Raw genomic sequence first — 113830 nt, 5'->3', positions numbered from 1 at the left:
TGCTCGGGCTGCGCTGGCCCGCCGCCCCGCTGCGCGGCTTCGTGGAGCTGCACATCGAGCAGGGGCCGGTGCTGGAACGCACCGGCACCGAGCTCGGCGTGGTGACCGCGATCGCCGGCATCGAGCGGGTCGTGGCCAGCTTTCTGGGTCGGGCTGATCATGCCGGCACCGCCGCGATGACCGACCGGAAGGACGCGCTCGCCGCAGCCGCGCAGGCGATCCTCACGGTCGAACAGATCGGCTGTTCCGGCGAGAATTCGGTGGCCACCGTCGGCACCGTGCACGTCGAGCCCGGCGCGCTCAACGTCGTACCGTCGCTGGCTCGACTGTGGGCCGAGATGCGCAGCCCGTCGCCCGACTGGCTCGGCACGGCCCGGCGCGAACTGATGGACCGGTTCGCCGCGATCGCGGCCGAACGTGGGATCGAGGTCGACCTGCGCCGGCTCACTGATCAAGATCCGGTGCCGACCGCCCACTCGGTCCAGGATCTGATCGCCGACACCAGCGATGATCTTGGTTACTCCTGGCGCTCCATCCCGAGCGGCGCGGGCCACGACGCCGCCCACCTCGCCGCGATCGCGCCGGCCGGAATGATCTTCGTACCGTCACGTGCCGGCCGCAGCCACTGTCCGGAGGAATGGACCGACCGCGAGGACATCGCGCGCGGCGCCCACGCCCTCGCCGCGACCCTGGTCCGGATGGACGGCCTGGCTCTCGAACGGGACCCGCGATGAAGCGCGTCGTGATCGGGATCTCGGGCGCTTCCGGTGCCGTGTACGGGATCCGGCTGCTGCAACTGCTGCGGAGCGAGGCGCTCGCCGAGACCCATCTGGTGATCTCGCGGGCCGGCCGGGCGACGATCAACGCCGAGACCGACTACACCACCAAGCAGGTGCTCGCGATGGCCGACGTCGGCTACGACAACGCCGACATGACGGCCGCGATCGCCAGCGGATCGTTCCGGACCGACGCGGTGATCATCGCGCCGTGCAGCATCAAGACGCTCTCCGGCATCGCCAACAGCTACGACGACACCCTGATGGTGCGCGCGGCCGATGTCGGGCTCAAGGAGCGTCGTCCGGTCGTCGTGCTGTTACGGGAAACCCCCTTGCACCGTGGGCATCTGCGGATCATGGCCGAGGCGGCCGAGGCTGGCGTCGTGATCATGCCGCCGGTCCCAGCGTTCTACCATCGGCCGACCACACTGGCGGAGATCGTTGATCACACCGTGCAACGGGCCCTCGACCTGATCGGCATCGACACCTCGATCGCGCCGCGCTGGGGCACCACTCCGGAATCGTCACGCGGCCGAAACATCAGCCCGGCGCCGGTGGGTCATAATGGTGGTGCAACGTAAGCCGTTGCGGATCCACCGAGCCAAAAGACCTCGATGGCTGAGGGATTGGGATGTCCGCTCCGGCCGTCGCGCGGCGTGTGGAGAGATCCCCCGGTACGACGCCTCGGTTCCTCATCTCCCTGATCCTTCAATCTAGTGTGAGAAGTGATGGCGTTGAGAGTCACCATCGTTGTGGGCAACCCGAAGCCCCAGTCCCGGACCAGAAGAATCGCAGAGACCCTGGTCGACCAGCTCGTTCCCTCGGTGCCGGATCTCGAGGTGATCGATCTTGCCGATCATGTGGATGAGATCTTCGCCTGGCCCTCCGAGAAGTTCGCCACCCTGAACGCCCGGGTCGCCGACAGCGACCTGGTGGTGTTCGCCACCCCCACCTACAAGGCCAGCTACACCGGCCTGCTCAAGGCCTTCCTTGATCGTTATCCGGCCAACGGCCTGCAGGGCGTTGTGGCGATCCCGGTGTTCACCGGCGCCGACGCGACCCATTCCATGGGGCCCAATGTCAACCTCGCGCCCCTGCTGGTCGAGCTCGGCGCGCTGCTGCCCGGCAAGGGCCTCTACTTCATCGTGTCCCAGATGGACCAGGTGGACGAGATCGTCGCCGCCGCAGCAGCCGACTACCGGCGGGCGTTCGCCGCTCTTCGTACCGTCGCCGACGCGGTGACCGCCCCGGCCCTCGTCGAGACCGGTGCGGAGGGATGATCATGACCACCTCGGAATTCGACACCCGCACCCTGCGCGACACGCTCGGCCACTACGCGTCGGGCATCACCGTGATCGCCGGCCTCGACCAGGGCGGTCCGGTGGGATTCACCTGCCAGTCCTTCTTCAGCGTGTCGATGGACCCGCCGCTGGTCTCGTTCAGCGTCATGACGACCTCGACCACCTACCCGCGGATCCGGGCGTCAGGCGGGTTCTCGATCAACGTCCTGGCGGACGACCAGGAGCACGTCTCCAACCAGTTCGCCCGCAAGGGCGCAGACAAGTGGGCCGGGATCGACTGGACGCCGTCGGCACGATCGAATCCCGTGCTGGGCGGAACCCTGATGTGGCTGGACTGCGATCTGCATGCCGAGTACGAGGCGGGTGATCATTACCTGGTGGTCGGCCGGGTCAACGAGATCAGCCCGCCGCACTGGCACACCAAGCGGCCGCTGCTCTACTTCAAGGGCCGCTACCACCACCTCCGCGACGCGTCCTAGCCCGGCCGCACAAGGGTAAGCCTCACTCGGCCGTGGTCGTTCGGCGAAGTGGCACAGAATTGCAGTTTGCGCTCTCGGCGGACCCGATTTTCGGGGGTCGCGGGGCGGGAAACTGCAATTCCGTGCCACTCGCGATGGGCCACTCGCGGATCAGGCGGCGCGGCGGAGGCGGCTGGCGGCGAGGGCTTTGCGGATGGAGGCGAGGACCCAGTCCGGGTCCTCGGTGAGTTGGGGCCAGGTGAAGTGGAGGACGGTCCAGCCGTCGGCGGCGAGATCGGTCCACTTGCGGCGGTCCCGGTGGAACTGTTCCCAGCGCTCGGCTCGGTGATACTCGTAGCCGTCGACCTCGATGGCGACTCTCGCCTCGCGGAACACGAGGTCGACGACATACCGGATCGATCCGACCATGATCGCGCAGTTTCCAAGCCAGCCGTCGATCCGGGCCGTTTTCAGCAGGTCGTGAAGTTCGCGTTCCGACGGTGACCACGGCCGGCGGCGGGACTTGGTCAGCCACCGCCGGCGCACCTGGTTGGCCCGTCGCCCGGGCGTCTCGTCGAGGGCGTCGTCCAGGTCTTCGATCGTGGCGAGTCCGGTGCGCAGAAGTCGGTCGATCGAGGCGCCGTGGTCGAACGGGGCAAGGTCCAGTGCGGTCAGGGCGGGCGCGGTGACCTGGAGTCCACCGACGGTGCGGACGAGAAGCCGCGGAACGGCCTCTCGTACGACCTCGAAGCCGGACGGCACGGACCGACGTCCCGGCAGCGCGCCCGTGATCATGGGCACGTCGAGCTCCGGCCAGTACGTCAGCCGGGCCGCGGCCCACCGGGTCAGGACGGCGTCGTCGTCCCACAGCCCCAAGGCCCGGATCCGGAGGTCGAGCCGGTCGGCGGCTTCGGTGGGGGCGAGGATGCCGGGCAGGATCGTGGTCAGCGGCCCCTGTTCGACGAGCCGGTACAGGCTGCGCCGGTGCTCCGGATGGCGGCGCACCACGATCACGCCGCCGCCGTCGGCGAGCAGCGCGTCGAGTGGGATCCGCACGGGCACCCGACGATGATCCGACGGCCGCGCCGATTCGGCCAGCAAACGGGGTCCGGGCCTGTGGATAAGTTCCCTGGCGGAACAACTGTGGATAAGTCGGAAGTCACAGAAGGGCGTGCTGCGCCGTCAGTGTTGTCATGAACCTGACTGAGAAATGCGAACTGCTCCGATCCCTGCACGTGCCCGGAACGCCGCTGGTCCTGCCGAATGCGTGGGACGTCGCAACCGCCAAGGTCGTCGTCGACGCGGGCTATCCGGTGGTGGCCACCACCAGTGCCGGGGTCGCGGCAAGTCTCGGGTACGAAGATCACGAGGGGGCGCCGGGCGACGAGATGCTGGCGGCGGCTGGCCGGATCAGCGCGGGCGTCGAGGTGCCGGTCACGGTGGACGCCGAGGCGGGGTACGGGCTCGATGCGACGGCCCTGGTCGCCGAGCTCAAGCGGATCGGTGTCGCCGGCTGCAACCTCGAGGACACCGATCACGCGACCGGGCAGCAGCGGCAGGCGGAGGAGCAGGCGGCCTGGATCGAGGCGGTCCACACGGCCGCCGAGGCCGCGGACTACCCGCTGGTGATCAACGCGCGGATCGACAACTACATCGGTGAGTTCGTGGCCAAGTTGAAGGCCGGCGACCACACGCCGAGTCCGCAGGAACACCACCTGCCCGACGCGGTCGACCGGGCGCACCGGTATCTCGAGGCGGGCGCCGCGTGCGTCTACCCGATCGCGCTGCAGCAGCCGGACCAGATCGCCGCCCTGGCCAAGGAGACCAAGGGCATGATCAACATCGCCCGGATGCCGCAGTCGACCGGGGTGGCGGAGCTGGCCGGGCTCGGCGTCGCGCGGATCAGCTACGGCGGCGGGCTGTTCATGGAGACGATGCGTACCTTCGCCGAGAAGGTCGCCGCGGCGGGCTAACCCAGGCGGGCGGCGGACTCGGCGGCGAACCGGTCGGCGTAGCTGCGGCTCTGGTCATCGGCCATCACGACGAACTCGCCCTGCTCGGCGAGCATGGACAGGTTCGGCGGCGGGATCAGGCCGACGTGGTCGAAGACCGCCTTCAGCGCGTCGGTCGGATCGTCCTTGAAGTCCTCGTACACCAGACGCAGCGGGGCCAGACCCTGTTGGGCGATGAAGCGCTCGATCTGGCCCTGCTTGCGCTGGATCAGCTCGACCTGCTTCTCGATCCCGGCGTAGTCGTACGGCGGCATCGGCGGTTTGCCGGCCAGCTTGCCGACGGTGTGCCAGACGCCGGTCGCCTTGGCCCGGAACAGCGAGACGGCCTGCGCCACGATGTCGCGGCGGTGCACCGTGATCCAGGACCACTGGGTGGCGTTGTCGGGGAGTTCGCCGACCTGGGCCAGCGGCAGTAGCGCCTCGGCGGTGCCCTTGAAGCCGAACACGCCCTCCGGCGACGCATAGGTCCGTACGGTCTCGGCCAGGAAATCGGCGATCGACGCCGACTTCCACTTCCTCGCCCCGGTCTTCTGCCGGTACGGGTTCAGGTGCTCGCGGATGTCGCCGAAGGCGCCGGACCGGTTCAGCACGTCCACGAAGAACGTGGTGCCGGAACGGGAGGTGAAGAGCATCCCGACCTTGTGCCGGACCGGCGCGAAGATCTCGGCCGGGTCGCCGCCGAGGCCGCGCAGCCGGGACGGCGACGCCTCGAGCAGTCGGCTCGCCTCGGCCGGGGTCAGGCCCAGCTGCAGGACGCGTTCGGTGAACGAGGTCCCGGACACGACGATTCCTTCCACTCGACGCCACGGACTGTCCGCGGAACTTTAGGGCCTCCCGTCGGTGGCGCGCCACCGGCTCGAGGCCCGGCCGGCCGGATTCGCGTTATCCTCACCCGTGGCCTCCGACCATGATCAACGCCTGCTCGACCCGACCGCCGTCCGCGGCCTGGTCGCCGAGCTGGGCCTGCGGCCGACCAAGCAGCGCGGACAGAACTTCGTCACCGACGCCAACACGGTGCGGCGGATCGTCGCGCTGGCCGACGTGGGGCCGGACGACGTGGTGGTCGAGATCGGGCCCGGGCTGGGGTCGTTGACCCTCGGCCTGCTGCACCGGGCCCGCCGGGTGATCGCGATCGAGATCGACGAACTGCTCGCCGGGGCGCTGCCGGCGACGGTGCAGCGGCTGGCGCCGGACCGGGCCGCCGCGCTGACCGTACTCACCGCGGATGCGCTGCGGGTGGACACGCTGCCCGAGCCGCCGACCAAGGTGGTCGCCAACCTGCCGTACAACGTGTCGGTGCCGGTGCTGCTGCACCTGCTGGCCACCTTCGACAGCTGGCGGTACGGCCTCGTGATGGTGCAGTCGGAGGTGGCCGACCGGCTGGTCGCCGGGCCGGGCAGCAAGACGTACGGGATCCCGTCGCTCAAGCTGGCCTGGTACGCGGCCGCGCGCCGGGTCGGCAGCGTCGCGCCGAGCGTGTTCTGGCCGGTGCCCAACGTCGACTCGGGGCTGGTCGCGCTGGACCGGCGGGATCCGGTGCCGACGACGGCGAGCCGGGAACAGGTGTTCTCGGTGATCGACGCCGCGTTCGCGCAGCGGCGCAAGATGCTGCGGTCGGCGCTCTCCGGGACCGCCGGGTCGTCGGCCGCCGCGAGCGCGGTCCTGGAATCGGCCGGTGTCGACCCGCAGACCCGCGGCGAGCAGCTCGGGATCGCCGACTTCGCGCGGATCGCCGAAGCCCTGAACTCGCGTACCTGACGGGGGCGTAGGCGGGTCGCTCGTCGGGGCGGTCCGGGCGGGCACTAGCCTCGCAGTGTGGTTGCCGCCCTGCCCCCGACCGGTGTTCGCGTCCGCGTACCGGCCAAGATCAATCTCGCGCTCAAGGTGGGGCCGCCGCGATCGGACGGATTCCATCCGCTGGCCACGGTCTTCCATGCCGTTTCGCTGTACGACGAGGTGATCGCCGAACCGGCCCCGTCCGGCGAGTTCACCGTTGAGGTCACCGGCGAGGACGCCGAGCTGGTGCCGACCGACGACACCAACCTCGCGATCCGGGCGGCGCGCGGGCTGGCCGAGACGTACGCGCCGGCCGAGGGCGTACGGCTGTCGATCAAGAAGTCGATCCCGGTCGCCGGCGGGCTGGCCGGCGGCTCGGCCAACGGCGCGGCGGCGCTGGTCGCCTGCGCCGAACTCTGGGCGCTCGACCTGGAGCAGGAGGAGTTGCTCGCGCTGGCCGCGGAACTCGGCAGCGACGTCCCGTTCGCCCTGGTCGGCGGCACCGCGATCGGCAGCGGCCGCGGCGAGCGACTGGTGCCGGCGCTGGCCCGCGGCTGCTACCAATGGGTGCTGGCGTTCAGCGACGAGGGCCTCTCCACGCCCAAGGTGTACGGCCTGTACGACGACCTCGGTGGCCGTACCGCGCCGGCGCCGAGCGTCTCCGACGAACTGATGAACGCGCTCCGGGCCGGCGACGCCGCCGCCCTCGGGGCAGCCCTGGACAACGACCTGCAGGCCGCCGCACTGACCCTGCGGCCGAAGCTGCGCCGGGTCCTGGACACCGGGCTCGAACTGGGCGCCCTCGGAGCGGTGGTGTCCGGGTCCGGCCCGACCGTCGCCTTCCTGGCCGCGACCGAGTCGGCCGCGATCGAGCTGTCCGTCCGGCTCAGCGCGGAGGGCATCTGCCGCACCGTCCGGCGTGCCGTCGGCCCGGTCCACGGCGCCCGCGTCATCGCCTGAGCACACCCGGGGCCACGGCGGCCGGGCGACACGCGGTCGCCCCAGAGTGCCCGGCGGCTACAACTTCGGGGCCGCGTCCGCGACGATGACTCACGTGGAGAACGTACGAGGAGCCATGCCGATCATCCGCGCCCTGCGTCCGCGTGACCCGGCCGACCCGCACCGCGCCGCTACGCCGCTGGAGCTACTGACCGACCTCTGCTTTGTCGTGGCGATCGCCCAGGCCGCGGCCGAATTTCACCACTACATCTCCGATCACCATGAGATGCAGGGCCTGATCGGCTTCATGATGGCGTTCTTCGCGATCTTCCTGACCTGGTTGAACTTCACCTGGTTCGCGTCCGCGTACGACAACGACGACGTGATCTACCGGCTGCTGACGATCTTGCAGATCCTCGGTTCCCTGGTGCTCGCCGCCGGCATCCCGGGCCTGTTCGAGGGGAATCTGGTTCTCGGCGTCACCGGCTACGTGATCATGCGGATCGCGCTGGTCGCGCAATGGCTGCGTGCCGCCTATCACGATCCAGAACGGCGCCAGACCTGTATCCGCTACGCGCTCGGCATCGTGGTCGTGCAGGTCTGCTGGATCGCCTGGCTGCCGATCACGGCGGCCGCGCCGGTCTTGGTCACGCCGCTGTTCGTACTGCTCGGGATCATGGAACTCGCCGTTCCCTTGTTCGCCGAGCGGACCGGCGGGACGCCCTGGCACCCGCATCACATCGCCGAGCGGTACGGCCTGTTCTTCATCATCGTGCTCGGCGAGACCGTGCTGTCGACGACCCTGGCGATCCAGGGCGCCCTCAAGGATGATCAACTCTGGACCTCCTCGGTGCTGATCGTGGTGGGCTCCGGGATCTTGATCGTGTTCAGCGCCTGGTGGCTCTACTTCTCCCGGTCGGCCGGCGACGTGCTGTCCTCGGTGGACCGGGCGCACCAGGCCGCGGCGTTCATGTTCGGCTGGGGCCACTACTTCATCCTCGCGGCCGCGGCGGCGGTCGGGGCCGGGCTGGCGGCCCGGGTGGACTTCTGGTCCGGGTCCGAGCACCACGGCAGCGCGCTGGTCACCGGGCTGGCCGTGACCGTGCCGGTGGCGGTGTTGTTGATCATGCTCTGGGCGCTCCATCTGCGCCGGCACGACTCGTCGCCGCGGACCTGGGCGCCGTTCCTCGCCGCGGTGGTGTTGATCTTGGCCTCGACCGCGACCCCGGTGCCGGAGTTGATCACCGGCATCGTGCTGGCCGTCCTGGTTGCGGTCGAGATCCGGGTCGCGCGGCTCGTCTGAGATCTCGGGTCTATCCCTCGCCGGAATTATCGCTTACGCTTAACCGCAATTTGGGACGCGACAGATTCGCTACACGACGACTCGCGGAGCACGCGCCATGCTTCCTGCTCCACCCGGGGTTGCCGCTCCGCATCGCCTGTCGCAGTTGCAGCCAGGAAGCTAGATGCTCCGGAACTTGGGGGAAGCCCATGCGTGCTCTCGGCCGTACCGCAACAGCTCTGCTCGTCCTCGCCCTCGGGCTGGCGGTGGTCGGGCCGACCGCCGCGCAGGGGGAGCCGGCGGCGAAGCTGCAGACGCCGCCGCCACCGACCGGCGAACTGCGCGACCTGGGCCCGACGATCAGTTCACTGACCGTGGTCGAGGGCGCGTACGGGACGCTGCCGGACGGCACCTTCGCCGCGTACGCGCCGGTGATGGGGGAGAACGCCGAGCTCAACGTCACCACCTCGGTGAACGGCACCAACACGCTGCTCGGGAAGTACTCGATGCCGGGCGCGTCCGGCGGGCCGACGATCGCGGTCGGCCCGGACGGCGTGGTCTACGTCGGCACCTACTACCAGGGCCACCTCTACGCCTGGGACCCGGCGACCAAGGAGATGGCCGACCTCGGCCAGCCGGTCGCCGGCGAGACGTACCTGTTCGGCCTGTCGATCGCTCCGGACGGCACCGTATTCGGTGGGTCCTATCCGAACGCTCACGTCTGGTCCTTCCACCCGGACCGGGGCTTCACCGACTTCGGCAAGCCGGTCGACAACGACGAGATCAAGTACCTCAAGTCGACCGTCTACGACCCGGACCAGAACGCCCTGTTCGTCGGCACCCAGCCGATCCCGAAGCTGTTCAAACTCGATCTGGCCAGCAAGACCTTCACCGAGGCAGAGGTCGCCGCGCCGTTCCCGGGCGCCTCGGTGATCGATCTGGACTACGCCGAGGGGCGCGTCCTGGCCAACGTCAACAACACGCTGCGGGTCTTCGATTCCGTGGCGAACAAGGAGGTTCCGGTCACCGACGCCGGCACCGGGCAGCCGGTCACCGGCCTGCCGATGGTGGCCCGGGGCGTCTCCGAGCCGCGTGATCACAAGGTCTACTTCAGCCGGCTGGTGAACGCCGTCTCGCACCTCGCGTACTACGACCTGACCACCGACACGGTCACCACGACCGACAAGCCGTCCACCCGGGGCGCCCTGATCGGCTACGGCTGGACCACCGAAGGTGATCATGAAGTGCTCTATGCGCTGGCCGGCAACTACTCCGGTGGCGGATTCCGCTACGACCCGACGACCGGGGCGACCGGCAGCCTCTCGTACCCGTTCGCGCCGGCCCCGGCCGGCCTGCAGCACCTGCTGCCGACCCGGGACGGCTCGGAGATCTTCTTCGACGCGTTCCTCAACGGCAGCACCTCCAAGCTGGACGTCGCCTCCGGAGTGATCACGCCGGTGACCCGACTCGGCCAGGTCGAGGACTGGACCCTGGGCGAGGAGGACGAGACCACGATCTACGCCGGTACGTACCCGAACGGCAGCCTGATCGCCTTCCGTCCCGATCAGCCGGCCGGCGCGGACAACCCGAAGATCTTCGCCAACCTCAAGGAGAGCCACGCGCAGATCCGGCCGATCGACGTCCAGGTGCACGACGGCACCCTCTATGCCGCGACGTCGCCGGACTACGGGCTGCGCGGCGGCGCCATCGCGACCGTCGACCTGGCCTCGGGCTCGGTGCAGGTGACCCGCAACGTCGTTCAAGATCACACGATGGCCGCGCTGGCCTTCCTCGGTGACAAGGTCTATGCCGGCAGCAGCACCGAGGGCGGCACCGGGACCGACCCGATCGCCGGCACCGCCAAGCTGGTCGAATGGGATCCGGCGACACGCGAGGTCGTACGGTCGATCGAGCCGGTTCCCGGCGCCCGCAGCGTCAACGCGCTGACCGCCCACAACGGCCGCCTGTACGGACTCGCCGACTCGACCGTCTTCGAGTTCGATCCCGTGTCCTGGAAGGTGATCCGGGCCGTTCCGCTGGACGGCGTCGGGGCGGTCCAGGCGGCCTCCCGCGGCGAGTTGATCTTCCACCCGAACGGCTACCTGTACGCGAGCGTCGGCGAATCCCTGTTCGCGCTCGACCCGTTCACGCTGAAGGGGGACCGGCAGGCCGAGAAGGCTTACCGGCTTGAGCTTTCGGCCGACCGGGACCTACTCATGCTGGTCTGGCCGGCGGGCTTCGAGAACCCGATCCACTACGGCCGGTTCACCCCTGCTGAGACCCAGTGCGCGACCCCGGACATCCGTGACTTCGTCACCGTACGGGGCGTCGTGACGCCGGTCCGGAACCGCTTCGTGATCACCGGCTGCACCCTGCAGGACGTGATCAACAAGCTAATCGCGGATCGCAGCAGCACTGCCGTCGCGGCCCGTGAACTCGACCGCTACGTGGCCAACCGGACGATCACCGAACGGGAGCGCGGCGAACTGCTCCGCGCCCTTGGTTGATCACTCGGCGCGGTAGGGCAGCAGCAGGGAGCGCAGCGAGCGGGCGAGTTGATCATGCTGGTCGGTGGGCAGTCCGGCCAGGATCTCCCGCTCGGCGGCCAACAGGTCGGCCAGGGCGGCGTCCACCGCCAACCGGCCGGCCTCGGTCAAGGTGACCAGGACGCCGCGCCGGTCGCCCGGGTGACTCTCCCGGCCGACCAGCCCGCGGCCGACCAGCCGGTCCACCCGGTTCGTCATGGTGCCCGAGGTGACCATGGTCTCCCGGAGCAATTGCCCGGGCGACAGCCGGTACGGGTCGCCGGCCCGGCGCAGCGCCGCGAGCACGTCGAACTCCCAGGACTCCAGCCCGTGGGCGGCGAACGCCGAGCGGCGCAGCCGGTCCAGGTGCCGGGCCAGCCGGGTCACCCGGGACAGCACCTCCATCGGAGCGGTGTCCAGGTCGGGTCGCTCCCGCTGCCAGGCCTGGACGACCAGGTCGACCTCGTCCCGCGGTTCGCCCGCGGCAGCCGGAAGCGGTTGCGCCATGGCTGAAGTGTAGATGTCAAGACTCTTGACGCGGATTGATGCCGTCGTCGGTCTTCGGCAGTACGACGGCGAGCGCGATGATCACCAGGCAGAGCACGCCGGGCAGGATCATCGCATGCTGCACGCCGAGTTGGCGGACCAGGAAACCGGTGACGGCGGGACCCATCAGGAACGTGGCGTACCCGAAGGTCACCACGAGGGCCAGCACCCGGCCGCCGCCGAGGTGCCCGGCGACCGCGTACACCTGCGGGGCGATCATGCCCACGCCGAACCCGACCAGCGCCCAGCCGAGCACCAACAGCGGCAGCGGGGTGGTGGTGATCACGATCAGGTAGCCGGCCGCGGCGCAGATGCCGCCGAACCGGACCACGGCCCGGCGGCCGAACCGGAGCACCAGCTGATCGCCGAGCAGCCGGATCAGGGTCATGAACGCGCTCACCGCGATCAGGCCGATCGCGCCGACGGCCGGATCGACCCGGGCCACGTCGGTGACGTGGATCGAGGCCCAGTCGACGGCGGTGCCCTCCGCGAGCCCGTACCCGATGGCCATCAGGCCGAGCAGCCAGGCCACGACGGGCACCTTGGTCCGAACTCCGTCGACCGTGTGGTGCACCGGCGTCGCGCGCGGCGTGAGCCGGATCAGCGGCCACAGCGTGGCGACGGCGATCACCGCCATCGTGATCATCAACGGCAGCACCACGGCTCCGCCGCCGAGCCCGAACACGCCGGAGATCACCAGGATCAGGCCGGCCCCGACGAAGTTGCCGATCGAGAAGAAGGCGTGGAACCGGCTCATGATCGGCCGGCGCCGGGCCTGTTCGACCTGGACCCCGGCCGCGTTCATCGCGACGTCCATCGCCCCGTTGCCGAGTCCGATCATGATCGCGCCGGCGATCGCGAGGCCGTACACCGGCGCGAAGCCGACCACCAGGCAACCGGCGATGATCACCGGCAGCCCGAGCAGTGCCACCGGCCGGGCGCCGTAGCGGTCGGCCAGCCGACCGCCGACCTGCATGGTCAGGATCGCGGCCAGACCGGCCAGGAAGAGCAGGATCGCGATCGCCGTCGAGTCGAGCCCGAGCTTGGCGCGCAGGGCCGGCAGCGAACCGCCGTACCCGCCGAGCAGCATCCCGTTGACCGCGAAGAGCCCGGCCACCGCGACCGCGGCCGCGCGGGTGTCCAGCCGCGCGCCGGGCGCGTCGTCGACGACCCGGGTCATGGCCGGCTCGCCAGGGAGGGCCGGGCCTCGAGGCCGCGCAGGCCGTTCCAGGCCAGGTTGACCAGATGCGCCGCCACGTCGGGCTTGCGGCCCCAACGACTGTTGTCCAACCACCACTGTCCGGTCATGGCCACCATTCCCACGAGTGCTTGTGCGTACGGCTGCGCGGTCCTCGGGTCGAGGTCGCGACGTTGGAATTCGGTCCGGAGCACCTGCTCCACCCGGCTGGCCACGTCACCGAGCAGCGTCGCGTACTCGCCGGCCGCCGAGCCGCGGGCCAGGATCCGGAATCCCTCGGTGTGCCCCTCGATGTAGTCGAGGAACGCCAGCGTCGCCTGCTCCAACACCTCGCGCGACCGGCCCTCCTTGGCCAGCGCAGCGCCGATCCCGTCCAGCAGCGTCGTCACCTCGCGGTCGACCACGACCGCGTAGAGGGCGTCCTTGCCGCCGAAGTGCTCGTACACCACCGGCTTGCTGACCTCCGCCACCGCCGCGATCTCCTCGACCGAGGTCCCGTCGATGCCCTTGTCCGCGAACAATCCGCGGGCCACCGCGATCAGCTGTTCACGGCGCTCGGCGCCGGTCATCCGGACCCGGCGTGCCCGGCGCGGCGCAGATCGGGGAGGCATTGTCCTAGTCTCCCCAACCGCAAGCCGATGGAGAAATCCATTCCACGCCTCGTCGGGCCCGCTCCCGGTGCCGTCCGGGAACCGAGATGCGCGGCAGCCGTGACGATGCGTACTCTTGACCCTGGCCGAGCGCTCGGCCGTTCCCCGGTTGGTCTGCCGGCAGGGCCCGCCTGACTTTGAATCAGGATCAGCGACGAAGGTTCGACTCCTTCCCGGGGAGCAAGGAAGGCCGGTTGACTAGGCGGAACGTTTGCCTTGGGAGATCAAACAGGCCTGGTGGTCGAACCTGCTGCGAGCAGTTAGGGCGTTAGGCCCTGATCGCCCGGACTCGTTGTATGACGCGTTCTGGGCCCAGGACTTCTGCTACGGCTTGGAGGTCTGGACTACGGGTTGATCCGGTGAGAGCGACGCGGATGAGTTGGGATGCCTCGCGGATGGATCCGGGATATTTGTCGGGGTTCTGTTTGAGCTCGCGAGCGTTGGCCGCGAATCCGTGACGAGAGGCCCGCTCGCGGATCTGATCGAACCATGCGCCGTCGGGCGAGGGCTCATAGTGGGTGGCGAAATCCTCGGCGAATTGCATGGCGAGTTCGGGTTGGATGCCGACAGGCTTGAGTCGTTCATCATCGGCGCCGGCCAGCGGGGTGAACAGTTCGTCGAAGAAGAACCCGTAGGCCTGCCGGAAGTCCGACCACTTGCGCAGGTCCTTGCGTGGGTTGTCGGCACCGTCGCGTTCCACGGCCAGCGCCCGTAGTGCCGTACGCGAGTAGTCCTGGAGAACGTCGGCTAGTAGCGCATCGTGTCGCGACGCCCAGCGCAGGATCTCGGCGAACAGCTCGGGGGTTGGGATGGTGGCGATGTAGTCGGCGCTGATGTCGTCCAGCTTGACCAGATCGACCAGCGGTCCAGCGACACCGCACTCGGCAAGGTGGATCGGGGCTGCCATCGCATCCGGCAGGGGCATTTCGGCTAGCCGGCCATTGGCCAGACCGCGCAGGTAGTACAGGACGGCGGGAGCCGGGTAGCCGGCCTGGAGATAGAAGTCGACGTTGGCTTCGGGATCTTTGCGTTTGGAGAGCTTGCGTTTGCCGCCGGGGATCTGCTTCATAAGCGGCGCGATGTGGGCGTACTGGATCGGCTCGAAGCCCAGAGCGGTGAAGAGTTGTTGATGCAGTGGGACCGAGGAGATCCATTCATCACCGCGGATGACCAAGTTGACGCGCATCAGATGATCATCGACAGCGTGCGCGAAGTGGTACGTCGGCAGCCGGGTAAGCCGATCTGAGGACTTCAGGATCACGGCGTCGTTGCGGTTGGCCTCGTGTTCCAGTCGGCCTCGGATGGCATCGGTGAAGTGGGTCCGCTGCCCGGCGGCGTCATCTGGTGCGCGGAACCGGACAACGTAGGGGTCGCCCGCGGCGATCCGCTGCTCGACCTCGGCCGGGTCGCGGTCCCGCCACAACGCCCACCGACCGTAGTAACCGGTCGGGACTTTGCCCGTGCGTTGTTGCTCCGAGATCTGGGCGAGCTCGGCGCTGGACGCGAAACACAGGTAGGCCTGACCCTGCCGCAACAATTCGCGGACATAGCTCAGGTAGATCAGTTCTCGATCTGACTGCCGATACGGGCCGTACGTGTCGTCACCAGATTCCTGGGAACTGATGCCGAAGTAGTCGAACACCCGGCTGAACTGGTCCTCGGCGTCGGCCACGCTCCGGTTCTGATCGGTGTCCTCAATCCGGATGAAATAGACGCCACTGCTGTGCCGTGCGAGGTCGAGATCGATCGTGGCAACGTACAGACCACCAATATGGGCATAGCCGGTCGGCGAGGGACAGAACCGGGTGACAAGCGCCCCGGCCGACAGGACCCTGGTCGGGTAACGATCCTCCCACTGCTGGGTCTCGGGCAGGTCCGAAGGAAACAACGAATCCACCGTCGAACGATCCAACATCGAGAAGCCCTCCAAGCCAGAATCTTCCGTAAGCAAGCACTCGACCCTATCGAACGCCACCGGCCGGTCCGGCTGGATTTCGACGACCCGCCACCACGCCGCGACCATGATGCTGACGATCGGTCGACACCTGGCGCCGCAGAACTGTCCGGTGAGGGAAGTTGCCGCATGATCAGCGGCCACGAGACGGTGCTCGTGGGGCCAGTAGTCTGGTTAACAGGCTTAGCCCTTCGAGGATGTTGTCGCTGAGTCTGCGGCAGCGCAACGCGACGACAAGGTTCCGATCGGCTGCGGAGACCTGCGTCTCGCAGCAACCGAATCTCGCGGGCGGCATCTGAACTCGTCGAGTGGACTCTAATGGCAGATTCCGGCGCTGAGACCTGCCCTTATCGTCCACTCGCTGACGTAATTCCTTTGAGCTCAGGGAACGTCGGTGTTCAGCCGAGGCCAGCCCAGAGTGGGGGATCGGCTGACCACGAGGCCGAGTTCTTCGGAGAGGGCTTTGAAGGTGCTGTTGTGGTAGCGGCCCTGTCTGCTCGTCGCATGGAGGTTGCGGTACGAAGCGAGGCCATGTGCGGCTTCATGCAACAGGGCCGAGAAGATTCGTTCGGCCGCGTCATCACCAGGCGGTGGCACGGTGACCGGATGCAGGTCGCGGACCCTGGTGCCCAGGGAGATCCGAAGGTCGGGAACTTCTGGGTTCACGTGCTGGATGCGTGACCATGCTGTCTGGAGCAGATCGGCGAATTGGTGATCATGCTGTGCTGCTACGGACAACTGAGGCTCCGGTCGTTCAGGTGCGAGGTGACGATCCTTGGGCCAGCGACGCTGGGAAACCACCTTGTCCATGGTCCATCCGTTGCTCGGCCCCGAACCCATGATGGATCAACGGGTTGCGGCATCATGGCTGAGGATGAGCGATGTCGACCAGATCGAAGATCACGAGCCGAAGGGCTGATCCCCATGGATGGCGAGCTTGATCTTGATCAACTGGGCGCGGAGCACCGGGCAGGTGCGACGGTGGAGGAGCTGAGCCGGCGGTGGGGCAGAAGTGCCGGAGCGATCCGCCACACCCTGGAGGTCCGCGCGTCATTTCCCTGGCTGGCACAGTTGCCGAGCCACCTGCTCGCCCGGCTGGACTGGGCGGAGATCCAGGTGCCCACCGGTGTTGTCGCCGATGTCGTCCGGCAGCTCGAAGCCGCCACTGGGCAGCTGGTGATGATCTACCACCGGGACCATCGCGGGCCGGCGGGAACGGTTCAGCTGTGTCAGCTGATCGAGGTGGCACAGCTGTCCCCGGCCGATGCCACGGTTCTGGTCGATCTTGAACGGACGGTGCCGGACGTCAGCATTGTGCTGTACGGCAATCCGCTGCGACTGCGCTAGCCGTACGTGTCAGGAATTGACAGGTACCTGTCGAACCGACGAGGATGATGATCATGAATCATGCTGTGACCTTGCAGCGCATCGTCGTCTCCGTAGCCGGGATCGAGGACGCGCTTGCCTTGTATGCCGGTGTTCTCGGGCTGGAGGTCGCGGACCGCGCCCCGGGATTCGCCTGGCTGAAGAGTGCCGACAACGTCGAGCTGATGCTGCATGAACGGCCGGCCTTGCCCTCCGACACGGCGGTGGCCGTGGGGTTCGCGACGCCTGCGCTCGATGACGTGGTGAATCGGTGGGCGGACGCCGGTGGTGCCATCGTCGATCCGCCCGAGAGGCGGGAGTGGGGCGAGCGGATGGCTGTGGTGCGCGACGCCGACGGCCACCTGGTGTGTCTGAGTGAGCGGGCATGAGTTCGGCCGGGCGCCTGACCGAGTTGGTCGACGAGGTCTTTCGGCTCGCCGACGCCTTTGCCCGAGCGGGCGACGCGATCGTGGCCGAGGACAAGCTCACTGCCTCGCGATGGTTGACCCTGGGTGCGGTCGCGCATGGCCCGCGCAGCGTCGCCGGGATCGCCAGGCGGCGGGGCATGCGGCGCCAGTCGGCCAACGAATCCGTCGCCCAGTTGGAGGCCGCGGGACTGGTCGAACGCACGCCGGATCCGGCCGATGCGAGAGCTCCGTTGGTCCACCTGACCGCGGAGGGGCACCGGACGCTGGACCGGATCCGGCCGCGGCGGCTCGCCTGGGCCGAGCGGACGTCGGCAACCGCGTCCGAGGAGGAACTCTCCGCCGCCGTCGACCTGCTCCGTCGCCTGCGCGCGGTGCTGGCGGAGGATGATCATGAGTGACGCATCGCGCAGGCGGTCCGGGATGTCCTGGGTGATGCCACCACGGTGATCAACATCGGTGCCGGTGCCGGCAAACTACGAACCGACCGACCGTACGGTCGCGGCCGTCGAACCCTCCGCGAGCATGCGCAGCCAGCGTCCACCCTCGCTCGTCCCCGCGCTGAACGGCGTAGCCGGATCGCTCCCGAAGAGCGGTGAATGGGATGCGGCGTACGGGGGCTTGGTGATCAGGAGACCTTCGAAGGGTCCCTCGTGATCATCCGGGCGATGCCGTCCTGACCCGGAGCTAGGGCGTGTCGACCCAGCGGCGATAGGCGTCCAGGTCGACGTTGCTGCCGCAGACGACGGTGACGACGTGGCGGCCGGCGAATCGCTCCCGGTCTTCGATGATCGCGGCGATCCCCAGCGCGGCGGACGGTTCCACGACGAGGCCGGCGTGTTCGAGCAGTAGCCGCATGCCGGTCATGATCGACTTCTCGGAGACCAGTACGGCGTCGTCCGCGACGAGGAGCAGGTCGTCCAGGACGGCCGGGATGGGATGCCGGCCGGCGACGCCGTCGGCGATCGTGTTGATCGACTCGGTGGTCACGACGCGCCGTGCGTGCCAGGAGCGCGTCATCGCCGGTGCGCCCAGCGGCTGGACGCAGATCACCTCGACGCCGGGCGCCCGAGATTTGATCACCTGCCCGACACCGGTGGCCAGGGCGCCGCCGCCCAGTGCGACCAGCACGGCATCGAACGGCGAGTCGGCGGACGGCAGGGCGTCGGCGAGTTCCAGGCCGATGGTCGCCGCGCCCTCGCAGGTCTCGAGGTCCAGGCTGTCCTCGACCAGTCGAATGCCGCGGTCGCGCGCAAGCGCCGCAGCCCGCTCGCGGGCCGTTTCGATGTCGCCGTCCACCAGCTCCAACTGTGCGCCCAACGCGCGGATGCGAGCCAGCTTCGTGGCAGGCGCGAAGCGGGAAGCGACGACGGTGACCTCCAGCCCTCGCGCCCGACCGGACCAGGCCAGAGCCTGGCCGAGATTGCCTGCGCTGGCACACACGACAGCCCGCGGGCCGTGCTCGGCGAGCAGGCTCGCGACTACTTCGGTGCCACGGGCCTTGAAGCAGCGGACCGGGTTCGCCGTCTCGAGCTTGATGCTCACGGTGCAGCGGAGGACGGGTTCCAGCGCCTCGCAGCGGTACAGGGGAGTGTCGAGGAAGATCGGATTGATCATCCGGCGAGCCGCCAGGATCCGGTCCAGGTCGAGGCGCGTCATCGGCCGGCTCCGGCGTGATGCTCCAAGGCATTCAGTACGGTGAGCGCGTCCCGGAGCGCGGCGACGTCATGGGTCCGGATGAAGTCGACTCCCTGACCGGCGGCGTACAGCTCGGCGGCCAGGCTGGCCGGCCCGATGCCCGCCAGATCCCGCCCGGTGATCGCGCGGAGGAACGACTTCCGCGAGGGCGAGACCATGATCGGCACGCCGAAGCGGTTCCTGATCGCCCGGAGTTCGGCCATCACGGTCAGCGACGGTTCCGGTGTGGCGCCGAGGAAGTAGCCCAGCCCGGGATCGATGATCAACCGTTCGCTGTCGATGCCGGCCGCTCGGAGGGCCGCCAGCCGCTGGTCGAAGAACTGCTCCAGTCCCGCGAGGACGGTCTGCGGATCGGTTCGCACCTTGGTGGCGGGCCCTCGACGCTGCACCGAGTGCATCACGATCAGGCGGCAGCCGGTGCCGGCCAGCTCCGCGTACCGCTCGGGGTCGGGGAAGCCCTGAATGTCGTTGAGGAACGTCGCTCCATGATCGGCGGCGAACCGCTGGGTCCGGGGTTGGCACGAGTCGACCGCCACTGGAATGCCTTCGGCGACCAAGGGGTCCAGGACCGGGTCCAGTCGCCGTACCTCCTCGTCGGCGGTCACCTGCTCGGCGTCGGGATGACTGGCGGCAGGGCCGAGTTCAATGACATCTGCGCCGGCGGCATGCAATCGGCGAGCGTGCGCCAAGGCGTCCTTCGGTGCCAAGAATCTGCCGCCATCGGAGAACGAGTCTGCGGTGACGTTGACGATGCCGACCAGCCGAGGCCGGTGGCAGGAACCTTCGGAAGGGGTCGAATGAAATACCACGGCGCTGTCTCCCGGATCGCAATCCCATAAGAGCCCAGGCGCACGGCACGACGTCACGTCGACGAGGCCGCTTCCCGATGGTGACCCATCTCCAACGCCAGTCACGGCCCAAGATCACCTTAGCAAGATCGGCCTGTCGTCCTCCCGGGATCCGGGATTCTTGTTCGTCTCGGGACTAACGCTGGGCAGGCGCCGACCGCGGGCCCGAGGATGGATCCCGTGATCCGGTTCCGGCTGAGCCCCGACGTCCTGGGTACGGTACGGCTCGCTCTCTCGCCACTGGTCGAGGTGGGATCGAGCCTGCGGCTGCTGACCAGTCCACGCCCGCCCGCGGTGCACCGCCGCTGGCTGCGCCGGATCTCGGCCGACCTGGACCGGATCGATCTTGACCTGCTGCTGGCTGCGGCGCCGCCGGAGGGACCGCCGCTGGCCGTCCTGTATCCGCCGGCCCTGGGGCGGGCGGCCACGATCGAGCAGCAGTTGATCAAGCTCGCCGGCACGCCGGCCGGACCGGTGCTGGACGACCTGACCCGGATCTGGGCCGGCCGGGCCCGACCGCGGTCGGTGCAGCGGCTGATCGACGCCGGCCCGGCTGCGCCGCGGCTGCTGGCGGAGGCGATCACCGGGTACTGGGCGGTCGCGATCGAGCCGTACTGGGATCGGATGCGGGCGGTGCTGGAGGACGATCTCGCCTACCGCAGCGAGCGGTCGGCGAGCGGCGGTTTGTTCTCGCTGCTGGAGGATCTGCATCCCGAGGTGTCGCTGGACGGGGCGATGCTCATGATCGACAAGCCGCACTATCCGGACGCGACGTACGACGGCCGTCAGATGACCCTGGTCCCGTCGATCTTCCTCTGGCCGACTCTCGTTCTCGATCATGAAGCGGACACCTTCGAACTCACCTACCCGGCGCGCGGCGTCGGCCGGGTCTGGGAGGACCTGGCTGACCGGCCGGCGGTGGACGATCCACTCGGCGCCCTGATCGGGGCCAGCCGGTCCGCGATCCTGCACCAGTTGGTCATTCCGCTGTCCACCACCCAGCTGGCGCGGCGGCTGGAGCAGAGCCCGGCGACCGTCAGCCGGCACTTGTCGATCCTGCGGGACAGCGGCATGGTGGTCAGTTGGCGGTCCGGCCGGAGCATGCTCTACCGGCGCACCGCCCTGGCCGGGTCGCTGATCGGGGGACAGCGGCGGCCGGTCGACGCACCGGCCGGTCCGATTTCTCCGCTGCACGCCGTCGCCGACGAGAACCGTACGGCCGAATCGGGGGTCCCGCCGGAGAATCTTCGCTGATCACTGAAGTCCAAGGACCTCCACGGGAGATCTTCCGCTGTTCCGTGAATCCCCAGCCGAGCCGAGCGGCCCGGCGGATGCTTGTCCGGAACAGCCTCAACCCCCTGGAGGTAGCCCGTCATGGTGTCCCGCATGTCTCGGAGGGCACGCGCTGCGGTCGCCGTCACCGCGTCGCTTGCCGTCACTCTCACCGGCCTGATCGGCCTTTCCACCACTACTGCTTCGGCCGACCCCGGTCCGGGACCGGCCGCTCGGCTGGCCTCCGACACTAGGGAAGCGCCGGCCGAGATCCGCAAGAAATCCAAGATCGACTTGAGCCGGTCGGAGCAGAAGTCGTTCCGCGACGACGCTCCGGCGGTACGTCAGTTCCGGTCCGCACCCGCGACCGAGGACACCGGGACCGGCACTCCGGTCGGCGGCAGCAAGAACTGGCTCGTCTACGGCGTCGCCGGTTATGGCGCCGCTCCGTACACACTGCGCGGAGTCGGCGACAAGATCGAGATCTGGGTGCAGGGCAACCTGAACTACCCGGACGGCGACTGCCGCAACGACGGCGTCCGCAACGTGATCACCGACGCGCAGGTGCAGTCCATGATCACCGAGTTCGACGGCAACATCCTGCCCAAGGAGTCGGAGGTCTTCTCGGTCGCTCCGGAGCGGGACGGGACGCAGTCGGTCGACGTCGGCTTCGGCGCACCGCTGTGGGAGATCATCGGCGGCGGCGACCCGGACTACTTCAAGGGCGAGGGTGACAAGACCGTCGTCCTGGTCAGCAACGTCCGCGACGAGAACTTCTACGATCAGACCACTCCGGCCGGGTCGACCTACATTGCGGGCTTCTTCTCTGCCTTGTACAACGAGGGATTCGACCGCAACGTGATGACGATCGACTCCTACGACTGGCTGCACCGCACCGGCGCCAACCCGCCGGACGAGACCCCGGGCGGACCGTGCAGCCCGCAGCAGCCGGCCCGGCCGCACCTCTACGAGGGCACCTTCGCCCACGAATACCAGCATCTGCTGGAGTACTACGCCGGGCCCGGCGAGACCACCTGGCTCAACGAGGGCCTGTCCGACTACGCGCAGACCGTCGTCGGCTATGTCGACCCCACGCTCGCGTACGGGGAACTGGGCGCGGACAGCCACCTCACCTGCTTCCAGGGCTTCCACGGCTCGGACGCGTTCCCGTACTGCGGGGCGGAGAATTCCCTGACCCGCTGGGAAGATCAGCCGAACGAGACGCTGGCCGACTACGGTGCTGCGTACAGCTTCGTCAGCTATCTGGCCGGTCAGTTCGGCCGCGGTGTGATCACGTACCTGCACAACGACGACGCTCCGGGACTGCGGTCCCTGCAGCGCTATCTCGATGATCGCGCACCGGGGCTGAAGGCCACCGACGTGGTGCACGACTGGGCCGCGCAGATGGCGGTGGACCGGCTGGTGGACGAGGGTGCCCGCGGGCTCAATCGCGACCAGCGGCGCCGGTTCACGGCGAGCGAGCTGAACTCGGCGATCGACTGGGCCTGGACCGGTTCGTACGATTCGCCCGGGGCCCCGGCCAACGGGTCGGATTACGTGCTGGGCATTGCGAACCGTCCGGTGAACAGTGACACGATCACGTCGCTGAGCTTCGCCGGTGCCGGTACCTATCGAGCGGATCCGTTGCAGTGGGTGATCGACGACGCGGCACTCTGGTCCGGCGAAGGAGATGATCTTGATCGTGCGATCGTCTACCCGGTCTCGGTGCCGGCCGGCGGCGGTCAGCTGACCTTCTCCAGCCGGTACGACATCGAGGCCAACTGGGACTTCGGCGTCGTCCAGGTGTCGACCGACGGTGGCGAGACCTACCAGACCATCGGCAACGAGAACACCACCAGCGAGTACGCCGACGGCGCCAAGGCGTCGATCATCGCGCAACTGCCCGGACTGACCGGCCTGAGCGACGGCTACCAGCCGCAGAGCTTCGACCTGTCCGACTACGCCGGCAAGAACGTCCTGGTCTCGTTCCGGTACCTCACCGACGGAGCCGCCAACGGCAACGGCAGCGGCGAACCATCCGGCTGGTGGATCCGGGACGTGAAGCTCGGCGACACGGTGATCACCGACGGCACCACCCTGAACGGCGGCCAGTCGCCGACCCAGGTGTCGCCGATGAAGGTCGCCGACTGGCGGGTGCAGCTGGTCGGCTGGACGCTGGACGGGAAGACGGTCCGGTACGCCGACGTGGACCTGAGCAAGGCCCACAAGGCTTCGCTGAACCGGAGCGAACTGCGCCGGATCCTCGGCCGGGTGGACCGGGTCGGCGTGATCGTGACCGTCGACGATCCGCAGGAGCTGGCGAACAAGAACGCCAACTACACGCTCAAGATCAACGGCGTGCTGCAACCCGGCGGCCAGGGCAACACCGTCCCGCTCGCCGGGAGCGCCCTGGACCGGAGAGCGCCCGTCTCCAAGCGGCTCAACGTCACCTATTGAGTCGGCTAGCCTGACCGCATGCGCCGGTTCGCAGCCCTCGCCGTCCTGACCTTGATCATGACGGTGACGGGCTGCGGCCTGCTGCCGGGCTGGCCGGGGCGATCCCCGACACCGACTCCGGCCGGGCTCTCCGAGCCGCTGGCGTTCCACCAGGTCACCGAACTCCGGCCGGCGCCGTGCGCGTCGGCCGGGTCGGACCGGACCTACCCCGAGCCGGACAACCCGCGATCCTGCCTGCGGCTCGGGCCGAGTCGGCTTACCGTCGAACGCCTCGAACAGGTGAAGGTCGAGACCGACTCGGGCGGCAACTGGATGATCTTGATCACCCTGCCCGCCGACGCCGCCGACACCCTGGCCGAGGTGACCGCAGACCTCGCCGCGGAGCCGGATCCGAAGAATCGGATGGCCATGATCATCGGCGAGGAGTTGATCTCCGCCCCGATGGTGCAGCAGGAGATCCCGGGCGGCCAACTACAGCTCGCCGGCAACTTCACCCGAGCCGACGCCGACGCCTTGGCCCGCCGGCTCGGCGGCTGATCAGCTGTGGGGCAGTCCCAGGTCGGCGAAGTGAAGAGTGAATTCGATCTTGCCGAGCTCGAGCCGAACGAACTCCGCCGCGGCCCAGCGTTCGACCGGGAAGGCAAAGGTGAGTCTCACGTGCCCTCCCGTTGCCCCGCCGGACATCCCGAGGCTGGGTGAAGTATTGCCCGCTGCGTCGATGATCACGGCCCGGTAGCGCTCCGTGGGAAGGTGTCGGTGTCATAGCGCTCGTCGGGAACCTCGAGATCGACGAGAATCTCGCCGCTGTCAGCTCGGCCGGACACCGCGAGTCGGATGCCTGGCGTCATCTGGGGACGGTAACACTCGCGTGAGAGTGCCGGGCAGATCGTCGAGTGTGACGGTACGACCACGCGAAATCGATCTCACCGGTCCGTAACGTCACACTCGGCGAAACCTGGGAGTCTTCGCGGGGGTCACCAGTCGCAGAGGGTGCCGTCGGGGAGGCGGGTGGAGAGTTGGAGCTCGGTTTCGGTGCCGGGGTGGGCGGCGGCGACGGTCTCGTTCACGGCGGTGCCGAGGCCGGGGCCGGCCGGCGGGACGGCGTAGCCGTCGGCGAACTCGAGCGGGGTGGTGAGGATGTCGTCCCAGATCGGGGCGGCGGCGCGCATCTGCTCCTGGATCAGCCAGTTCGAGGTGGCCATCGCGAAGTGCAGGTTGTGCGCGGTGGCGATCGGGCCGAGCGGGTTGTGCGGCGCGAGGGTGACGCCGAAGGCCTCGGCCAGGCCGGCGATCCGGCGCAGCTCGGACAGTCCGCCGCAGTGGCAGACGTCCGGCTGCAGGACGGCGACGGCACCGGTCCGCAGCACCCGGAGGAACTCGCCGCGGCCGGACAGCCGCTCGCCGAGGGCGATCGGAATCCCTGCCCCGGCAGCGATCCCGGGCAGTTCCTCGACCAGCTCCGGTTGGCACGGCTCCTCCAGGAACCACGGCCGGTACGGCCGCAGCACCCCGGCGAAGGCGATCGCCGCGGCCGGCGTACACCGGCCGTGCAGGTCGATCATGATCTCCACCTCGTCGCCGACGGCATCCCGGACCGCGGCCATCACCCGGTCGGTGGTGCGCAGCGCCGCGCCGGACGGCAGCCCGGCACCCATCGGCACGGCCAGCACCTTCACCGCATCGAAGCCCTCCTCGACGCTGCGCCGCGCACTGTCGGCGAACCGCTCGGCCGACAGTTCCCCGTAGACCGCGTCCGGGTCGCCGCCGCCCAGATGGTCGTAGAGCCTGATCTTGTCCCGGACCCGGCCGCCGAGCAGCTCGTACAGCGGGACGCCGAGCGCCTGCGCCTTCAGGTCGTGCAGGGCCTGATCGATGCCGGACAGCGCGCTCATGGTGATCAAGCCGCCCTTCCAGAACTGCTGCCGGAAGAGCTTCTGCCACAGGTGTTCGATCCGGTACGGATCCTCGCCGATCAACAACGGCACGAAGTCGCGCACCGCCCCGACGATCGAATGGGTCCGCCACTCGGTGCTCGCCTCGCCCCAACCGACCAACCCCTGGTCGGTCCGGATCCGGACGAACACCCAGTTCCGCATGCCGGCATCGCAGACGACCGTGTCCACTTCGGTGATCTTCATGCTTCGCTCCAGAGTCGGGGACTGACGCCGGTCGTTGACAGTACGCCATGTCTTCGCGCTATCGTACTAGTGAAAGACACTGTCACTGAATGGAACATGATCAATTATGGCGACCCCCGACGGACTGCAGAGCGTCGAGCGGCTGACCGGCCTGCTCGAAGCCGTGGCGGAGCAGCCCGGCCCGCTCTCCGTGGTCGCCGCGCGCGCCGGCCTCAGCGAGCCGACCGCCCTCCGCTACCTGAACAGCGTGGTCCGGAACGGCTGGGTGGAACGCGACCCGCGGACCCGGCACTACCGGATCGGCATGCGGCTGTTCGCGCTCGGCCGCAGCGCCCTCGGCCGGCAGGGCCTGATGGGGCTGGCCGGGACGGCCATGGCGACCGTGGTCGACGAGTGCGAGGAGACCGCGACGCTCGGCGTCCGCACCGGTGATCAACTCGTCATCGCGCACGCCGTGGAGAGCCGGCACCCGATCCGCAAGGGAGCGGCGATCGGCGAGACGGACGCCTGGCACTCGACCGGTCTCGGCAAGGCGATCTTGTCGACGCTGACCGAGGAGGAGGTCCGGGAATCGCTGCGCAGGTACGAGTTCCGGGCCAGCACGCCGCGCACCCTGACCTCCCTGCGGGCCCTGCTGGCCGACCTCGCCGAGGTGCGCCGGCGCGGCTACGCGGTCGACGACGAGGAGTCGGTGGCCGGGCTGCGCTGCGTCGCCGTACCGGTGCGTGATCACAGCGGCACCGCCCGCTATGCGCTCAGCGTCAGCGGCCCGGGCAGCCGCGTCCCGGTGGCCCGGTTCGACGAGCTGGCGGCCCTGTTGCAGAAGCAAGTTGATCATCTCGAGCTGTTCCTGGGCTACGACCCGGACCCATCGATCGAAGGAGACAGAGAGTGAATGCAGTTGGTGCCGGCGCGCCGCTCGCCGAGCGGGCCCGGGCGGCCATCCCCGGCGGCGTGAACAGCGGGCAGCGCAGTGTTCCGGGGATCACCGACCTGGTCGTCGCGCGCGCCGAGGGAGCCCGGTTCTTCGACACCGAGGGCCGGGCCTACACCGACTACCACGCCGCGTTCGGCCCGCAGCTGCTCGGCCACAACGATCCCGACGTCAGCGCCGCGGTGGCGGCGGTGACCCGTGAGGTCGACCTGTGCGGCGTCGGGGTGACGCCGGGCGAGATCGAGCTAGCGGAGCGGTTGATCGAACTGGTGCCGAGCTTCGAGCAGGTGCTGCTGACCAGCACCGGCAGCGAGGCGACGTTCCATGCGCTGCGGCTGTCCCGGGCCGTCACCGGACGGCGGCTGGTGGTCAAGTTCCAGGGCTGCTACCACGGCTGGCACGACGCGGTCAGCCTGAACGTGATCTCCGCCGAGGAGGCCCTGAACCGGCCGGACCCGATCTCAGCCGGCATCCTCCCCGAGGTGCTGGAATCGACCGTGGTGCTGCCGTTCAACGACGCCGAGGCGGTCCGCCGGCTGTTCGCCGATCATGGTGATCAGATCGCCGGCGTGATCGTCGAACCGGTGCCGCACAACATCGGCTGCGTCCTGCCGACCGACGAGTTCCTGCTCACGCTGCGGGAGCAGACCACCAAGCACGGCGCGATCTTGATCTTCGACGAGGTGATCACCGGCTTCCGGCACGCGCTCGGCGGCTGGCAGGAGATCAGCGGGATCACGCCCGACCTGACCACGCTGGGCAAGGCGTTCGCGAACGGGTTCCCGCTCGGCGCGATCGGCGGCCGGGCCGATCTGATGCAGCAGTTCAGCTCCCGGCCGGGCGGGCCGGCGTTCTTCGCGGGTACGTACAACGGAGCGCCGGTCGTGGTCGCCGCGGCGCTGGCGACACTCACCAAGCTGACCGAGCAGCCGGTGCACGAGCACACCTTCCGGCTCGGCGAGCTGGCCCGCACCGGCCTCCGCGAGGTCTTCGCGGAGCTGGACGTTCCGGCCGTCGTGACGGGCTACGGTTCGATCTTCGTCAGCTACTTCATGCCGGGCCCGGCACCGCGTACGTACAGCGATCTGCTGGCCAACCGGGCCGACCTGTTCGTCGGCTACCGGCGCCGGCTGATCGACCGCGGGATCTTCGAGCTGCCGCTGAACCTCAAGCGCAGCCACATCTCCTACGCCCACACGGAATCCGACATCGATCAGCTCGTCGCCGGCACGAAGGACGCCGTCCGCGAGGCCCTGCGCGAGACCGGGGCCGGAGACCTGGCGGTCGGCGCCTCGACGATGGGCGGGCTGGCGGCCGGCGAGTCGCGATGAGCCTGCTGGACGAGTCCCGGGTGATCGACTTCTGGGGCCCGTCGTCGGCGTCGCCGCGGTTCGTCGCGCCGCCGGTGCTGCGCTGGCACCCGACCGCGGCGACCGCTTCGTACGACGTGGCGGTCGCCGACCGCGATCGGGTGGTCTGGCGGCGCACGGTGACGGACCCCGAAGTTGATCTTGTCGAGGCCTGGCCGGCCCTCGGGCTCGGGCCGGTCGACGTGCTGGTCCGAGGCTTCGACGACACCGGTGCCGAGGTCGCGGTACGGGCTGCCCGGCGGTTCTGGCGGGTGCCCGGCTTCGACGGGGTGGCGCCCGAACCGGCCGACTGGACAGCGGCCGTGCACCGCGCGATGGGCCACCTGGTCGGCCCGGCGCGGGACCGGGTGGACGACTACGAAGGGGACGCGCCGCGCAGCGTCTGGTCCTCCTTCGAGGACACCCCGACCGGCGTGCGCGGCCGGCTCGGCTTCCCGTCCCTGCACAACCCGAGCTTCGTACTGGCCCTGCTCGGGTACGCCGACCGGTTCGCCGGCGCACCGCTCGCACCGGTCGCGGAACGGCAGGCACTGGCGTACGGCGACTGGCTGCTCGAGCACACCCTGCCCGACGACTGGCGCTGCGCCGGGCTGTCCCCGTCCACCGTCGAGCACGGCCGGATCGGCGGGCTGGTCGAGGGCCACAACATCACGCTGTTCCGGTCCGCCCGGGTCGGCGAGGCCATGCTGCGGCTGTTCGCCCACACCGGGGACGAGCGCTACCTCGCCCGGGCCCGCCGGATCGCCGACGTGCTGCTGGACCTGCAGCAGCCGGACGGCTCCTGGCCGTACCGGGTCGATCCGAGAACGGGTGCCGTCGCGGAGGCGTACACCTCGGCGGTGATCACGCCGATCCGGCTGTTGATCATGCTCGAACCGCTCGCCGACCGGTCCGGGGCCGACCGGCTCGGCACGGCTCGCCGGCGGGCCGAGCAGTGGCTGCTCCGCGGGCCGATCAGCGACGGCCGCTGGGAGGGGATGTACGAGGACGTACCGTCGGTGCAGCCGTGGACCAACCTGCAGAACTGGGACACCAACGAGACGATCCGCCACCTGCTCGGGCCGGACTGCGACCTGCCGGACCGGGTCGCGCACGCGGAGGCACTGAACGCCTACATCGAAGATCAGTTCGTGGTCTGGGCGCCGGAGGAGTCGCCGGTCCAGGTCCGCTGCCCGACTCCGACGGTGATCGAGCAGTACCGCTGCTACCACCCGATGGAGGTGCACACCGGCAACTGGCTCGCCTCCCTGCTGGCGCTGCACCGCAGTACCGGCAAACCGGACTATCTGATCAAGGGCGTGGCCGCCGCAAACGCGATCGTCGCCGGCCAACATGATCATGGTGCGCTGTCCACCTGGGGCTTCGACACCCGCTTCGGGACGCCCTTGCTGGCCAGGGATTGGCCGGGCTGCAACGCGGTCGCGGTGAGCGCGCTGCTGCACTGGTCCGCCTACCACGCCGACCCCGCCGGGTACCGCCCGAGTGCCTGGACCGTCTGACCCGGAGACCGAACTGATCATGGAACAGCTGAGCTGGGCACCGTTGGCCGCCGCCGGACGCGTCGGTGTCGCGATCCGCGACATCACGCCGCCGGCCGGCATCCTGGCCCGCAACTGGGGCGCCGCCGACACCGACCTCGCGGCGGGCGTGCACCGGCCGCTGCGGGCCACCGCGCTCGCGATCAGCGACGGCGACGGTCCGACCCGTTATCTGGTGTCGACCGACCTCGGCTGGTGGCGCAACGCGGCCGAGGAAGAGGGCGTACGGTCCCGGGTGCTGGACGCGCTCGGCGCCGAGCCGGCCGACCTGCTGATCCACCTGGTGCACACCCATTCCGGCCCGACGCTGACCGCGACCTCGCCCGAACTGCAGGGCGCCGACCTGGTGCCGGCCTATCTCGACCTGCTCGCGGAGCGGATCATCGAGGCCTGCCGGGAGGCGGCCGAGTCGGCCGTCGAGGCCACCGCCACCTTCGGCACCGCCCGCTGCGACGTCGCGGTCGACCGTGCCCTCGTGCTGGGCGGCCGGGACCTGGTCGCCTTCAACCCCGGCGCCCCGGCCGACGACACCCTGCTGGTCGGCCGGATCACCGCCCGGGACGGCCGACCGCTGGCGACCATGATCAACTACGCCTGCCACCCGACCACCCTCGGCTGGCAGCCGCCGCTGATCTCGCCGGACTGGATCGGTGCCGCGCGCGAGGAGGTGGAGCGGGCGACCGGAGCGCCGTGTCTGGTGCTGCAGGGAGCCTCCGGCGAACTGAGCCCGCGGGAGCAGTACGGCGACGGCGACCTCACCGACCGGGTCGGCCGGGCGATCGGCTACGCCGCCCTGTCCGGCCTGACCGCGATGCCGCCGCCCGGCAGCAGGCTCGGCCTGGCGGAGGTCGTCGAGTCCGGCACCGCCCTCGGGATCTGGCGGCCCCAGCCGGCCGAACCGTCCCGGACCCTGCGGACGATCCGGCCCGTCGCCGAACTCACCACCCGGCCGCAGCCGACCCCGGAGGAACTGGCCCGCCGGCACGCCGGGATCAACCCGTCCGCCGCCGCCGAACGGCTGCGCCGGGCGAGCCAGCTGCGGGCCGGCTACATCGAGGGCGACATGGCCAGGCACCCGCTCTGGGTCTGGCGCTGGGGCGACGCGATCGTCCTGGCCCAGGCCGGCGAGCCGTACTCCTGGCTGCAGACGGAGCTGCGCCGCCGCCACCCTGACCTGGCGATCTTCGTCCTCAATTGCACCAATGGGCCGGGCTTCGTGTACCTCCCGCCGGCTTCCGTGTACGGGCGGGATGTCTACCAGGTCTGGCAATCTGAAATCGTGGCCGGGAGCCTGGAAAGGCTTGTTGATCTTGCTTCGTCGTCGATCCTGGAACTAGGCGACTGAGGGGGAGGCTGGATCGGGACCGCCGGGGAGGTCTGTGCGCGGACAACCATCCGCCCGCGGTGGCCTTGGTTCGGCTGCCGCGATTCTGCGTCGCGGGCTCCCGCCAGGCCCGTCCACGTCCGCGCACAGACCTCCCCGGCAGTCCCTGACTGGGCTTCCGTCCACGGGGGTGGTCGGTTGGGAGCCGAGCGCTGGTCGGATGCGTGGGGGGTGTGGGAACCGGACGAGTGGGTGGGTGTCGGGAGGATGGGGCGGGGCCGGATTGGGAAGGGTGCGGTCGCCGGCGCTCTGGTTTTTGAGTGGATTGTCGCCGGTTAGTCGCGGCGAGAATTCACTCACGGCGGGGGACGGTGACTCGCGTCGTCGCTGATGCGGGCGGGGACCGGCCGTCCGGGGCTTTGGTCGTTAGGTTGGGCGGATGGAGCGGTCGGTGTTGGAGTGTCTGTGCGTTGATGCGCGGGATCCGGTGCGGTTGGGGCGGTTCTGGGCTGGGGTGCTCGAGTCGCCCGTGATCGAGGAGTCCGCGGAGGCGACTCGGGTCGGGTATCCGGGGCTGGACGGGTTCTACCTCGACTTCCTGCCGGTGCCGGAGCGGGAGGAGCGGCCGCACCGGCTGCATCTGGACCTGTACGGCGGTGACGAGCGCGATGCGATGGTCGAGCGGGCGCTCGGGCTCGGGGCCGAGCACGTGGACGTCGGGCAGGGCGATGCTCCGTGGGTGGTCCTGGTCGATCCCGAGGACTACGCGTTCTGCGTGATGCCGGATCGTCGGATGCGGGACAGCGGCGAGCCGATGTATCCGGACACCGGGCCGATCGGCGGGATCCCGATCGACGCCGACGATATCGACGCGGCGGCGACGTTCTGGCGGCAGGCCTGGGACTGGCAGCTCTGGCCGGCGCTGCCCGCGACGTTCCGCCACCCGTCCGGCACCGGGCCGCTGATCGGCTTCACCGAACCGGTCGAGCCGAAGCGCGGGAAGAACCCGCTGCACCTCGATCTCCGGGTCCCGCCGGGCGGCGACTACGACGCCGAACTGGCCCGGCTGCTCGATCTCGGCGCCCGGCGGCTCGACCACGACTGGGGCGACCTGCCCTGGACCGTCCTGCTCGACCCGGGCAACAACGAGTTCTGCCTGCTCCGGCCCCAGCAGCCGCAGGCGTCCGATGAGACAGTGTCGGGAGCAGGAGACTAAGGTGACCCGGCGGACAACACCGCCCTGACGAGAGCCCAAGGAGCCCGTGTGAATGCAGCCACCGATGCCCCCTCGGAGGCGACCCTGGCGGCCGTGATCATCCTCGCCGCAGGGGGCGGCACCCGGATGAAGTCGGCCCGGCCCAAGTTCCTGCACGAGGTCGGCGGCCGGTCGATCCTGCACCGGGTGCTGGACGCGGCGACCGCGCTGACGCCGGAGCACGTCGCGGTCGTGGTCGGGCACGGGCGGGACCAGGTGGAGGCGCATCTCGACGAGGTCGCCCCGCACGCGGTACGGGTGCCGCAGGGCGACGAGGCGTACGGCACCGGCTACGCGGCCCAGTGCGCGATCGCCGGCCTGCCCGAGTTGCACGGCGACATCGTGATCACGGTCGGCGACGCACCGCTGCAGACCGGCGATGCGCTGGCCGGCCTGGTCGCCGCGCACCGGTCCGCCGGAGCGGTGGCGACGGTGCTCACGGCGACCGCTCCGGACCCGACGGGGTACGGCCGGATCGTCCGCGGGGCCGACGGCTCGGTGGTCGCGATCGTCGAGCACAAGGACGCCACCGAGGAGCAGCGGGGGATCGACGAGATCAACTCCGGCATCTTCGTCTTCGACGCGGACACGCTGCGGGACGGCCTGTCCAAGATCAGCACCGACAATGCGCAGGGCGAGCTGATGCTCACCGACGTGGTCAAGATCGCCACCGACAACCACCAGCAGGTCGCCGCCTATCGCGTGGACGACTTCTGGCTGACCGAGGGCGTCAACGACCGGGTCCAGCTGGGCCGGCTGAACGCCGAACTGAACCGGCGCACCTGCGAGCAGTGGATGCGGGCCGGCGTCACCATCGTCGACCCGGCGACCACCTGGATCCACGACACCGTTGATCTCCAACCGGACGCCACCGTGCTGCCGGGTACGTCGCTCGAGGGCGCGACCTCGATCGGGGCCGGCGCCACCATCGGCCCGGACACCACGCTGGTCGACGTCGAGGTCGGCGCCGGCGCGACGGTGATCAGGACGCACGGCTCGCTGGCCGTGATCGGCTCCGAGGCGACCGTCGGACCGTTCGCCTACCTCCGCCCCGGCACCGAGCTCGGCAGCAAGGGCAAGATCGGCACCTTCGTCGAGACCAAGAACGCGATCATCGGCGCCGGCGCCAAGGTGCCGCACCTGACCTACGCCGGCGACACCACGATCGGCGAGGGCGCCAACATCGGCGCCGGAACGATCTTCGCCAACTACGACGGCGTGCTCAAGACCAGCAGCACCGTCGGCCGGCACTCGTTCGTCGGCAGCGGCACCGTCCTGGTCCATCCGGTCACGATCGCCGACGGGGTCTACACGGCCGCCGGCTCGACGATCATCAGCGACGTCGAGCCGGGCGAACTGGCGGTCGCGCGAGGCCGGCAGCGCAACATCCCGGGCTGGGTCGCGCGGAAGCGCGCCGGGACCAAGACCGCCGCTGCCGCTGAGCAGTCCGGCGAAACCGAGAAGGGGGAGGGCGCATGACGGGGGTCAAGAAGCCCAACGAGAAGCATCTGATGCTGTTCTCGGGACGGGCCTATCCCGCGCTGGCCGACGAGGTCGCGCAACTGATGAACGTCGACATCGTGCCGACCAGGTCGCTGAACTACGCCAACTCCGAGATCTACGTCAGGTTCGAGGAGTCGGTCCGCGGCTGCGACGCGTACGTGATCCAGAGCCACGCCGCCCCGGTCAACGAGTGGGTGATGGAACAGTTGATCATGGTCGACGCCCTGAAGCGGGCCTCGGCCAAGCGGATCACGGTGGTCGCGCCCTTCTATCCGTACGCGCGGCAGGACAAGAAGCACGCCGGCCGGGAGCCGATCTCGGCCCGGCTGATCGCCGACCTCTACAAGACGGCCGGCGCCGACCGGCTGATGTCGGTCGACCTGCACGCCGCGCAGATCCAGGGCTTCTTCGACGGGCCCGTTGATCATCTCTGGGCGCTGCCGGTGCTGTCGAACTACGTCGAGTCCAAGTACGACACGTCGGAGATGACCGTCGTGTCGCCGGACGCCGGCCGGGTCCGGCTGGCCGACATGTGGACCGACAAGCTGAACTGTGCGCTGGCGATCATCCACAAGCGGCGCGATCCCAACGTGGCCAACACGGTCGCGGTGCACGAGGTGGTCGGCGAGGTCGAGGGCCGGGTCTGCCTGCTCGTCGACGACATGATCGACACCGCCGGCACGATCTGCCAGGCCGCCGAGGCGCTGATGGAACGCGGGGCCAAGTCGGTGATCGCCGCGGCGACCCATCCGGTGCTGTCCGGCCCGGCCGTCGATCGGCTGACCGCCTCGGCGTTCGAGGAGGTCATCGTCACCAACACGCTGCCGATCCCCGAGGAACGTCACTTCGACCGGCTCACGGTACTGTCCATCGCCCCGCTGATCGCCCGCGCGATCACCGAGGTGTTCGAGGACGGTTCGGTCACCTCGCTCTTCAACGGCCAGTCCTGATCCGACGGCCGGCGTTCGCTCCGGCGTACGCCCCGCCGAGCATGATCAAACAACCGAACAGCTGCAGCAGTGCCGGCCGTTCGCCGAAGCCGGCGCGCCCGGCAGCAGGGTGCCGACCGGCGCGGCCCGGCCTGGCGATCCGATTTCGAGCCGTCAGCGGGCGCAGGGTTGACTTCTCGGCCGGCTTGTAAAACGATTCAATTCTGGTTCTGGAGCCGACTCGCTGTGGAGGAACGATGGCGGACGCTGGAGAGCGCGATCCCTCGGAGCTGCTGATCCCGCATCAGCGGCGGCGGACCCGGATCGGTCTGGTCTCGGGCGGACTGGGGGCCTACTGGCCGCAGTTCCCCGGGCTGCTGGAACAGTTGCAGGCATCCGCGCGCTACGTCACCGAGCGGTTCCAGGGCATGGACGCCGATGTGGTCGACGCCGGCTTCGTCTCCGACGCCACGGACGCCGGGAAGGCCGGCGAGAAGCTGCGGGTGGCCGACTGCGACCTGGTGGTGATCTTCGTCGCGACGTACCTCACCTCGTCGATGGTGCTGCCGATCGCCCAGAAGGCGAACGCGCCGGTGTTGATCATCGACCTGCAGCCGTCCGAGAAGATGGACCACGCGACGTTCGACACAGGGGAGTGGCTGGCCTACTGCGGCCAGTGCCCGATCCCGGAGATCGCCAACGTGTTCCGCCGGGCCGGGATCGGCTTCCGTTCCGTGTCCGGCCATCTCCGGCAGGAGAGCGCCTGGACCCGGATCGGCCACTGGATCGCCGCGGCCGGGGTCCGGGCCCGGTTGCGGGAGGCCCGGCACGGGCTGATGGGGCACCTCTATCCGGGCATGCTGGACGTGTCGACGGACCTGACCACGGTGTCGACGACGTTCGGCTCCCACCTCGAGGTGCTGGAGTTCGACGATCTCCGGGAACGGGTCGCCGAGGTCACCGACGCCGAGACCTCGGACCGGGTCGCGCTGGCCCGGAAGCTGTTCCAGCTCGACCGGACCGTCGAGTCCGATGATCTTGAATGGGCGGCCAAGGTGTCGGTCGGGCTGGACCGGCTGGTGGCCGACTTCGATCTCGACTCGGTCGCCTATTACCACCGTGGCCTGGCCGGCGAACTGCACGAGCGGCTGGGTGCGGCGATGATCTTGGGCTCGTCCCTGCTCACCGCGCGCGGCATCCCGATGGCGGGCGAGTACGAGTTGCGTACGTCGATCGCGATGCTGATCTGCCAGTCCCTCGGCGCCGGCGGCTCGTTCACCGAGATCCAGGCGCTCAACTTCGACGACGGCGTGGTGGAGATGGGCCACGACGGCCCGGCACACCTCGCGATCAGCGCCCGGGATCCGCTGCTGCGCGGGCTCGGCGTCTATCACGGCAAACGCGGCTGGGGCGTCTCGGTGGAGTTCGACGTCCGGCACGGGCCGGTCACCACGATCGGCCTCGGCCAGGACCCGGACGGCAGCTACGTGCTGGTCACCTCCGAGGGCACCGTGGTCGACGGGCCGCTGCTGCAGATCGGCAACACCACGTCGCGGGTCGACTTCGGGGTCGACCCGGGCGAGTGGGTGGACGCCTGGAGCCGGACCGGCATCGGGCACCATTGGGCCCTGGCGGTCGGCCACCGGTCGGCCGAGATCCGGGCCGCCGCCGAGCTGCTCGGCCTGGATCACCGTACGGCCTAGGGCCACCCGAACCCTGATCCGATCCGGAGGACTTGATCATGATCCCAGCGGAACTGGTCCGCCTGTTCGACGAGCCGCCGCGCGACTTCGGGCCGACGCCGCTGTGGTGGTGGAGTGGCGGCAAGGTCACCCGGGACCGGGTGGACTGGCAGCTGCGCCGGTTCGCCGAGGGCGGGATCCACAACCTGGTGGTGATCAACCTCGCGCCGGCCGGGCCGACCTTCGGCGCCATGACCGACGATCCGGCCTGGTTCAGCGGGGAGTGGTGGGACCGGTTCACGTACGCGTGCACGATCGCCCGCGAACTCGGCACCAAGATCTGGTTCTACGACCAGATCGGTTTCTCCGGGGCGAACATCCAGGGCCGGATCACGCTTGATCATCCGGAGCTGACCGGCCAGTCCCTGCGGCGCAGCCAGGTGACCGCGTCCAGCGGCCGGATTCCGTTGCGTGGTACGGAATCCCTGCTGGTCTGCTACGACGGCGCCGGCCGCCGGGTGGAGACGACCGCCGGCGGCCTGGTCGGTGCGGCGGACGGCGCCGAGCTGACCGCGATCACCGTCGTGCCGACCGCCTTCGACTACCTCGACCCGGCCGCGGTCGAGCTGTTGATCGACTCCGTCCACGGCGAGTTCGAGCGCCGGCTGCCGGAGTTCCTGGGCACCGTCATCCCGGGCAGCTTCCAGGACGAGCTGCCCGGCACCAACCCGTGGAGCCAGCGGTTCGCCGACGAGTTCGAGCGCCGGGCCGGCTACGACCTCCGTGATCATCTCGGCGCGCTGTTCCTGGCCACGGCCGACGGACTGGACCCGCGCGACGCGAGCAAGATCAGGACCGACTACTACGCGGTCCGGGCGGAGCTCACCGAGGAGGCGCTGTTCCGGCCGCTGGGGGAGTGGCACAGCCAGCGCGGGCTGCTGCTCGGGGTGGACCAGAGCCACCCGGCCCGGGCCGGCTTCCCGACCCAGGCGACCCAGCTCTACACCGACTACTTCCGGACCCACCGCTGGTACAACGCCCCCGGCAGTGATCATGACGGCGACTCCAAGGTGCACAGCTCGATGGCGCACCTCTACGGCCATGATCGGGTGTGGCTGGAGGCGTTCCACTCCAGCGGCTGGGGCGGAACGCTGGAGGACACCTACGACTGGCTGCTGCCGTTCCTGCGCAGCGGTGCGACGCTCTACGACCCGCACGCCAGCTACTTCGACACCGCGGCCGGCTGGTTCGAGTGGGCGCCGCCGTCGACCGACTGGCGGCAGCCGTACTGGAAGCAGTACGGGGCCTTCTCCGACGCCGTGGCGCGGCTCTGTTCGATCTTGACCTGGGGCCAGTACGACGCCCAGGTCGCGCTGCTGCATCCGACCACGACCGCGCAGGCCGGGCTGCCGATCGACCTGCCGGTGCAGCACTTCGGCGACGGGCTGCTCGGCGAGGGGCACGGCGACGTCGACCGCGCCCAGCAGACCTATCTGGCGTTGAGCGGCGTGAACAACTGGCGGCGTTGGCAGGGCGGGCTGCTGGACGCGGCCGGGATCGCCTTCGACGTGATCGACGACGCCTCGATCCAGCGCGCCGAGATCGACCGGGCCCGGCTGGGCGTCCAATCGCTCAGCTATCACACGGTGATCCTGCCCGCGACGACCGTGCTCGAGGCGGCGACCGCGACCGCCCTGGCCGACCTGCTCGACGGCGGCGGGCGGGTGATCGCGGTCGGCGCGGCACCGTCGGTCGCGGCCGGGCTGGGCAACGACGACGCGGCGGTACGGCGGCTGGCCGATCATCCCGGCCTCGAGGTGGTCGCGGATCCGGCGGCCGCGGTGGCCGAGCTCGATCCTCTTGATCAGCACGTCTCCTCGGACCTGCCACTGCTGGTCCGGCGCTCGGGCCCGTACGGGGTTGCGTTGATCACCGGCGCCCACCCGAACGCCAGCCAGGACCCGGACGGCGCACCGGTCAAGTGGACCGACGGCTTCGACCGGAAGCGCTACGCCGAGAGCCGGACGGTCCTGATCCGCGCGAAGATCGCCGAGGCCGAGCTGTGGGATCCCGCCTCCGGTGAACGGCGGCCGGCGGTGATCACGCCGAGGTCCGGCGGCACGACCATGATCGAGATCGAGCAGGCCGGCGCACCCGCGTTGCTGCTGGTCTGGCGCGAGGGTACGGACGCGGTGGTGGTTCCGGAGCCGCGACCACGCCCATCCGGCTCCGGCCAGGAACTTGCCGGCGGCTGGACCGGCACCCTCGTGCACACGATGGACAACACCTGGGGCGACCTGGCCCGGCCGGCCGGTCGCAAGCTCGACCGGCTCGAGTTGTGGCACGTCGAGACCGCGGACGAGGGCACGGACTGGGAGCCCTCCCGGGCCGGCTACGGGCAACGGGTCATGATCACGACGGATGCTGATCATGGTCCGCTGACTGTCGAGGAGTGCGACCGGATCGCTGCCGGGGAGCGCGACCTGGCCGGGTCCGGCTGGCAGCCGTACACCTTCTCGGCCAGCCGGGCGATCGACCGCGACGCGATCAGCCCACTCGGCAGCAAGGGCCTGGTGCCGGCCGAGTACGTCCTCGCGCCGAACCCCGAGCCGGGCCGGCAGACCCGGGTCCGGGCCGTGCTCCGTACCGATCATCGAGGGCCCGCCGACCTCGTCGTCTCCGCCAGCTCGGCCAAGCAGGTCAGCTGGAACGGCGTCGCCCTGGACGCCCCGGACCACTACGCGGCCATCCACCGGATCGAGGTGGAACGGGAGATCAACATCCTCGAGTACGCCCTCGGCCCGTCCCGGACCGCCGGCAGCCCGAAGATCATCGGCTCCGGGTTCACGATCACCGAGCCGGGCGGCTACGGGGAACGCCCGGAGCACATGGCGTTCGGCGATCCGACGGTCACCAGCGACGGCATGATCACCTTCTCGACCACGGTGACCCTGGCCGAGGCGGCGTCCTCGGCGGCCCTGGTCGTCGGTGCCGCCGGCGCCGCGACCGTGCTGATCGACGGCACCGTCGTCGGCCGCCAGGAGAAGGTCGAATACTACGACTGGGGCAGCCGTCCGATGTACTTCCGGCACGACGTGACCGAGCTGTTCGGCGCCGGTGATCATGTGCTGGCGGTACGGCTGGAGACGGCCGACATCACCGACGTGATCTTCGTCGACCTGGTCGCGCACACCCCGGCCGGGCCGGTGGTCGCGGTCAGCGGGCCCGGCTGGACCTGCACCACCGACAACCATTCCGCGCCGTCGGCGGTCCGGCCGGAGCAGTGGAACGCGATCGAGACCATGCACGCCGCGCACCGCCCGCACCCGCTCCGCCGCGCGTCCTGGCTGCGTGGGGAAGCCGAGCTCGGCGTACCGCCGGCGGACTTCGACATCGCCGACTCCGCCGTACCGCGGCAGCGCCGGATCCGGACCACCCTGCCGGCCGGTACCGCCCGGCTCCGCTCCCCGCTGCGGGTCCCGGCGACGATCATGATCGACGGCATCGAGCACACCGCCGGTGCCGACGGCTGGGTCGCGGCGGCCGAACCGTTGGCGGAACCCGGAACGCTGGAGTTGATCATCGAGTCGTCGGCGTTCCTGCCCGGGGCCTCGGCCCTGGACGGCCCGATCGAGGTCGAGCACGTACCGGCCCCGATCGCCCTGGGCGACTGGCGCGACCTCGGACTCGGCGACTTCAGCGGCGCGGTCAGCTACCGGCGGACCATCGAACCCGCCGGCCCCGGCCCACTGACCCTCGACCTCGGCGACCTCCGCGGCAGCGTCGACGTGCTGCTCGACGGCCACCAGATCGGCTCCGCCTTCTGCGCCCCGTTCCGCTTCACCCTGCCGCCCCTCGAAGCCCCGGCCGAACTGGAGATCGTCGTCTACAACACCCTCGGCCCGTACCTCCACGCCGCCACCCCGACCAACTTCGTCTTCCCCGCCCAACGCTCCTCCGGCCTCTACGGCCCCGTCCACCTCTCCTAACCCGCCACCCCGCCCCATCCCCCGGACCCCACCCCCGCCACCCCACCCCCGCTGACTGGGCACAAAAGCAGCCGTTTTGGCGGCGTGTCGCTGCAGTTGTGCCCGGTCGGTGCGCCGGGTTGAATGCGCGCGGACTTCGGGTTGAATGCGCCGGCTTCCGGGTCGACGTCGTGACCGGCAATTGCGGGCAGGCCCGGGCGCGCCGGATCCCGAATGCACACCGGGGCGCAGATCTCTGCCCTGGGGCCGTCACGTCGCACGACCGGCGCGCCCAGGGTCGGGGTTGCAGGCCCGGCGAGCCCTGGGGCGGGGTTGCAGGCCCGGCCTCGACCGTTCCTCGCATCGACGACGGTCGCGCATCGGCCACGACCGCACGACCGACCGCCTCGGCGGGACCAGCCCGAGGCGATGGGCACGCACCGCCTCGACCCGTCCTGTCATCGGACCTCGTCGAGTGTGGCGAAACGACCAAGCGAGATCGATTTCGAGCGTCCGAAACCTCACACTCCATGCTTCGGTTGCTGAATCGGAGAGGCTCGCGGGTCGTCCTCCGGCTTGCCGCTCCGTCCGCCGGCATTCCTTGCCTGCTGTGATTCTCGGGGTCGCTGGCATTCCTTGGCCGCTGTGATTCTCGGGGTCGCTGGCATTCCTTGGCCGCTGTGATTCTCGGGGTCGCCGGCATTCCCTGCCCACTGAGATTCCCAGGGCCGCCGACATTCCCTGCCCGCCGACATTCCCTCCCCCAACACCACCGCCCGCACCGACCGGGCACAACCGCAGCGACACGCCGCCAAAACGGCTGCTTTTGTGCCCGGTCGGCGGGATTGGTGGTGTGGGGGTGGGGTGGGCTAGGGTGGAGCGGTTGCCTCGGCGAGGGTGGCCCCGATCATGGTCGGGGGCGACCGTGATCGACATGGGCCACGGGTTTCCGGTGTTGACCGGACCGCGGATCTCAGTGGTCGCTCGTCGTGGAGACAGACCAGATTCCTGTCAGTCAGTTCGAGGAGATTCGTTCGTGCCCGAGGTCAAGCTCACCGCCGAAACGCGTACCGAATTCGGCAAGGGCGCTGCCCGCCGGATCCGCCGTGCCGACAAGGTTCCCGCCGTCCTGTACGGGCACGGAGCCGAGCCGGTCCACATCACCCTGCCCGGTCACGAGACCCTGCTCGCGCTGCGCGTGGCCAACGCGCTGCTGTCGATCGACATCGAGGGCAAGTCCCAGCTGGCGCTGCCGAAGCAGGTCCAGCGCGACCCGATCAAGGGTCTGATCGAGCACGTCGACCTGCTGCTCGTCCGCCGCGGCGAGAAGGTCACCGTCGACATCCCGCTGCACGTCGAGGGCGAGGCCGGACCGGACACCCTGGTCGTGGTCGAGAACTCCACCATCAGCATCGAGGCCGAGGCGACCCACCTGCCGCAGCAGATCGTCGTTTCCATCGAGGGCCTGGAGGCCGGCTCGCAGATCCTGGCCAAGGACCTCGAGCTGCCTGAGGGTTCCGTGCTGGGTGTCGAGCCCGATCAGCTGATCGTCAACATCACCAACGCGCCGACCCAGGCCGAGCCGGAGACCGCTGGCGAGGAGGCCGCCGAGGAGGCGTCCGCCGACGCCGAGGCCGAGGGCGCTGCCGAGGAGAGCTGAGCCGCTCCGAACAAGGCGAGCCGAGTCATGCAGCCGTGGCTGGTGGTCGGCCTGGGCAACCCCGGGCCGACCTACGCGAAGCATCGCCACAACGTCGGCCATCTCGTGGTGGACCGCCTGGTCGAGCGTGCCTCGGCCAGGCTCAAGGCGCCGTTCGGGATGCGGGCCGAGCTGGCCGAGTTGCGGGTCGGCCCGCCCGGCGGCGACGCACCGCGGATGGTGGTCGCCAAGTCCCGTACGTACATGAACGAGACCGGCGGACCGGTCTCGAAGTTGATCAAGTACTACAAGTCGTCGCCGGCGCAGTTGATCGTCGTGCACGACGAGCTGGACATCGATCCGGGTCAGTTGCGGGTCAAGTTCGGCGGCGGCGACAACGGGCACAACGGCCTGAAGTCCATCCGGGCCTCGATCGGCACCGGTGACTACTTCCGGGTACGGATCGGCGTCGGTCGCCCGCCCGGCCGCCAGGAACCGGCGGACTATCTGCTCAGCAACATCCCCACCGCGCAGCGGGCCGACGTCGAGATCGAGGTGGAACGCGCCGCCGACGCCGTCGAGTCGTTGATCTTGGTCGGCCTGGACCGCACCCAGAGCACCTACAACTCCTAGTCCGGGCTCACCGGAAGTAGTAGAACCAGTTCGACGCATAGTTCGCGTCGAAGTTCTGCCGGCTGTCGACCACGATGTTGATCTTGTCCCGGCGCAGGAACCCGAACTCGTCGTGCCGCCGGGCCAGCGCGAAGTAGTGGTCCGCCCAGGCCTTCGGCCGGTCCGAGCCGCGCACCGCCACCGCCTGGTCCTCGGTGTGGACGAACACGATCGGCGGTCCGGAGAACCGGCGGGCGCACCAGAACGCGTCGCCGAGTTCCAACCGGGTGACGAACGCGTCCAGGTCGTCCCGGACGGCCAGGTCGTGTACCTCCCGGACCGCGACGCTCTCGAAGTCGTCGAAGCAGACGAAGATCGTCTGCGAGGTCACTCCGGTCAGTCCGAAGCAGGCGTCGAGGCTCGCCACCGCTGCGGCGAACAGCCGGGCCACCGTCCGCTGCTCGCGCGGGTCGGAGTTGCCTGCCGCAGTGTGGAAGCGGGCGTACTGCGCCGTCCGTTCGAGGACGACGCTCAGCCGGGGCCCCCGCCCGATCGTGTCCGGCACGACGTCGAGCGGCGGGAACCCGTAGTGCTCGGCGAACCGGTCGGCGAAGACCCGGAACCGAGGGTCGAGCCGGCCGCCCTGCCGGATCCGCTTCGCCGCCCGGAAGCCGGCGTCCCGGGGCATGATGAAGGCCACCCGCCGAATCTACCGCCGGCCGCGGTGATCATGAACCGATGATCATGGACCGGGCGTCCGGCCGCGGACCGCGGAGGCGCGGGCCGACAAGGAGAACGGGCCGCTCGGCGCGCCGAGCTCGACGAACAGGGCAGCCCGCAGCGCCGCCTGGCGGTCCGGCGCCAGCGACCGGCAGTAGCCGCCGGCCGGACCGATGCCGTACGTCAGCGGCTGCCACAACTCATCGAAGTCGGCGTACGTCGTCGCAACGGCCAACGGCTCCGTCTCGATCCGGTCCAGGCCGGACCGTCGCCACAGGTCGGTCAGGCTGTCGGCGGTCCGCAGCGGCATCCCGGCCTCGTCCGGCGCGTCCGGATCCAGCGACAGGGCGGCGCGCCAGAAGGCGTCCAGCATCTCCATCCCGTTTCCGTACTCCCAGGTGCACGCTGCGATCAGTCCGCCCGGCCGCACCACCCGGTTCAGTTCGGTCATCCCCGACGCCGCATTCGGCACGAAATTGAGCACCAGTTGGGAAAGCGCCGCATCGAACGTGTCGTCGGGCCAGGGCAGGCGATCGATCCCCGCCTGGCGGACGACGGCGCCCGGCACCCGGGCGTGACAGGCATCGACGAAGGACGCGGACGGGTCGACGGCCGCGACGTGCGCCGCGCCGACCTGCTCGGCCAGCCGGGCGGTCAGGGCACCCGGGCCGCACCCGACGTCCAGCACCCGGTCCCCGAATCCGACCGCGGCGAAGTTGATCATGAGCGGTGCCAGCTCTGTCGAGTAGCGGCCCATGAACCTGTCGTACGCGTCGCCGGCGACCGCAAAGCTCACCCGTCCATTGACCACCCGGCTGAGCCGGGTGTCAACGCGATCGGGAACATTCGCCCCGCTGACCTCACCCGGCGGCCGAGACCAGTTCCGGCTGCACCGGGGCGTCCCAGTCGATCCGGTACCGCTGCTCGACGCCGAGGGTCTGTTCCGGATCCATCCTCTTGATCATCATCGGCATCAGCACCGACATCAGCCGCCGCGCCAGCGGGCCCGGAGTCTTGCTGTGGTTGAGCTTCCGGGCTCGCGCCGCGACCCCTTCGACCCGGGCCCGGCGCAGTTCCTCGTACGCCGCGAACGCCGAACCCGGATCGGGCAGGTCGCGCAGGCAACGGGCCAGTTGAACGGCGCTCTCCACCGCCAGCGAGGCGCCCTGGCCGGAGCTGTTCGACGGCGCGTGGACGGCGTCACCGACCAGTACCAGCCGGCCGCGGTGCCACCGGGGCACCGGCGGCATGATGTGCAGCGCCCCGGTGATCTCCAGGTTGTCCGGTGTGGTCCGCCGGGCGAACGTGCCGCCGGGGGAGTCCGCGCCGTAGGTCTCGCGCAGCTGGTCCAGCCAGTGCTCGGCCGGCATGGCCCGCGCGTCCGTCAGCGACAGGTACTCGCGGTGCGGCAGGTTGGCGCCCCACAAGATCGTCTTCTCGTCGAGTACGGCGTACAGGTAGTAGGCCCGGGTCCCGAACGCGAAGACCATCGTTCCCGGCATCAGCCCGAGTTCGTTGTCGATCAAGGCGCCGAAGCCGAGCATGCCGGTGTATTCCGGGCCGGGGTTGGCCGGATCGATCAGGCCGCGGACCGTCGACCGGACGCCGTCGGCGCCGATCAGCACGTCGGCGGTCGCGCTGCTGCCATCGGCGAAGTACGCGGTCACGCCGGAGTCGCTCTCGGCGGTCCGGACCAGCCGCTTCTCGTACTCGAACGGGACGCCGGCGGCGATCGCGTGATCATGAAGGACGCGGTGCAATTCGTTGCGGTCGACCATCTGCAGCGGCGGCAGTCCCTCGGGGGACGGCGTCGGCACGGTCTTCCCGCCGATCGACAGCTCCATCCGCGAGATCGGCTTGGCGATCGCCCGGACGGGGTCGCCGGCGCCGATGAGGTCGAGGGCGGCGACGCCGTTCGGGGCCAGGGCCAGGCCGCTGCCGATGGTGAAGGTCGGGCCTGCGTAGGCCTCGTAGACGCGGGCCGAGATGCCGGCCTTGAGCAGGGCGGTCGCGGTGACCGGCCCGGCGATGCCGCCGCCGATCACGATGGCGGATTCCGTGGTGGACATGGGTGTGCTCCAGTTCTCTTGCGGTACGGGTTCCTCCCTCGAACCGGCCGCAACCCACCCCGATATCCTGTGGTTGCCAGCCTTGGCCGGGTGCGCGGAAGCGGACGCGGTTCGAGACTGTTTCATCGGGCCCGACGGTGGTGTTGCCGCACCGCTGTCGGGCCCGAGCTCATCCGGCGGGCCCCCTTTCGAAGAGGGCGAAGGCCTCGGCGGGCTTCAGCCGGGCCGAATGCGCGCGCTGCCAGAGTTCGAGGTCCGGGAAGGTGCCGCCGGTGATCTCCTCGCGCAGCGTCCTGGTCCAGGACGCCTCCGCCTCCAGCATCGCCAGGTCGTATTCGGACTCGACGATGAACAGCCGGGACAGCCCGGTGCCCGCGATCTCCTCGAGTTCCTGGCGGGCGGTCTCGATGGCGCGGTCCAGTGCGTCGGCCCGGCGGCCGAGCAGTTCGGCGACCTCGTCGGGTGCCAGCCCGGCCATCACCGAGAGCCCGGCGGTGAACCGGTGGTGCTCCGGCTCCGGTTCGGCGATCAGGTCCCGGGTCCAGTCGGCCAGTTCGGTGCGGCCGGCGTCGGTGATCGCGTAGATCGTCCGCTCCGGCCGGGCGCCGTCCCGTTCGCTGCCGACGATCTTGAGGAAGCCGGCCTTCTCCAGGTTGTTGACGACCGTGTAGAGCGAGCCCCACTTGACGTCCATGTCGCGGTCCTTGCCGCGCTCCCGCATCGTCGTGACGATCTCGTACCGGTGCATCGGGCGTTCGACCAGTACGGCGAGCACGGCCAGGGCCAGCAGGTTGTTCACCTTGCGCTTGGTGGCCATCTCTCACCTCGTTCCTCTCGGTTACTCGTCTACGAATATACGCGTACGAGTATTGCGGCACAAGTGGACTGTCGGACCGGCTCTCTAACGTCGGCTCCGTGAGGGGAAAGGACAACTACGATGGCTTCCATGACAGCCGAGGCGGAGGCGTGGCGACTGCCGTTGAGCCGGCCGCTGACCCGCGCCGATCTGGCGGACGCCCCCGATGACGGGCACCGCTACGAGCTCATCGACGGGACGCTGATCGTGTCTCCGGCGCCGAGGCTGCCCCACCAGCGTGCGGTGCGGCGGCTGCTGATCGAGTTGGATGCCGCCTGCACCGATGGGCTGGAGGTGTTGACGGCGCCGTTCGATGTCGTGCTGGCCGAGGACACGGTGGTGCAGCCCGATGTCCTGGTCGCGCGAACCTCGGACCTCACCGAGACGGACCTGCCGGTGGCGCCGGTGCTGATCGTGGAGGTGCTTTCACCGTCCACTCGGCGATTCGACTTGGTCCTCAAGCGGTCGCGGTTCGAGTCGGCCGGCGTGGAGCACTATTGGGTCGTCGATCCGGACGAGCCGTCGATCACCGCCTGGACGCTTGTCGACGGGACCTATCGGGACTCACTGCGAGCTATCGGCGACGAAGAGTTCGACGCCGGCCGCCCGTTCCCGGTCCGGATCACTCCTAGCGAACTCGTGGACTGAATGTCGGTGGAGGGTTGTAAGTTGTCTCGGTGACCCTTTCGGGACTCGTCAACCTTTTCACTCAAGAACCCACCGTCGCCGAATCCATCGGTGACGCACGTGCGCGCACCGTCAGCGCGCTCGACCTGACTGCGCCGGCTCCGATGCGACCGCTGATCGCCGCCGCCCTGTCCGCTGCGCCTGAGGACGGCGGTGCCGGGCGACCGGTGCTGCTGGTCAGCTCCACGTACCGCGAGGCCGAGGAGCTCACCACCGCCCTGCAGTCGCTGCTGTCCGAGGACGACGTCGTCTACTACCCGGCCTGGGAGACGTTGCCGCACGAACGGCTCAGCCCGCGCTCCGACACGGTCGGCCGCCGGCTGGCGGTGCTGCGGCGGCTGGCCGGCACCGAGGGCGAGACGGCGCCCAAGATCATCGTGGCCCCGGTTCGCAGCGTGCTGCAGCCGCAGGTGAAGGGCCTGGCCGACCTGCGCCCGGTCCGGATCAGGGCCGGTCACGACTACGACCTCGACTCGCTGGCGCACGACCTGGTCGGCGCCGCCTACGTCCGGGTGGACCTGGTCGAGCGGCGCGGCGAGTTCGCGGTCCGCGGCGGGATCGTCGACGTCTTCCCGCCGACCGAGGAACACCCGGTGCGGATCGACTTCTTCGGCGACACCGTCGAGGAGATCCGGCACTTCTCGGTCGCCGACCAGCGGTCCGACGAGGCGACGATCGACTCGATCGTGGCCTCGCCGTGCCGGGAACTGCTGCTCACCGACGAGGTACGGGCGCGGGCGAAGGCCCTGGCCGAGGAGCATCCCGAGCTGATCGAGATGCTCGACAAGATCGCCGCCGGGCACGCCGTGGACGGGATGGAATCGCTGTCCCCGGCGCTGGTCGAGGGGATGGAGCTGCTGGTCGAGCTGCTGCCGGTCGACACCCACGTCCTGCTCTGCGACCCCGAACTGGTCCGCGGCCGGGCCCAGGACCTGGTCACCACCAGCCAGGAGTTCCTGCAGGCCTCCTGGGCTGCGGCGGCCGGCGGCGGCAAGGCGCCGATCGACCTCGGCGCGTCCGCCTACCGCGGCCTGGCCGACGTGCGCCAGGCCGCCCTCGACCGGGGGCTGGCCTGGTGGACGCTGTCCCCGTTCAGCTCCGGTCCCGCGAACGGCGACGAGCCGGTGCGCACCGAGGACGGCGAGCTGATCGACTTCAGCACCCAGGTCAGCACGGTCGGCGTCGAGTCCCGGACGATCAGCGGCCAGGTCGGCGAGACGTACCGCGGTGACACCGAGGCGGCCGTTCGTGATCTTGCCGCCCGGGTGCACGACAACTGGCGGCTCGCGGTGATCGCGGAGGGGCACGGGCTGGCCCAGCGGATGGTCGAGGTGCTCTCCGAACATGATCTTCCGGTACGGATCGACGACGGCACCGAGGCCCCCGGCGAGGGCACGATCACGGTCAGCACCGGAGCCCTGCGGCACGGCTTCGTGGCCGAGGCGCTGCGGCTCGCCGTCCTCACTGCCGGTGATCTCTCCGGCCGCGGAGCCGTTGCGGACAAGGCTTCCCGGACGATGCCGAGCCGGCGGCGGAACCAGATCAACCCGCTCGAACTGGTCCCCGGCGACGCGGTCGTGCACGAGCACCACGGCGTCGGCCGCTACCTGGAGATGGTGCAGCGGACGGCCGCCGGCACCACCCGGGAATACCTGGTGATCGAGTACGCGGCGTCCAAGCGCGGCCAGCCGGGTGACCGGCTCTACGTACCGATGGATCAGCTCGACCTGCTCACCCGCTACGTCGGCGGCGAGCACCCGAGCCTGGACCGGATGGGCGGCGCCGACTGGAACAAGCGCAAGGGCCGGGCCCGGCGCGCGGTGCGGGAGATCGCCGGCGAGTTGATCAAGTTGTACGCGGCCCGCCAGGCCAGCCGCGGCCATGCGTTCGAACCGGACACCACCTGGCAGCGCGAACTCGAGGACGCCTTCGGGTTCGTCGAGACGCCGGACCAGCTGGCTGCGATCGACGAGGTCAAGCGGGACATGGAGCAGATCGTGCCGATGGACCGGCTGATCTGCGGCGACGTCGGCTACGGCAAGACCGAGATCGCCGTCCGGGCGGCGTTCAAGGCGGTCCAGGACGGCAAGCAGGTGGCCGTGCTGGTGCCGACGACCCTGCTGGTGCAGCAGCACTATGCGACGTTCGCCGACCGCTACGCCGGGTTCCCGGTCCGGGTCGCGCCGCTCAGCCGGTTCCAGTCCGACCGCGAGTCCAACGCGACCAAGGCGGGGGTCAAGGACGGCAGCATCGACGTCGTGATCGGCACCCACCGGCTGCTCAGCGGCGAGGTCCAGTTCAAGGATCTCGGGCTGGTGATCATCGACGAGGAACAGCGGTTCGGCGTCGAGCACAAGGAGCAGCTGAAGAAGCTGCGGATGGACGTCGACGTGCTGGCCATGTCGGCCACCCCGATCCCGCGGACGCTGGAGATGGCGATCACCGGGATCCGCGAGATGAGCACGATCGCCACGCCGCCGGAGGAGCGGCATCCGGTGCTCACCTTCGCCGGCCCGTACGAGGAGGCGCAGGTCACCGCGGCGATCCGCCGCGAACTGCTCCGTGAGGGCCAGGTCTTCTTCATCCACAACCGGGTGCAGAGCATCGAGAAGGTGGCCAAGCGGATCCAGGAGCTGGTGCCGGAGGCTCGCGTGGTCACCGCGCACGGCCAGATGGGCGAGCACCGGCTGGAACAGGTGATGGTCGACTTCTGGGAGCGCCGGGCCGACGTGCTCGTCTGCACCACGATCGTCGAGGCCGGACTGGACATCTCGACGGCCAACACGCTGCTGATCGAGCGGGCCGACCTGCTCGGCCTGTCCCAGCTGCACCAGCTGCGCGGCCGAGTCGGCCGAAGCCGGGAGCGCGGCTACGCGTACTTCCTCTACCCGCCGGAGAAGCCGCTCACCGAGACCGCCCACGACCGGCTCGCGACGATCGCCGCGCACACCGATCTCGGCGCCGGGATGGCCGTGGCGATGAAGGACCTGGAGATCCGCGGCGCCGGCAACCTGCTCGGCGGCGAGCAGTCCGGCCACATCGCCGACGTCGGATTCGACCTCTACATCCGGCTGGTCGGCGAGGCGGTCGCGGAGTATCGCGGCCAGGAGTCCGAGGCGCCGGCCGAGGTCCGGATCGAACTGCCGGTCGACGCCCGGCTGCCGACGGACTACGTGGAGTCGGAACGGCTGCGGCTGGAGATGTACAAGCGGCTCGCCGAGGTGCGCAGCCTGGACGATCTCGGCGAGGTCCGGGCCGAGCTGCAGGACCGGTACGGCGACCCGCCGGCCGAGGTGGACAACCTGCTGGCCATCGCCGAGTTCCGGATCCTGGCCCGGCACGCCGAGCTGACCGAGGTGGTCGGCCAGGGCAACTACATCCGCTTCGGCCCGGCCTCCCTGGCCGAGTCGAAGGTGCTCCGGCTGAAGCGGCTCTACCCGGGCAGCGTGGTGAAGGAGGCCGCCGGCTTCATCCTGGTCACCCGGCCGCGCTCGCGGACGATCGGCGGACCGCCGATCGTCGACAAGGAGCTGCTCGCCTGGGCGACCGAGGTGATCAACAGCATCTTCCTCGCCTGAGCTCCGGCAGGCCGCCTGACTCGAGCCAGTCGAAGAACGATTTTCGTTGCTGGCGCTTGATCATCTCGGCCAGCGCCGCGTTCGCCGTGGCGGCAGGCGTCGTCGTCCCAAGGGACTCGGCCGCCTCACCGAGCAACGCGTTGTCCACCTCGACCACCATCCGCTGCATCGGACCTCGTCGCCTGATACCAAGGTCGAGGGTATCGGTGATCACGCGCCGGGCCGGGCTTCGATTGATCGTGCGGCGGACGTCGCTTGTAACATGACGCCGGTGAAGATCCTGCACCGTATTGCCGGCCTGATCGCCGCCGCCGCTGTTGTCGTCACGACGGGCTGCGCGGGCAGCGCTCCGGACGTCGCGGCCTATGTCGGCCCGACCCGGATCAGCGACCGGCACCTGCACGAGATCACCGTCGCCGCCGACGAGGTGCTGCGCACCCAGGGGCAGCGGGCGAGCTCGGGCGGCGTGCTGAACGGGCTGGTCCTGGGCGAGATCGCGGAGCAGACGGCGGCCGAGCGCGGGATCAAGATCTCCGACTCCGAACGCGATGCGCTGATCTCGCCGTCCAACCTGGGCTCGCTGCTCGGCGACGGCCGGACCCGGCAGCTGGCGTACGCGCTCGCCGACGCGGAACTGGTCCGGATGCGGGTCGGCGACGAGCTGTTCCTGAAGTCGCTCGGCGAGGCCCAGGTGCGGCTCAACCCGCGGTTCGGGACCTGGCAGCCGGAGGCGTACGCGCAGGGCGGGTCCATGGTCGGCGCCGGCTCCGAGTCGCTGTCGCTGCCGGCACTTCCGCGATCATGACCGCGGCGGCCACCGGAGCTGAGGTCTTCCCCGAGCTCAGCCGGCTGGCCGAGGTGATGGCGACCCTGCGCCGCCGTTGCCCGTGGGATGCCGAGCAGACCCACCGTTCGCTGGTCCAGTACCTGATCGAGGAGACCGGGGAACTGGTCGAGGCGATCGAGACCGGCGACCAAGATCATCTCGCCGAGGAGCTCGGCGACCTGCTGCTGCAGGTGTACTTCCACGCCCAGATCGCGTCCGAGGCACCCGCCGGGTTCGACCTCGACGACGTCGCGGCCGGCGTCGCCGACAAGCTGGTCCGGCGGCACCCGCACGTCTTCGCCGCGGAGACCGCACCGGCGGACCTGAACGGGACCTGGGAGCAGCGCAAGGCGGCCGAGAAGGGCCGGACCTCTGTCCTGGAAGGGATTCCGGAGCAGCTGTCCGCGCTGGCCCGGGCGAACAAGATCATCAGCCGGGCCCGGTCCCGGAAGGTCGGCGTGGAGTTGCCGGAGCAGCCGATCGAGTCCGCCGAGGTCGGCTCGCAGATCGTCGCGCTGGTGGCCCGGGCCCAGGCGGCCGGCATCGATCCGGACCAGGCCGTCCGCGATGCCGTACGTGATCTTGAAGCAGCCGTACGGACAGCGGAGCAGGAACGGCCATGATCAGCAGCCGGTACGCCGACCGGGCCGAGGCCGGCCGGCGACTGGCCGCCCTGCTGGACCCGCCGGAGGATCCGGCCGCCGCACCGACGGTCCTGGCACTGCCCCGCGGCGGCGTCCCGGTCGCCGCACCGATCGCCGAACGGTTCGGGGTACGCCTCGACATCGTCGCGGTACGCAAGCTCGGCGTGCCGGACCAGCCGGAACTGGCGATGGGCGCCCTGGCCCGGATCGGGGACCGGGTCGAGCACCTGCGCAACGACCGGGTGATCGCCCAGTCCGGCGTGACCGAACCGGCCTATCAGCGGGTGCTGGCCGAGGAGCGGCAGACCCTCGACGCACGGCACCAGGCACTGCGAGGCGACCGGCCCGCGCTCGAGCTGACCGGCCGGCCGGTGATCATCGTCGACGACGGCCTCGCCACCGGAACGACCATGCTGGTCGCGATCGAGGCGGTCCGCCGGTGCGGCGCGGCGTCGGTGACCGCCGTCGTCCCGGTGGCCTCGGAGCAGGCGGCCCGGCTGATCGCGGACCGTGCGGACCGGCTGGTCTGCCCGTCGGTGCCGGCGATCTTCCGCGCGGTCGGCCAGGCCTACCGCGATTTCGATCCGATCCCGGAGGCCGAGGCGCGACGGATCCTTAACCCCGAGCGCTAGCCGGCACACACCACTAAGATCCCAACGGTGATCAACGAGGACGGCACGCCGGCGCGCCGGATCATGGTCTACGGGGTGACCGGCTCGGGCAAGACGACGCTGGCCCGGCGGCTCGGCGAGCGGACCGGGCTGCCGTGGCACGCGGTGGACGACCTGACCTGGAACCGGCCCTGGGTGCCGGTGCCGATGGACGAGCAGCGCCGCCGGATCGACGCGATCTGTGCCGGCGACGCCTGGATCCTCGACCATGCGTACGGGGCCTGGCTGGACGTGGTGCTGGAGCGGGTCGAGGTGATCATCGCGCTGGACTACCCGCGGCTGCTCTCGCTGGGGCGGCTGATCCGGCGCTGCCTGGTCAACGTGATCACCCGCCGGCCCACCTGCAACGGCAACATCGAGACCTGGCGGACCACGTTCCGGCGCGACTCGATCATCTGGTGGCACTTCAAGTCCTGCGGCCCGAAGAGCGCCCGGATCCGCCGCTGGGCGGCCGACCCGGAAGGTCCGCGGGTGATCGTCTTCCGCCGCCCGGCCGAGGCCGAGCGCTGGCTGTCCGAGCTCGATCGCGACAGCGTCGCGTAGCCGCCGGAGCCGGATGTCGGGATGGTCGCCGGATCGGCCACACCCGTTGATCAGTGTCGGTACTGTCTTGTGGGTGACACTTCCCAATCCGGAGACGTACCCGAATCCGGAGCAGCGGCCGCACCCGACGATGCAGCCCATGCCGCACCACCCGGGCCTGCCCGGTCAGCATCCGATGCCACCGGCGCCGCGGCCGAGTGTGGAGTTGCAGCGCGACGCCGCCGCGGCGATGGCCGCCCGCCGTGAACTGGGACCGGACTTCGACGACCAGATCGCGGCCGGCCTGGCCGAGCGGATGGAGCAGCTTGCGTACCACCGCGGCGTCGAACTGCAGGAGCAGCACCGGGCCTCCCGGGTCGAGGAGGCGGCTGAACGGTCGACCCGGACCCAGCGGTTCGCGCTCGGGATCGTCTCGCTCGGTGCCGGCATCCCGATCACCGCGATCAGCGCCGGCATGGTCGATCCGCCCTTGATCGGCGTCCTGGTCTCGTGGGGCGGCATCGTCGCGGTCAACGTGGTGCACGCGCTCGGCGGACGCCGCCGCCGTTGACCAGCCAGAACTGTGAGGTCGCGCCGGGAGTGCCGTCGGTCCGGCTGGTGACGCCCGAAGAACTGCGTACGGCCGCGACCCGGATCGCCGGCGAGATCGTCGCCACGCCGACCGTCGCCAGCCCGGGCCTGACCTCCCTGCTCGGGGTGCCGGTCACCCTGAAACTCGAACAACTGCAGCGATCCGGGTCGTTCAAGTCCCGCGGCGCGCTGGCCAAACTGCTCACCCTGGACGCGGCGGAGCGGGCCGCCGGGGTGGTCACGGTCAGCGGCGGCAACCACGGCACGGCGCTGGCCGACGCGGCCGGTTCGCTCGGCATCGCGGCGACGGTGGTGATGGCGAAGGCGGCGCCGCAACGGTCGATCGACGCCTGTCGCGCGTCGGGTGCCGAGGTGCGGCTGACGCCGGACATGGCGGACGCCTTCGCGCTGCTGGACGAACTGGTCGCCGAGGGTCGTACCCTCGTCCATCCGTTCGATGACCCGGTGGTGGTCGCGGGACAGGGGACCGTCGGCCTGGAGTTCGCGGCCGCGGCGCCGGACCTGACCGACGTGCTGGTCAGCATCGGCGGCGGCGGGCTGATCGCCGGCGTCGGGGTGGCCTTCCGCGAGGTCAATCCCGGGGTACGGATCTGGGGCGTCGAGACGATCGGGGCGGACGCGATGACCCGGGCCCTGGCCGCCGGCGGGCCGGTCGACTTCCGGCCGACCTCCATCGTCACCACCCTCAGCGCTCCGCACGTGTCCCAGCTGACCTACGAGCACGTACGGGCTCTGGTCGAGGACGTTCTGGTGGTCTCCGACGACGCCGCGGTGGCCGGCGCGATCACCCTGGCCGAGCGGGCCGGGGTGTGGGCCGAACCGGCGGCCGGCTGCCTGATCCCGGCGGCCCGGACCGTGCTCGAGCGGGTCGGCCCGGACGCCCGGCTGGGCCTGGTGATCTGCGGCGGCAACACGACGGTCGAGGGCCTGGCCCAGGCCGCCCGCTGAGCCGGGACCACTCTCCCAGTTGGTCTGCATTTCGTGGGACGCACACGCGCCGTTCGGCGGGCGCGTCCGGGAACGGCCGGAATGTGTCGTTACGCTGGGGACGCAGTGCCCGAATCAGAAGTGCAGTAGGGCCCATTCAGACGTTGAAAGGCAGCTAAGTTCGTGGCCAGTATCGAGTTTGTCGGCGCCCGGGAGATCCTCGATTCCCGCGGCAACCCAACGGTCGAGGTCGAGGTCATTCTCGACGACGGTGCGGAGGGCCGGGCTGCGGTCCCGTCCGGTGCGTCGACCGGTGCGTTCGAAGCGGTGGAATTGCGGGACGGCGGTGACCGCTACGGCGGCAAGGGCGTCAGCAAGGCCGTCCTCGGCGTGATCGACCAGATCGGCCCGGAGCTCCTCGGGTACGACGCCAGCGAGCAGCGGCTGATCGACCAGGCGATGCTCGACCTGGACGACAGCGACAACAAGGCCAAGCTCGGCGCCAACGCGATCCTCGGCGTCTCGCTCGCGGTCGCGCACGCCGCGGCCGATTCCGCGGACCTGCCGCTCTACCGCTACATCGGTGGCACCAACGCCCGCACGCTCCCGGTGCCGATGATGAACATCCTCAACGGAGGAGCGCACGCCGACTCCGATGTCGACGTGCAGGAGTTCATGATTGCACCGATCGGCGCGAGCACGTTCGCCGACGCGGTGGAGCAGGGCGTGTCGGTCTACCACGCGCTCAAGTCCGTCCTGAAGCAGAAGGGCCTGGCCACCGGGCTCGGCGACGAGGGCGGCTTCGCCCCCAACCTGCCGCAGAACGTGGCCGCGCTGGAACTGATCGCGACCGCGGTGGAGAAGACCGGGCTGACCCTGGGCACCGACATCGCGCTGGCGCTCGACGTGGCCGCGACCGAGTTCTTCGCCGACGGCGCGTACACCTTCGAGGGCACCAAGCACAGCGCCGAAGAGATGACCGCGATCTACACCAAGTGGGCGGCGGACTTCCCGATCGTGTCGATCGAGGACCCGCTGGCCGAGGACGACTGGGCCGGCTGGGCCACCCTGGTCTCGCAGCTCGGCGACAAGCTGCAGATCGTCGGCGACGACCTGTTCGTCACCAACGTCGAGCGGCTGCAGCGCGGCATCGACGAGAAGGCGGCCAACGCGCTGCTGGTGAAGGTGAACCAGATCGGTTCGCTGACCGAGACCCTGGACGCCGTCGAGCTGGCCCACCGGAGCGGGTTCAGCTGCATGATGAGCCACCGGTCCGGCGAGACCGAGGACGTCACGATCGCCGACCTGGCCGTCGCGACGAACTGTGGCCAGATCAAGAGCGGCGCCCCGGCTCGGTCCGAGCGGGTCGCCAAGTACAACCAGCTGTTGCGGATCGAGGAGGACCTGGACGACGCGGCGCGCTACGCCGGTGCGGCCGCGTTCCCGCGATTCAACCTCCGCTAAGGAGACAATGGATCGATGTCAGCCCGGCGCAACCTTCCCCGCCCTGCCGCGGCTCCCGGACGCAAGACGGCCCGACCGAAGGGTTCCCGGCGCACCGCCGGGGACCGGTCGGGCCCGGCCGCGCCCGGGCCGATCGATGACCACACCGACTCCACTCCGGCGTCGCGCCCCGTCTTCCGGCGCCGGACCAGCGTCACCACCCGAGCCATCGCGCTCGCGGTGGTGTTGCTGATTCTGACGATCTCGTACGCGAGCAGCCTGCGGATCTACCTGGAACAGCGGCAGGAGATCGCCGCGACCAAGGCCAAGCTCACCGAGCGGGAGGCCGCGATCGGCGGCCTGCAACGGGATCTGGACCGCTGGCAGGACGACGCGTACGTCGAGGCGCAGGCCCGGGAACGGCTCGGCTGGGTGCTGCCCGGCGAGGTCGGCTACCGGGTCGTCGAGGGCGCCCCGACCGACGACCCGACCGGCGCACCGCAGCAGCAGGAGGACCAGACGCCGTGGTGGGAGCGCCTGCTCGGCTCGCTCGCCCGGGCCGACCAGCCCCCGCCGGCACCGGCCCCGGAACCGACCGAGGAGCCGACGATCACGGCCAGCTCCGCGCCGAAGCCCCGATGATCACCGTGCGTACGCCCGGATCCCCGAAGCTCGAACCCCTGTCGGCGGCCGACGAGGCCGTGATCGAGGAGCAGCTGGGCCGGCCGCCCCGGGCCATGGCCGGGATCGCGTACCGCTGCCCGGCCGGGCACCCGGGCGTGGTCGCGACCGAGCCGCGGCTGCCGGACGGGACCCCGTTCCCGACCACCTACTACCTGACCTGCCCGCACGCGGTCGCGGCCTGCTCCCGGCTGGAGTCGAACGGCGTGATGGCCGAACTGGGCGCGCGGCTGGCCGAGGACCCGAAGCTCGCCGCCGCGTACCGGCGGGCGCATGAGGCGTACCTGGCGGACCGGGCGGCGCTCGGCGACGTACCGGAGTTGGCCGGGATCAGCGCGGGCGGGATGCCGGACCGGGTGAAGTGCCTGCACGCCCTGGTCGGCCACAGCCTGGCCGCCGGACCGGGCGTGAACCCGATCGGCGACGAGGCCCTGGCCCAGCTCAAGCCCTACTGGCCCCAAGCCCCCTGCCAACCCGCTGCCCCCGAACCCCCACCCCCACCCCGCTGACCGGGCACAAGAGCAGGCGTTTTCGCGGTGTGTCGCTGCACGACTGCCGACTCACCATGCGGATAGGGGAGGATGTGGCCGACGTGGGAGGTTTCCGATCATGACCAGGGTCGCCGCCATCGATTGCGGTACGAACTCGATCAGGCTGCTGATCGCCGAGCCGGGCCCGGACGGCCGGCTGGCCGAGCTGGAGCGCCGGACCGACATCGTCCGGCTCGGCCAGGGGGTCGACGCGACCGGCGAGTTCCATCCCGACGCGCTGGCCCGGACCTTCGCGGCCACCGAGGGCTACGCCCAGTTGATCAAGGACGCCGGCGTACCGGTCGACAAGATCGACTTCGTCGCGACCTCGGCGGCCCGGGACGCCGGTAACCGGGAGGCCTTCTTCGCCGGCATCGAGGAGCGGCTCGGTGTCCGGCCGGAGGTGATCAGCGGCGACCGGGAGGCGGAGCTCTCCTTCACCGGCGCGGTGAGCCGACTGCCGGACGGCCCGGGACCGGTGCTGGTGATGGACATCGGCGGCGGCTCGACCGAGTTGATCTTGGGCGAGCGGGACGGCACGATCCTGGCCGCGCGGTCGCTCGACGTCGGCTCGGTCCGGCTCACCGAACGGTTCCTCGGCGCCGGGCCGCCCGATCCCGATGATCTTGACCGGGCCACCGAGCACGTCGACCGGCTGATCGACACCAGCGGTGTCGATCTTGGTGCAGCCCGGGTCTGGGTCGGCGTCGCCGGTACGGCCACCACGCTGGCCGCGGTCAATCTCGGACTGGACGTCTACGACCGGAGCAGGGTGCACGGCTCGATCATCACGGTCGACGAACTGTCCGGGCTGCTGGCCGACCTGGCGGCGAAGACCGTCGAGGAGATTCGCGCCATCCCGTCGATGCATCCCGGCCGGGCAGACGTCATCTGCGGCGGCACTCTGGTCGCGACCCGGGTGGCCCGACGGGTGAGCGCGGATCGGATGGTCGTCAGCGAGGCGGACATTCTGGACGGGATCGCCCTCTCCCTCCTGGGCTGATTCCGCAAAATACCCAATGCGAGGGTATTGATTGGTCAGATATGGTCGTATACGTGTCTGATCAGCTCTATTCGGTACGAGACGTTGCCGCGCGGCTCGGCGTACACGAGCGCACCATCCGTAACTACCTGCGCAGCGGCGCGTTGCGCGGGACCCGGATCGGCAAGCAGTACCGGATCGCCAGGGATGACGTGGAGGCCTTCGCCGGCGGACCGGTGATGGCGCCCGAGCCGGCGAAGAATCCGGCCCGGGCCGAGGTGACCAGCGTCATCGAGCTCGAGCCGATCACCGCCGAACAGCGCGCCCGGCTGGAGACCTTGATCATTTCCCTGCCGGGCGAGGTGCGGCCGGTGCCGTTGCGCGTGCAGACCATGATCGACGAGGACCGATCGCGGATGAAGATCATCGCGACCGGTGACCTCGGAACGATCACCCGATTTCTCGACGCGCTGGAAGGAGCGCTGCCATGACCACGATCTATCGCACGGAGGCCGGCGCCCGACGGCTCGAACAGCACTACCGCGACCTGCTCGCGGCCTGGCCGGTCGAGTCCGAGCACCGGTTCATCCCGACCCGGGAGGGCGAGACCTTCGTCTGCGTGTCCGGGCCGGTCGATGCACCCGCGGTGATCTTGTTGCACGGGTCCGGCTCGAACAGCGCGATGTGGCTGGGCGATGTGGCGGCGTGGTCGGGCGAATTCCGTACCTATGCGGTCGATCTGGTCGGCGAGCCCGGCCTCAGCGCCCGGTCGCGGCCGGCGCTCGACTCGTCGGCGCCCGCGCTGTGGCTGGACGACGTGCTGGACGGACTCGAGCTTGATCATGCCGCGGTCGTCGGCATCTCGTTGGGCGGTTGGCATGCCCTGGACTACGCGATCCGGCGGCCGGACCGGGTCGACCGGCTGGTCGCATTGTGCCCCGGCGGGCTCGGCCGGCAGACCATGGGCTGGCTGCCCGCGGTGATCTTGCTCCGTCTGCTGGGGCCGTGGGGCGTCCGCCGGTCGGTGGCGATGGTCGCCGGGATCGACCCGAAGACCTCCGGCCCGGAGCTCGAGTACACCGCGGCCAACTTCGGCGAGTTCCTGCCCCGGAAGGAGCGGCTCCCGCTCTTCACCAACGAGGCGCTGCGCGGGCTCGAGGTGCCGGTCATGATCATCGTCGGCGAGCGGGACGCGATGTTCGACAGCGCGGAGACGGCACGCCGCGCGGCCGCGCTGCCGCATGCCACGGTCCGGTCCTTGCCGGGGATCGGGCATGCGGTGCTCGGCCAGACCGCACCGATCCTGGAGTTTCTGCGCGGCTTTGGCACAATGCCCGGGTGACTCATCTCGCCATCACCGTGCTGGGGCATGACCGGCCCGGCATCATCGCCCGGACAGCAGACCAGCTGGCCGACCTGCAGATGAACCTCGAGGACTCCTCGATGACGCTGCTCCGCGGTCATTTCGCGATGACCCTGATCTGTACGGGCAGCACCACGGCGGCCGAGGTGGAGGCCAAGCTCGCCACGATCATCGACGACTCGCTCTCGGTCAGCGTGCGCGAGATCGATCCGGAGGCGGACCAGGCGCCGGTCGGGGAGTCGTACCTGATCACCGTGCACGGTGCCGACCAGCTCGGCATCGTCGCCCGGCTGACCGGCGTGCTGGCCGAGGCCGGCGGCAACATCACCGATCTGTCCACCCGGCTGTCCGGCGAGCTGTACCTGTTGCTCGCCGAGGTCGACCTGCCGCCGGGTTCCGTCGAGGACGTACGTCAGCGGCTGGGCGACGTGGCGGCCGAGCTCGGCGTCGGGGCGAACCTGCGCCCGGTGGAGCGCGACGAACTGTGACCTTCCAGCTTCCGGCGCTGCCCACCGGGCAGGTCCGCGACGTGGTGCGCGCGCCGGCCCCGGTACTGTCCACGCCCTCGCCCGAGCTCGATCCGACCAGCGACGAGGCGGCCCAGCTGTGTGCCGACCTGGTGGCGACGATGCGGGTCTCGCCGGGCTGCGTGGGCCTGGCCGCGCCGCAGATCGGCGTGGCAGCGCGGGCGTTCTGCGTCGACGTCACCGAGCATCCGAAGACGAAGTCCTGCCACGGCCTGATCGTGTTGATCAACGCCGAGGTGATCACCGCCAGCCGGAACGAGAAGTCCCGTGAGGGCTGCATGTCGGTGCCGGACTTCACCGGCGACGTCAAGCGGGCGAACCGGGTCACCGTCGCCGGCGTGCTGCCGGTCACCGGGGAACGGATCGAGATCGTCACCGACGCCTTCGAGGCCCGTGCCCTGCAGCACGAGATCGACCACTGCGCCGGCCTGCTGTTCCTGGACCGGGTCGCCGGTGCGCACGCCGTCTTCCCACGCAAGGTCTACCAGGACCCGCGCGCGTAGCCTACTGGGCCGGATGGACCGCCTTCACGTTTCCATTGAGGTCCGCGACCAGGTACCCAGAGGTCTTCTCGCCGGCCAGTGACACCAAGATCGCCGGTACGCCCTCGTTCGTCCCGACCGTGATCGCCCGATGGTCGGGACTGTCGACTCTGAGAGACTTGTCGGCCCGCTCCAGCAGGTCGGGGAGGAGCTTCCAGTCGATCTTGGAGACGTCGACCTCAGGGGTATAAGGGTCGTCCGCGGTATTCAGAAAGTCGACGACTCCGCTGGATGTGTAGACGTAGATGTCAGACTTGCCGCTGCTCGCCTCGGCTCGAGAGTAGGCGGTCGCGTAGTGGTCGTACACGGTGAGGTTCTTGAACGTCGTGGTTCCGAGGCCCTCGCCAAAGGCCTTGATCACCTTCTCCATGCCGGCTGTGGTCAGCAGCGTCTCCGACTTGGCCGGTTTGACGCGCTTCGACGGTTCGCCGGCCGCGAGCCCCGCCCGTTCGCGGAACCACGGGACGACTGCGGGCCCGATCACTACCGCTGCGGCGGTCAGCGCCAGGACGAGCGTGCTGATCACGATCCCGGCGACGACGCGCGCGCCGCGTCGCTTCGTGTGCTGCTTCTTGGCTGGACCAAGAGTCCAGAGGTGCTTGGTGACGGGAACCGAGCGGATACGGAGTTCCGTAGGCTGGCGGTCTTGCGACTCCGCGGCGGGGGAGCTGGCGCTCGCGGCCGGCAGTTGCTGGGAGCCGACCGGCGACGGGTGGGCAGTCTCGGACGGGGGCAGGGGTGCCGATGGCGGTGAGGCCGCGAGTCCCGGAGACTCGAGGTGGTGCGGGCCCGATTCGAGGGCGCGGACCAGCAGCGGGTCGAGCTGTTCGGCGGTGGCCCGCTCGGCAGGATCGGCGACCAGCACCGCGCGCAGCGCCGGGTCCAGGGCTCCGGACCGGGTCGCGGCCGGGACGACCCCAGACACGACGGCGGCCAGCGTCGCGGCCGTCGTCGACCGGCGCAGCGGATGGGTCCCCTCGACGGCGACGTACAGCAGCATGCCGAGCGACCACAGGTCCGAGGCTGGGTTGCCCTCGCTGCCGTACAAGCGCTCCGGGGCGATGTAGGCCGGGGACCCGGTCAGCCCGCCGGTCATGGTCAGTCGGGAGGTGTCGGCGAGCTCGGCGATGCCGAAATCGGTCAGCACGGGGCTGCCGTCCGGCCGGAGCAGCACGTTGGCCGGCTTCACGTCGCGGTGGCAGATCCCGGCGGCGTGCGCGGCCCGGAGCGCGCCGAGCAGCCCGCGGCCGAGCTCGGCCACCTCGTCCGGCGCCATCGGGCCGGCGGCGAGCTTGTCCTCCAGCGTGCCGCCCCGGACGAGCTCCATCACCAGCCAGGGATGAGTCTCGCCGGGCAGGTCGAGGATGTGGTGGATGGTGACCACGTGCGGGTGGTGGATCCGGGCCAGCGCCTGGGCCTCGCGGAGCACCCGGGTCCGCAGCATCTCGGCGAACTCGGGATCGGTCGCCAGCCCCGGATCGGCCGGCTTGACCTCCTTCAGCGCGACCTCGCGCTGAAGTAGCTCGTCCAGCGCCCGCCAGACCGCCCCCATCGCACCCGAACCGAGGCGCTCGATCAGTCGGAACCGGTCGTCGATCAGATCACCGGGCCCCCGCTCCTGTGCTACGGAGTCAGCCACAGTGGACCGAATGCGGAGCTGGTGTCGTGGGAGAAAACGGTGGCAGGGGGGATCATGCCTCGATCCTGGCCTTGGCGAGGGCTCAGCGGTAGGCCCTGGAGCGGTCACGCACCGGTCATCTACCGGTCATGATCGACATGGTCGCGCGCCGGGTCGGTGGCCTTCAGTCCACGGCCAGTCGCAGGGGTCAGCCGACCGGGAGTTGCAAGTGGCCGGACAGGGCGGGCGCGAGGCGGTCGGCGAGATCGGCGGACTGGGTCAGGGTGGCCGACGGTACGGCCGTGATCACCACCTGATCGGCGCCGGCGTCGAGATGATCTTGGACCCGCGCGGCGATCGTTTCGGGAGTGCCGAGGGCGAACCGGGCGTCGATCAGGGCGTCGCTGTTCCGGTCGGCCAGGTCGGCGTCGGTGTAGCCCAGTCCGCGGAGAGCCTTCGCGTAGCCGGACTGTGCGTCGTCGAGCATCCCGGTGCCGCGGACGGCCGCCCGGGCCTTAGCGAGATCGGGGTCGTCGACCGCGAGCAGAATGGTGATCAACAACGGGTCCGGGCCGAGCAGTTCCCGGGTCCGCCGGGTGTGCTCGACGGGCATCGCGGCCGGAAAGGCTCCGTCGGAATGATCACGGGCCAGCTCGGTCATCTTCGGCCCGAGCGCGGCGACCACGCGGGGGAACGGGACGGACGGTCGTGGAGCCCAGTCGGCCGAGGCGGCCATCTGCTCGAGGTAGGTCCGGGTCCGCTCGAGCGGCCGGGTCCAGGTCTGGCCGCTGGCCTCGACGTACTGCGGTCCGCTGACGCCGATGCCGAGCAGGAACCGGCCCGGGTACGCGTCGGCCAGCACGGCGGCGCCGCCCTGCATCGCGCCCGGATGCCGGGCCCACAGGTTCGCGACCGACGAGCCGACGGCGATCCGGTCGGTCGCCGCCAGCAGGACGCCGAGCTGGGCGAACACGTCCCGCCCGCCGATGCCCTCGTTGATCCAGATCGTGCCGTACCCGGCCCGATCGATCCGCCGCGCCGCCTCGCGCCACTCGTCGGCCGGGGCGACCGGCGCCATCAGGCCGAAGCCGACCCGGCCGATCCGGGACCGGGTCTCGGCGGCGATGGTTGCTGTCATGGGAGTCTCCTCTAGAATCGGAACGGTGAGCCCGGTTAACCACCGTACCGGAACGCTCAGCCCGTTTTCAACGAACGAGAGGTGAGATGCCCGAGACCCTGCGCGCCGACGCCCGGCGCAACCGTGACCGGGTGCTGTCCGCTGCCCAGGAGGCGTTCGCCGAAGCCGGCTCGCTGGTGCCGCTGGACGAGATCGCCCGGCGCGCCGGAGTCGGCGCCGGCACGGTCTACCGGCACTTCTCGACCAAGGAGTCACTGTTCGCCGAGGTCGTGGTCGAGCGGCTGGAGGCGATCATCGAAGAGGGGCGGTCGCTGGCGTCGGCGGCCGATCCCGGCCAAGCGTTCTTTGACTATTTCGCGCTGGTGGTGGAGCGAGCCACGTTCAACCGGGCCGTCTGCGAGGCGCTCGAGCAAGGGGCGGCGTCCCAGTGCTCGGCGCGGATCGACGTCGAGTTCGGCGAGGCGTTCGACACGCTGCTCCGCCGAGCCCAGGAAGCCGGGGCAGTGCGGCCCGACGTCGACATCACCGACGTCCGCGCCCTCCTCGGCGGCTGCCTGGCGATGGAGCGCGGGCGTCGCCTGCCGGGCCGGATGGCCGCGCTGGCCAGTGACGCGCTGCGACCCCAGGCTGTAACGAAATCAGAGTTACGTAACGTAACGTGTGAGGTGTGCGGTCGCGCGCTGGAGCCGTCCCGCTCCGGTCGGCCGGCCCGCTACTGCAGCCCAGCCTGCCGGCAGAAGGCGCACCGGCAGCGCCACCCCGCCACCTCCTGACCCAGGACTCAGGACGTCGCGGGGGAGGGGGAACCGTCCGTCGGCAGGGCCCAGCTCTCGGTGCGATCGGGCAGGCGCACCGACACGATCAGCGTCTCTCCGCGGTCCTCCCACTCGACGGCCTCGATCCGGCCGGGGCCGCGGGAGGTCTCGATCACGGCGGCGAACCGGGCCGCGCGGCCGTCGGCCCGGCGCAGGAAGGTGCTCTGCGGTTCGGCCGGCGGGTTGCCGGGCGTGGTCGCGGTGATCACCTCGGTTCCGTCGGGATCGTGGGCCCAGAGCCGGGTGGTGACGCCTTCCGCCTCCCAGCTCGCCTGCCAGTGCTGAGCTTGGTGGGTCAGCCGGTGCACGCCGTCCAAGATCGCGTACGTCTCGTCCGGCGGCTGCCAGCCGACCGGCTCAAGATCAACCGGTTCGAGCAGGGTGCCCCGGTGGTGCCAGGCCAGGTCGATCGGCACCTCCTGCGGTGCGTCGACGCGGACCAGGTCGACCAGGTAGTCGGCGGTCCAGAGCACCGACCGGCGCAGTTCAGCCCCGGCGTAGGCGGGCACGTGGGTCCGTCGCGGTTCGCGCAGCCAGGACCCCTGCCGCCCGACGATCGCGTCCGGATCCTCCGGCCAGGCCACCGAGGCCTCGGCCAGCCCGTACGGATGCTCGGCCGGGTCGCGGAAGTTGATCAAGGTCCCCTCGGCCTCCGGCTGGGAGGTGTGGTCGAGCAGCACCGTGTTGTGCGAGAGCGTCTGCCGGATCCACGGCCCCTGCAAGGGCGAGGTGTAGGCGGGCGAGCCGGCGTCCGGGGCCAGTCGGACGCCGTCGGCCCAGAGGTCGAGCGCCAGCTTGTCCGGGTGGCCGTGCCCGCCGCCGTGCGGCCCGTACTTGAGCAGCAGATAGCGATGATCATCGGCAAGGATCGCGTACCCGCTGGTCGGGTGCACCGTCCGCAACGGCCAACCTTCGGGTGCGGTCACGCCGGTCAGGTCCGGGCCGAGGGCCAGGGCTGCCTCGCCGGTCCGCGGCGTGCCTTGCGCGTAGAAGGCGGCGAGCACCTCGGCGAACCGGGGATCGGGCCACAGCCCGTAGCCCTGTTCGTAGTGGCCGGCGTACTGGGCGAGACCGTACGGGTAGGCGATTGAGTTCCAGCCGTCGTTCGTCGCGGGCAGGCTGAAGTCGGACCTGATCATGGACAGCGGGGTGAGCAGCATGTCCCGCAGCCCGCGGGTGTCGAGAAACGCGGGCCGCCGCTCCCGCAGCGCGGCGGCCGCGGCCAGGGCCCCGGACAGCATGTAGTAGTGGTACGTGGGCGATCCCTCGGCCCACCAGCCGTCGTCGAGGATGCCTTCGGCGAACTGGGTGGTCAGCCCGGTCTCGCCGTCCACCGCGAGGGCGATCAGGTCGTCGTCGTCCAAGATCACGCCGAGGTGGGCGATCGCGGACAGCTGCCAGCACTCGATGTTGTGGATCTTGTGGAACAGCTGATCGGTGACGTGCGCCGCCAGCCCGCGGAACAGGCCGTTCTCGATCATGGTCCGCTCGTCCGCGGAGAGTTGATCACGGATCGCGTCGTAGCACCGGCTGGCACCGATGGCCCAGACCGCCTCCTCGAGGCCCTGCCCGGTGATCTTGCCCTTGCCGGCCCAGTGGCCGGACGGCGGCAGGTCCGGATAGCGCTCCGCGTAGTCGAGCAGGATCTCCCGCGGGTACGCCAGCCAGCGGGCACCGGCCTCCGGCCCGACCGCCGCGACCACCGTCGCGCAGGCCTGGATGCCGCCCATGATCCGGCCGTTCAGCGCGCACCGCCAGCCGCCGTCGAAATCCTCGCCCTGCCACAGCTTCCCGTCCACCGGGCACCGGTGCTGCGGCGGTCCGGCCGGATCGAACTCGAGCGGCACCACATGATCGGGACAGTGGAACGCGTGGCCCCAGCCGCCGGCCTCGCCGACCGGGCGCAGGTCGGCGGCGAGGGCCGTTTCGGCCTGTGCCAGCAGGGATTCACGGGCGGTCGCGAACGCCGGATCGGTCCAACGCTTGCTGAGCAGTCGCAGCTCGTCGTCGGTGCGCAATCGGGACATCGGCAAGATCACATCCTGGGTTCGGGGTCGGGTTGTTGATCATTCGGGCTATTGATCGGCCAGGGCCTGCTCGTACTCGTGGCGGACGTCGTCGCCGCCGTTCTTCTTCCAGCGCTCCCGCAGCTCGGCGAGGTCACTGATCGGTTTGCGGCCGGTGACGATGCCGTTGACGAAGTCCTGGACCAGGGCGGACAGCGCATCTCCCTTGGAGTACGAGGATTCCGAGTCGAGGCCGGCGGTGGGATCCGGGACGAAACACTCGGTCATCTGCTCCGCGTACCGCTGGCAGGTGGCCGACTCCTCGGCCGGCGCGCCGGGGAAGAAGAAGCCGTAGTTGAAGGCGCTGAGCTGGTTCAGGAAGCTCTCGGCGAGGACCTTCTCGTCCGTCGAGCCGACCGGCAGCCCGTCCTTGACGGTGTAGTTGTGTCCCTCGACGCCGTAGTGCACCAGGTTGTATTCCAGGCTGCCGGCCGGTGCGGCCAGGTAGTCGATCACCCGGAGCAGCTCGTCGATCCGGGCCTCGTCGGTGACCGAGGCCGGGATGCTGAGCATGCAGTAGAACCCGAGGTCCGGCGCGATCACGCCGTGGCCGCCGTCCCGGCCCGGCGGCACCAGCACGTCACCCTGGGCGTCCGGTTCCCGCTGCCTCAGCTGCGCGAACTGGCCGACGACGCCGAAGTAGGCGTCGATGCTGCCGTTGCAGACGCCGACCCGGCCGCTGGTGAAGTAGCCGGTGTACTCGGCCGAGTTCGGCGTCAGGGTGAGCACGTCGGGATGCACCAGTTCCTCGGCCCAGAGCTTGTTGGCGAAGATCAGCGCGGCCTCGTACTCGTCGGTCTCGAGGTCCTTGGTGAGCTTGCCGCCCTCCTCGCGCCAGCCGCTCGGCACGCCCTGCACCTGGCCGCCGCAGAAGTTGAACGTCTGGTCGATGGTCGCCAGCGGATAGGTGCCCTGCCCGCCGCCGGCCTTCATCGCCTTCAGCCACTCGAACAGCTCGTCCGCGTTGGTCGGCTTGCCGTCGAAGCCGCCCTTCGCCGCCCAGTCCGCGCGGTACGAGATCGTGCCGCCGATGGTCCGGTTCCGGTAGCAGGGGACACCGTAGATCGCGCCGTTGATCCGCGAGTTCTGCCACGCGTAGGCCGGCACCAGGGCCAGGTTCGGATACTTCTTGACCTTGTCCCCGCCGAGGATCTGACGAAGATCATGGAAGACGCCCTGGGGCAGGTACTTCCGGGCGGCGCGGCCGCGGTAGCTCGGCTCGTTCGTCGTGATGTCGGGGATGTCGCCGCTGGCGATCGTGGTGACCAGCTTGTCGCCGAACGACTGGGCCGGCGCGATCACCGGCTTCAGCGTGACGCCGAGCGCCTCGTTGAGCTTCTCGTACCAGACGTTGCCGTCCAGCTTGGCCGGCACGCCCCAGGTGATCGTGAAGGTGGAGACCTCGCCGCCGCGGCCAGGCTTCTCCGGTACGGACTGGATTCCGGGCATCGGCAACTGGCTGTACGCGGGCGGGACGTCGGGCACCTTGCTCAGCGTCGTACCCTCCAACGCCGGCCGTTCCAGGCTGACCGGAAGCTGCAGGTCCCCACCGCCGGGGGCGTTCTGCACCCCGCGGCCCTCGTTGGAGCAGCCGACCGCGGCGGCCCCCACCGCACCGAGGCCGAGGCCGAGCGCGGACCGTCGGCTGAACGAGTTGATCATGGCTTCGTCGCGCATGATGATCTTCCTTTCTCTGGGGAGGGTGGTGTTCAACGGTGGCCGCCGCGAGCGACGCCCAGGCACGCACTGGACTGCGTTGTCGTCGGTCGACGTAGAACACCGCTACGCCTCCCTCCTCCGCCTTGTCCAGCACGCACCTGGACGCCGCTCGCAACGACCACCGTTGAACACCACCCTCCTAACCCTTGATCGCACCGGTCAGCACGCCCTTGGTGAAGAACCGCTGCAGGAACGGGTAGACGATCAGGATCGGGACCGTGGCCAGCACCAGCACGGTCATCTGGATGGTCTCCGGGGTGAGCTGCACCTGGGTGTTCTCGATCACCGATCCGGGCAGCGGCTCGGCCTGCAGCACGTACTGCCGCAGGACCAGTTGCACCGGCCACATCGAGGGGTTGTTGAGATAGAGCATCGCCCCGAAGAAGGCGTTCCAGTAGCCGACGCCGTAGAACAGCGCGATCACGGCGAGCACGGCCTTGGACAACGGGAGCACGACGCTGCCCAGGATCCGCAGCTCGCCCGCGCCGTCGATCCGCGCCGCGTCGAGGAGTTCCTCGGGGATGCTCATGAAGAAGTTCCGGACCACGACGAGATTGAAGGCGCTGATCGCGCCGGGCAAGATCAACGCCAGGTAGTTGTCCAGCAGGCCGAGGCCGCGGACCACCAGGTAGTTGGGGATGATGCCGGCCGAGAACAGCATGCTGAACAGGACCAGCAGCAGGACGAACCGGGAGCCGGGCACCCGGCGCGTCTGGGTCAGCGCGTACGCCATCGTCACGGTCATCACCATGCTGATCAAGGTGCCCAGCAGCGTCACGCCGATGCTCACCAGCAGGGCACGCGGGACCACCTCGCCGCCCAGCACCAGCTCGTACGCGGCGGTGGTGAAGCCCTTCGGCCAGAGCAGCAGATCGCCCGGCGTGTAGACCTCGGGATTGGAGAAGCTGACCGAGATCACGTGTACGAACGGGTAGAGCATGACGATCACGCTGAACGCCAGCACGATCACCTTGAGCGCCTGGGTGATCACGCTCGGCTTCTCCTGCCAGGCCGGCCGGGTGGTCTGGGTCCGGGTCGCCATCAGAACACCCCCTCGCCGCCGAACACCTTGGCCAGCTTGTTCGCCCCGAGCACGAGGACGGTGCCGATCAGTCCCTTGACCAGTCCGGCCGCGGTGGCCAGGCCCCAGTCGCCGCCGTTGATGCCGCGGAAGTAGACGAACGTGTCCAGGGTCTGGGCGGCCTCGGCGCCGAAGATCGGCTGCTGCAACAGGATCTGCTCGAACCCGACCGACAGCACGCTGCCCAGCCGCAGGATCAGCAGCAGCACGATGATCGAGGCCATCCCGGGCAGCGTGATGTGCCAGATCCGGCGCCACGGCCCGGCCCGGTCGAGCGCCGCCGACTCGTACCGTTCCTGGGGGATGTTCAAGATCGCGGCGAGGAAGATGATCGTGCCCCAGCCGACCTCCTTCCAGATCACCTGGAGCGTGACCAGGGCGGGGAACCAGTCGGGGTTGCCGATGATGTCGAGCTTGGGCAGGCCGACGGTGTTGATCATGCTGTTGAGTACGCCGAGCGGGCCGAGCATCTCGTTCCAGATCGACACCACGATCACCCAGCCGATGAAGTGCGGCAGGTAGACGATCATCTGGATCGACCGCTTCACCCGGTCGGACAGGATGCTGGTCAGCAGCAGGGCCAGCGCGATCGGCGCCGGGAACGCGAACACGATCTGCAGCGCGCTGAGCAGCAGCGTGTTCCACAGCGAGTCGATCAGTTCGGGATCGACGAAGATCCGTTCGAAGTTCTCCCAGCCGACCCAGAGGCTCCGGCTCAGCCCGAGGAACGGCGAATAGTCCTGCCAGGCGGCGGCATTGCCGCCCAACGGCAGGTACTGGAACACGACGAAGAAGACGAAGCCCGGCAGCATCAGCAGATACATCCAGCGTTCCCGCCAGATCCGCTTGATCAACGGGACCCGCCGTACCGCGCGGCCGTTCAGGGCCTCGGTGATCTTGATCCGGCGTCTGCGGCCACGGCCGGACGCCGCGGACCCGTGCCCGGTGCGGGACGAGGTCGCGTCGTCGAGCGGCAGCGGCCGGGAGGGATTCGCCATGATCGTCCCGGGTCAGCCGCGAGGGGCACCCGGGTCCTCGGCAACGCGTGTGGTGAGTCGGCGGCGGGACACGTGATCACCCCGATCGTCAGTGAGGGAGGCGGTGCCGCAATGCGACACGCTCAGGTGAACATATGCGCGCCAATTCGGGCCTGTCAACGATCTTGATCATCGCCCGGCGCGTCGGGTTTTCGGTCCAGAATTCGGCCGTCTGGGGCCATGGTCCGTGGCGCCGGTCGCGGACTAAAATGTGGCCCTTCTGGTTCATCCGGGAATGATGGTCGGCCGGGACCGTGGAACTGCTGGGTCACGTGCGGCTAACGGTGAGGTGCTGCGCGGCACCCGGCCTTGCGCCACCAGCGCTACGGCCCGGTAGGCGGCGCGCCCGGTGTGGACGTTCCCGCCGAGATTTTCCTTGTTTTGTTGGCGTTTGCCGGCACACGAGATAGAATCGAACACGTGTTCGAGTCATTGGATGAGCGGGTTGCCGGGTACGGGACCGACGACATCCTCAAAGGCGCCGAAGACGCGCTGCGGGCCAAGCTGGAGGCGGAGAGCCTGCTGTTGGCCTGGACCGCCGCGTGGGCGGATGCGAATTCGGCCGACTCGATCCATCCCGACGAACTGGCCCTGAAGGGTGGGCCGCGTGGTGTGCGGCCGGGTGGTGACGGGACGCCCGAGGTGAATGATCTTGCGTTAGAGGAGTTGGCCGTCAAGATCAAGAAGGGTGACTACGCCTGCGCGCAGTTCGTGGGCGAGGTGCTGGATCTTCGGCACAGGCATCCGTTGCTGTGGGAGAAGTCGATGCGGTGTGAGGTGGAGGGTTGGCAGGCCCGCGGGATCGCCCGCCACACCCATCACCTCCCGCTGGAACTGGCCAGGCAGATCGACGAGGACCTCGCCGGAGTTGCGGGTCTGGTCGGCTACCAGAAACTGCTGAACCGGGCCGACGCGGCGATCGCGCGGGTCGACGGGGCCCGGTTGGAGGCCGAGGCTGCGGAGCGGAAGAAGCAGCTCGGGGTGTGGCTGTCGCAGACCAGCGATGAGGGTTTGAAGGGTCTGTTCGCCCGGTTGGAACCGTCGGATGCGGTCCGGCTGTACGGCCGGATCCAGGAGCTCGCTGATGCGTTGCCGCCGGATGACCGGACTCCGGATGAGCGCCGTGCGGCCGGGTTGGCCTTGTTGGCCAACGAACTCGAGGCGACCCGGATCCTGGCCGAGGCCCGCCAGCCCGACCTGTTCGACGATGAATTCGCCGATGCCGTTCAGCCCGTTGAGGATGAGGATCCGGACGAGCCGATCGAGGAGTCCGAGCTCCACCCGTCCCTGCGGGACAAGCCGGTCAAGATCATCGACCCCGAGACCGACGACTTTAAAGCGGCCGTGTTCAAGGCTGCGGTGGAGCGGATCGTGGCGAACCTCGACCCCGCGTTGTTGGTGCCGACCTCGACCCTGGTGGTGCACATCGCCGCCGAAACCCTGGAGGGCTGGTGCCCCACCTGCACGGAGGCTGCCGACGTGTCGGGCCAGAGCCCCACGTGCACCGGCCGTGTGCAGGGCCGGTCGGGGATCTGTCGGGTGCCCGGGTTCGGACCCGTGTTGAAGGGTGTGGTGAAGGACTGGCTCGGTCATGACCGGGTCAAGGTCGTCCCGGTGATCAACCTCAACGACATCCCAGCGCCGGTGGATGATTATCAGATTCCTGACAGGCACAAGCGTTATCTGAAGTTCGCCCGACCCGGGTCAAGGTTCCCGTGGTCGAATGCGACCAGGCGGCTCGAATTTGATCACACCCAGACCTACCAAGCCGGTGGTCCGCCGGGCCAGACCGATGTCGCCAAGCTGACCCCGTTCGCGAAACGGGAACACCGCGCGGTGACCTTCGGTGGGTGGCAGCGGCGACAACCCGAGCCGGACACGATGATCTTCAAATCACCCCACGGTGACGTCCAGATCACCAACTACTCCGGCGCCTTCGATCTCGGTCACGGCGCGTTCGCCCACACAGTCTGGAGCGCCGCCAACCCGAACACCTGAACAGACCATCGGGGCCTGTCGATGGGCGGCACGAGCCTGCCCATCGACAGGACCTCGGCCTGCCCACGCCAGGCTTCGGCGTTGACAAAGTTGTCATGGCCTACGGTCGAGCTCATGGACGAGTCCGTCGATTATCGCGACCCGGATTGCTGGCGGCGTATCGAGGACCTGCTGGTCCGGACGCCGCCGGTCCCGTCGGGCACCGCCGACGTACATCATTGTGGGCCGGGCTGGTCATGGCGACCGCGGATCCCGGATTTCGATCTCTGGCTGGTCTTCGACGGCGTCGGCCAGGGCCGCCTCAACGACGATCTCGACCTGAGCCTGGAGGCGGGCTCGCTGCTGGTGCTGCGGCCCGGTGATCATGGAACGATCGATCACGATCCGGCGCGGCCGTTCTCCGTACTGTCGTGTCACTTCTCGTTCCGGGACCCGGGCGACGGATCGATCGCGCCGCCGGATCCCGGGCTGCTGCCGCGCCGGTTCATTCAGGTCGGCGCGCCCGGCCAGCTGACCGGCGCCTTCCGGCACCTGGTCCGGGCCGTGCACGATCCGTCGCCGCTGCGTACTGTCGAGGCCCGGGCGCGGCTGGTCGAGGTGCTCGCCGAGATCTACCGGCAGGACGCGTCCGCGCAGGGCGTCGCGGCCACGACCCTGAATCCCCAGCTGGCCGACGCGATCGACCTGATCCGTGCCTCGCCAGCGAAACGGCATTCGCTGGCCGGGACGGCGGCGGCGGTCGGCCTGTCGACCCGGCAGCTGAGCACCCTGTTCAGCCGCCAGCTGCACACGACCTTCCGGGACTACCTGGTCGAGTCGCGGCTGGACCGTGCCCGGACCCTGCTCACCGAGACCACGATGACGATCCACCAGATCGCCCGGTCCCTCGGCTACGGCGACCCGTTCCTGTTCAGCCGCCAGTTCCGCTCCCGGTACGGAATCCCGCCGTCCCACTACCGCGACCGCGGCTAACCCTTCCTCGAGAGCGGATCTGTTAAAGGTTAGCTATCTATCCTGAGATAGAGTGTCGATCGGTGAAAGGAAACCGTCGATGGCTACCTGGGAAGACGCTCACTGGGAGTCGAATCTCGACTCGGGCGTGCCCCGCTCCGCACAACGCTCGGGCAGCTTTCGAACCTATATCCCGGACCGGATGGACGGTGCCCGGCTCGCGATCAATGGTGACCTGTCGCGCCGGATCGCCACGATCGAGCGCGGCATTCGTGCCTTGAACAAGCCAGGCGCGGAGGGCCTTGCCGGAATCGCCCGATTCCTGCTCAGGTCCGAGGCCATCGCCAGTTCCCAGATCGAGGGTATTGCCCCGTCTGCCCAGCAGGTGGCGCTGGCCGAGCTGGGACAGACCGAGACGGTCCGAGGCATCAGCGAACAGGCCATGCTCGTGGCCAACAACCTGACCATTGTTCGCGAGGCCACAGGTGAACTCGTCGAAACGGACAGCGTGACCATCGATCACATCGTCGGCCTCCAGCGCACCTTGCTCCTTGATCAACCTCGTCACCACGGTCTGCGCACCGTGCAGAACTGGATCGGCACGTCGAATTGGAGTCCGATCGGCGCGGCCTTCGTACCCCCTACACCAGATCGAGTTCCCGAGTTGATGGCGGACCTCACGGAATACCTCAACGGCTCGGCCCACTCGCCCCTCATCCAGGCTGCGCTCGTGCATGCTCAGTTCGAGACGATTCATCCTTTCACCGACGGGAACGGTCGGGTGGGGCGCGCGCTGATTCACACCGTGCTCGCTCGTCGCGGACTGACCGATCGAGCAGTACTGCCGATCAGCATGGTGCTGGCGACCTTGCGGGATCGGTACGTAGCCGGCTTGACCGCATACCGACACAGTTCGCCACCAGGCAGCGACGAAGCCAGTGCCATGATCAACCGGTGGCTCGAGGACTTCGTTGACGCCGCTGCCATCGCTCTCGAACAGTCAGAAACGATCATGGTGCAGATCGAACACCTGCGAGACGATTGGGGCACGCGACTGCAGGGATTCCGGGAGTCGGTCGGATTGCGCGCGACGCCGCGCGCCGGGTCAGCCACCGCGCGTCTGCTGGGTTTGCTGCCGGAGGCTCCGGTACTCACGTCGACCACGCTGGCAAGGATTCTGGAGTGTTCCTTTCCCGCTGCCAGCGCGGCGCTCGACGAGTTGCGCCGAGCGGGGATCCTGACCACCCGATCGGTCCAGCGGGGAACCACGGCCTACCTTGCCCGCGAGGTGCTCGACTTGATCACGCTGTCCGAGCGGGCGCTCGCGAGTACCAAGTTCGACACTCGCGCGTCCGCACCGAATCGCGGCGTTCCGGCGCTCCCCGAGCATCGGCATTGACCGGGATCTTCAGGCAAGGACGAGGCTGAGGCCGGCGTCGACCCAGACCTCGCTGCCGGTGATCAGCCGGGCGTCGTCGGAGAGCAGGAACGTGATCACCTGGGCCAGCTCGACCGGCTCGGCGGCCCGGCCGGTGAGCACGTTGAGGCCCTGTGGGTACGTCACCGGCCAGCGGATCCGGTCCAGGTCGCGGGCATGGGTCGCCTCGCCGATGTTGGTCCGTACCTCGCCGGGGCAGACGACGTTGATCCGGATGCCCTGCTGAGCCAGCTCGACGGCGACCATCTTGGCGAAGACCGCCTGGCCGGCCTTGCTGGTCGAGTACGCCACCGCGCCCGGATAGTTGAAGACCCGGGTGCCGTTCACCGACGAGATGATCACGATCGAGCCGCCGGCCCGGCGCAGCAGCGGCAGGGCGGCCTTGGTGGTCAGGAAGGTGCTGGTCAGATTGGTCGCCAGAGTGTCGTTCCACTCGTCCAGGGTCAGCTCGTCCAGCGGCGCGAACACCCCGTTCTTGCCGGCGCTGATCACCAGGTGATCAAGCCGGCCCCAGGTCTGGTCGATCCGCTCCAGTGCGCCGTTGAGGTCGGCCTCGGAACGGACGTCGCCGGTGATCACCAGGACCTCGGCGCCGAGGTCGGCCAGCTCGGCACGGACCTCCTCATTCCGGGTCTCGTCGAACGACAGCACGGCGACCGCCGCGCCGCGCCGGGCCAGTTCGACGGCGGCGCCGCGGCCGATCCCGGAACTGCCGCCGGTGACCAGCGCGACCCGGCCGGTGAAGTCGTCGTGCATGTTCAGCCTTTCCCGAAGACGACGGAGGTCTCCGGGAGCGTAACGGCCGCGCCGCGCCGGTGTCTCCGGGTCAGCCGATGGTGATCAGGACCGAGTACGAGACCGGGCGGGCCGCCAGCCGGTAGCGGTCGGGCAGCGGGGGACCGCAGGAGGCGCTGCCGAGACCCTGCTGGCCATGATCGAGATTGAGCCAGACCCGGCCGGAATCCTCGAGTTGGAAGGGATGCCCGGCGGCGGCCAGGGCCTCACTGGTCCAGCGCCGCGCGGTGAAGTCGAAGCCCGGATCCCCGGTGACCCGGAGCGTGGGTACGCCCTCACCGGTCAGCCGGAGCCAGCGCGTGTCGACGTGGTTGCCGTTCTCCTGCGGCACCGGATAGGGGGTCTGCAGGTCGTCGATCGACCCGGCGAACCGGCCCACCCGGGCGGCTGCGCGGCTGTCGGCGTACGACTCCTCGGGACCGTGGCCGAACCAGCTGACGTCCCGGTAGCCGCCGGGCAGCCCGAGCCGGACGCCGAGCCGGGGCGGGGTGACGGCGTGCTTCCCGTACGGGGTCTCCTGCCAGGGCCCGACCGGATCGGCCTCGACGGTGAGCCGGAGCCCACCGTCGTCGAGCCGCCAGCCGAACCGGGTGACGACGCCGAACGGCTGGGTGGCCGGCGCGCTCCGGCCGGTGATCACCAGGCCGCCGTCGACCACCCGCACCGAGTCGGTCCGGTGCAGCACGCGGTCCAGCCCGACGGCCTGCCAGGTCGCGGCGAGCCGGTTCCGGTCGCCCTGCCCGCGATCGTTCTCGGTCGGCGCCCGCCACAGGTCGAGGATCGGGCCCGTGACCGGGACGCCCGCGAGTTCGATCAAGTGACCGGAGGAGCGGTCGAAGACGGCGGGGCCGAGGGTGATCGTGGCTTGCCCTTCGACAAGCTCAGGGATCGTTGTGCTCGTACGGCGCTCTGAGCCTGTCAAAGGACCAGGGAGTTCCGCCTGCGCCCACGCGACTTCGTGACCGGCGGGCGCCCAGAGTTGATCATGGGCCAGCTCCACGGTGACGGTCACCCAGGTTTCGCCCGCGTCGGCCGGCGTGAGTGGGGGGAGCGTCGCCGTCACCTGTTGCGAGGGTGGGCAGTCCGGCACCTCCAACGGGCCGGAGTCGGCCGGGATCCCGTCCACCTCGGTGTGCCAGCGGAACCGGAACTGCTCCAGCCCGGCCGTGTGCTGCCGGTTCCGGACCGTGATCATCCCGTCGTCGATGTCGATCATGATCGTGACCGGCTCGATCGCCTTCTTCAGCTCGCCGAGCCCGGGCGACGGCGTCCGGTCGGCGAAGAGCAGCCCGTCCAGGCAGTAGCTGCCCCCGTTGGGGCGGTAGTCGATGTCGCCGCCGTGCCGCAGGTACGGTTCGCCCGACTCGGTGTGGCCGGTCAGACCATGATCGATCCACTCCCAGACGAAGGCCCCGGCGAACCGGTCCGAGGACTCCAGCACCTCCTGGTAGTCGCTCAGCCCGCCGGGCCCGTTGCCCATCGCGTGGGCGTACTCGCAGAGCAGGAAGGGCAGCCCGCGCCGCCGGTGATCATCGTCCGAACCGGCCTCGACCCCTTCCGGCACAGCCTCGGCGCGATCGGCGATCAGGCGCAGCTCGTCGAGGTCGAGATACATCTTGCTGTAGAAGTCGGAGTGCCGGTAGCTCGCGTCCCGCTCGTAGTGCAGCGGCCGGCTCGGGTCCCGCTGCCGGATCCGGTCTTCGATCGCGGCCAGGTTGCGACCTGTCCAGCTCTCGTTGCCGAGCGACCAGGTGATCACGCTCGGCCGGTTCTTGTCGCGCTCGACCATCCGGTCGATCCGGTCCAGCAGCGCGTCCCGCCAGGCCGGCTCGTCGATCGGGTTGCCCTGCCAGCTGGCGTAGACGAAGCCGTGCGTCTCGACGTCGCACTCCTCGACCACCCAGAGGCCGTACTCGTCGCAGAGCCGGAGGAACTCCGGGTGCGGCGGGTAGTGCGCGGTGCGGACCGCGTTGACGTTGTGCCGCTTCATCAGCACGATGTCGTCGATCATGGTCGCGCGGTCCAGCGCCCGGCCGCGGTCCGGATGATGCTCGTGCCGGTTGACCCCGCGCAGCTTGACCGGGCGTCCGTTGATCATCAGGACGCCGTCGACGATCTCGACCCGGCGGAAGCCGATGGCCAGGTCGATCCGCTCGCCGCCGGCGGTCAGGGTGCCGCGGTAGAGGCGCGGACGCTCGGCGCTCCACGGCTCCACGCGTGGGATCCGTACGGTCTCGCCCGTGCCGACCCGGATCCCGAGTTCCGGCAGCTCGACCAGGCCCTCGGCGTCGGCGTCGATCCGCAGCTCCGCGGACCCCGTACCGGCGTCGAAGTCGGCGTGCACGAAGTGATCATCGATCGTGCCCTCGGGCCGGGCCAGCAACTCGACGTCGCGGAAGATCCCGGGCAGCCACCACATGTCCTGATCTTCGAGATAGCTGCCGGAGGACCACCGGTTGACCCGGACGGCGAGCAGGTTGTCCGTCGGCCGGACCGCCTCGGTGACATCGAACTCGAACGGCAGCCGGCTGCCCTTGGAATGACCGAGCAGCCGTCCGTTGAGCCACACCGTCGCGCAGGAGTCGACCCCCTGGAACCGCAGCACAGTGCGGCCGACCGGCCAGCCCGGCGGCAGATCGAACCGGCGCCGGTAGTCGCCGGTGGGGTTCTGCTCCGGCAACCGCGGCGGATCGATCGGGAACGGGAACGCCGTGTTCGTGTAGAGCGGCCGGTCGTACCCCTCCAGCACCCAGTGCGCCGGCACCCTGATCGTGTCCCAGTCCGGGTCGTCCGGGGCGAGAAGTTGATCACCGGTCCCGGCTGCGGTCTCGGCGAGCCGGAAGGCCCAACGACCGTTGAGGGAGAGCCGCGGCGCGTCGGAGGTGGTGTCGGCCCGCGGTCGCCGGCGACCGCTGCCGGGGATCGGATCCGCGGCGAATTCGATCATGCTGCGCCCTCGATCATGATGGGATCGACGATTGACAACGTACGCGCTCCTCGCCTACGGTGGAGTTGAATCGCTTCAATATGCATCCTTGCCTAGATATGCGATCAAGGCAAGTAGATCAAGATCGCGGGCAGCACACCGCCGAGGAGGGCGAGTGACGACGACGCACGCCGGTTACCGGCCGACCTGGGAATCTCTGCGTGGGCACCAGATCCCGGACTGGTTCGGGTCAGCGAAGTTCGGGATCTGGGCGCATTGGGGGGCACAGTCGGTCGGCCGTTCGGGCGACTGGTACGCCCGGCACCTGTACGGTCCGCAGGCCGGGTCGGGTCCCTGGGAGCGCCGCCGGTCGCTGCGGCAGTACGCGCACCACAAGGCCGAGTTCGGGCCGCCGTCGGAATTCGGCGCGGCCGACCTGGCCCGGCGCTGGCGGGCCGAACGGTTCGATCCGGACGAGCTGATCGACCTGTACCGCCGCAGCGGCGCCCGCTACTTCGTCGCGCTGGCCGCGCACTGCGACAACGTCGATCTCTGGGACTCGCCGCACCCGTGGAACACCACCCGGGTCGGGCCCGGCCGGGACATCGTCGGCGCCTGGGAACGGGCGGCCCGCGCGGCCGGTCTCCCGTTCGGGCTCAGCTTCCACAACAACTGGACCTGGCGCTGGCTGGACGTCGCGCACGGCACCGACCCCGAGACCGGCGAACCTCACGACGGCGCCCGGGGGAGCGCGGGTGCCGACCCCGATCCGGCCCTGCTGTATCCGCCGGCGCACCAGCCCGGTATCGCGCCGCCGCCGGAGGTGGCCGCCGACTTCTACCGGCGGGTCCGGGCGGCACTGGACCGCTACCGGCCCGATCTGGTGTACCTCGACGACATGCGGCTGCCGTTCGACGAGGGCAGCGTGGTGCAGGCCGAGCCGCCCAACCTGCTCGGGATGGAGCTGCTCGCCGACTACTACGCGAACTGTGCCAGCGGCGGCATCGTGACGATCAAGGACGTGCCGCCGGCCGACCGGACCGCGGTCCTGCTCGACTGCGAACGCCGCCAGCTGGATGAGATCCAGGCGCACCCGTGGCAGTTCGACACCAGCGACGGCGAGTGGTTCCACTGCGAGGGCACCGACGACTTCTTCCATCCCCGCAAGACATCTCGGCAGGTGATCCATACGCTGGTCGACGTGGTGAGCAAGAACGGGACGCTGCTGCTCAACATCCCGCAGCGCGCCGACGGCACCCTCGATGATCACGCCCGGACCCTGCTGACCGAGATCGGCGACTGGCTCGCCGTGTGCGGCGAGGGGATGTACGACACGGTGCCGTGGCGCCGGTTCGGCGAGGGCAGCACCGGCCTCGGCGACACCCGCGGCTACGAGGGCTACAACGAGGGCGACCGGGCCTACCGGTCCGATGATCTGCGGTTCACCGTCCGTGGTTCCGAGCTGTACGTCACGCTGCTCGACTGGCCGGACGACGGCAAGATCGTGATCACCAGCCTCGGCACCGAGCAAGCCCCCGCCGATCCGGACCCGGCCCGGGTGGTGCTGCTCGGGCACGGCCCGGTGAGCTGGCGGCGCACGCCGGCCGGCTTGATCGTCGACCTGCCGCCCGACGCGCCCACCCCGTCCGCTTCCATGATCAGGATCAGCCGAGCCGGTTGACCGCCCGCTTCCCGTACCGGAGGACCGATGCCCGACCAGCCCACCCCGCCCGTGCCGTTCGACCCGGGGGCGCCGCTCGACCTGCGGACGTTGGGGATGACCGACCCGCTGGGCCTCGGCGATCCGCGGCCGCCGTTCGGCTGGCGGCTTCCCGAGTCCGTACCGGCGCAGACCGGGTACCGGCTCCAGGTCGCCGGCAGCCCGGATGCCCTCGCCGAAGGTCGGGCGGACCTGTGGGACAGCGGCGAGGTCGACGGCGACGATCAACACGCGCGCTTCGCCGGGGACCCGCTGGACTCCCGGGCGGCCGGCTGGTGGCGGGTCCAGGTCCGCGGCGCGGACGGCACCTGGTCGGCGTGGAGCGCCGCCGCCCGGTTCGAGCTCGGCCTGCTGCGGCCGGGCGACTGGGCCGGGAACTGGATCAGCCATCCCGACTGGTACGCCGACGACGCCGACCCGCGGGTCGGCGAGGGGCTCCCGCTTCCCTTGCTGGCCGGGGAGATCACGCTGGCCGCGGAGCCGGTGCGGGCCCGGCTGCACGTCGCCGGCGCGGGCGTCTACTACGCGTCGATCAACGGCGCACCGGTGTCCGATGCGGTGCTGGAGCCGGCCTACACCGACTTCCCGCGCAGGGTCGCGGCGGCCGGCCACGACGTCACCGGGCTGCTCCGGCCGGGCGCCAACGTGATCGGGATCGAGCTCGGTCCGGGCATCGCGCACGTCTACCCGCACCAGGACCGCTACATGAAGTTCTACGGCTCCAAGCTGTCGCCGCGGGCGATCGCCGAGCTCGAGGTGCACTACGCCGACGGGACCACGGCCCGGTTCGGCACCGACGGGTCCTGGCGCGCCGCGGCGGGCGCGACGCTGCGGTCGCACTGGTTCGGCGGCGAGGACTACGACGCCCGGCGCGAGCTGCCCGGCTGGAACGAACCCGGCACTGACCGGTCCGGCTGGGCCCCGGTCGTGATCATTCCCGGCGAGGGCCCGGCGCCGGTCGCCCGGACCTGCCCGCCGCTGCGGGTGGTCGACCGCTTCCCGGCCCGGACCAAGATCATCGCCAGCGACGGCACGCCCGTGTTCGACGTCGGCGTGGTCCAGGCCGGGCTGGTCGAGCTCGCCGTCGACCTGCCGGCCGGCACCCACCTGCGCCTGGTGCCGGGTGATCAACTGGACGACTTCGGCCGGGTGGTGCAGTCCAAGCCGACCACCGGCTCGCCGATCTTCAACACGGTGATCACCGGCGACGGACCGCTGCGCTGGCACCCGCGGTTCCGCTACGACGGCTTCCGCTACGTCGAGGTGCAGGGACTGCCCGAACCGGTCGGCCCGGAGGCGGTCACCGCCCTCGTGGTGCGCGCCGACAACGAACCGGTGGGCGCCTTCGAGACGTCGGTGCCGTTGATCAACAGCATCCACACGATCATCGACCGGGCCGTGCAGGGCAACATGTACAGCGTCCTCACCGACTGCCCGCACCGGGAGAAGCTGGGCTGGCTGGAGCAGGTCCACCTGCTGTTCGACGTGGTCGCCTACAACTACGACGTCGCCGCCTACTACCGGGAGCTGCTCGCGACGATCGCCGAGGCGCAGACCGAGGACGGCCTGGTGCCCGACATCGCCCCGGAGTACGTGGTGTTCGCGGACGGCTTCCGGGACGACCCGAACTGGGGCGGCGTGATCATCTCGGTGCCGTGGCAGCTCTACCGCTGGTACGGCGACCTGGCGGTCCTGGAAGATCACTACCCGGCGATGGTCCGCTATCTCGACTACCTGACCGGGCGGTCCGAGGACGGCCTGCTCCCATACGGACTCGGCGACTGGATCGGCCTGGACAAGACGACCCCGGTGCCGCTGGTCGGCACCTGGGGCTACTGGCGGGCCGCCAACGCCATGATCAACATCGCGACCGCGCTCGGCCGGACCGAGGACGCCGAGCGGTACCGGGAGCTGGCCGCGAAGATCGTCGCGGCCTTCCGGAGCGAGTTCCACGATCCCGGCACCGGCAGGTATGGCGGCGGCGGTCAGGCGGCCGAGCTCTTCGCGCTCGACGTCGGCGCCGTCCCGACAGCGGACCGCGATCTCGTGCTGGACCGGATCAGCGCCTCCGTCGACGAGGCCGGGATCACGGTCGGCGAGATCGCCCTGCCGGTCCTGTTCCGGGTGCTCGGCGACGCCGGCCGGCACGACGTGCTGTGGCGGTTCGCGAACCGGACCGAGCATCCCGGCTACGGCTACCAGGTCGAGCACGGCGCGACCGCGCTGACGGAGGCCTGGGACGGACCCACCCGCGGCCTGTCCCAGAACCACTTCATGCTCGGCGCCATCGACAGCTGGTTCTACCGGCACCTGGCCGGCATCGGGCAGGCCGCCGGTTCGCTCGGCTGGCGGGAACTCGATCTTGCTCCGGTCGTCGTGGACGGCCTCGACGCGGTGACGGCGCGGACCCGCGGCGCCCGCGGCGACGTCGCGGTCGCCTGGCGCCGCGACGGCGGGACGTTCCGGCTGGACGTGACCGTACCGGCCGGTTCGGTGGCGACGGTGCGGCTGCCGGCCTGGCCGGAGGCGAAGGCTGTCGTACCGGAGACTGCCGAGCCGGTCACGCCGGGCGCCGACGGCCGGCCGGTCTGGCGGGTCCCGGCCGGAGCGTGGTCGTTCGAACTGGGCTGATCATGATCACCACCGACCCGGTACCGTGGCCCGCAGACGCCACGAGCAGGAGGTCGGATGCGGTACGGATTCGTCGGCACCGGCGAACTCACGGCGGCGATCGTGACCGGGCTGTGCGCCGGCGTCGCCGACCCGCCGGAGGTGCTGCTGTCGCCGCGCGGCCGGTCGGTCGGTGCCGAGCTGGCGTCCCGGTTCCCGAGCGTCCGGGTCGGCGCCGACAACGCCGAGGTGGTGCACGGTTCCGACGTGATCATCCTGGCGGTGCGGCCGCCGCTGGCCGGCGAGGTGCTGGCCGGGCTGGCCTTCCGTCCGGAGCAGCTGGTGATCAGCGCGCTCGCCGGTGTCCCGCTGGCCCGGTTGCGGGAGCTGGCGCCCACCGCCGGTGACCTGGTCCGCGCCATCCCGCTGCCGCAGGCGGCGCAGCGGCAGAGCCTGACCGCGCTGCACCCGGACCAGCCCGCCGCCCGGGCCCTGTTCGAGCGGGTCGGGGACGTGATCATCGCCGACACCGAACCGGCCCTGGACGCGATGAGCGCGGCGACGGCGACCTTCGCCGCGCACCTTGATCAACTTGCGACGATCTCCGGCTGGCTGGCCGATCACGGCCTCGCCGCGGACCGGTCCGCCGGAGGCGATGCGGCGGGCGCTGGACCGCGTGCTGACCCGGCTCCGCGGATCGGCGGAATGATCACGGCTCAGTAGCCGCGCTGCTTCAGGTCGGCGACGATGCCGATGTAGGCGTCCAGGACGTTGAAGCCCGCGTAGTCCTCCCGGTGCATGTCCACCAGGTCGCCGTGCGAGACGCCCCGCCTCGTCGTACTGCGCAGCACGCCGCGGAACTCGCCCCACTTCGCGGAGTCGACCGAGACCAGGCCGTCGTTGTCCTCGCCGAGCGTCTTGATCACCTGGAAGGGGACCGCCAGCACCCGGTCACTCGACGGACGGCTCATGATCGACGTGTAGCTCTGGTAGTGGACCGACGGGTCGTCCGGCGTCTCCCGGTTGAACTCGGCGGAAACCTCGGTGCGGAAGGCCATCGTCGAGGCCAGGAAGTCGGGCGTCTCGTCGCCCGCGATGCCGAACACCCAGTTGATCGCGCCGGCGAGCCGCCGATAGACCGGCTGCTTCAGCTTCGTCGCGGTGTCGGCGAACCGGACGCCGTGGTGCGGGGTGTTCATCGTGGTCAGGCTGGCCACCCGGCAGCCCTCGCCGAGGGTGGTGATCGCGTAGCGGGAGTCGATCCCGCCGCGGCTGTGCGCGATGATGTTGATCTTCGGCGCGCCGGTCAGCTCGGCCACCTCGCGGATCCGCCGGGCGACCTGTTCGCCGTTCTGGGCGATGGTGCCCCAGGCCGCCTGCTCGCCGTAGAAGAGGTTCGCCCCGTGCCGCTTCAGGTACTGCGGGATCCGGCCCCAGGCATTGAACCTGGCCCGGTCCCGCCAGCCGACACCGTGCACGAGCAGGATCGGATAGCGGGTCGCGCAGCGGTCGTCCTTCGGCACGGTCCGCTCCCAGGCGACCCGGTCCACCGCGGCGCGATATTCCTGCCGGACCCCGCGCGCCGCGCCGACCCCGATCAGCCAGCCGATCGCCGGCACCCAGACCGCGGTCGCGATCAGCCACCGGCTCAGCACGCTGAGGCTCTTGGACAGGACGATCGCCCGGATGCTGCCGTTCAGGTAGAGCACCAGGCAGCAGCCGAGGGCGTACCCCAAGTTGCCGAACAACAAGCCTGTCGGCACCCGGTCGGCCAGGAACAGGAAGGAGAGCGGCAGCAGGACGGCCTCGACGACGATCGCGTACCCGAGCGAGAAGAGGATCGGGCTCGCGCCGCCCAGGGCCTTCAGCCGCAACCCGACCGGCACACCGTCCATGATCGGGAACACGTTGAGGTGGATCCACACGTAGAGCAGGGCAAGCCCGGCGATGATCATGGCCGCCAGCCACGGCAGGCCCAGCTCCTGGAAGATCAGGTACGCCAGCAGCGGCACGTTCATCGCGATCGGCAGATAGAGCGCCATCACGACCGGATTGATCAGCGGCACCTTCTGCACGAGATCGAGCACACCCAGCACGATGATGATCACCGCGACGCAGATCAGCCCCACAGCCAGGACCGGCATCCGCCCTCCGTCGTCTCGTCGGAACCCCCGCGAAACGCTACTCGGACCCCGGCCCGTCGCGGAGCCGACGGACCGGGACCGAGGGTGCGGGGCGGCGGTCAGCGCCGCAGGTCGAAGAGCTTCACGGCGTTGCGACCGAGGATCTTCCTCCGGTCGGAGCGATTCACCCCGGCCTCCTCAAGGCTGGAGAGAATGACGTCGGGCTGCACCCAGGGATGGTCACTTGCATAAAGCAGCCGATCTGGACCGGAGAATTCGACGGCGAACCGAATGGCCTCCGGTAGCGGCGAAACAATGTCCATGAAGATGCTGCGCAGATAATCGCTCGGTTTGCGTTCGAGATTCTGGTTACTGCGCTTGAGGACGAGCACCTGGTGGTCGAACCGTCCCGCGATATAGGGCAGCGTGCCGCCCAGATGCGGGCAGACGAATTTCAGGTCGGGATATTCGTCGAAGATCCCGGCGGCGACGATGCGCGCGAGTGAGATCGTGTTCTCGAACATGTTGCCGAGCAGGCCGGTCAGGTCATGTCCCTTGGTCTGCGCCAGCGTGGTCGGCAGCGCCGGGTGCAGCACGATCGGCAGGCCCAACTCCTCGGCTCGGGCGAACAGCCAGCGGAACTGCGGCTCGTCGGGCCAGCGGCCGGCCAGGTTGCTGTACAGCAGGATTCCCTTGAATTGCAGCGATTTGACGCAGCGATCCAGTTCCCGATCGGCCGCTGCGGAGTCCTGCAGCGGCAGCAGGCAGAGGCCGGCGAAGCGGCCCCGGTGCTTCTGGACGGCGCTGTGGATGTTGTCGTTCAGGAGCTGCGCGACGGCGGGCCCGTCGGCACCGAACCACTCGGGTCCCGGGTCGTTGCTGCTCAACAGGGTGACGTCGATGCCGTTCTCGTCCATGGCCGCGAGCTTGAGTTCGAGGTCCTGATATTCCGGCGGAATCTTGCGCACCCAATCACCCATTTTGAGCAGGGTCACGCCGTCCTTGTCGAAAACCCGCGGGTCCTCGGTACGGCGACGCATGAGTTCGACGTGGTCACGGAAGAAGAGATGACTCTGGACATCCACGACCATGGATCGGTCTTTTTCTCCGGGCGTTGCCGCTGCGGGTTGGGCACCGAGAGCGGCAGCCGTGGCCACCGGTGCGGTGGCGGCGATGAATTGGCGACGATCGATATTCCTCATGAATCGGAACGCTATTCACGCCGAAACCGTCAGGCAACGATTTGATAACGGTGACCGACGGGAGTGCCTGGTTCCTGGTCGAGGGTGCCAGCGATCCCGCCCCGGGCAGCGACCAGAGGGCTATTGTCCGGGGCGGTCCGACCGCGTACGGGCGGGTGTCGAGGGCTAGGTGACGGCGCCGAGCTGCCAGGGCACGAACTCGTCCTGGCCGATGTCCAGCTCCTCGCTGGCGGTCTTGTGGCCGGACGCGACGGCGAGCAGGGTGTCGAAGATCGTCCGGCCGACCTCGGCCACGGACTCGGTGCCGTCCACGATGGTGCCGGCGTTGATGTCGATGTCGTCCGGCATCGAGCGGGCGAGTTCCGAGTTGGTGCCGATCTTGATGCTCGGTACGGGCTTGCAGCCGAAGACCGAGCCGCGGCCGGTGGTGAAGCAGACGATGTTCGCGCCACCGGCGACCAGGCCAGTGACCGAGACCGGGTCGTAGCCGGGCGTGTCCATGAAACCGAAGCCGGGCCGGTCGATCCGGTCGGCGTACTCGTACACGCCGGTGAGTTCCGCCCGCCCGCCCTTGGCGACGGCACCGAGCGACTTCTCCAGGATCGTGGTCAGCCCGCCGCGCTTGTTGCCGGGGGACGGGTTGTTGTCCAGGGTTCCGCCGACGGCGGCCACATACTCGCGCCACCAGTCGATCCGGTCCAGCAGCCGCCGGCCGACCTCGGGGGAGACGGCCCGCCGGGTGAGCAGGTGCTCGGCGCCGAAGATCTCCGGAGTCTCGGCCAGCACCGAGCGGCCGCCGAGACCGACCAGCAGGTCGGACGCCACGCCCAGGGCCGGGTTCGCGGTGATGCCGGAGTAGCCGTCGGACCCGCCGCAGTTCAGCCCGAGGATCAGTTCGCTCGCGTCGATCGGGGTCCGCTGCCAACGGTCCAGTTGGGGCAGCATCTCCTTGATCCGCCGGACGCCTTCGGTGATCGTGGCCCGGACGCCGCCGGACTCCTGGATCGTCATCCGCTCCACCAGCAGGTCGCTGGACAGCTCCAGCTCCGCGGTGATCAGGTCCAACTCCATCATCTCGCAGCCGAGCCCGAGGATCAGCAGGCCTGCGAAGTTCGGGTGCGCCGCGTAGCCGCGCAGGGTGCGCAGCAGGACACCGGCGCCCTCGGAGCCGTCGACCAGGCCGCAGCCGCTGTTGTGGGTCAGCGCCATCACGCCGTCGATCGCCGGATGATCATCGAGCACCGGTCCGCGGAACTGGTCGGCGATCAGCCGGGCCGCGGTGGCGGAGCAGTTCACCGAGGTGAGCACGCCGATGTAGTTGCGGGTGCCCACCCGGCCGTCGGCCCGCCGGTAGCCCTGGAAGGTGGGCCGATCACCGGCCGGCGGCTCCGGGGCGATCCGGGCGGTGGCGAACTCGTACTCCCGATGACCCGCCGACGAAGGAGGCACGTGATCGAACTCAGTGCCCATCCCGAGGTTGTGGGTATGGACATGATCACCGGCGGCGATGTCGCTCAGGGCGACGCCGATCGCCTGGCCGTACTTGATCACCGGCTGGCCCACGCCGACCGGGCGGACCGCGAGCTTGTGGCCGCGGGTCACCTCCGCGGCGGCGGTGACCGTACCGACTCCGGGCACGGTGACGTCCTGGCCGGCCGCAAGATCACCGAGTGAGACGGCGATGGAGTCGCCCGGGTCCAGGTGCAGCACGGCCGTCGTCCGTTCGGACATCGTCGGGGTTCCTCTCGAGCTGATGAATGGAGTTTCTGCAAGTATCTGCATATGCTGAATGCGCTTGCAAGGCCAAGACTAGAGGAGCTTCTGTGTCCCTGCCGACCACGACCATCATCGACCGGCTGACCGTCGAGGTCCATCCCGACGAGGCCGCCATGGGAAGCGCGGCCGCCGAACGCGCGGCGGAGGTGATCAACTCCGCGCTTTCCGAACGCGGCGCCGCCCGGGTCGTGATCGCGACCGGCAACTCCCAGTACGCCTTCACTGACGCCCTGGTCGGCCAGGACATCGACTGGTCCCGGGTGACCGTCTTCCACATGGACGAGTACGTCGGGATCGACGCCGACCACCCGGCCAGCTTCCAGCGCTGGATCAGGGAGCGGATCGAGGACAAGCTGAGCCCGGCCCGGGTGGAGTACATCCGCGGCCAGGGTGACGCCGCGGCCGAGGCCGATCGTTACGAGGCGCTGCTCCGCGAGGCCCCGCTCGACCTTGTCTGCATGGGAATCGGGGAGAACGGGCACCTCGCCTTCAACGAGCCGCACCAGGCCGACTTCGACGACGAGCGCTGGGTCCGGATCATCACGCTCACCGACGAGTCGCGCCGGCAGCAGGTCGGGGAGGGGCACTTCCCGGACTTCGACAGCGTCCCGGCGACAGCGATCTCGCTGACCGTTCCGGCCCTGCTCGCGGCCACCCGGGTCCAGATCTGTGCGCCCGAGTCGCGGAAGGCCGAGGCCGTCCAGGCCACCCTCACCGCGCCCATCTCGAACGCCTGCCCGGCCACCATCCTGCGCCGGACCGCGCACGCCACGCTGTTCCTCGAGCCGGCCTCCGCCGCCAAGTCCACCGACCTGCTCGGCTGAAGCAGAAGTACTCAGCGCGGGGCGGGCCCGGTGGAGCTGCGGACAACCAGGCGGGTCTCCAGGTTGACCACCTCGCCGGGCTCGGCCCCGTCGATCAGGGCGAGCAGGGCGTCGACGGCGGCGATACCGGCCTCGGAGCCGGGGACGTGGACCGTGGTCAGGGTCGGGTACGCCATCGCGGACATCGGGCTGTCGTCGACGCCGATCACGCTCACGTCCTCGCCGGTACGGATGCCGCGCTCGGTCAGCCGCGCGATCACACCGAGCGCGATCAGGTCGTCGTAGGCGATCACCGCGGTCGCCGCGCTGGCGTGCACCAGATCGGCGGCATGCACACCGGACTGCACCTGCGGCTCGAACGGGCCGAACTCGTGCAGGGTGATCGAATGGCGCCGACAGGCATGCTTGATCGCCTTCTGGCGCTGGGTGTTCGACCATGATCGACGCGGCCCGTTCAGGTACGCGATCGACCGGTGCCCGAGCGCCGCGAGATGATCAACGGCCTGGTCCATGCCGTCGGCCGAGTCGATGATCACGCTGGTGCCGCCGGGCACCTCGCGGTTCAGGAAGACGACCGGCTGCAGCGCGACGAGCTCAGACAGCTGATCCTGCGGTGTGCGCGGGGAAGCGATCAGCAGGCCGTCGGAGCGCTTCCGCATCACCCGGGCCCGTTGCAGCTCGTCGCCCGGCCGCTCGTCGATGTCGGCGATCAAGATCGTCTTGCCCTTGTCGTTGGCGCGCGCCTGGACCGACTTGATGATCGGCGGGAAGAACGGGTTCGCGATGTCCGGCACCAGCATGCCGATCAGGTCGGTCCGGCCGGCGGTCAGCGATCGCGCCGACTGGTTCGGGACGTAGCCCATATGCTGGGCGATCTTGAGCACCCGCTCCCGGGTGGCCGGGTTGACCTTGTCGGGGTCGGACAGTGCGCGCGACACCGTGGACCCGGACAGGCCCACCGCCGCGGCGACGTCCGCAAGCCTCACTGCCATCTGCGTTCCCTCCTGCGATCCGCCCATCCCCGGTGCTGCACAGTGCCAGTGTGCTGCACGGGGCCCTGATCCCGCGGTGTTTCGGTCGTGTTGCAAGCTTGGCAGAAATCGTACCTGACATTGCAGCAAGCGCTTGCAGCCTCTACGCTGGCCGATCATGGAACGGTCCATCGGTAGCACCGAAAGCGAATCCGCCTGGCTCCGGCTCGGCGTGATCGGGTACGGGAATCGAGGCGTGATCGCCGAGCGGGCGGCCGAACAGGACGGCCGGGCCGAGGTGACCGTCGTGATCGAACCGCACCCGGCCGGCCGGCGCCGCGCGGCCCGCGATTTCGACCCGGGCCGGACCCGGGTGATCGACTCGGTCGACCAGCTCGGCGAGGGTGAGGTCGACGCGGTCTTCGTGACCAGTCCTGATCATCTGCACGCCGAGCAGGCGATCGCGCTGCTGGAGCGGGGGGTCGCGGTCTTCGTCGACAAGCCGCTGGCGATCACGCTGCCGGACGCGGACCGGATCCTCGCCGCCGCCCATCGGACCGGCACCCGGCTCTACGTTGGGCACAACATGCGGCACATGCCGGTGATCAGGTTGCTCAAGTCGCTGATCGACGACGGGATGATCGGCGAGGTGAAGGCGGTCTGGTGCCGCTACTTCGTCGGTGACGGCGGCGACCGCTTCTTCAAGGACTGGCACGCCGACCGGAGCAAGGTCAACTCTTTGCTGCTGCAGAAGGCCTCTCACGATCTCGACGTGATCAACTGGCTGGCCGGCGGCTACCCGCGCCGGGTGGTCGGAACCGGCGGCCAGACCCTCTATGCCGGCATCCAGGACCGCCAGGACCGGTCCGACCAGCTGGTTACCGACTGGCTCTCCCGCAAGGACAACTGGCCGCCGCTGGCCCAGCGCGGGCTGAACCCGGTGATCGACGTCGAGGACCTGAGCATGGTCCAGCTGCAGCTCGACAACGGCGTGCTGGCCAGCTACCAGGAGTGCCATTACACGCCGGACTACTGGCGCAACTACACGGTGATCGGGACCGAGGGTCGGCTGGAGAACTTCGGGCTTGATCACTCGGGCGTGGTCCGGCTCTGGAACCGGCGCAGCGAATACCTGCCGAACGGTGACCGGGAGTTCCCGATCCCGAATGTCGAGGGCGGTCACCACGGTGCCGACCCGGCGCTGTTCCGCGAGTTCCTGGCCTTCGTCCGGACCGGTGCGCCCACCGAGACCTCGCCGGTCGCCGCCCGGCAGGCCGTCGCCGCGGCGGCGCTGGCGACCGAGTCGATGCGGGACGGCTCGACGCCCCGCGACGTGCCGGCCCTGCCGCCGGAGCTGCTGGCCTACTTCGACGGCGGCCAGGTTGCCGCCGCTGCTGCGGACCCGAATCATGTTGCAAAGAATGGGCTGCACTTGCAACAATCGTTTGCAGAGACCGACCATTGATCGCCGACGACGCCGTCCGCGCCGGTGATCTCACATCCCGCCCGGCCTCGCCGGTCCGGGTTCAGGAGGAATCATGATCACTGGAACTGCCCCTTCCCCGCTGGCCGGGCAGACCCGCCGCGGGTTCCTCGGCACCGCGGGGATTGCCCTGGGTGCGCTGGCGGCGGGCTGCACCCAGCGCGAGTCGCTGCCGCCGGCCGACGGCGGCGGCGCGGCGGCGCTGGAGTCGCCGGTGCTGGCCGAGCAGGTGAAGGCAGGGAAGCTGCCCGCCCTCGCCGAACGGCTGCCGAAGGTGCCCCAGGTCGTCCAGTTGGTGGCGGGCGAGGGCCAGTACGGCGGCACTCTGCACCGGGCCCAGACGGAGCCGACCGACAACGCCTCGATCACCGCGTTCGCCTCGGCCGGGCTGATCGAATGGAACTTCGAGGCGACCGGCCCGCAGCCGTCGCTCGCGGAGGAGTACACCCGCAGCGAGGACAACAAGGTCTTCACCTTCGTCCTCCGGGAGGGCCTCAAGTGGTCCGACGGTGAGCCGTTCGGCATCGACGACCTGCTCTTCGCCTTCGAGGACTGGCTCGGCAACTCCACCCTGATCCCGGCCGTCCCGGTCTGGTTCGCCGACGCCGATCTGAAGCTGCCCAAGATCACGAAGCAGGACGAGCGGACCCTGGTGATCACGTTCAGCCAGTCCTTCGCGCTGTTCGAGAAGTATCTCTGTCACCCCGGCGTGAGCATCCAGCTGCTGAAGCCGAAGCACTACCTGCAGAAGTTCCACGCCAAGTACGCCAAGCAGGGCGAGCTCGAGGCGGCCACGAAGAAGGCCGGCTTCGACTCCTGGGACCAGTACTTCGTCGACCGTGCCGATCTGTGGTCCAACCCGGACCTGCCGGTGCTGGGTGCCTACAAGCTGACCTCGGCGGCCGGCTCGGGCGGCACCGCCTCGCTGGAGCGGAATCCGTACTACCACAAGACCGATCCGGCCGGCCGTCAGCTGCCGTACATCGACAAGCTGCAGGTGCAGGTGCTCGACCAGGCGGCGCTCGACCTGCGCGCGTCCAACGGTGATCTTGACTTCCAGGGTCACTTCCTCGGCTACAACACGACCCAGGTCTACCTGCAGAACGCCGAGAGCAAAGGCTTCCGGGTCCTGCGCTGGAAGCCGACGGCGAGCCTGCTGGCGCTGGCGCCGAACCTGTCCCACGCCGACCCGGTCTGGCGGGAACTCTTTGCCAGCAAGGATTTCCGGTTCGCGCTGTCCCACGCCATCGACCGGGACGAGATCAACCAGGCGCTGCTCGGCGGGCTCGGCATCATCCGCCAGCCGGTGTCCACCGACGGCAGCCCGTACGGCATCGAGGGCGGCGGCACGACGGCGCTCGAGTACGACAAGGACAAGGCCGAGCAGTTGCTTGACGGTCTCGGCCTGAAGCGCGACGGAGAACTGCGCAGCTACCAGGGCAAGAAGCTGGAGTTCACCCTCACCTACCTGGACAGCAACTTCGAGATCCCGCGGGCGGACGCGTTCAACCTGGTCCGCAAGCACTGGGCGGCGATCGGGGTCAAGATCAATCTGCGCCCGGTCGACGACACGCTCTACGCGCAGCTGCGGATGTCGAACGACTTCGACATCGACGGGACGACGACCCCGGAGGACGACTGGGACCTGGAGCCGGTCTGGTTCATCCCGATCTCGCCGAACAGCCACACCGCCCCCGGCTACGGGGTTTGGTACAGCACCGGCGGCAAGGACGGCATCGAGCCGACGCAGGAGTTCAAGCAGTTGTTCAGCACCTGGGAGCGGCTCCGCGCCGCGGAGTCGGACGAGGACCGGATCGCGGCCGGCAAGGCGATCACCCAGCAGCACCACGACAACCTGTACGTGATCGGCCTGATGAATCTCCCGTTCAAGCCGGTGATCGTGAACAGTTCGATCAAGGGCGTGCGCGAGGACGAGCCGAAGCTCTCCTTCTACTACGGCCGGGAGGGCATCACCAAGCCCGAGCAGCTCTCCTTCACCGACTGATGCTGCGCTTCATCGGCCTGCGCATCCTGCACGCGATCCCGACCCTGATCGCGATCTCGATCGTCGCGTTCTTCATCATCCAGCTGCCGCCCGGCGACTTCCTGACCACCCAGATCCAGGCCCTGGAGGCGCAGGGGGAGAGCCTCGACCCCGCCTTCGTCGATGCCCTCCGGGCCCGCTACGGGATCGGTGACCCGTTCTGGGTGCAGTACTGGAAGTGGATCAGTGGCGCCGTCTTCTACGGCGACTTCGGCCTGTCCTTCCAGTTCCAGCGGCCGGTGGCGGATCTGATCATGGAGCGGCTGCCGCTGACGTTGATCTTGGGCGTGGCGACGCTGCTGGTCACCTGGTTGATCGCCTTGCCGGCCGGGATCTACTCGGCGATCAAGCAGCGCAAGGCGCCCGACTACGTGATCTCCGGGATCGGCTTCGTCGCGCTGGCGACGCCGAACTTCCTGGCCGCGCTGCTGCTGGCGTTCATCGGCTTCCACTTCTTCGGCCAGAGCGTCGGCGGACTGTTCTCGCCGGAGTACGTCGACGCACCGTGGTCGCTCGGCAAGGTCGGCGACCTGCTGGCCCACCTGTGGATCCCGGTGGTGGTGCTGGCCCTGGCCGGCACCGCCGGGATCATCCGGACGATGCGGGCCAACCTGCTCGACGAACTGCACAAGCCGTACGTGACGACGGCCCGGGCCAAGGGGTTGCCGGAGTCGACGGTGATCGGCCGCTACCCGGTCCGGATCTCGCTCAACCCGTTCGTCTCCACCGCCGGCTGGCACCTGCCGCAGCTGTTCGACGGCGAGGTGATCGTCGCCGTCGTGCTGTCCCTCGGCACGGTCGGGCCGCTGCTGCTCGGCGCCCTCAAGTCGCAGGACATGTATCTGGCCGGCGGCATCATCCTCATCGTGGCGGTGCTGACCGTGATCGGCACCCTGTTGTCCGACATCCTGCTCGCCGTGGTCGATCCGCGCGTCCGGTTCGGGAAGGCGTGATCATGAGCAGCACTGAACCGACGACCCTCGAGGATCCCGTGACCGGGCTCGCGGACGAGACCGGACGGACCGCCGATCAGGTGGAGACCGCCTCCCAGTGGCGCCTGATCTGGTGGCGGTTCCGCAAGCACCGGCTGGCGATGACCGGGGCGGTGGTCCTGATCATCCTGTACCTGGTCGCGATCCTCGCCGGCTTCTTCGCCCCGTACGCGAGCAGTACCACCACCGCGACCAGCGCCTACCAGCCGCCGCAGCTGCCGAGCTTCTCGCCGGCGGACGGCTTCTACGTCCATCCCAGCGTCGGCCGGACCGACCTGCAGACGCTGCAGCGGGTGTTCGACGTCGACACCAGCCGCAAGATCAAACTCGGTTTCTTCGTGCAGGGCGACGAATACCGGATCCTGGGCGTGATCCCGGGCGACCGGCACCTGTTCGGCCCCGTCGACGGCGGCCAGGGCTGGTACCCACTGGGCGCCGACCGGACCGGCGCCGACCTGTTGTCCAAGATCATCTACGGTTCCCAGGTGTCCCTGTCGATCGGCCTGATCGGGGTCGCCGTCTCGCTGCTGCTCGGGTTGCTGCTCGGCGGGGTCTCCGGCTACTTCGGCGGTTGGGTCGACACGATCATCCAGCGAGTGATCGAGTTCCTGATGTCGGTGCCGACGCTGCCGCTGTGGCTCGGGCTGGCGGCGGCGATCCCGCCGGGGATGGGTCCGGTGCAGACGTACCTGTTGATCACCGTGATCCTGTCCCTGTTCGGCTGGACCAGCCTGGCCCGGGTGATCCGGGGCCGGTTCCTGCAGACCCGCGACGAGGACTACGTGCTGGCCGCGAAACTGGACGGCGTGAAGACGCACCGGATCATCGCCCGGCACATGCTGCCGTCGTTCACCTCGCACGTGATCGCGACGGTGAGCCTGGCCATCCCGGCGATGATCCTGGCCGAGACCTCGCTGTCGTTCCTCGGTCTCGGCCTCCGCGCGCCGGCCGTTTCCTGGGGCGTGCTGCTGCAGGACGCGCAGAGTGTGCAGGCCGTGGCGACCACGCCGTGGCTGATGTTTCCGGGCCTGGCGGTGATCCTGGCCGTGGTCGCGTTCAACTTCGTCGGCGACGGACTCCGGGACAGCGCCGATCCGTACGGGGAGAGCTGAATGAACGACTTGATGCTCCAGGTTCGTGATCTTCGGACCTCGTTCTTCACCGACCGCGGCGAGGTGCGAGCGGTGGACGGGGTGAGCTTCGACGTCCCGCGCGGCAGCACGGTCTGCGTGGTCGGCGAGTCCGGCTCCGGCAAGACCGCGATGGCGCGCTCGGTGCTGCAGGTGGTGGACCGGCCGGGCCGGGTGGTGTCCGGCTCGATCGGCTACCGGGCCGAGCCGGACTCGGCGCCGGTCGACCTGGCCGGGATGGACCCGCGCGGCAAGGCGATCCGCGGCATCCGCGGCAAGGAGATCTCGATGATCTTCCAGGAGCCGATGTCGTCGCTCAGCCCGGTGCACACGGTCGGCCGCCAGATCATCGAGCTGCTGACCGAGCACGAGGGCCTGAAGCGGCGCGATCCGGCGGCCCGGGAACGGGTGATCGACGCGCTCCGCGGGGTCGGCATCCCGCGTGCCGAGGAACGGATCGACGCCTACACCTTCCAGCTGTCCGGCGGCATGCGGCAGCGGGCCATGATCGCGATGGCGTTGATCACCAACCCGCGACTGGTGATCGCCGACGAGCCGACGACGGCGCTCGACGTGACCACGCAGGCGCAGATCCTCGACCTGCTGGCCGAGCTCAAGGAGTCCGCCGGACTGTCCCTGATGTTCATCACGCACGATCTCGGCGTGGTGGCGGAGATCGCCGACAGCGTGGTCGTGATGCGGCACGGCAAGGTCGTCGAGACCGGCCCGGTGGACCAGATCTTCCACGATCCGCAGCACGACTACACCAAGGAACTGCTGTCGTCGCTGCCGCAGCGCGGCGAGCGCGGCAACGGGCGCGCGGTGATCACTCCGCGCCGGGCGCCGTCCGCCGACGCCGGTGAACGTCCGCCGCTGCTGGAGGTCGATCAACTCTCGATGGCGTTCACCACCTCGTCCGGCCGCCGCCTCGGGCCGCGCCGGAAGACCGTGGTGAAGGCGGTCGACGGTGTCTCCTTCCAGGTACGGCCGGGCCAGACGCTCGGCATCGTGGGGGAGTCCGGCTGCGGCAAGACCACGCTGGGCCGAACCCTGCTGCGCGCCTACCGGCCAAGTTCCGGCGCGATCCGCTACCGGGCCGAACCCGACGCGGCGGCTGTTGATCTTGCCGGGCTGCGGGAGCGGGAGCTGCTGCCGTACCGCCGCCAGCTGCGGATGATCTTCCAGGATCCGTACTCGTCACTGAATCCGCGGATGACCGTCCAGCAGGTCGTGGCGGAGCCGTTGCACGCCGGGGGAGAAACCCGGCGCGAGGTGCTGCGGGACCGTGCGGCCGAGGCGCTGCGCCGGGTCGGGCTGCGGCCGGACATGCTGAACCGCTACCCGCATGCGTTCTCCGGCGGCGAGCGGCAGCGGATCGGGATCGCCCGCGCGTTGATCACCGGACCCAAGCTGGTGGTCGCCGACGAGGCGGTGTCCGCCCTCGACGTGTCGGTCCGGACCCAGGTGCTGGAGCTGCTGGCCGAGCTGCAGCACGAGCTCGGGCTGACCTACGTCTTCGTCTCGCACGACCTGTCCGTGGTGGAGCGGGTCTGTGACGAGGTGGCGGTGATGTACTTCGGCAAGATCGTCGAGCACGGGCCGGCGTCGGCGATCTTCGACGACCCGCAGCACGACTACACCAAGGCGCTGTTGTCGGCGGTGCCGATCGCCGACCCGGACGAGCGCGGCACCCGGCAGCGGATCGAGTACCGGCCGGAGCCGGTCGGATGATCACCGACCCGCTGGCGGCCGCGCTGCGCGGGCTCGGCGGCTACCTGGACGCCGGGGCCCAGTGGCGCGATCACGTGTTCCGGCGTACGGAGAGCGAACTGCGCCGCTGGCACGCGGTGAACGACCGACTCGCCACCCCGGCCGACGTAGCGGCCCGGCAGCAGGACATCCGGGCCGCGGCGGCGGACCTGCTCGGCGCCCGGGTGCCGGCCGACCCGCCGGCGGCCCGCACGACGGGGGTGGTCCGGACCTCGGCGTACCGGATCGAGAAGTTGATCATCGAAGCCGGCCCCGGGCGCGGCATCACCGCGAACCTCTACCGGCCCGAACGGCTGGACGGCCCGGCCGGCGCGGTGCTGGTCCTGTGCGGCCACGCCGCGGAGAGCAAGGCCTATCCGCAGTACCAGGCGGTGGCCGCCCGGCTGGCCCGGAACGGCCTGGTGGCGTTGGTGGTCGACCCGTTCGGGCAGGGTGAACGCCGGCAGTTCCCGGACCGGCCCGACCTGGCCCAGCCGACCGCCGACCACCTGCGGTCCGGAACCGAGTGCTGGTGGGCGGGCCGGTCCAGCGGCCGCTACTTCGTCCGGGACGCGATGCGTGCCGTCGACTTCCTGGCCGCCCGCCCGGAGGTCGATCCGGCCCGGATCGGCGTCACCGGCAACTCCGGCGGCGGCACCCAGACCGCGCTGCTGATGATGATCGACGACCGGATCGCGGCCGCCGCCCCGGCGACCTTTCTGACCAGCCGCGGCCACTATCTGCGGACCGGACAGGCGCAGGATCCCGAGCAGGTGATCATCGGCGGCACCGCGGCCGGTCTTGATCATGAGGACGCGCTGATCGCGATGGCGCCGCGGCCGGTGCTGGTGCTCGCGGCCGACTACGACTTCTTCCCGATCGAGGGGACCGTCGCGTCCGTGCAGCGGGCCGGCCGGGCCTACCGGATCCTGGGTGCCGAGGACCGGCTGCGGCTGCACCGGACCCGCGGCGGCCACGCCTACCATCCGGAGCTGGCCCAGGCCGCGTGTGCCTTCTTCGTCGAGCACCTGGGCGGTGATCGGGACCGGCCGCTCGACGAGACCGAGCCGGAGCCGCTCGATCCGGCCGAGCTGGCCTGCACCAGGACCGGGCAGTTGATCACGGACGGCGAGTTCACCGCGACGATCGCCGACCTGAGTCGGGTCGATTCGGAGCGGGTCGGGGTCGCGGAGCCGGTCCCGGACCGGCTGGCCTGGCTGGCCGGGCAGGTCGAGGCCGGCCGCGATCCGGCCGCGGATCCGTACCCACGCTGGTTTCCGGCGACCGACCACGACCTCGGCGGTACGGCGGCGCGGGTCCGCCCGGTCTACTGGTGGTCGGAGCGCGACCTGGTCAACGCCGCGCTGTTGATCACCCCGGCCGACCGGCCGTACCGCTCGCTGACCTTGGCCCTGTTCCCGGACGGCACCGCCGAGGCGGACCGGCACCGGGACCGGTTCGCGGCCCTGATCGACGAGGACCGGGCGATCCTGGTGCTGGACGTCCGCGGCGTCGGCGCGCTCGCACCGCATCCGCTCGGGTCCAGGTTCCCGGACCCGGAGTCGGGCACCCGCTACCGGCTGACCTGCGACCTGCTCTGGCTCGGCGACAGCCCGGCCGCCGGCCAGACCTACGACGTCCGGCGCTGTCTGGAACTGATCGCCCGCGACCCGGAACTCGATCATGGTGACCGGCCGCTGGACCTGTGCGGCGTCGGCTCGGCGTCCCTGCTCGGCGCCCTGGTGGCCCAGCTCGACCCGGCGCGGTTCCGTACGGTCACCCTGAGCGGCCTGACCGCGGCGACCGACCCGGCCGAGTGGCGGACCGTGCTGCCCGGCTTCAGCACTGTCTTCGACCCGCCCTGGGTGATCGACCCCACCAACAAGGAGCATCCGTGACCGACCATCCCCGCTACGCCCTCTGCGGGTTGTCCAACCGGGCCATCGGCACCTTCGTCGGCGCCCTGCTCGACGCCGGGGTACCGGGCCGGCCGGACGTCGACCGTGCCCCCGGCGCGCTGGTCGCCATCCTCGACGCCGACCGGGACCGGGTCGGCCAGTTCCTCGCGCAGCAAGAGAATCCGGGCATCGCGGCGTACGGCCCGGACGAGTTCGACCGGATGATCACCGAGGCCCGGCCGGACCGGGTGATCATCGCGACGCCCGACCACAGTCATGCCGGGTACGCGCTGACGGCGCTGGCCCACGGGCTGGACGTGATCATGGAGAAACCGATGACCGCGACGGCCGCCGACGCGGCCCGGCTGCTCGCCGCCGAACAGGAGAGTGCCGGCTCGGTCACGGTCACCCACAACGTGCGCTACACGCCGCGACTGCAGCAGGTGAAGCGGTTGATCATGGACGGCGCCATCGGCCGGGTGCTCGGCGCCACCCTGGACTACCACGTGGACACCCGGCACGGGGCCAGCTACTTCCTGCGCTGGAACCGGACCCGGGCCGCCTCCGGCGGGCTGTCCGTGCACAAGAGCTGCCACCATCTCGACCTGATCGACTGGCTGGTCGACGACCTGCCGGCCACCGTCTTCGCCCGCGGCGGTCGCGCCTTCTACGGACCGGACAGCCCGCACCGGCCGCGGGACGAGCACGGCGCGCCGCTGACCGGCGACCGGTTGCGCGCCGCGGATCCGTACCAGCGGGCGCAGCAGGGCAGCGGGACCTTCCCCGACGATGATCATGGCCGGACCGGGCTGGCCGGGCTGAGCTACCCGGTGCAGTACCCGGACGGGCGCCCGTTCACCCTGTACGACGACGAGATCGACATCGAAGATCACTACACGGCCATGATCGGCTACCGGGGCGGCGCGACGCTGGCGTACACGATCGACTTCTCGTCACCCTGGGAGGGCTACCGGCTCGGCGTCACCGGCAGCCACGGCCGGATCGAGCTGGACTACGGCCATGATCGCGACGGCAGCCCGCGTCCCGGCACCGACCAGGTGATCGTCGACCCGCTGTTCGGCGAGCGACAGTGGCTCGAGGCCGCCGCCACCCAGGGCGGCCACGACGGCGCCGACGCGATCATGCGGCGGGACCTGTTCGTCGGCCCGACCGAGGAGTCCCGCCGGCTCGGCCTGGCCGCCACCACCGAGCAGGCCGCCTACGCCGTCGCCGCCGGCGAGGCGATCTGGCGCTCCGCCCGGACCGGCTCGGTGATCAACGTCACCGACCTGCTCAGCCCACACGTTCCCTGAGCAAGGCGGAAGGGCCAAGCCGGAGGTGGCCTTGCCCTTCGACAGGCTCAGGGAGCGTTGTGGCTTGGCTATTCCGTCCGCGGCCCGGCGTTGACCTCGCCGGCCCGGGCGGACCGCCACAGGTCGACTCCGCCGTCGGCCGCGTACTCGTCGATCGCCTCGAGCTCCTCGGCGGACAGCTCCAGGTTGTCCAGGACCGCGACGTTCTCGTCCAGCTGCTCGACCGACGAGGCGCCGATCACCAGCGAGGTGACCCGCGGGTCGCGCAGCGCCCAGGCCAGGGCGAGCTGGGCCAGCGTCTGGCCGCGCCGGCCGGCAAGATCATTGAGCCCGTTCAGCCGGCGCAGCATCTCGTCGGACAGCCAGTCCGGGTCGAAGGACTTCCCTTGCGTGGCACGAGAATCGGCCGGGACCCCGTTCAGGTAGCGGCCGGTCAGCAGACCCTGCGCCAGGGCGGTGAAGCCGATCACGCCGAAGCCGAGTTCGCCGGCCGCGTCCAGCAGACCCTCGGTCTCGATCCAGCGGTTCAGCATCGAGTAGGACGGCTGGTGGATCAGCAGCGGCGTGCCGAGTTCGTTCAAGATCGCGACCGCCTGCCGGGAGCGTTCCGCGTCGTAGGACGAGATCCCGACGTAGAGCGCCTTGCCCTGCCGGACCGCGGTGTCCAACGCGGTCATCGTCTCCTCCAGCGGCGTGGTCGAGTCCAGCCGGTGCGAGTAGAAGATGTCGACGTAGTCCAGGCCCATCCGGCGCAGCGACTGGTCGAGCGACGCGAGGACGTACTTGCGGGACCCGCCGCCCTGTCCGTACGGGCCCGGCCACATGTCCCAGCCGGCCTTGGTGGAGATGATCAACTCGTCCCGGTACGGGGCGAAGTCCTCCCGCATCAGCCGGCCGAAGTTGATCTCCGCGGAGCCGTAGGGAGGCCCGTAGTTGTTCGCCAGATCATGGTGCGTGATGCCGAGGTCGAAGGCCCGCCGGGCGATCGCTCGCTGCACCTCGAACGGACGGTCGTCGCCGAAGTTGTGCCAGTAGCCGAGCGACAGCAGCGGCAGATCGAGCCCGGACCGCCCGGTGCGTCGGTACTGCATCGTTCCGTCGTAGCGATCCGGCGCGGCGACGTAGTTCATGGCGGTGACCCTTTCGGTCGGGGGAGTCAGCCTTAAGCTACCCCGGTGACCGATCCGCCCCCGCACCTGACCGGCGCCGACGTCGGCGTCCTCACCACGGAGCGGCTCCGGCTCCGGCTGCTGACTCCGGATGATCTTGATGCGGTGCACGGCTACCTGTCCCGCCCGGACGTCTGCCGCTATCTGCTGCACGAGCCGCGCACCCGGGAGCAGGTCGCGGAGCGGCTGGCCGAGGTGGCCGGCCGGAACGCGCTCCGGGACACCGGGGACACGGTCCGGCTGGCCGTGGTCCGCACCGAGAACGAGTTGGTCCTGGGCCAGATCGTCATCGTGGTCGAGCAGGCCGGGCAGTCCTGCGTCGAGCTCGGCTGGATCTTCCATCCCGATCACGGCGGGCGCGGGTACGCCACCGAGGCGGCCCGGGCGGCGCTGGCGTATGCCTTCGAGACGCTGACCGCGCACCGGGTCACCGCCTCGCTGCATCCCGACAACGAGCCCTCGGCGCGACTCTGCCGGCGGCTCGGCATGCGGCAGGAGGCCCACCACGTGGACAACTGGTGGATCCCGGACCGCGGGCAGTGGGAGGACACCGCCGTGTTCGCGATCCTGCGCCGGGACTGGTCAGGCCTCGGTCAGTCGGAGTAGCGCGACACCGCCGATGATCAAGGCGAGCGCAAGGCCGCGGACCACGGTGATCGGCTCGCCGGCGATCAGCAGGGCGGTCCAGGCGACGGTCATGATCATTCCCCTTCGGTGAGCGCGCGGCGCAGCCGGTCGTCCAGCACGACGTCGATGGCGGCGAGGTTCTCGGCCAGGTGGCCGGCGGAAGTGGTGCCCGGAATCACGGCCAGGTTCGGGCTCCGGTCGAGCAGCCAGGCCAGGGCGAGGGTCGCCGGAGCGAGCCCGGCCTCGCCGGCCAGCCGCCGCAGCGGGCCGTCGGTCCGGAGCAGGGTGCCGTTCTCCAGCGGCCGGTACGCGAGGTAGGGGATCAACGCCTCGGCCGCTCTGGCCAGCACCGGATCCGGCTCCGCGGCGCCGAACCGGGCCTGGTTCTCGATCGACGCGATCGGCGTCAGCCGCACCGCCTGGTCCAGCTGCTCGAGCGTGACGTGGGAGATCCCGATCTCCTTGATCAAACCCTGCCGGTGGAATTCGATCATGGTGCCGATCGCCTCCGGGAACGGGGTCGGACCGTCCGGCAGGTAGCGGAAGTGGACCAGCGACAGGCAGTCCAGCCGCAGGTCGCGGAGGTTCTGTTCCACCTGCGTGCGCAGGGATTCCGGCGAGGTGTCCGGCCGGAAGGCGCCGTCCGGAGTCCGGGCCGCGCCGATCTTGGTCGCGATCACCAGCTCCTCCGGGTACGGCCACAGGGCACGGGCGACCAGCCGGTTGGCAACGCTCGGACCGTAGTAGCCGGCCGTGTCGATCAGCCCGACTCCGGAGTCGACGGCCGTGCGCAGCAACGCCACCAGGTCGGCCGGACGGTCCGGCTCGCCGAGCGCGTTCGGGCCGGTCAGCCGCATCGTGCCGTAGCCGACCCGGCCGACCGGACGTCCGGCGAGGGCGATCGTCGTGGGGTGGATCATCGTGCGCTCCTCGAGATTAAGTGGACATCATGTCCATTTAGCACGATAGCGCATCCGGACAAGGTGTCCGGATAAGGTGGCGGCTGTGAGTAGGCCCGAGCGGGCGGACGCCGCCGCCAATCGGCAGCGGATCCTGCGCGCGGCCGAGCAGCTGTTCGCCGAACGCGGAGCCGAGCTGACGATGGGGGAGCTGGCCGCGGCGGCCGGGGTGGGGCGCGGGACCCTGTACCGGCGCTATCCCGACCTCGGGGCGGTGGCCACCGCATTGCTCGATGATCATGAACGCACGCTGCAGGAGGGTCTGCTGTCCGGGCCGCCGCCGCTCGGCCCCGGCGCCGGGCCCCGGCAGCGGCTCGCCGCCTTCTACGGCGCGATGGTGGACCTGCTCGAGCAGCACCTGCCGCTGGTGCTCGGTGCGGAGGTCGGCGCGGCGCGCTTCCGTACCGGCGCCTATGGGTTCTGGCGGACGTTCGTGGCCAGCCTGCTCCGCGAGTCCGGGATCCGCGACGACGCCCTGATCGACGCGCTGCTGGCGCCGCTCGCGCCCGAGGTTTACCGGTTCCAGCGGGAGGAGCGCGGCCGCAGCCCGGCCCAGATCAAGCGGGCCCTGCGCCGCCTCGCCGAGGTGCTGCCGGAACCATGATCATCACACGTCGCGGACCGCACCGCGATCGGCCGAGGTGACCGTCGCCGCGTAGCCGCGCAGGGCTGCGGACACCACCCGGTCCCGCTCGACCGGACGATAGCCACCGGAGCTCTCGAGCTCGTCCCGCCGGCGGGCCAGCTCCTGCTCCGGCACGTCGAGCGTGATCAGCCGGCCCGGCAGATCGATCATGATCACGTCGCCGTCGCGGACCAGTGCGATCGGCCCACCGGCGGCAGCCTCCGGCGACACGTGCCCGATCGACAGCCCGGAACTGCCGCCGGAGAACCGGCCGTCCGTGATCAGTGCGCATGACGTGGCCAGCCCGCGTCCCTTCAGGTACGCGGTCGGGAAGAGCATCTCCTGCATCCCGGGCCCGCCGCGCGGTCCCTCGTACCGGACGATGATCACGTCGCCGGCCGTGATCCGGCCGGACAGGATCGCCTCGACCGCGGCCTCCTGCGACTCCACGACGACCGCCGGCCCGGTGAAGGTCCACAGCGGCTCCGGCACCCCGGCCGTCTTGATCACGGCGCCGTCGGGTGCCAGGTTGCCGGTCAGCACGGCCAGCCCGCCGTCCTGCGTGTACGCATGCGCACGATCCCGGATGCAACCGGCCGCCGGATCGAGGTCGAGTTCCGGCCAGCGCTTCGACTGCGACCCCGCCACCGCCGAGCGGGCCCGGCCCGGCGCCGCCCGGAACAGCTCGACGGCCTCAGGCGTTGGTGCCGGGCCGCGCACGTCCCAGGCCGCCAGCCAGGAACCAAGATCATCGGAGTGCACGCTGCGCACGTCGCGCCGGAGCAGTCCGGCCCGGTCCAGTTCGCCGAGCAGGGCCGGTACGCCGCCCGCCCGGTGCACGTCCTCGATCAGGTACGGACCGTTCGGCGCCACCTTGCACAGGCACGGCACCCGCCGGGACAGCGCGTCGATGTCGGCCTGCCCGAAGTCAAGCCCGGCCTCGTGCGCGGCGGCGAGCAGGTGCAGCACCGTGTTGGTGGAGCCGCCCATCGCCAGGTCGAGACTCATCGCGTTCTCGAAGGCCGCCGCGGAGGCGATCCGGCGCGGCAGCACCGAGTCGTCGTCCTTGTCGTAGTAGTGCCGGGCCAGCTCGACGACGGTCGCGCCCGCGCTCTCGTACAGCTTCCGGCGGTCGGTGTGGGTGGCCAGCGTGGTCCCGTTGCCGGGCAGGGCCAGGCCGAGCGCCTCGGTCAGGCAGTTCATCGAGTTGGCCGTGAACATGCCGGAGCAGGAGCCGCAGGTCGGGCAGGCCTGCTCCTCGAGCCGGGCAAGATCATCGTCGGAGACGGCGTCGGCGGCCGAGTCGGCGATCACGGTGATCAGGTTCAGCCCGTCCCGCTCGGTGCCGTCGGCCAGGGTGGCCGAGCCGCCCTCCATCGGCCCGCCGGAGACGAACACGGTCGGGATGTTCAGCCGCAGCGCCGCCATCAGCATGCCCGGTGTGATCTTGTCGCAGTTGGAGATACAGACCAGGGCGTCGGCCCGGTGCGCCTCGACCACGTACTCGATCGAATCGGCGATCAGGTCCCGCGACGGCAACGAGTAGAGCATCCCGGCATGGCCCATGGCGATGCCGTCGTCGACGGCGATCGTGTTGAACTCGCGCGGGATCCCGCCCGCCGCGGCGATCGCGTCGCTGACGATCCGGCCGACCGGCTGCAGGTGGGTGTGGCCGGGAACGAACTCGACGAAGCTGTTGGCCACCGCGATGATCGGCTTGCCGAAGTCGGAGGCGGCGACCCCGGCTGCCCGGAGCAGGGCCCGGGCGCCGGCCATCGTACGGCCGCGGGTCACGGTGTCGGAGCGAAGTGCTGGCATGCTCCCATTGCCCCACCCGGCGGGCCGAAGGAGAAGACGGCGCCGCTGCTAGCAGTCTCGGTGATACCTTCCGCGCATGGAGAGGGCCGGTGATCGACGGCAGGAATTGGCCGCCCTGCTCCGGCACCGGCGGGCCCAGGTGGTGCGGGCTGATCATGGTCTGCCGGACGCCGGTCGCGGCGGCCCGATCGGGCTGCGCCGGGAAGAGGTCGCGTTCCTGGCCGGGGTCAGCATCACCTGGTACACCTGGCTGGAGCAGGGCCGGGAGATCAACCCGTCGCGGCAGGTGATCGACGCGATCGCGGCGACGTTGCGGCTGTCCGCCGTCGAGCACGGGTACGTCCTGACGCTGGCCGGCCTCACGCCCGATCCGCCGGACCCCGAGACCGTCCCGGCCGAGCTGCCGAGCCATCTGCAGCGGCTGCTGGACGCCCAGCTGCCGGCGCCCGCCTTCGCGCTGGCGCCGGACTGGACGATCGTCGGCTGGAACCGGGCCTACCTGGTGCTCTATCCCGACGTCGACCGGCTGCCGGCCGATGATCGCAATCTGCTGGTGTTGATCTTCACCGACGAGCGGGTACGGCAGATGCTGCCGGACTGGCTGACGACCAGCCGGCAGTTCCTCGCCGAGTACCGCGCCGAGCACGGAGCCCAGTTCGGCCAGCCTGCCCAGGCCGCGCTGATCGCCCGGCTGCGCCAGGAGAGCCCGGACTTCGCGGCCGCCTGGGACCAGCACGAGGTCGGCCGGTTCGAGACCCGGGAACGCCGGTTCCAGCCGCCGGGCGTGGGCGAGTTGATCTTCGAGCAGCACCGGCTCGTTCCCGCGGACGCCCCTGGTCTGCAGTTGGTGATCTATCTCCCGCGCCCCGGCAGCGACACCGCCGCCCGGCTCGGCGCCACCCTGCCGAACTGAGTGACTAGCTGCCGGCCAGCCGGTCCAGCGCGACGTCGCGGGCGGCGGCGAACGCGTTCTTGATCACGCCGATCCCGGTCGCCACCAGCGCGCCCTCGTGCAGCAACATCAACTCCGCGCCGACCCGCTCCGGATCGCTCACGCCGGCGTCCGCCGCCAGGTCCCGGAGGAAGCCGTGCATCCACCGCTTCTGGTCGATGATCACGGAGTAGGCCGGGTGTGCCGGGTCACTGATCTCCGCGTAGGCGTTGATCATGCTGCAGCCCTTGCCGCCGCGTTCGTCGTGCCAGTCCGCCGAGGCGTCGAACAGAGTGGCCAGCCGCGTTGCCGGATCCGTGCCGGCCGCGTCCAGTCGCGCATCGAGCACGAGCCGCCACTCGCGGTCGCGTTCGGTCAGGTAGGTGACCACCAGCCGGTCCTTGGACCCGAACCGGTCGTACAGCGTCTTCTTGGTCACGCCCGCCCGCTCAGCGATCGCCTCGACGCCGACCGCGTGGATGCCCTCGGCGTAGAAGAGCTCGGAGGCCGCGCGCAGAATCGCCCGCGCCTTGGGGGTCCAGTCGATCGCCTCGATCATGATGCCGATATTACACCGACCGGTATAGCCAAACTATACCGATCGGTATAGCGTGGCGATCGTGACTATACCGATCGGTTTACCGGCGCGTGGCTCGTTGCTGACCGCCGGGTTGGGCCTGACCTTCGTGCTGTGCTGGTCGTCCGGGTTCATCGGGGCCAAATTCGGCGGTGCCGACGCCTCGGTGTTCACGCTGCTGCTGTGGCGCTTCCTGCCGCTGGGGTTGATCGTGGCTCCGCTGCTGCTGGCCCTGACCCGGTCCGCCGCCCGGCCCGCTCCTGGTGAGTACCTGCGGCAGGTCGTGGTCGGGCTGCTGTCCCAGTCGAGCTACGTCCTCACGGCCTATGCCGCCATTGCGCTCGGGGTCAGCACCGGAACGACCGCCCTGGTCGACGGGTTGCAGCCCCTGGTCATCGCGGCCCTGGCGGGCCCGATCCTCGGCGTCGTGGTCGGCCGCCGCCAGTGGCTGGGCCTGCTGGTCGGCCTGGCCGGCGTGGTCGTGGTCGCGGTCGCCGATGCGGGCGATCCGAGCACTACGGCGCCGAGCTGGGCCTATCTCATTCCGTTCGCGGGGATGCTCTGCATGGTCGCGGCCACCTTCGTCGACCGGCGGGCCGAGCGGTCGATGCCGCCGCTCCGCGCGCTGGCGATCCACCTGATGGCCTCGGCGGTCGTGTTCGCCGTGCTGGCCGTGGCGACCGGAACGGTGGTGCCGCCGGCGTCGGTGCGCTTCTGGCTCGCTGTCGGCTGGCTGATCGTGCTGCCGACCTTCGGCGGCTACGCCCTGTACTGGCTGCTGTTGCGGCGGATCGGCGTGACGCGGGTGAATGCTCTGATGTTCCTGGTGCCGCCGGTGACCACGGGCTGGGGTGTCGCCCTGTACGGCGAGCCCTTCACCGTGTTCACCGGCGTCGGGTTGCTGCTCACCGTGGTTGCGACCGGGCTGGTCAACCTGCGCCGGGAGCCCGCTGCGGGCTCACCGCCTCGTCCGCTTGAGGCGGCGGGCTGTGCCCCGAGTGCCCCCGATGGGATTCGAACCCATACTTGAGCGGGTTTAAGCCGCGTGCCTCTGCCGATTGGGCTACGGGGGCCGATCGCACGACCCACGCTGGCGTGCCGAACCATTCTGCCTGACCTTACGGCCGTTCCGGTCCTGGCCGGAAGCGGTTTGTGCTTCCGGTGCGGGAATCGGACTTGCGTGACCCGATTTTGCGCCACTAGGATGGTAAGCGTTTTCCAACTCGAACGATGAGGACGCCATGCCGACGCGCAGCTACACAGTGATCATGAACGGGGTGACCGGCCGGATGGGCTACCGGCAGCACCTGCTCCGCTCCATCCTCGCCCTCCGCGACGAGGGCGGGGTCGCGTTGCCGAACGGCGACCGGATCACCGTCGAGCCCGTACTCGTCGGCCGGAACAGCGAAAAGCTCGCGCGGATGGCTCAAGATCACGGCATCGAGCGCTACACGACCGACCTCGACGAGGCGCTGGCCGATCCCGAGGCGACGATCTACTTCGACGCCCAGGTGACCAGCGAGCGGGTGAAGTCGATCTTGAAGGCGGTCCAGGCCGGCAAGCACATCTACACCGAGAAGCCGATCGCCGAGAGTGTGGCCGAGGGTGAGGAACTGGCCCGCGCCGCCGCGTCCGCCGGAGTGATCAACGGCGTCGTGCACGACAAGCTCTACCTGCCGGGCCTGCTCAAGCTGAAGCGCTTGATCGACTCCGGCTTCTTCGGCCGGATCCTTTCGGTACGGGGCGAGTTCGGCTACTGGGTCTTCGAGGGCGACCTGATCCCCGCCCAGCGGCCCAGCTGGAACTACCGCGCCGAGGACGGTGGCGGCATGGTGCTGGACATGTTCTGCCACTGGAACTACGTGCTGGAGAACCTCTTCGGCAGCGTCCAGTCGGTGCTGGCCAAGGCGGTCACCCACATCGACCAGCGCTGGGACGAGCAGGGCAAGCCGTACCAGGCCACGGCCGACGACGCCGCGTACGCGATCTTCGAACTGGACGGCGGCATCATCGCGCAGGTCAACTCCTCCTGGGCGGTCCGGGTCGACCGCAAGGAACTGGTCGAGTTCCAGGTCGACGGCACCGAGGGTTCGGCCGTCGCCGGCCTGTTCGGCTGCCGTGTCCAGCACCGCACCCAGACCCCCAAGCCGGTCTGGAATCCCGACGAGCCGACCGACCAGGACTTCCGGTCCCAGTGGCACCAGATCCCGGACAACGACGAGTTCGGCAACGGGTTCCGGGCCCAGTGGGAAGAGTTCTTGATCAACGTCGACGCCGGCCAGCCGCACCGGTACGACTTCGCCGCCGGAGTGCGCGGGCTGCGGCTCGCCGACGCCGGCTACGCCTCCTCGCGCGAGGGCCGGCGGATCGAGCTCGGGTCATGACCCTGCTGAAGGGATCCGCGGTCGCGGTGCCGCTGGCCGACGGGAGCTGGCGGGAGCTGACGCTGCGGGCGCCGGGGGAGTGGGTTGATCATCCGGAGCCGTACCGGAGCCGGGTCGCGTTCGCCGCGGCGCACGTGATCGCCGACCCGCGCGGCGAGAACGTACCGGGGGCTCCGGCGGCCGTCGACTGGGACGCGACGCTGGGGTTCCGCCGGCATCTCTTCCGGTACGGGCTCGGCGTCGCGGAGGCGATGGACACCGCGCAGCGCAACATGGGCATCGACTGGCCCGCGGTCCAGGAGTTGATCACCCGCAGTGCCGCCCAGGCCCGCGAGCTGGGAGCCCGGATCGCCTCCGGGGCGGGCACGGACCACAAGGACGAGCTGACCACGCTGGCCGAGGTGACCGACGCCTACGCGGAACAGATCGCGTTCGTCGAGGGCGCCGGGTCACAGGTGATCATCATGGCCTCGCGGCACCTGGCCAAGATCGCGGCCTCGGCCGAGGACTACCGGCAGGTGTACGACAGCCTGCTCGGCCAGGTGACCGAGCCGGTCATCCTGCACTGGCTGGGGGAGGCGTTCGACCCGAACCTGCGCGGCTACTGGGGATCTACCGACGTCCCGACCGCCACCGCCACCTTCCTGGAGTTGATCAAGGACCACGCGGCCAAGATCGACGGCGTGAAGGTGTCGCTGTTGTCGGCCGACCACGAGAAGGGTCTGCGGGCCGCGCTGCCCGAGGGGGTCCGGCTCTACACCGGCGACGACTTCAACTACCCCGAGTTGATCAAGGGCGACGGCGAGCACCACTCGGACGCGCTGCTCGGCGCGTTCGCCGCGATCGCGCCGGCGGCCTCGGCGGCCCTGGCCGCGCTCGACCGCGATGATCATGACGGGTACGACCAGGCGATGGCGCCGACCCTCGAGCTGAGCCGGCACATCTTCGCCGCGCCCACCTTCTACTACAAGACCGGCATCGCGTTCACCGCCTGGCTGTCCGGGCTGCAGGACGGGTTCACCATGATCGGTGGGCTCCAGTCGGCCCGGTCGCCGATCCACCTGGGCCGGATCTTCGAGCTGGCCAACGAGGCCGGGCTGCTGCCCGACCCCGAACTCGCCGCGCACCGGCTGGCGCTGGTGCTCGAGACCGCCGGGGTCCGCCGGTGACGGGCGACCGGCTGAGCCGGCTCTCGCTGAACCAGCGCACCGTCGCCAACGCGACCCTGGCCGAGGCGATCGAGGCCTGCCGGTCCGCCGGCCTGACCTCGATCGGCGTCTGGCGCGAGCCGGTCGCCGAGGTCGGGCTGGACCGTGCCGCGGAGTTGATCAAGGAATCCGGGCTGCGGGTGTCGTCGCTGTGCCGGGGCGGCTTCTTCACCGCGTCTGCACCGGAAGCCGTGGAACAGGCCCACCTGGACAACCGGGCCGCCATCGACGAGGCCGCCCGGCTCGGCGCGGCGACGCTCTGCCTGGTGCCCGGCGGGCTGCCGGCCGGCGATCGTGATCTGGCCGGTGCCCGGGCCCGCGTGGTCGAGGCGATCGAGCGGCTGGTCCCGTACGCGAGCGAACGCGGGGTCCGGCTCGGGATCGAGCCGATGAATCCCATCTACGCGGCCGACCGCGGCGTGATCTCCACCCTCGGCCAGGCCCTCGACATCGCCGACCGCTTCCCGGCCGAACACGTCGGCGTCATCGTCGACACCTTCCACCTGTGGTGGGAGCCGGGCGTCGAGGAGCAGATCGCGCGCGCCGCCGACCGGATCGTCAGCTACCAGATCTCGGACTGGATCACCCCGCTGCCGCCGGACACCCTGCTCGCCCGCGGCATGATGGGCGACGGCCACATCGACTTCGCCTCGTTCACCCGCGCCGTCGCCGCGGCGGGCTACCAGGGCGACGTGGAGGTCGAGATCTTCAACGCCGACCTCTGGGCCCAGCCGTACCAGCAGGTGGTGGACACCCTCAGCGAGCGCTACCTGCAGTTGGTGCAGCCGCACCTCTGATGCGCGCGAGCCGGTGTGGTCAGCTCACGAGCTGGTGCACGCGCTGATAGGAGACGCCGAGGATCTCGCCTGCGTCGCGCAGCGGGACCTCGGCGTCGACAAGTTCCTGGGCGACCCGGCGGCTCTCCTCGACCGCGTCGGCCTCGAGCCTGGCGGCTTCGGCCTTCTCGGCGCGGATCTTGTCGACCCTGCCCTGAAGGTCAGCCACGCCGGGGATGTCGAACCGAAGCTCCACGGCGACCTCGGACATCCTCACGTCGAGAGTGACGGCGACCAGTTCGCGGGCCATCCGTTCGATCTCGCTGAATCGCCGCGCCTGGGTGAGACCGCTGATCTCGGGAATCTTGATCATCCACCAGCGTCCGTCGCGGCTGATCTCCGCGATGTGGGCGGTCGTCACGTCTTCTCCTCTCGCCGGCGGCGTTCCGATTCGGTGATCGCTTGGTCGATCTTGCGAACGACGCCGGGACTGATCGTCCGGTGACCGTCCGGGACCGACACACCGACGTCCGTGTCGGGGTTCCTCCACCAGCTGTGGCTGCCTTCGCCTCGGATCCGGACGAAGCCGGCGCCCGTGAGTCGCTTGATCACCACTCGGGTCGGAAGCTCCTTGCCCATCTTAGTTCCAGTCGACTAGACGGGCGCAAGTCAAGCAAACTAGACAGATTCGCTCTGATGCTCTCTCCATGACCGGGACTCTGGGCCGACCGAGGGCGCATCGTTCGGCCATGCAAAGATCTGTGGACGACACACGCTTGTAACGCCCGGTTGTGGACAACGCACCGGGCCTGGGCCAAGGATGGTTCTTAGCCGATTCCCAGGGCGGAACAATCGGGGCCACAGAGGGTGTTGCATAGACTGAGGACTCGTTCAGACCGGCACCTTCGATGCCGGGTACAGGAGGAACCCAGGATGTTGCGTAGTTCGAACCCGATCCTGTCACGGCAGGACGCGTTCACCCCGGGGAGTCAACAGGGCTACGGGCAGCCGGGCTACGGCTCGGAACCGCAGGGATATGTCGGCGGCGGGCAGCCGCCCCTCAACACCGAAGGACGGATGACGTTCGACGACGTCATCACGAAGTCCGTGATCACCATCGGCCTGGTCATCGCCGCGGCCGCGGTCACGATGTACGGACTGGGCTCCGGTGTCATCCCGCTCACGGCCATGTTGCCGCTCATGATCGTTTCCGGCCTGGTGGGCTTCGTCACCGTGCTGCTGGTCTCGTTCCGCCGCAAGGTCTCGCCGCCGTTGGTGCTCGCGTACTCGGTGATCGAGGGCGTCTTCGTGGGAGCGCTCAGCTTCTGGTTCGAGGGGCTCTACCCCGGCATCGTGATCCAGGCCGTGCTCGGCACCTTCGCCGCCGCGGGCGTCACCCTCGCGGCGTACAAGATCTTCAACATCCGGGTCACCCCGAAGTTCCAGAAGATCGTGGTCCTTGCGACCATCGGCTTCGCCGTGGCGCTGGGCCTGAACTTCGTGCTCTCCCTGTTCGGCATCAACCTCGGCCTCCGTGACGGCGGCACCGGCCCGGTCAGCTTGCTGGCGGTCGGCGTTTCGCTGCTCGGCGCGGTGCTGGCGGTGCTGAACCTGGTGCTCGATTTCGATCACATCGAACGAGGCGTCGCGATGGGCGCGCCGGCCAGCGAGTCGTGGCGCGGTGCGTTCGGCCTGACCGTTACCATGGTCTGGCTCTACATCGAGATCCTGCGCCTGCTGTCCTATCTGCGACGGTAGTCTCCGCGCAGCTCGACCCCCCAACTTGAGGGCCGTTACTCCGACGGGAGTGGCGGCCCTCGCCAATTTTCCGGATAGATTGCGCTCCGTGGAGTACGTGAGCTCGCTGATCGACCTGGTCGGCAACACCCCGCTGCTGAAGCTGTCCACGGTGACCGAGGGGCTGCGGCCGCTGGTCCTGGCGAAGGTGGAGTACCTCAATCCCGGCGGCTCGGTGAAGGACCGGATCGCCGTGAAGATGATCGAGGCCGCCGAGCGCGAGGGCAAGCTCAAGCCGGGCGGCACGATCGTCGAGCCGACCAGTGGCAACACCGGCGTCGGGCTGGCCATCGTCGCCCAGTCGAAGGGTTACCGCTGCGTCTTCGTCTGCCCGGACAAGGTGAGCGAGGACAAGCGGAACGTGCTCGCCGCGTACGGGGCCGAGGTCGTCGTCTGCCCGACCGCGGTCGAGCCCGATCATCCGGACTCGTACTACTCGGTGTCGGACCGGCTGGTGCGCGAGATCCCGGACGCCTGGAAGCCGGACCAGTACAGCAATCCGAACAACCCGGCCAGCCACTACGAGAGCACCGGGCCGGAGCTGTGGCGACAGACCGAGGGCCGGATCACCCACTTCGTGGCGGGCATCGGCACCGGCGGCACGATCAGCGGTACCGGCCGCTACCTCAAGGAGATCTCCGGCGGCCGGGTCCAGGTGATCGGGGCCGATCCGGCCGGCTCCGTCTACTCGGGCGGCTCCGGCCGGCCGTACCTCGTCGAGGGGGTCGGCGAGGACTTCTGGCCGGCCAACTACGACCGGGAGGTCTGCGACCGGGTGATCGAGATCTCCGACGCCGACTCCTTCCAACTGACCCGGCGGCTGGCCCGCGAGGAGGCGCTGCTGGTCGGCGGCTCGTCCGGCATGGCCGCGGCCGCCGCGCTCCGGCTGGCCGCCGATCTCGACGACCCTGACGCCGTCATCGTCGTGCTGCTGCCGGACTCGGGCCGCGGCTATCTCACCAAGGTGTTCAGCGACGAGTGGCTCAGC

At 69.8% G+C, this 113830-nt stretch carries 102 protein-coding genes, 2 tRNA genes and 1 riboswitch (2 of these 105 only partly in view); of the genes, 67 read left to right on the top strand and 37 right to left on the bottom strand.

All coding sequences use genetic code 11. The features are described from left to right. The 4 genes from ACFQU4_RS20015 to ACFQU4_RS20000 all read left to right on the top strand — a co-directional run. Positions 1–734, top strand: the 3' portion of a protein-coding gene (locus tag ACFQU4_RS20015; protein ID WP_377495134.1) for a M20 family metallo-hydrolase. The gene continues 529 nt to the left of window position 1, outside the view; the window shows 734 of its 1263 coding nt (coding positions 530–1263); the start codon falls outside the window, past its left edge; its stop codon occupies positions 732–734. Further along, complete coding sequence (locus ACFQU4_RS20010; RefSeq protein WP_377495132.1) at positions 731–1357, top strand: UbiX family flavin prenyltransferase; 627 nt, start codon at positions 731–733, stop codon at positions 1355–1357. Before ACFQU4_RS20015 ends, ACFQU4_RS20010 begins: the two co-directional genes overlap by 4 nt. Before the next feature lie 147 nt (positions 1358–1504). Continuing rightward, complete coding sequence (locus ACFQU4_RS20005; RefSeq protein WP_377495130.1) at positions 1505–2056, top strand: NADPH-dependent FMN reductase; 552 nt, start codon at positions 1505–1507, stop codon at positions 2054–2056. A gap of 2 nt (positions 2057–2058) precedes the next feature. Then, positions 2059–2556, top strand: coding sequence for a flavin reductase family protein (locus ACFQU4_RS20000; protein WP_377495128.1), 498 nt, complete (start codon positions 2059–2061; stop codon positions 2554–2556). Positions 2557–2706: 150 nt separating this feature from the next. Here ACFQU4_RS20000 and ACFQU4_RS19995 read toward each other — a convergent pair whose 3' ends face one another. Beyond that, positions 2707–3597, bottom strand: coding sequence for an endonuclease domain-containing protein (locus ACFQU4_RS19995; protein WP_377495126.1), 891 nt, complete (start codon positions 3595–3597; stop codon positions 2707–2709). Between the two features lie 131 nt (positions 3598–3728). Here ACFQU4_RS19995 and ACFQU4_RS19990 point away from each other — a divergent pair, with 131 nt between their 5' ends. Further along, positions 3729–4508 carry an isocitrate lyase/phosphoenolpyruvate mutase family protein gene (locus ACFQU4_RS19990; protein WP_377495124.1) on the top strand — a complete coding sequence of 260 codons (780 nt, stop codon included), beginning with the start codon at positions 3729–3731 and terminating at the stop codon, positions 4506–4508. Here the strand turns inward: ACFQU4_RS19990 and ACFQU4_RS19985 are convergent. Then, positions 4505–5329 carry a Stf0 family sulfotransferase gene (locus ACFQU4_RS19985; RefSeq protein ID WP_377495122.1) on the bottom strand — a complete coding sequence of 275 codons (825 nt, stop codon included), beginning with the start codon at positions 5327–5329 and terminating at the stop codon, positions 4505–4507. The two genes, ACFQU4_RS19990 and ACFQU4_RS19985, sit on opposite strands and share 4 nt — an antisense overlap. A gap of 112 nt (positions 5330–5441) precedes the next feature. On the opposite strand from ACFQU4_RS19985, the gene rsmA reads away from it, so the two are divergent. The 4 genes from rsmA to ACFQU4_RS19965 all read left to right on the top strand — a co-directional run bounded on the left by rsmA (position 5442) and on the right by ACFQU4_RS19965 (position 11051). Next, complete coding sequence (rsmA, locus tag ACFQU4_RS19980; protein ID WP_377495120.1) at positions 5442–6305, top strand: 16S rRNA (adenine(1518)-N(6)/adenine(1519)-N(6))-dimethyltransferase RsmA; 864 nt, start codon at positions 5442–5444, stop codon at positions 6303–6305. A gap of 57 nt (positions 6306–6362) precedes the next feature. Continuing rightward, positions 6363–7283 carry a 4-(cytidine 5'-diphospho)-2-C-methyl-D-erythritol kinase gene (locus tag ACFQU4_RS19975; RefSeq protein WP_377495118.1) on the top strand — a complete coding sequence of 307 codons (921 nt, stop codon included), beginning with the start codon at positions 6363–6365 and terminating at the stop codon, positions 7281–7283. A 94-nt stretch (positions 7284–7377) separates the two neighbouring features. After that, positions 7378–8565: a low temperature requirement protein A gene (locus ACFQU4_RS19970; protein ID WP_377495116.1), complete on the top strand. Its 1188-nt coding sequence runs from the start codon at positions 7378–7380 to the stop codon at positions 8563–8565. A gap of 188 nt (positions 8566–8753) precedes the next feature. Further along, on the top strand, positions 8754–11051 hold the full coding sequence (locus tag ACFQU4_RS19965) for a PQQ-binding-like beta-propeller repeat protein (protein WP_377495114.1): 2298 nt from the start codon (positions 8754–8756) through the stop codon (positions 11049–11051). Here the strand turns inward: ACFQU4_RS19965 and ACFQU4_RS19960 are convergent, their stop codons facing one another. The 3 genes from ACFQU4_RS19960 to ACFQU4_RS19950 are packed head-to-tail and all read right to left on the bottom strand — an operon-like array spanning position 11052 to position 13424. Next, complete coding sequence (locus ACFQU4_RS19960) at positions 11052–11576, bottom strand: MarR family winged helix-turn-helix transcriptional regulator (protein WP_377495112.1); 525 nt, start codon at positions 11574–11576, stop codon at positions 11052–11054. A 16-nt stretch (positions 11577–11592) separates the two neighbouring features. Beyond that, the gene (locus ACFQU4_RS19955; RefSeq protein WP_377495110.1) at positions 11593–12795 is read right to left on the bottom strand and encodes an MFS transporter; all 1203 of its coding nucleotides are present in this window, start codon (positions 12793–12795) and stop codon (positions 11593–11595) included. Next, positions 12792–13424: a TetR/AcrR family transcriptional regulator gene (locus tag ACFQU4_RS19950; RefSeq protein ID WP_377495108.1), complete on the bottom strand. Its 633-nt coding sequence runs from the start codon at positions 13422–13424 to the stop codon at positions 12792–12794. Before ACFQU4_RS19950 ends, ACFQU4_RS19955 begins: the two co-directional genes overlap by 4 nt. Positions 13425–13565: 141 nt before the next feature. Between ACFQU4_RS19950 and ACFQU4_RS19945 the strand changes: the two genes are divergently transcribed. Then, positions 13566–13644: transfer RNA gene (locus ACFQU4_RS19945), tRNA-Gln, on the top strand. An 87-nt stretch (positions 13645–13731) separates the two neighbouring features. On the opposite strand, the gene ACFQU4_RS19940 is transcribed toward ACFQU4_RS19945, so the two are convergent. Both ACFQU4_RS19940 and ACFQU4_RS19935 read right to left on the bottom strand, forming a co-directional pair. Continuing rightward, a complete protein-coding gene (locus tag ACFQU4_RS19940; protein WP_377495106.1) occupies positions 13732–15561 on the bottom strand; it encodes a glutamate--tRNA ligase in 1830 nt (609 codons plus the stop codon). A gap of 237 nt (positions 15562–15798) precedes the next feature. Continuing rightward, a complete protein-coding gene (locus ACFQU4_RS19935) occupies positions 15799–16227 on the bottom strand; it encodes a hypothetical protein (protein WP_377495104.1) in 429 nt (142 codons plus the stop codon). 114 nt (positions 16228–16341) lie between these two features. Here ACFQU4_RS19935 and ACFQU4_RS19930 point away from each other — a divergent pair, with 114 nt between their 5' ends. The 3 genes from ACFQU4_RS19930 to ACFQU4_RS19920 are packed head-to-tail and all read left to right on the top strand — an operon-like array spanning position 16342 to position 17608. Next, positions 16342–16764 (top strand): hypothetical protein, encoded by a 423-nt coding sequence (locus ACFQU4_RS19930; protein ID WP_377495102.1) that lies wholly within the window; start codon positions 16342–16344, stop codon positions 16762–16764. Between the two features lie 53 nt (positions 16765–16817). Beyond that, positions 16818–17171, top strand: coding sequence for a VOC family protein (locus ACFQU4_RS19925; protein ID WP_377495100.1), 354 nt, complete (start codon positions 16818–16820; stop codon positions 17169–17171). Then, entirely contained in the window at positions 17168–17608 is a 441-nt protein-coding gene (locus ACFQU4_RS19920; protein WP_377495098.1) for a MarR family winged helix-turn-helix transcriptional regulator, read from the top strand. Before ACFQU4_RS19925 ends, ACFQU4_RS19920 begins: the two co-directional genes overlap by 4 nt. A gap of 286 nt (positions 17609–17894) precedes the next feature. Here ACFQU4_RS19920 and ACFQU4_RS19915 read toward each other — a convergent pair whose 3' ends face one another. After that, positions 17895–18866 carry a threonine/serine dehydratase gene (locus ACFQU4_RS19915; protein ID WP_377495096.1) on the bottom strand — a complete coding sequence of 324 codons (972 nt, stop codon included), beginning with the start codon at positions 18864–18866 and terminating at the stop codon, positions 17895–17897. Further along, on the bottom strand, positions 18863–19666 hold the full coding sequence (gene folP / locus ACFQU4_RS19910; protein ID WP_377495168.1) for a dihydropteroate synthase: 804 nt from the start codon (positions 19664–19666) through the stop codon (positions 18863–18865). Before folP ends, ACFQU4_RS19915 begins: the two co-directional genes overlap by 4 nt. A 73-nt stretch (positions 19667–19739) precedes the next feature. Continuing rightward, positions 19740–19829, bottom strand: a riboswitch (ZMP/ZTP riboswitch). A gap of 104 nt (positions 19830–19933) precedes the next feature. Here folP and ACFQU4_RS19905 point away from each other — a divergent pair. The 3 genes from ACFQU4_RS19905 to ACFQU4_RS19895 all read left to right on the top strand — a co-directional run bounded on the left by ACFQU4_RS19905 (position 19934) and on the right by ACFQU4_RS19895 (position 24019). Further along, positions 19934–21007 (top strand): DUF5937 family protein, encoded by a 1074-nt coding sequence (locus ACFQU4_RS19905; protein WP_377495093.1) that lies wholly within the window; start codon positions 19934–19936, stop codon positions 21005–21007. A gap of 132 nt (positions 21008–21139) precedes the next feature. Beyond that, positions 21140–23482: a peptidase M6 gene (locus tag ACFQU4_RS19900; protein ID WP_377495091.1), complete on the top strand. Its 2343-nt coding sequence runs from the start codon at positions 21140–21142 to the stop codon at positions 23480–23482. An 18-nt stretch (positions 23483–23500) separates the two neighbouring features. Continuing rightward, entirely contained in the window at positions 23501–24019 is a 519-nt protein-coding gene (locus ACFQU4_RS19895; RefSeq protein WP_377495089.1) for a hypothetical protein, read from the top strand. Here the strand turns inward: ACFQU4_RS19895 and ACFQU4_RS19890 are convergent, their stop codons facing one another. The 3 genes from ACFQU4_RS19890 to dgoD all read right to left on the bottom strand — a co-directional run bounded on the left by ACFQU4_RS19890 (position 24020) and on the right by dgoD (position 25620). Continuing rightward, the gene (locus tag ACFQU4_RS19890; RefSeq protein WP_377495087.1) at positions 24020–24208 is read right to left on the bottom strand and encodes a hypothetical protein; all 189 of its coding nucleotides are present in this window, start codon (positions 24206–24208) and stop codon (positions 24020–24022) included. It lies immediately after the preceding gene. Continuing rightward, the gene (locus ACFQU4_RS19885; RefSeq protein ID WP_377495085.1) at positions 24205–24330 is read right to left on the bottom strand and encodes a hypothetical protein; all 126 of its coding nucleotides are present in this window, start codon (positions 24328–24330) and stop codon (positions 24205–24207) included. The genes ACFQU4_RS19890 and ACFQU4_RS19885 overlap by 4 nt, the downstream gene beginning before the upstream one ends. Positions 24331–24456: 126 nt before the next feature. Beyond that, a complete protein-coding gene (gene dgoD / locus ACFQU4_RS19880; protein ID WP_377495083.1) occupies positions 24457–25620 on the bottom strand; it encodes a galactonate dehydratase in 1164 nt (387 codons plus the stop codon). A gap of 106 nt (positions 25621–25726) precedes the next feature. Between dgoD and ACFQU4_RS19875 the strand changes: the two genes are divergently transcribed. The 11 genes from ACFQU4_RS19875 (at position 25727) to pth (ending at position 42395) form a co-directional block, all read left to right on the top strand. Beyond that, positions 25727–26515, top strand: coding sequence for an IclR family transcriptional regulator (locus ACFQU4_RS19875; RefSeq protein ID WP_377495081.1), 789 nt, complete (start codon positions 25727–25729; stop codon positions 26513–26515). Next, positions 26512–27885: an aspartate aminotransferase family protein gene (locus ACFQU4_RS19870; protein WP_377495079.1), complete on the top strand. Its 1374-nt coding sequence runs from the start codon at positions 26512–26514 to the stop codon at positions 27883–27885. The genes ACFQU4_RS19875 and ACFQU4_RS19870 overlap by 4 nt, the downstream gene beginning before the upstream one ends. After that, complete coding sequence (locus tag ACFQU4_RS19865) at positions 27882–29423, top strand: hypothetical protein (protein WP_377495077.1); 1542 nt, start codon at positions 27882–27884, stop codon at positions 29421–29423. Before ACFQU4_RS19870 ends, ACFQU4_RS19865 begins: the two co-directional genes overlap by 4 nt. After that, on the top strand, positions 29407–30807 hold the full coding sequence (locus ACFQU4_RS19860; RefSeq protein WP_377495075.1) for a hypothetical protein: 1401 nt from the start codon (positions 29407–29409) through the stop codon (positions 30805–30807). Before ACFQU4_RS19865 ends, ACFQU4_RS19860 begins: the two co-directional genes overlap by 17 nt. Positions 30808–31225: 418 nt before the next feature. Then, positions 31226–32002: a VOC family protein gene (locus tag ACFQU4_RS19855; protein WP_377495073.1), complete on the top strand. Its 777-nt coding sequence runs from the start codon at positions 31226–31228 to the stop codon at positions 32000–32002. A gap of 48 nt (positions 32003–32050) precedes the next feature. Next, entirely contained in the window at positions 32051–33520 is a 1470-nt protein-coding gene (gene glmU, locus ACFQU4_RS19850; protein WP_377495071.1) for a bifunctional UDP-N-acetylglucosamine diphosphorylase/glucosamine-1-phosphate N-acetyltransferase GlmU, read from the top strand. A 32-nt stretch (positions 33521–33552) separates the two neighbouring features. Continuing rightward, positions 33553–34494, top strand: coding sequence for a ribose-phosphate diphosphokinase (locus tag ACFQU4_RS19845; protein WP_377495166.1), 942 nt, complete (start codon positions 33553–33555; stop codon positions 34492–34494). Between the two features lie 236 nt (positions 34495–34730). Then, a complete protein-coding gene (locus ACFQU4_RS19840; protein ID WP_377495069.1) occupies positions 34731–36176 on the top strand; it encodes an arabinose isomerase in 1446 nt (481 codons plus the stop codon). Between the two features lie 38 nt (positions 36177–36214). Beyond that, positions 36215–40144, top strand: coding sequence for a hypothetical protein (locus tag ACFQU4_RS19835; protein ID WP_377495067.1), 3930 nt, complete (start codon positions 36215–36217; stop codon positions 40142–40144). Between the two features lie 1015 nt (positions 40145–41159). Continuing rightward, positions 41160–41783, top strand: coding sequence for a 50S ribosomal protein L25/general stress protein Ctc (locus ACFQU4_RS19830; protein WP_377495065.1), 624 nt, complete (start codon positions 41160–41162; stop codon positions 41781–41783). A 27-nt stretch (positions 41784–41810) separates the two neighbouring features. Then, positions 41811–42395, top strand: coding sequence for an aminoacyl-tRNA hydrolase (gene pth / locus ACFQU4_RS19825; RefSeq protein ID WP_377495063.1), 585 nt, complete (start codon positions 41811–41813; stop codon positions 42393–42395). A gap of 7 nt (positions 42396–42402) precedes the next feature. Here the strand turns inward: pth and ACFQU4_RS19820 are convergent, their stop codons facing one another. The 4 genes from ACFQU4_RS19820 to ACFQU4_RS19805 all read right to left on the bottom strand — a co-directional run bounded on the left by ACFQU4_RS19820 (position 42403) and on the right by ACFQU4_RS19805 (position 45980). Then, a complete protein-coding gene (locus ACFQU4_RS19820; protein WP_377495061.1) occupies positions 42403–43074 on the bottom strand; it encodes a hypothetical protein in 672 nt (223 codons plus the stop codon). Positions 43075–43116: 42 nt separating this feature from the next. Continuing rightward, entirely contained in the window at positions 43117–43890 is a 774-nt protein-coding gene (locus ACFQU4_RS19815; protein ID WP_377495059.1) for a class I SAM-dependent methyltransferase, read from the bottom strand. 64 nt (positions 43891–43954) lie between these two features. Beyond that, positions 43955–45163 carry an FAD-dependent oxidoreductase gene (locus ACFQU4_RS19810; protein ID WP_377495057.1) on the bottom strand — a complete coding sequence of 403 codons (1209 nt, stop codon included), beginning with the start codon at positions 45161–45163 and terminating at the stop codon, positions 43955–43957. Between the two features lie 169 nt (positions 45164–45332). Continuing rightward, positions 45333–45980 carry a PadR family transcriptional regulator gene (locus tag ACFQU4_RS19805; protein WP_377495055.1) on the bottom strand — a complete coding sequence of 216 codons (648 nt, stop codon included), beginning with the start codon at positions 45978–45980 and terminating at the stop codon, positions 45333–45335. A 120-nt stretch (positions 45981–46100) separates the two neighbouring features. Here ACFQU4_RS19805 and ACFQU4_RS19800 point away from each other — a divergent pair, with 120 nt between their 5' ends. Together ACFQU4_RS19800 and mfd are read left to right on the top strand one after the other, a co-directional pair. After that, a complete protein-coding gene (locus ACFQU4_RS19800; protein ID WP_377495053.1) occupies positions 46101–46667 on the top strand; it encodes a Uma2 family endonuclease in 567 nt (188 codons plus the stop codon). Between the two features lie 29 nt (positions 46668–46696). After that, positions 46697–50284 carry a transcription-repair coupling factor gene (gene mfd / locus ACFQU4_RS19795; protein ID WP_377495051.1) on the top strand — a complete coding sequence of 1196 codons (3588 nt, stop codon included), beginning with the start codon at positions 46697–46699 and terminating at the stop codon, positions 50282–50284. On the opposite strand, the gene ACFQU4_RS19790 is transcribed toward mfd, so the two are convergent. After that, a complete protein-coding gene (locus ACFQU4_RS19790; RefSeq protein ID WP_377495049.1) occupies positions 50262–50453 on the bottom strand; it encodes a type II toxin-antitoxin system VapB family antitoxin in 192 nt (63 codons plus the stop codon). The two genes, mfd and ACFQU4_RS19790, sit on opposite strands and share 23 nt — an antisense overlap. Positions 50454–50555: 102 nt before the next feature. Here ACFQU4_RS19790 and ACFQU4_RS19785 point away from each other — a divergent pair, with 102 nt between their 5' ends. The 14 genes from ACFQU4_RS19785 to def all read left to right on the top strand — a co-directional run bounded on the left by ACFQU4_RS19785 (position 50556) and on the right by def (position 60515). Further along, complete coding sequence (locus ACFQU4_RS19785) at positions 50556–51089, top strand: hypothetical protein (protein ID WP_377495047.1); 534 nt, start codon at positions 50556–50558, stop codon at positions 51087–51089. Further along, entirely contained in the window at positions 51086–51733 is a 648-nt protein-coding gene (locus ACFQU4_RS19780) for a MazG family protein (protein WP_377495045.1), read from the top strand. Before ACFQU4_RS19785 ends, ACFQU4_RS19780 begins: the two co-directional genes overlap by 4 nt. Further along, a complete protein-coding gene (locus tag ACFQU4_RS19775; protein WP_377495043.1) occupies positions 51730–52386 on the top strand; it encodes a phosphoribosyltransferase in 657 nt (218 codons plus the stop codon). The genes ACFQU4_RS19780 and ACFQU4_RS19775 overlap by 4 nt, the downstream gene beginning before the upstream one ends. Before the next feature lie 27 nt (positions 52387–52413). Then, positions 52414–52968: an adenylate kinase gene (locus ACFQU4_RS19770; RefSeq protein ID WP_377495041.1), complete on the top strand. Its 555-nt coding sequence runs from the start codon at positions 52414–52416 to the stop codon at positions 52966–52968. 73 nt (positions 52969–53041) lie between these two features. Beyond that, positions 53042–53518 (top strand): hypothetical protein, encoded by a 477-nt coding sequence (locus tag ACFQU4_RS19765; protein WP_377495038.1) that lies wholly within the window; start codon positions 53042–53044, stop codon positions 53516–53518. Further along, positions 53515–54507: a pyridoxal-phosphate dependent enzyme gene (locus ACFQU4_RS19760; protein WP_377495036.1), complete on the top strand. Its 993-nt coding sequence runs from the start codon at positions 53515–53517 to the stop codon at positions 54505–54507. Before ACFQU4_RS19765 ends, ACFQU4_RS19760 begins: the two co-directional genes overlap by 4 nt. A gap of 162 nt (positions 54508–54669) precedes the next feature. Continuing rightward, positions 54670–55950 (top strand): phosphopyruvate hydratase, encoded by a 1281-nt coding sequence (gene eno, locus ACFQU4_RS19755; RefSeq protein WP_377495034.1) that lies wholly within the window; start codon positions 54670–54672, stop codon positions 55948–55950. A gap of 15 nt (positions 55951–55965) precedes the next feature. After that, positions 55966–56571, top strand: coding sequence for a septum formation initiator family protein (locus ACFQU4_RS19750; RefSeq protein ID WP_377495032.1), 606 nt, complete (start codon positions 55966–55968; stop codon positions 56569–56571). Beyond that, positions 56568–57119 carry a DUF501 domain-containing protein gene (locus ACFQU4_RS19745; RefSeq protein WP_377495030.1) on the top strand — a complete coding sequence of 184 codons (552 nt, stop codon included), beginning with the start codon at positions 56568–56570 and terminating at the stop codon, positions 57117–57119. Before ACFQU4_RS19750 ends, ACFQU4_RS19745 begins: the two co-directional genes overlap by 4 nt. A 100-nt stretch (positions 57120–57219) precedes the next feature. Beyond that, a complete protein-coding gene (locus ACFQU4_RS19740) occupies positions 57220–58143 on the top strand; it encodes an exopolyphosphatase (protein ID WP_377495028.1) in 924 nt (307 codons plus the stop codon). Positions 58144–58196: 53 nt separating this feature from the next. After that, a complete protein-coding gene (locus ACFQU4_RS19735) occupies positions 58197–58613 on the top strand; it encodes a helix-turn-helix domain-containing protein (RefSeq protein ID WP_377495026.1) in 417 nt (138 codons plus the stop codon). Then, positions 58610–59464 carry an alpha/beta fold hydrolase gene (locus ACFQU4_RS19730; protein WP_377495024.1) on the top strand — a complete coding sequence of 285 codons (855 nt, stop codon included), beginning with the start codon at positions 58610–58612 and terminating at the stop codon, positions 59462–59464. Before ACFQU4_RS19735 ends, ACFQU4_RS19730 begins: the two co-directional genes overlap by 4 nt. Beyond that, entirely contained in the window at positions 59461–59973 is a 513-nt protein-coding gene (locus tag ACFQU4_RS19725) for a glycine cleavage system protein R (protein ID WP_377495021.1), read from the top strand. The genes ACFQU4_RS19730 and ACFQU4_RS19725 overlap by 4 nt, the downstream gene beginning before the upstream one ends. Further along, a complete protein-coding gene (gene def, locus ACFQU4_RS19720; protein WP_377495018.1) occupies positions 59970–60515 on the top strand; it encodes a peptide deformylase in 546 nt (181 codons plus the stop codon). Before ACFQU4_RS19725 ends, def begins: the two co-directional genes overlap by 4 nt. A gap of 1 nt (position 60516) precedes the next feature. Here the strand turns inward: def and ACFQU4_RS19715 are convergent, their stop codons facing one another. Then, positions 60517–62193, bottom strand: a complete 1677-nt coding sequence (locus ACFQU4_RS19715; protein ID WP_377495016.1) for a serine/threonine-protein kinase — start codon at positions 62191–62193, stop codon at positions 60517–60519. A gap of 187 nt (positions 62194–62380) precedes the next feature. Next, positions 62381–63310 (bottom strand): TIGR03620 family F420-dependent LLM class oxidoreductase, encoded by a 930-nt coding sequence (locus tag ACFQU4_RS19710; protein ID WP_377495014.1) that lies wholly within the window; start codon positions 63308–63310, stop codon positions 62381–62383. Between the two features lie 86 nt (positions 63311–63396). Here ACFQU4_RS19710 and ACFQU4_RS19705 point away from each other — a divergent pair, with 86 nt between their 5' ends. Beyond that, a complete protein-coding gene (locus ACFQU4_RS19705; protein WP_377495012.1) occupies positions 63397–64083 on the top strand; it encodes a TetR/AcrR family transcriptional regulator in 687 nt (228 codons plus the stop codon). Between the two features lie 8 nt (positions 64084–64091). Here the strand turns inward: ACFQU4_RS19705 and ACFQU4_RS19700 are convergent, their stop codons facing one another. From ACFQU4_RS19700 to ACFQU4_RS19685, 4 genes are all read right to left on the bottom strand, one after another. Then, positions 64092–66152, bottom strand: coding sequence for a heparinase II/III family protein (locus ACFQU4_RS19700; RefSeq protein ID WP_377495010.1), 2061 nt, complete (start codon positions 66150–66152; stop codon positions 64092–64094). Positions 66153–66200: 48 nt separating this feature from the next. Continuing rightward, complete coding sequence (locus ACFQU4_RS19695; protein ID WP_377495008.1) at positions 66201–67868, bottom strand: extracellular solute-binding protein; 1668 nt, start codon at positions 67866–67868, stop codon at positions 66201–66203. A 181-nt stretch (positions 67869–68049) separates the two neighbouring features. Next, positions 68050–68952: a carbohydrate ABC transporter permease gene (locus ACFQU4_RS19690; protein ID WP_377495006.1), complete on the bottom strand. Its 903-nt coding sequence runs from the start codon at positions 68950–68952 to the stop codon at positions 68050–68052. Beyond that, complete coding sequence (locus ACFQU4_RS19685; protein ID WP_377495004.1) at positions 68952–69989, bottom strand: ABC transporter permease; 1038 nt, start codon at positions 69987–69989, stop codon at positions 68952–68954. The genes ACFQU4_RS19690 and ACFQU4_RS19685 overlap by 1 nt, the downstream gene beginning before the upstream one ends. Positions 69990–70448: 459 nt before the next feature. Between ACFQU4_RS19685 and ACFQU4_RS19680 the strand changes: the two genes are divergently transcribed. The 3 genes from ACFQU4_RS19680 to ACFQU4_RS19670 all read left to right on the top strand — a co-directional run bounded on the left by ACFQU4_RS19680 (position 70449) and on the right by ACFQU4_RS19670 (position 74376). Continuing rightward, positions 70449–72026 (top strand): hypothetical protein, encoded by a 1578-nt coding sequence (locus tag ACFQU4_RS19680; protein WP_377495002.1) that lies wholly within the window; start codon positions 70449–70451, stop codon positions 72024–72026. Positions 72027–72140: 114 nt separating this feature from the next. Further along, a complete protein-coding gene (locus ACFQU4_RS19675) occupies positions 72141–72998 on the top strand; it encodes a helix-turn-helix domain-containing protein (protein WP_377495000.1) in 858 nt (285 codons plus the stop codon). A 79-nt stretch (positions 72999–73077) separates the two neighbouring features. Then, entirely contained in the window at positions 73078–74376 is a 1299-nt protein-coding gene (locus ACFQU4_RS19670) for a Fic family protein (RefSeq protein ID WP_377494998.1), read from the top strand. Between the two features lie 9 nt (positions 74377–74385). Here the strand turns inward: ACFQU4_RS19670 and ACFQU4_RS19665 are convergent, their stop codons facing one another. Then, positions 74386–75171 carry an SDR family oxidoreductase gene (locus ACFQU4_RS19665; protein ID WP_377494996.1) on the bottom strand — a complete coding sequence of 262 codons (786 nt, stop codon included), beginning with the start codon at positions 75169–75171 and terminating at the stop codon, positions 74386–74388. 70 nt (positions 75172–75241) lie between these two features. After that, complete coding sequence (locus ACFQU4_RS19660) at positions 75242–78157, bottom strand: glycoside hydrolase family 2 TIM barrel-domain containing protein (protein ID WP_377494994.1); 2916 nt, start codon at positions 78155–78157, stop codon at positions 75242–75244. A 154-nt stretch (positions 78158–78311) separates the two neighbouring features. Between ACFQU4_RS19660 and ACFQU4_RS19655 the strand changes: the two genes are divergently transcribed. From ACFQU4_RS19655 to ACFQU4_RS19645, 3 genes are read left to right on the top strand one after another with little or no spacing between them, the layout of a single operon-like run. After that, positions 78312–79817 carry an alpha-L-fucosidase gene (locus ACFQU4_RS19655; protein ID WP_377494992.1) on the top strand — a complete coding sequence of 502 codons (1506 nt, stop codon included), beginning with the start codon at positions 78312–78314 and terminating at the stop codon, positions 79815–79817. Positions 79818–79844: 27 nt separating this feature from the next. After that, entirely contained in the window at positions 79845–82487 is a 2643-nt protein-coding gene (locus ACFQU4_RS19650; protein WP_377494990.1) for a family 78 glycoside hydrolase catalytic domain, read from the top strand. A 57-nt stretch (positions 82488–82544) separates the two neighbouring features. After that, a complete protein-coding gene (locus ACFQU4_RS19645; RefSeq protein ID WP_377494988.1) occupies positions 82545–83189 on the top strand; it encodes an NAD(P)-binding domain-containing protein in 645 nt (214 codons plus the stop codon). On the opposite strand, the gene ACFQU4_RS19640 is transcribed toward ACFQU4_RS19645, so the two are convergent. From ACFQU4_RS19640 to ACFQU4_RS19630, 3 genes are all read right to left on the bottom strand, one after another. Then, positions 83183–84610 carry an esterase/lipase family protein gene (locus tag ACFQU4_RS19640; RefSeq protein WP_377494986.1) on the bottom strand — a complete coding sequence of 476 codons (1428 nt, stop codon included), beginning with the start codon at positions 84608–84610 and terminating at the stop codon, positions 83183–83185. The two genes, ACFQU4_RS19645 and ACFQU4_RS19640, sit on opposite strands and share 7 nt — an antisense overlap. Before the next feature lie 98 nt (positions 84611–84708). After that, on the bottom strand, positions 84709–85791 hold the full coding sequence (locus ACFQU4_RS19635) for an amidohydrolase family protein (protein WP_377494984.1): 1083 nt from the start codon (positions 85789–85791) through the stop codon (positions 84709–84711). A 165-nt stretch (positions 85792–85956) separates the two neighbouring features. After that, entirely contained in the window at positions 85957–87522 is a 1566-nt protein-coding gene (locus tag ACFQU4_RS19630) for a UxaA family hydrolase (RefSeq protein WP_377494982.1), read from the bottom strand. A 92-nt stretch (positions 87523–87614) separates the two neighbouring features. On the opposite strand from ACFQU4_RS19630, the gene ACFQU4_RS19625 reads away from it, so the two are divergent. After that, a complete protein-coding gene (locus tag ACFQU4_RS19625) occupies positions 87615–88391 on the top strand; it encodes a glucosamine-6-phosphate deaminase (RefSeq protein ID WP_377494980.1) in 777 nt (258 codons plus the stop codon). 11 nt (positions 88392–88402) lie between these two features. On the opposite strand, the gene ACFQU4_RS19620 is transcribed toward ACFQU4_RS19625, so the two are convergent. Beyond that, entirely contained in the window at positions 88403–89383 is a 981-nt protein-coding gene (locus ACFQU4_RS19620; RefSeq protein ID WP_377494978.1) for a LacI family DNA-binding transcriptional regulator, read from the bottom strand. Positions 89384–89540: 157 nt separating this feature from the next. Between ACFQU4_RS19620 and ACFQU4_RS19615 the strand changes: the two genes are divergently transcribed. From ACFQU4_RS19615 to ACFQU4_RS19585, 7 genes are all read left to right on the top strand, one after another. After that, positions 89541–90827, top strand: a complete 1287-nt coding sequence (locus tag ACFQU4_RS19615; RefSeq protein WP_377494976.1) for a Gfo/Idh/MocA family protein — start codon at positions 89541–89543, stop codon at positions 90825–90827. Between the two features lie 73 nt (positions 90828–90900). Next, positions 90901–92850, top strand: coding sequence for an ABC transporter substrate-binding protein (locus ACFQU4_RS19610; protein WP_377494974.1), 1950 nt, complete (start codon positions 90901–90903; stop codon positions 92848–92850). Continuing rightward, entirely contained in the window at positions 92850–93842 is a 993-nt protein-coding gene (locus ACFQU4_RS19605) for an ABC transporter permease (protein ID WP_377494972.1), read from the top strand. Before ACFQU4_RS19610 ends, ACFQU4_RS19605 begins: the two co-directional genes overlap by 1 nt. Positions 93843–93844: 2 nt before the next feature. Then, positions 93845–94993, top strand: coding sequence for an ABC transporter permease (locus ACFQU4_RS19600; protein WP_377494971.1), 1149 nt, complete (start codon positions 93845–93847; stop codon positions 94991–94993). Beyond that, on the top strand, positions 94994–96742 hold the full coding sequence (locus ACFQU4_RS19595; protein ID WP_377494970.1) for an ABC transporter ATP-binding protein: 1749 nt from the start codon (positions 94994–94996) through the stop codon (positions 96740–96742). After that, on the top strand, positions 96739–98658 hold the full coding sequence (locus tag ACFQU4_RS19590) for an alpha/beta hydrolase family protein (protein WP_377494968.1): 1920 nt from the start codon (positions 96739–96741) through the stop codon (positions 98656–98658). The genes ACFQU4_RS19595 and ACFQU4_RS19590 overlap by 4 nt, the downstream gene beginning before the upstream one ends. Beyond that, complete coding sequence (locus ACFQU4_RS19585) at positions 98655–99971, top strand: Gfo/Idh/MocA family protein (RefSeq protein ID WP_377494966.1); 1317 nt, start codon at positions 98655–98657, stop codon at positions 99969–99971. Before ACFQU4_RS19590 ends, ACFQU4_RS19585 begins: the two co-directional genes overlap by 4 nt. A 68-nt stretch (positions 99972–100039) precedes the next feature. Here the strand turns inward: ACFQU4_RS19585 and mgrA are convergent, their stop codons facing one another. Continuing rightward, positions 100040–101101 (bottom strand): L-glyceraldehyde 3-phosphate reductase, encoded by a 1062-nt coding sequence (gene mgrA / locus ACFQU4_RS19580; RefSeq protein ID WP_377494964.1) that lies wholly within the window; start codon positions 101099–101101, stop codon positions 100040–100042. 45 nt (positions 101102–101146) lie between these two features. On the opposite strand from mgrA, the gene ACFQU4_RS19575 reads away from it, so the two are divergent. Further along, positions 101147–101746: a GNAT family N-acetyltransferase gene (locus tag ACFQU4_RS19575; protein WP_377494962.1), complete on the top strand. Its 600-nt coding sequence runs from the start codon at positions 101147–101149 to the stop codon at positions 101744–101746. On the opposite strand, the gene ACFQU4_RS19570 is transcribed toward ACFQU4_RS19575, so the two are convergent. Next, complete coding sequence (locus tag ACFQU4_RS19570) at positions 101723–101845, bottom strand: hypothetical protein (RefSeq protein ID WP_377494960.1); 123 nt, start codon at positions 101843–101845, stop codon at positions 101723–101725. The genes ACFQU4_RS19575 and ACFQU4_RS19570 overlap by 24 nt on opposite strands. Beyond that, positions 101842–102687: an aldo/keto reductase gene (locus tag ACFQU4_RS19565; protein WP_377494958.1), complete on the bottom strand. Its 846-nt coding sequence runs from the start codon at positions 102685–102687 to the stop codon at positions 101842–101844. The genes ACFQU4_RS19570 and ACFQU4_RS19565 overlap by 4 nt, the downstream gene beginning before the upstream one ends. A gap of 85 nt (positions 102688–102772) precedes the next feature. Here ACFQU4_RS19565 and ACFQU4_RS19560 point away from each other — a divergent pair, with 85 nt between their 5' ends. Then, a complete protein-coding gene (locus tag ACFQU4_RS19560; RefSeq protein WP_377494956.1) occupies positions 102773–103330 on the top strand; it encodes a TetR/AcrR family transcriptional regulator in 558 nt (185 codons plus the stop codon). A 3-nt stretch (positions 103331–103333) separates the two neighbouring features. Here ACFQU4_RS19560 and ilvD read toward each other — a convergent pair whose 3' ends face one another. Beyond that, complete coding sequence (gene ilvD, locus ACFQU4_RS19555; protein WP_377494954.1) at positions 103334–105169, bottom strand: dihydroxy-acid dehydratase; 1836 nt, start codon at positions 105167–105169, stop codon at positions 103334–103336. Positions 105170–105245: 76 nt separating this feature from the next. Between ilvD and ACFQU4_RS19550 the strand changes: the two genes are divergently transcribed. After that, the gene (locus ACFQU4_RS19550) at positions 105246–106082 is read left to right on the top strand and encodes a helix-turn-helix transcriptional regulator (protein ID WP_377494952.1); all 837 of its coding nucleotides are present in this window, start codon (positions 105246–105248) and stop codon (positions 106080–106082) included. A gap of 4 nt (positions 106083–106086) precedes the next feature. On the opposite strand, the gene ACFQU4_RS19545 is transcribed toward ACFQU4_RS19550, so the two are convergent. Then, positions 106087–106659, bottom strand: a complete 573-nt coding sequence (locus ACFQU4_RS19545; RefSeq protein ID WP_377494950.1) for a TetR/AcrR family transcriptional regulator — start codon at positions 106657–106659, stop codon at positions 106087–106089. Between the two features lie 61 nt (positions 106660–106720). Between ACFQU4_RS19545 and ACFQU4_RS19540 the strand changes: the two genes are divergently transcribed. Further along, positions 106721–107707, top strand: a complete 987-nt coding sequence (locus ACFQU4_RS19540; RefSeq protein ID WP_377494948.1) for a DMT family transporter — start codon at positions 106721–106723, stop codon at positions 107705–107707. On the opposite strand, the gene ACFQU4_RS19535 is transcribed toward ACFQU4_RS19540, so the two are convergent. Then, positions 107677–107750, bottom strand: a tRNA-Leu gene (locus ACFQU4_RS19535). The two genes, ACFQU4_RS19540 and ACFQU4_RS19535, sit on opposite strands and share 31 nt — an antisense overlap. A 168-nt stretch (positions 107751–107918) precedes the next feature. Here ACFQU4_RS19535 and ACFQU4_RS19530 point away from each other — a divergent pair. From ACFQU4_RS19530 to ACFQU4_RS19520, 3 genes are read left to right on the top strand one after another with little or no spacing between them, the layout of a single operon-like run. After that, complete coding sequence (locus tag ACFQU4_RS19530; protein ID WP_377494946.1) at positions 107919–109061, top strand: Gfo/Idh/MocA family protein; 1143 nt, start codon at positions 107919–107921, stop codon at positions 109059–109061. Continuing rightward, a complete protein-coding gene (locus ACFQU4_RS19525) occupies positions 109058–110230 on the top strand; it encodes a dihydrodipicolinate synthase family protein (RefSeq protein ID WP_377494944.1) in 1173 nt (390 codons plus the stop codon). Before ACFQU4_RS19530 ends, ACFQU4_RS19525 begins: the two co-directional genes overlap by 4 nt. After that, positions 110227–111066 carry a sugar phosphate isomerase/epimerase family protein gene (locus ACFQU4_RS19520; protein WP_377494942.1) on the top strand — a complete coding sequence of 280 codons (840 nt, stop codon included), beginning with the start codon at positions 110227–110229 and terminating at the stop codon, positions 111064–111066. The genes ACFQU4_RS19525 and ACFQU4_RS19520 overlap by 4 nt, the downstream gene beginning before the upstream one ends. Before the next feature lie 19 nt (positions 111067–111085). Here the strand turns inward: ACFQU4_RS19520 and ACFQU4_RS19515 are convergent, their stop codons facing one another. Further along, the gene (locus ACFQU4_RS19515) at positions 111086–111466 is read right to left on the bottom strand and encodes a hypothetical protein (protein WP_377494940.1); all 381 of its coding nucleotides are present in this window, start codon (positions 111464–111466) and stop codon (positions 111086–111088) included. Further along, positions 111463–111684: a type II toxin-antitoxin system HicA family toxin gene (locus tag ACFQU4_RS19510; RefSeq protein WP_377494938.1), complete on the bottom strand. Its 222-nt coding sequence runs from the start codon at positions 111682–111684 to the stop codon at positions 111463–111465. The genes ACFQU4_RS19515 and ACFQU4_RS19510 overlap by 4 nt, the downstream gene beginning before the upstream one ends. Before the next feature lie 294 nt (positions 111685–111978). Between ACFQU4_RS19510 and ACFQU4_RS19505 the strand changes: the two genes are divergently transcribed. Together ACFQU4_RS19505 and ACFQU4_RS19500 are read left to right on the top strand one after the other, a co-directional pair. Then, a complete protein-coding gene (locus ACFQU4_RS19505) occupies positions 111979–112803 on the top strand; it encodes a Bax inhibitor-1/YccA family protein (protein ID WP_377494936.1) in 825 nt (274 codons plus the stop codon). A gap of 88 nt (positions 112804–112891) precedes the next feature. Continuing rightward, positions 112892–113830, top strand: partial view of a cystathionine beta-synthase gene (locus tag ACFQU4_RS19500; RefSeq protein ID WP_377494934.1) — the 5' portion only. It continues 438 nt past the right edge of the window; only the first 939 of its 1377 coding nucleotides appear in the window; it begins with the start codon at positions 112892–112894; the stop codon falls past the right edge of the window.

Source organism: Microlunatus sp. GCM10028923, from assembly GCF_042666975.1.
Taxonomy (GTDB): domain Bacteria; phylum Actinomycetota; class Actinomycetes; order Propionibacteriales; family Propionibacteriaceae; genus Microlunatus.
Note: the sequence above shows the minus strand (reverse complement) of the source record. Positions and strands in the feature narration are given on the sequence as shown.

Bases quoted from the DNA above. Each gene is read 5' to 3' on its own strand.
- ACFQU4_RS20010 (WP_377495132.1), top strand. From the start codon at position 731: ATGAAGCGCGTCGTGATCGGGATCTCGGGCGCTTCCGGTGCCGTGTAC.
- ACFQU4_RS20005 (WP_377495130.1), top strand. From the start codon at position 1,505: ATGGCGTTGAGAGTCACCATCGTTGTGGGCAACCCGAAGCCCCAGTCC.
- ACFQU4_RS20000 (WP_377495128.1), top strand. From the start codon at position 2,059: ATGACCACCTCGGAATTCGACACCCGCACCCTGCGCGACACGCTCGGC.
- ACFQU4_RS19990 (WP_377495124.1), top strand. From the start codon at position 3,729: ATGAACCTGACTGAGAAATGCGAACTGCTCCGATCCCTGCACGTGCCC.
- ACFQU4_RS19965 (WP_377495114.1), top strand. From the start codon at position 8,754: ATGCGTGCTCTCGGCCGTACCGCAACAGCTCTGCTCGTCCTCGCCCTC.
- ACFQU4_RS19960 (WP_377495112.1), bottom strand. From the start codon at position 11,576: ATGGCGCAACCGCTTCCGGCTGCCGCGGGCGAACCGCGGGACGAGGTC.
- ACFQU4_RS19955 (WP_377495110.1), bottom strand. From the start codon at position 12,795: ATGACCCGGGTCGTCGACGACGCGCCCGGCGCGCGGCTGGACACCCGC.
- ACFQU4_RS19950 (WP_377495108.1), bottom strand. From the start codon at position 13,424: ATGCCTCCCCGATCTGCGCCGCGCCGGGCACGCCGGGTCCGGATGACC.
- ACFQU4_RS19935 (WP_377495104.1), bottom strand. From the start codon at position 16,227: ATGGACAAGGTGGTTTCCCAGCGTCGCTGGCCCAAGGATCGTCACCTC.
- ACFQU4_RS19930 (WP_377495102.1), top strand. From the start codon at position 16,342: ATGGATGGCGAGCTTGATCTTGATCAACTGGGCGCGGAGCACCGGGCA.
- ACFQU4_RS19925 (WP_377495100.1), top strand. From the start codon at position 16,818: ATGAATCATGCTGTGACCTTGCAGCGCATCGTCGTCTCCGTAGCCGGG.
- ACFQU4_RS19920 (WP_377495098.1), top strand. From the start codon at position 17,168: ATGAGTTCGGCCGGGCGCCTGACCGAGTTGGTCGACGAGGTCTTTCGG.
- ACFQU4_RS19915 (WP_377495096.1), bottom strand. From the start codon at position 18,866: ATGACGCGCCTCGACCTGGACCGGATCCTGGCGGCTCGCCGGATGATC.
- ACFQU4_RS19900 (WP_377495091.1), top strand. From the start codon at position 21,140: ATGTCTCGGAGGGCACGCGCTGCGGTCGCCGTCACCGCGTCGCTTGCC.
- ACFQU4_RS19895 (WP_377495089.1), top strand. From the start codon at position 23,501: ATGCGCCGGTTCGCAGCCCTCGCCGTCCTGACCTTGATCATGACGGTG.
- ACFQU4_RS19885 (WP_377495085.1), bottom strand. From the start codon at position 24,330: ATGACGCCAGGCATCCGACTCGCGGTGTCCGGCCGAGCTGACAGCGGC.
- dgoD (WP_377495083.1), bottom strand. From the start codon at position 25,620: ATGAAGATCACCGAAGTGGACACGGTCGTCTGCGATGCCGGCATGCGG.
- ACFQU4_RS19875 (WP_377495081.1), top strand. From the start codon at position 25,727: ATGGCGACCCCCGACGGACTGCAGAGCGTCGAGCGGCTGACCGGCCTG.
- ACFQU4_RS19865 (WP_377495077.1), top strand. From the start codon at position 27,882: ATGAGCCTGCTGGACGAGTCCCGGGTGATCGACTTCTGGGGCCCGTCG.
- ACFQU4_RS19855 (WP_377495073.1), top strand. From the start codon at position 31,226: ATGGAGCGGTCGGTGTTGGAGTGTCTGTGCGTTGATGCGCGGGATCCG.
- ACFQU4_RS19845 (WP_377495166.1), top strand. From the start codon at position 33,553: ATGCTGTTCTCGGGACGGGCCTATCCCGCGCTGGCCGACGAGGTCGCG.
- ACFQU4_RS19840 (WP_377495069.1), top strand. From the start codon at position 34,731: ATGGCGGACGCTGGAGAGCGCGATCCCTCGGAGCTGCTGATCCCGCAT.
- ACFQU4_RS19835 (WP_377495067.1), top strand. From the start codon at position 36,215: ATGATCCCAGCGGAACTGGTCCGCCTGTTCGACGAGCCGCCGCGCGAC.
- pth (WP_377495063.1), top strand. From the start codon at position 41,811: ATGCAGCCGTGGCTGGTGGTCGGCCTGGGCAACCCCGGGCCGACCTAC.
- ACFQU4_RS19810 (WP_377495057.1), bottom strand. From the start codon at position 45,163: ATGTCCACCACGGAATCCGCCATCGTGATCGGCGGCGGCATCGCCGGG.
- ACFQU4_RS19805 (WP_377495055.1), bottom strand. From the start codon at position 45,980: ATGGCCACCAAGCGCAAGGTGAACAACCTGCTGGCCCTGGCCGTGCTC.
- ACFQU4_RS19800 (WP_377495053.1), top strand. From the start codon at position 46,101: ATGGCTTCCATGACAGCCGAGGCGGAGGCGTGGCGACTGCCGTTGAGC.
- ACFQU4_RS19790 (WP_377495049.1), bottom strand. From the start codon at position 50,453: ATGCAGCGGATGGTGGTCGAGGTGGACAACGCGTTGCTCGGTGAGGCG.
- ACFQU4_RS19780 (WP_377495045.1), top strand. From the start codon at position 51,086: ATGACCGCGGCGGCCACCGGAGCTGAGGTCTTCCCCGAGCTCAGCCGG.
- ACFQU4_RS19775 (WP_377495043.1), top strand. From the start codon at position 51,730: ATGATCAGCAGCCGGTACGCCGACCGGGCCGAGGCCGGCCGGCGACTG.
- ACFQU4_RS19750 (WP_377495032.1), top strand. From the start codon at position 55,966: ATGTCAGCCCGGCGCAACCTTCCCCGCCCTGCCGCGGCTCCCGGACGC.
- ACFQU4_RS19745 (WP_377495030.1), top strand. From the start codon at position 56,568: ATGATCACCGTGCGTACGCCCGGATCCCCGAAGCTCGAACCCCTGTCG.
- ACFQU4_RS19740 (WP_377495028.1), top strand. From the start codon at position 57,220: ATGACCAGGGTCGCCGCCATCGATTGCGGTACGAACTCGATCAGGCTG.
- ACFQU4_RS19730 (WP_377495024.1), top strand. From the start codon at position 58,610: ATGACCACGATCTATCGCACGGAGGCCGGCGCCCGACGGCTCGAACAG.
- ACFQU4_RS19710 (WP_377495014.1), bottom strand. From the start codon at position 63,310: ATGACAGCAACCATCGCCGCCGAGACCCGGTCCCGGATCGGCCGGGTC.
- ACFQU4_RS19705 (WP_377495012.1), top strand. From the start codon at position 63,397: ATGCCCGAGACCCTGCGCGCCGACGCCCGGCGCAACCGTGACCGGGTG.
- ACFQU4_RS19700 (WP_377495010.1), bottom strand. From the start codon at position 66,152: ATGTCCCGATTGCGCACCGACGACGAGCTGCGACTGCTCAGCAAGCGT.
- ACFQU4_RS19695 (WP_377495008.1), bottom strand. From the start codon at position 67,868: ATGCGCGACGAAGCCATGATCAACTCGTTCAGCCGACGGTCCGCGCTC.
- ACFQU4_RS19690 (WP_377495006.1), bottom strand. From the start codon at position 68,952: ATGGCGACCCGGACCCAGACCACCCGGCCGGCCTGGCAGGAGAAGCCG.
- ACFQU4_RS19685 (WP_377495004.1), bottom strand. From the start codon at position 69,989: ATGGCGAATCCCTCCCGGCCGCTGCCGCTCGACGACGCGACCTCGTCC.
- ACFQU4_RS19675 (WP_377495000.1), top strand. From the start codon at position 72,141: ATGGACGAGTCCGTCGATTATCGCGACCCGGATTGCTGGCGGCGTATC.
- ACFQU4_RS19670 (WP_377494998.1), top strand. From the start codon at position 73,078: ATGGCTACCTGGGAAGACGCTCACTGGGAGTCGAATCTCGACTCGGGC.
- ACFQU4_RS19665 (WP_377494996.1), bottom strand. From the start codon at position 75,171: ATGCACGACGACTTCACCGGCCGGGTCGCGCTGGTCACCGGCGGCAGT.
- ACFQU4_RS19660 (WP_377494994.1), bottom strand. From the start codon at position 78,157: ATGATCGAATTCGCCGCGGATCCGATCCCCGGCAGCGGTCGCCGGCGA.
- ACFQU4_RS19650 (WP_377494990.1), top strand. From the start codon at position 79,845: ATGCCCGACCAGCCCACCCCGCCCGTGCCGTTCGACCCGGGGGCGCCG.
- ACFQU4_RS19645 (WP_377494988.1), top strand. From the start codon at position 82,545: ATGCGGTACGGATTCGTCGGCACCGGCGAACTCACGGCGGCGATCGTG.
- ACFQU4_RS19640 (WP_377494986.1), bottom strand. From the start codon at position 84,610: ATGCCGGTCCTGGCTGTGGGGCTGATCTGCGTCGCGGTGATCATCATC.
- ACFQU4_RS19635 (WP_377494984.1), bottom strand. From the start codon at position 85,791: ATGAGGAATATCGATCGTCGCCAATTCATCGCCGCCACCGCACCGGTG.
- ACFQU4_RS19630 (WP_377494982.1), bottom strand. From the start codon at position 87,522: ATGTCCGAACGGACGACGGCCGTGCTGCACCTGGACCCGGGCGACTCC.
- ACFQU4_RS19620 (WP_377494978.1), bottom strand. From the start codon at position 89,383: ATGGCAGTGAGGCTTGCGGACGTCGCCGCGGCGGTGGGCCTGTCCGGG.
- ACFQU4_RS19615 (WP_377494976.1), top strand. From the start codon at position 89,541: ATGGAACGGTCCATCGGTAGCACCGAAAGCGAATCCGCCTGGCTCCGG.
- ACFQU4_RS19610 (WP_377494974.1), top strand. From the start codon at position 90,901: ATGATCACTGGAACTGCCCCTTCCCCGCTGGCCGGGCAGACCCGCCGC.
- ACFQU4_RS19605 (WP_377494972.1), top strand. From the start codon at position 92,850: ATGCTGCGCTTCATCGGCCTGCGCATCCTGCACGCGATCCCGACCCTG.
- ACFQU4_RS19600 (WP_377494971.1), top strand. From the start codon at position 93,845: ATGAGCAGCACTGAACCGACGACCCTCGAGGATCCCGTGACCGGGCTC.
- ACFQU4_RS19595 (WP_377494970.1), top strand. From the start codon at position 94,994: ATGAACGACTTGATGCTCCAGGTTCGTGATCTTCGGACCTCGTTCTTC.
- ACFQU4_RS19590 (WP_377494968.1), top strand. From the start codon at position 96,739: ATGATCACCGACCCGCTGGCGGCCGCGCTGCGCGGGCTCGGCGGCTAC.
- mgrA (WP_377494964.1), bottom strand. From the start codon at position 101,101: ATGAACTACGTCGCCGCGCCGGATCGCTACGACGGAACGATGCAGTAC.
- ACFQU4_RS19570 (WP_377494960.1), bottom strand. From the start codon at position 101,845: ATGATCATGACCGTCGCCTGGACCGCCCTGCTGATCGCCGGCGAGCCG.
- ACFQU4_RS19565 (WP_377494958.1), bottom strand. From the start codon at position 102,687: ATGATCCACCCCACGACGATCGCCCTCGCCGGACGTCCGGTCGGCCGG.
- ilvD (WP_377494954.1), bottom strand. From the start codon at position 105,169: ATGCCAGCACTTCGCTCCGACACCGTGACCCGCGGCCGTACGATGGCC.
- ACFQU4_RS19550 (WP_377494952.1), top strand. From the start codon at position 105,246: ATGGAGAGGGCCGGTGATCGACGGCAGGAATTGGCCGCCCTGCTCCGG.
- ACFQU4_RS19545 (WP_377494950.1), bottom strand. From the start codon at position 106,659: ATGATCGAGGCGATCGACTGGACCCCCAAGGCGCGGGCGATTCTGCGC.
- ACFQU4_RS19530 (WP_377494946.1), top strand. From the start codon at position 107,919: ATGCCGACGCGCAGCTACACAGTGATCATGAACGGGGTGACCGGCCGG.
- ACFQU4_RS19525 (WP_377494944.1), top strand. From the start codon at position 109,058: ATGACCCTGCTGAAGGGATCCGCGGTCGCGGTGCCGCTGGCCGACGGG.
- ACFQU4_RS19510 (WP_377494938.1), bottom strand. From the start codon at position 111,684: ATGGGCAAGGAGCTTCCGACCCGAGTGGTGATCAAGCGACTCACGGGC.
- ACFQU4_RS19505 (WP_377494936.1), top strand. From the start codon at position 111,979: ATGTTGCGTAGTTCGAACCCGATCCTGTCACGGCAGGACGCGTTCACC.